Source organism: Pseudomonas sp. VMV1 (genome assembly GCF_056790235.1).
In genome coordinates this window covers 111,304-225,660 of the sequence record NZ_JBXGSE010000001.1, presented here as the reverse complement: position 1 = coordinate 225,660, position 114,357 = coordinate 111,304, and the positions used below count along the sequence as shown (strand labels likewise).

General features: G+C 67.0%; 91 protein-coding genes, 1 tRNA gene and 2 pseudogenes (1 of these 94 only partly in view). 55 read left to right on the top strand and 39 right to left on the bottom strand.

Going from position 1 to position 114,357, the window contains the following annotated elements; translation table 11 throughout:
* The 3 genes from ACUCV0_RS01010 to ACUCV0_RS01000 form a co-directional block, all read left to right on the top strand.
* Positions 1–796, top strand: partial view of an ABC transporter ATP-binding protein gene (locus tag ACUCV0_RS01010; RefSeq protein ID WP_059313996.1) — the 3' portion only. 236 nt of this gene lie to the left of the window's left edge; the window shows 796 of its 1,032 coding nt (coding positions 237–1,032); its start codon lies off the left edge, out of view; the stop codon is at positions 794–796.
* Positions 783–1,793, top strand: coding sequence for a peptide ABC transporter ATP-binding protein (locus tag ACUCV0_RS01005; protein WP_271654182.1), 1,011 nt, complete (start codon positions 783–785; stop codon positions 1,791–1,793). The genes ACUCV0_RS01010 and ACUCV0_RS01005 overlap by 14 nt, the downstream gene beginning before the upstream one ends.
* Positions 1,794–1,983: 190 nt before the next feature.
* On the top strand, positions 1,984–2,403 hold the full coding sequence (locus ACUCV0_RS01000) for a GNAT family acetyltransferase (RefSeq protein WP_059313994.1): 420 nt from the start codon (positions 1,984–1,986) through the stop codon (positions 2,401–2,403).
* Between the two features lie 302 nt (positions 2,404–2,705).
* Here the strand turns inward: ACUCV0_RS01000 and ACUCV0_RS00995 are convergent, their stop codons facing one another.
* Positions 2,706–3,866 carry a hypothetical protein gene (locus tag ACUCV0_RS00995; RefSeq protein ID WP_482211801.1) on the bottom strand — a complete coding sequence of 387 codons (1,161 nt, stop codon included), beginning with the start codon at positions 3,864–3,866 and terminating at the stop codon, positions 2,706–2,708.
* A gap of 144 nt (positions 3,867–4,010) precedes the next feature.
* On the opposite strand from ACUCV0_RS00995, the gene ACUCV0_RS00990 reads away from it, so the two are divergent.
* From ACUCV0_RS00990 to ACUCV0_RS00970, 5 genes are all read left to right on the top strand, one after another.
* Positions 4,011–4,316 carry a nucleotide pyrophosphohydrolase gene (locus ACUCV0_RS00990; RefSeq protein WP_482211800.1) on the top strand — a complete coding sequence of 102 codons (306 nt, stop codon included), beginning with the start codon at positions 4,011–4,013 and terminating at the stop codon, positions 4,314–4,316.
* Complete coding sequence (locus tag ACUCV0_RS00985; RefSeq protein WP_059313991.1) at positions 4,313–5,068, top strand: methyltransferase domain-containing protein; 756 nt, start codon at positions 4,313–4,315, stop codon at positions 5,066–5,068. The genes ACUCV0_RS00990 and ACUCV0_RS00985 overlap by 4 nt, the downstream gene beginning before the upstream one ends.
* Positions 5,069–5,115: 47 nt before the next feature.
* Positions 5,116–5,721 carry a DUF4136 domain-containing protein gene (locus ACUCV0_RS00980; RefSeq protein WP_482211799.1) on the top strand — a complete coding sequence of 202 codons (606 nt, stop codon included), beginning with the start codon at positions 5,116–5,118 and terminating at the stop codon, positions 5,719–5,721.
* Positions 5,722–5,782: 61 nt separating this feature from the next.
* A complete protein-coding gene (locus ACUCV0_RS00975) occupies positions 5,783–6,367 on the top strand; it encodes a DUF4136 domain-containing protein (RefSeq protein ID WP_059313989.1) in 585 nt (194 codons plus the stop codon).
* A 161-nt stretch (positions 6,368–6,528) separates the two neighbouring features.
* Positions 6,529–9,072: a bifunctional diguanylate cyclase/phosphodiesterase gene (locus ACUCV0_RS00970; protein ID WP_482211798.1), complete on the top strand. Its 2,544-nt coding sequence runs from the start codon at positions 6,529–6,531 to the stop codon at positions 9,070–9,072.
* Between the two features lie 4 nt (positions 9,073–9,076).
* Here the strand turns inward: ACUCV0_RS00970 and ACUCV0_RS00965 are convergent, their stop codons facing one another.
* The 3 genes from ACUCV0_RS00965 to nirB all read right to left on the bottom strand — a co-directional run bounded on the left by ACUCV0_RS00965 (position 9,077) and on the right by nirB (position 12,818).
* Positions 9,077–9,286, bottom strand: coding sequence for a hypothetical protein (locus ACUCV0_RS00965; protein WP_059313987.1), 210 nt, complete (start codon positions 9,284–9,286; stop codon positions 9,077–9,079).
* Between the two features lie 623 nt (positions 9,287–9,909).
* Positions 9,910–10,266, bottom strand: a complete 357-nt coding sequence (nirD, locus tag ACUCV0_RS00960; protein ID WP_059313986.1) for a nitrite reductase small subunit NirD — start codon at positions 10,264–10,266, stop codon at positions 9,910–9,912.
* A 2-nt stretch (positions 10,267–10,268) separates the two neighbouring features.
* Positions 10,269–12,818 (bottom strand): nitrite reductase large subunit NirB, encoded by a 2,550-nt coding sequence (nirB, locus tag ACUCV0_RS00955; RefSeq protein WP_482211797.1) that lies wholly within the window; start codon positions 12,816–12,818, stop codon positions 10,269–10,271.
* Positions 12,819–13,400: 582 nt separating this feature from the next.
* Here nirB and ACUCV0_RS00950 point away from each other — a divergent pair.
* Positions 13,401–17,432: a bifunctional nitrate reductase/sulfite reductase flavoprotein subunit alpha gene (locus tag ACUCV0_RS00950; RefSeq protein WP_482211796.1), complete on the top strand. Its 4,032-nt coding sequence runs from the start codon at positions 13,401–13,403 to the stop codon at positions 17,430–17,432.
* A gap of 9 nt (positions 17,433–17,441) precedes the next feature.
* Here the strand turns inward: ACUCV0_RS00950 and ACUCV0_RS00945 are convergent, their stop codons facing one another.
* Positions 17,442–18,050: a TetR/AcrR family transcriptional regulator gene (locus ACUCV0_RS00945; protein WP_482211795.1), complete on the bottom strand. Its 609-nt coding sequence runs from the start codon at positions 18,048–18,050 to the stop codon at positions 17,442–17,444.
* Positions 18,051–18,238: 188 nt separating this feature from the next.
* On the opposite strand from ACUCV0_RS00945, the gene ACUCV0_RS00940 reads away from it, so the two are divergent.
* Complete coding sequence (locus ACUCV0_RS00940; RefSeq protein WP_482211794.1) at positions 18,239–19,249, top strand: hypothetical protein; 1,011 nt, start codon at positions 18,239–18,241, stop codon at positions 19,247–19,249.
* A gap of 10 nt (positions 19,250–19,259) precedes the next feature.
* Here ACUCV0_RS00940 and ACUCV0_RS00935 read toward each other — a convergent pair.
* The 3 genes from ACUCV0_RS00935 to ACUCV0_RS00925 all read right to left on the bottom strand — a co-directional run bounded on the left by ACUCV0_RS00935 (position 19,260) and on the right by ACUCV0_RS00925 (position 22,255).
* Positions 19,260–19,355, bottom strand: a tRNA-Sec gene (locus ACUCV0_RS00935).
* Between the two features lie 9 nt (positions 19,356–19,364).
* Positions 19,365–21,278, bottom strand: coding sequence for a selenocysteine-specific translation elongation factor (gene selB / locus ACUCV0_RS00930; protein WP_482211793.1), 1,914 nt, complete (start codon positions 21,276–21,278; stop codon positions 19,365–19,367).
* 89 nt (positions 21,279–21,367) lie between these two features.
* Entirely contained in the window at positions 21,368–22,255 is an 888-nt protein-coding gene (locus ACUCV0_RS00925) for a LysR family transcriptional regulator (RefSeq protein WP_271654170.1), read from the bottom strand.
* Between the two features lie 111 nt (positions 22,256–22,366).
* Between ACUCV0_RS00925 and ACUCV0_RS00920 the strand changes: the two genes are divergently transcribed.
* On the top strand, positions 22,367–23,353 hold the full coding sequence (locus ACUCV0_RS00920) for an aldo/keto reductase (protein WP_323149892.1): 987 nt from the start codon (positions 22,367–22,369) through the stop codon (positions 23,351–23,353).
* Positions 23,354–23,398: 45 nt separating this feature from the next.
* Here ACUCV0_RS00920 and ACUCV0_RS00915 read toward each other — a convergent pair whose 3' ends face one another.
* Positions 23,399–23,716: a DUF2288 family protein gene (locus ACUCV0_RS00915; protein WP_059313979.1), complete on the bottom strand. Its 318-nt coding sequence runs from the start codon at positions 23,714–23,716 to the stop codon at positions 23,399–23,401.
* Between the two features lie 214 nt (positions 23,717–23,930).
* On the opposite strand from ACUCV0_RS00915, the gene ACUCV0_RS00910 reads away from it, so the two are divergent.
* From ACUCV0_RS00910 to ACUCV0_RS00890, 5 genes are all read left to right on the top strand, one after another.
* Positions 23,931–25,052, top strand: coding sequence for a branched-chain amino acid ABC transporter substrate-binding protein (locus ACUCV0_RS00910; protein ID WP_059313978.1), 1,122 nt, complete (start codon positions 23,931–23,933; stop codon positions 25,050–25,052).
* 114 nt (positions 25,053–25,166) lie between these two features.
* Positions 25,167–26,090 carry a high-affinity branched-chain amino acid ABC transporter permease LivH gene (gene livH / locus ACUCV0_RS00905; protein WP_017642422.1) on the top strand — a complete coding sequence of 308 codons (924 nt, stop codon included), beginning with the start codon at positions 25,167–25,169 and terminating at the stop codon, positions 26,088–26,090.
* On the top strand, positions 26,087–27,343 hold the full coding sequence (locus tag ACUCV0_RS00900; protein ID WP_482211792.1) for a high-affinity branched-chain amino acid ABC transporter permease LivM: 1,257 nt from the start codon (positions 26,087–26,089) through the stop codon (positions 27,341–27,343). Before livH ends, ACUCV0_RS00900 begins: the two co-directional genes overlap by 4 nt.
* Positions 27,340–28,107 (top strand): high-affinity branched-chain amino acid ABC transporter ATP-binding protein LivG, encoded by a 768-nt coding sequence (gene livG, locus ACUCV0_RS00895; protein ID WP_482211791.1) that lies wholly within the window; start codon positions 27,340–27,342, stop codon positions 28,105–28,107. Before ACUCV0_RS00900 ends, livG begins: the two co-directional genes overlap by 4 nt.
* An 11-nt stretch (positions 28,108–28,118) precedes the next feature.
* Positions 28,119–28,820 (top strand): ABC transporter ATP-binding protein, encoded by a 702-nt coding sequence (locus tag ACUCV0_RS00890; RefSeq protein ID WP_482211790.1) that lies wholly within the window; start codon positions 28,119–28,121, stop codon positions 28,818–28,820.
* 595 nt (positions 28,821–29,415) lie between these two features.
* On the opposite strand, the gene ACUCV0_RS00885 is transcribed toward ACUCV0_RS00890, so the two are convergent.
* Positions 29,416–30,327: a LysR family transcriptional regulator gene (locus ACUCV0_RS00885; RefSeq protein WP_482211789.1), complete on the bottom strand. Its 912-nt coding sequence runs from the start codon at positions 30,325–30,327 to the stop codon at positions 29,416–29,418.
* Positions 30,328–30,423: 96 nt separating this feature from the next.
* Here ACUCV0_RS00885 and ACUCV0_RS00880 point away from each other — a divergent pair, with 96 nt between their 5' ends.
* From ACUCV0_RS00880 to ACUCV0_RS00870, 3 genes are all read left to right on the top strand, one after another.
* Positions 30,424–31,023, top strand: a complete 600-nt coding sequence (locus ACUCV0_RS00880; protein ID WP_482211788.1) for a short chain dehydrogenase — start codon at positions 30,424–30,426, stop codon at positions 31,021–31,023.
* 60 nt (positions 31,024–31,083) lie between these two features.
* Positions 31,084–31,764 carry a COG3650 family protein gene (locus tag ACUCV0_RS00875; RefSeq protein ID WP_323149889.1) on the top strand — a complete coding sequence of 227 codons (681 nt, stop codon included), beginning with the start codon at positions 31,084–31,086 and terminating at the stop codon, positions 31,762–31,764.
* A gap of 175 nt (positions 31,765–31,939) precedes the next feature.
* The gene (locus tag ACUCV0_RS00870) at positions 31,940–34,504 is read left to right on the top strand and encodes a bifunctional diguanylate cyclase/phosphodiesterase (RefSeq protein ID WP_482211787.1); all 2,565 of its coding nucleotides are present in this window, start codon (positions 31,940–31,942) and stop codon (positions 34,502–34,504) included.
* Between the two features lie 28 nt (positions 34,505–34,532).
* On the opposite strand, the gene ACUCV0_RS00865 is transcribed toward ACUCV0_RS00870, so the two are convergent.
* Positions 34,533–35,495 carry a GlxA family transcriptional regulator gene (locus tag ACUCV0_RS00865; protein ID WP_271654163.1) on the bottom strand — a complete coding sequence of 321 codons (963 nt, stop codon included), beginning with the start codon at positions 35,493–35,495 and terminating at the stop codon, positions 34,533–34,535.
* A gap of 284 nt (positions 35,496–35,779) precedes the next feature.
* The gene (gene acs / locus ACUCV0_RS00860; protein WP_059313969.1) at positions 35,780–37,738 is read right to left on the bottom strand and encodes an acetate--CoA ligase; all 1,959 of its coding nucleotides are present in this window, start codon (positions 37,736–37,738) and stop codon (positions 35,780–35,782) included.
* 163 nt (positions 37,739–37,901) lie between these two features.
* Here acs and ACUCV0_RS00855 point away from each other — a divergent pair, with 163 nt between their 5' ends.
* A complete protein-coding gene (locus ACUCV0_RS00855) occupies positions 37,902–38,252 on the top strand; it encodes a 4a-hydroxytetrahydrobiopterin dehydratase (protein ID WP_482211786.1) in 351 nt (116 codons plus the stop codon).
* A 29-nt stretch (positions 38,253–38,281) separates the two neighbouring features.
* Here ACUCV0_RS00855 and ACUCV0_RS00850 read toward each other — a convergent pair whose 3' ends face one another.
* The gene (locus tag ACUCV0_RS00850; RefSeq protein WP_271654161.1) at positions 38,282–38,695 is read right to left on the bottom strand and encodes a VOC family protein; all 414 of its coding nucleotides are present in this window, start codon (positions 38,693–38,695) and stop codon (positions 38,282–38,284) included.
* 125 nt (positions 38,696–38,820) lie between these two features.
* Between ACUCV0_RS00850 and ACUCV0_RS00845 the strand changes: the two genes are divergently transcribed.
* Both ACUCV0_RS00845 and ACUCV0_RS00840 read left to right on the top strand, forming a co-directional pair.
* On the top strand, positions 38,821–39,045 hold the full coding sequence (locus ACUCV0_RS00845; RefSeq protein WP_059316831.1) for a hypothetical protein: 225 nt from the start codon (positions 38,821–38,823) through the stop codon (positions 39,043–39,045).
* Between the two features lie 2 nt (positions 39,046–39,047).
* Entirely contained in the window at positions 39,048–39,500 is a 453-nt protein-coding gene (locus ACUCV0_RS00840) for a GNAT family N-acetyltransferase (protein WP_271654160.1), read from the top strand.
* Here ACUCV0_RS00840 and ACUCV0_RS00835 read toward each other — a convergent pair.
* Positions 39,497–39,709, bottom strand: a complete 213-nt coding sequence (locus tag ACUCV0_RS00835; RefSeq protein ID WP_042136137.1) for a DUF3820 family protein — start codon at positions 39,707–39,709, stop codon at positions 39,497–39,499. The genes ACUCV0_RS00840 and ACUCV0_RS00835 overlap by 4 nt on opposite strands.
* 122 nt (positions 39,710–39,831) lie before the next feature.
* Here ACUCV0_RS00835 and ACUCV0_RS00830 point away from each other — a divergent pair, with 122 nt between their 5' ends.
* From ACUCV0_RS00830 to ACUCV0_RS00820, 3 genes and pseudogenes are all read left to right on the top strand, one after another.
* On the top strand, positions 39,832–40,641 hold the full coding sequence (locus tag ACUCV0_RS00830) for an SDR family NAD(P)-dependent oxidoreductase (protein WP_059313965.1): 810 nt from the start codon (positions 39,832–39,834) through the stop codon (positions 40,639–40,641).
* Between the two features lie 535 nt (positions 40,642–41,176).
* Positions 41,177–41,944: pseudogene (locus tag ACUCV0_RS00825) on the top strand (MCP four helix bundle domain-containing protein); the annotation flags it as partial.
* Positions 41,939–42,805: a methyl-accepting chemotaxis protein gene (locus ACUCV0_RS00820; protein ID WP_423815236.1), complete on the top strand. Its 867-nt coding sequence runs from the start codon at positions 41,939–41,941 to the stop codon at positions 42,803–42,805. The pseudogene ACUCV0_RS00825 and the gene ACUCV0_RS00820, both read left to right, overlap by 6 nt.
* 41 nt (positions 42,806–42,846) lie before the next feature.
* Here ACUCV0_RS00820 and ACUCV0_RS00815 read toward each other — a convergent pair whose 3' ends face one another.
* A complete protein-coding gene (locus ACUCV0_RS00815) occupies positions 42,847–43,038 on the bottom strand; it encodes a hypothetical protein (RefSeq protein WP_434775999.1) in 192 nt (63 codons plus the stop codon).
* A gap of 193 nt (positions 43,039–43,231) precedes the next feature.
* Between ACUCV0_RS00815 and ACUCV0_RS00810 the strand changes: the two genes are divergently transcribed.
* Positions 43,232–43,924: an aspartate/glutamate racemase family protein gene (locus tag ACUCV0_RS00810; RefSeq protein WP_482211785.1), complete on the top strand. Its 693-nt coding sequence runs from the start codon at positions 43,232–43,234 to the stop codon at positions 43,922–43,924.
* On the opposite strand, the gene ACUCV0_RS00805 is transcribed toward ACUCV0_RS00810, so the two are convergent.
* Both ACUCV0_RS00805 and ACUCV0_RS00800 read right to left on the bottom strand, forming a co-directional pair.
* Positions 43,921–45,237: a leucine-rich repeat-containing protein kinase family protein gene (locus tag ACUCV0_RS00805; protein ID WP_482211784.1), complete on the bottom strand. Its 1,317-nt coding sequence runs from the start codon at positions 45,235–45,237 to the stop codon at positions 43,921–43,923. The genes ACUCV0_RS00810 and ACUCV0_RS00805 overlap by 4 nt on opposite strands.
* A gap of 74 nt (positions 45,238–45,311) precedes the next feature.
* Positions 45,312–45,989 (bottom strand): haloacid dehalogenase type II, encoded by a 678-nt coding sequence (locus ACUCV0_RS00800; RefSeq protein WP_482211783.1) that lies wholly within the window; start codon positions 45,987–45,989, stop codon positions 45,312–45,314.
* A gap of 234 nt (positions 45,990–46,223) precedes the next feature.
* Between ACUCV0_RS00800 and ACUCV0_RS00795 the strand changes: the two genes are divergently transcribed.
* From ACUCV0_RS00795 to ACUCV0_RS00780, 4 genes are all read left to right on the top strand, one after another.
* A complete protein-coding gene (locus tag ACUCV0_RS00795; RefSeq protein WP_482211782.1) occupies positions 46,224–47,981 on the top strand; it encodes a putative bifunctional diguanylate cyclase/phosphodiesterase in 1,758 nt (585 codons plus the stop codon).
* 83 nt (positions 47,982–48,064) lie between these two features.
* Positions 48,065–49,318 (top strand): sensor domain-containing phosphodiesterase, encoded by a 1,254-nt coding sequence (locus ACUCV0_RS00790; RefSeq protein WP_313648933.1) that lies wholly within the window; start codon positions 48,065–48,067, stop codon positions 49,316–49,318.
* Between the two features lie 119 nt (positions 49,319–49,437).
* On the top strand, positions 49,438–50,685 hold the full coding sequence (locus tag ACUCV0_RS00785) for a diguanylate cyclase (protein ID WP_482211781.1): 1,248 nt from the start codon (positions 49,438–49,440) through the stop codon (positions 50,683–50,685).
* 116 nt (positions 50,686–50,801) lie between these two features.
* Complete coding sequence (locus ACUCV0_RS00780) at positions 50,802–51,881, top strand: SMP-30/gluconolactonase/LRE family protein (protein WP_271654152.1); 1,080 nt, start codon at positions 50,802–50,804, stop codon at positions 51,879–51,881.
* Between the two features lie 3 nt (positions 51,882–51,884).
* On the opposite strand, the gene ACUCV0_RS00775 is transcribed toward ACUCV0_RS00780, so the two are convergent.
* Both ACUCV0_RS00775 and ACUCV0_RS00770 read right to left on the bottom strand, forming a co-directional pair.
* Positions 51,885–52,238 (bottom strand): hypothetical protein, encoded by a 354-nt coding sequence (locus ACUCV0_RS00775; RefSeq protein WP_059313956.1) that lies wholly within the window; start codon positions 52,236–52,238, stop codon positions 51,885–51,887.
* A 140-nt stretch (positions 52,239–52,378) separates the two neighbouring features.
* On the bottom strand, positions 52,379–53,488 hold the full coding sequence (locus ACUCV0_RS00770; RefSeq protein ID WP_482212243.1) for a DUF1615 domain-containing protein: 1,110 nt from the start codon (positions 53,486–53,488) through the stop codon (positions 52,379–52,381).
* 215 nt (positions 53,489–53,703) lie between these two features.
* Here ACUCV0_RS00770 and ACUCV0_RS00765 point away from each other — a divergent pair, with 215 nt between their 5' ends.
* Entirely contained in the window at positions 53,704–54,915 is a 1,212-nt protein-coding gene (locus ACUCV0_RS00765) for a YeeE/YedE thiosulfate transporter family protein (RefSeq protein WP_313648940.1), read from the top strand.
* A 9-nt stretch (positions 54,916–54,924) separates the two neighbouring features.
* Here ACUCV0_RS00765 and ACUCV0_RS00760 read toward each other — a convergent pair whose 3' ends face one another.
* Both ACUCV0_RS00760 and ACUCV0_RS00755 read right to left on the bottom strand, forming a co-directional pair.
* Positions 54,925–56,196 carry a hypothetical protein gene (locus ACUCV0_RS00760; protein ID WP_434775989.1) on the bottom strand — a complete coding sequence of 424 codons (1,272 nt, stop codon included), beginning with the start codon at positions 56,194–56,196 and terminating at the stop codon, positions 54,925–54,927.
* A gap of 37 nt (positions 56,197–56,233) precedes the next feature.
* Entirely contained in the window at positions 56,234–57,811 is a 1,578-nt protein-coding gene (locus tag ACUCV0_RS00755; RefSeq protein ID WP_482211780.1) for a hypothetical protein, read from the bottom strand.
* A 558-nt stretch (positions 57,812–58,369) separates the two neighbouring features.
* On the opposite strand from ACUCV0_RS00755, the gene ACUCV0_RS00750 reads away from it, so the two are divergent.
* The 5 genes from ACUCV0_RS00750 to ACUCV0_RS00730 all read left to right on the top strand — a co-directional run bounded on the left by ACUCV0_RS00750 (position 58,370) and on the right by ACUCV0_RS00730 (position 63,564).
* Entirely contained in the window at positions 58,370–60,514 is a 2,145-nt protein-coding gene (locus ACUCV0_RS00750) for a polysaccharide biosynthesis tyrosine autokinase (RefSeq protein ID WP_482211779.1), read from the top strand.
* A gap of 117 nt (positions 60,515–60,631) precedes the next feature.
* Complete coding sequence (locus ACUCV0_RS00745; RefSeq protein WP_482211778.1) at positions 60,632–61,858, top strand: SpoIIE family protein phosphatase; 1,227 nt, start codon at positions 60,632–60,634, stop codon at positions 61,856–61,858.
* Positions 61,859–61,862: 4 nt separating this feature from the next.
* Positions 61,863–62,426 (top strand): SiaB family protein kinase, encoded by a 564-nt coding sequence (locus ACUCV0_RS00740; protein ID WP_482211777.1) that lies wholly within the window; start codon positions 61,863–61,865, stop codon positions 62,424–62,426.
* A 17-nt stretch (positions 62,427–62,443) separates the two neighbouring features.
* Positions 62,444–62,833, top strand: a complete 390-nt coding sequence (locus ACUCV0_RS00735) for a DUF1987 domain-containing protein (RefSeq protein WP_059313949.1) — start codon at positions 62,444–62,446, stop codon at positions 62,831–62,833.
* The gene (locus tag ACUCV0_RS00730; protein WP_271654147.1) at positions 62,830–63,564 is read left to right on the top strand and encodes a GGDEF domain-containing protein; all 735 of its coding nucleotides are present in this window, start codon (positions 62,830–62,832) and stop codon (positions 63,562–63,564) included. The genes ACUCV0_RS00735 and ACUCV0_RS00730 overlap by 4 nt, the downstream gene beginning before the upstream one ends.
* Positions 63,565–63,664: 100 nt before the next feature.
* Here ACUCV0_RS00730 and ACUCV0_RS00725 read toward each other — a convergent pair whose 3' ends face one another.
* Positions 63,665–65,299 carry a glucan biosynthesis protein D gene (locus ACUCV0_RS00725; protein WP_059313947.1) on the bottom strand — a complete coding sequence of 545 codons (1,635 nt, stop codon included), beginning with the start codon at positions 65,297–65,299 and terminating at the stop codon, positions 63,665–63,667.
* 241 nt (positions 65,300–65,540) lie between these two features.
* Between ACUCV0_RS00725 and ACUCV0_RS00720 the strand changes: the two genes are divergently transcribed.
* A complete protein-coding gene (locus ACUCV0_RS00720; RefSeq protein ID WP_482211776.1) occupies positions 65,541–65,924 on the top strand; it encodes a glyoxalase superfamily protein in 384 nt (127 codons plus the stop codon).
* 262 nt (positions 65,925–66,186) lie between these two features.
* Here ACUCV0_RS00720 and ACUCV0_RS00715 read toward each other — a convergent pair whose 3' ends face one another.
* A complete protein-coding gene (locus tag ACUCV0_RS00715) occupies positions 66,187–68,460 on the bottom strand; it encodes an ATP-dependent DNA helicase (RefSeq protein WP_482211775.1) in 2,274 nt (757 codons plus the stop codon).
* Complete coding sequence (locus tag ACUCV0_RS00710; protein WP_482211774.1) at positions 68,457–70,118, bottom strand: VRR-NUC domain-containing protein; 1,662 nt, start codon at positions 70,116–70,118, stop codon at positions 68,457–68,459. The genes ACUCV0_RS00715 and ACUCV0_RS00710 overlap by 4 nt, the downstream gene beginning before the upstream one ends.
* 185 nt (positions 70,119–70,303) lie before the next feature.
* Between ACUCV0_RS00710 and ACUCV0_RS00705 the strand changes: the two genes are divergently transcribed.
* Both ACUCV0_RS00705 and bglX read left to right on the top strand, forming a co-directional pair.
* Positions 70,304–71,581 (top strand): glucarate dehydratase family protein, encoded by a 1,278-nt coding sequence (locus tag ACUCV0_RS00705; RefSeq protein ID WP_482211773.1) that lies wholly within the window; start codon positions 70,304–70,306, stop codon positions 71,579–71,581.
* A 147-nt stretch (positions 71,582–71,728) separates the two neighbouring features.
* Positions 71,729–74,008 carry a beta-glucosidase BglX gene (gene bglX / locus ACUCV0_RS00700; protein ID WP_482211772.1) on the top strand — a complete coding sequence of 760 codons (2,280 nt, stop codon included), beginning with the start codon at positions 71,729–71,731 and terminating at the stop codon, positions 74,006–74,008.
* A gap of 185 nt (positions 74,009–74,193) precedes the next feature.
* On the opposite strand, the gene ACUCV0_RS00695 is transcribed toward bglX, so the two are convergent.
* On the bottom strand, positions 74,194–75,528 hold the full coding sequence (locus tag ACUCV0_RS00695; protein WP_482211771.1) for an MFS transporter: 1,335 nt from the start codon (positions 75,526–75,528) through the stop codon (positions 74,194–74,196).
* Positions 75,529–75,793: 265 nt separating this feature from the next.
* On the opposite strand from ACUCV0_RS00695, the gene ACUCV0_RS00690 reads away from it, so the two are divergent.
* Positions 75,794–76,732 (top strand): LysR family transcriptional regulator, encoded by a 939-nt coding sequence (locus tag ACUCV0_RS00690; RefSeq protein ID WP_059313941.1) that lies wholly within the window; start codon positions 75,794–75,796, stop codon positions 76,730–76,732.
* 19 nt (positions 76,733–76,751) lie between these two features.
* Here ACUCV0_RS00690 and dld read toward each other — a convergent pair whose 3' ends face one another.
* From dld to ACUCV0_RS00675, 3 genes are all read right to left on the bottom strand, one after another.
* Entirely contained in the window at positions 76,752–78,560 is a 1,809-nt protein-coding gene (dld, locus tag ACUCV0_RS00685) for a D-lactate dehydrogenase (protein WP_482211770.1), read from the bottom strand.
* Positions 78,561–78,602: 42 nt separating this feature from the next.
* Entirely contained in the window at positions 78,603–79,943 is a 1,341-nt protein-coding gene (locus ACUCV0_RS00680; protein WP_482211769.1) for an MFS transporter, read from the bottom strand.
* A gap of 161 nt (positions 79,944–80,104) precedes the next feature.
* Positions 80,105–81,241, bottom strand: a complete 1,137-nt coding sequence (locus tag ACUCV0_RS00675; RefSeq protein ID WP_482211768.1) for an iron-containing alcohol dehydrogenase — start codon at positions 81,239–81,241, stop codon at positions 80,105–80,107.
* Positions 81,242–81,431: 190 nt separating this feature from the next.
* Between ACUCV0_RS00675 and ACUCV0_RS00670 the strand changes: the two genes are divergently transcribed.
* The 3 genes and pseudogenes from ACUCV0_RS00670 (at position 81,432) to ACUCV0_RS00660 (ending at position 84,369) form a co-directional block, all read left to right on the top strand.
* A complete protein-coding gene (locus tag ACUCV0_RS00670; RefSeq protein ID WP_482211767.1) occupies positions 81,432–82,184 on the top strand; it encodes a carbon-nitrogen hydrolase family protein in 753 nt (250 codons plus the stop codon).
* A gap of 184 nt (positions 82,185–82,368) precedes the next feature.
* Positions 82,369–83,508, top strand: a pseudogene (locus ACUCV0_RS00665) (cache domain-containing protein); the annotation flags it as partial.
* A 153-nt stretch (positions 83,509–83,661) separates the two neighbouring features.
* Positions 83,662–84,369 (top strand): methyl-accepting chemotaxis protein, encoded by a 708-nt coding sequence (locus tag ACUCV0_RS00660; protein ID WP_420480506.1) that lies wholly within the window; start codon positions 83,662–83,664, stop codon positions 84,367–84,369.
* 70 nt (positions 84,370–84,439) lie between these two features.
* Here ACUCV0_RS00660 and ACUCV0_RS00655 read toward each other — a convergent pair whose 3' ends face one another.
* The 3 genes from ACUCV0_RS00655 to ACUCV0_RS00645 form a co-directional block, all read right to left on the bottom strand.
* On the bottom strand, positions 84,440–86,413 hold the full coding sequence (locus ACUCV0_RS00655; protein WP_482211766.1) for a BCCT family transporter: 1,974 nt from the start codon (positions 86,411–86,413) through the stop codon (positions 84,440–84,442).
* A gap of 120 nt (positions 86,414–86,533) precedes the next feature.
* Positions 86,534–87,391: an AraC family ligand binding domain-containing protein gene (locus tag ACUCV0_RS00650; RefSeq protein ID WP_482211765.1), complete on the bottom strand. Its 858-nt coding sequence runs from the start codon at positions 87,389–87,391 to the stop codon at positions 86,534–86,536.
* A gap of 17 nt (positions 87,392–87,408) precedes the next feature.
* Complete coding sequence (locus ACUCV0_RS00645; protein WP_059313934.1) at positions 87,409–88,008, bottom strand: LysE family translocator; 600 nt, start codon at positions 88,006–88,008, stop codon at positions 87,409–87,411.
* Between the two features lie 150 nt (positions 88,009–88,158).
* On the opposite strand from ACUCV0_RS00645, the gene ACUCV0_RS00640 reads away from it, so the two are divergent.
* The 5 genes from ACUCV0_RS00640 to ACUCV0_RS00620 all read left to right on the top strand — a co-directional run bounded on the left by ACUCV0_RS00640 (position 88,159) and on the right by ACUCV0_RS00620 (position 94,175).
* Positions 88,159–89,193, top strand: a complete 1,035-nt coding sequence (locus ACUCV0_RS00640; RefSeq protein WP_482211764.1) for a LacI family DNA-binding transcriptional regulator — start codon at positions 88,159–88,161, stop codon at positions 89,191–89,193.
* A 63-nt stretch (positions 89,194–89,256) separates the two neighbouring features.
* Positions 89,257–90,408, top strand: a complete 1,152-nt coding sequence (locus tag ACUCV0_RS00635; RefSeq protein ID WP_482211763.1) for an L-talarate/galactarate dehydratase — start codon at positions 89,257–89,259, stop codon at positions 90,406–90,408.
* Positions 90,409–90,480: 72 nt separating this feature from the next.
* The gene (locus ACUCV0_RS00630; RefSeq protein ID WP_482211762.1) at positions 90,481–91,926 is read left to right on the top strand and encodes a sensor histidine kinase; all 1,446 of its coding nucleotides are present in this window, start codon (positions 90,481–90,483) and stop codon (positions 91,924–91,926) included.
* Positions 91,911–93,242 carry a sigma-54-dependent transcriptional regulator gene (locus tag ACUCV0_RS00625; protein ID WP_482211761.1) on the top strand — a complete coding sequence of 444 codons (1,332 nt, stop codon included), beginning with the start codon at positions 91,911–91,913 and terminating at the stop codon, positions 93,240–93,242. The genes ACUCV0_RS00630 and ACUCV0_RS00625 overlap by 16 nt, the downstream gene beginning before the upstream one ends.
* A 153-nt stretch (positions 93,243–93,395) precedes the next feature.
* Positions 93,396–94,175, top strand: coding sequence for a hypothetical protein (locus ACUCV0_RS00620; protein WP_482211760.1), 780 nt, complete (start codon positions 93,396–93,398; stop codon positions 94,173–94,175).
* On the opposite strand, the gene ACUCV0_RS00615 is transcribed toward ACUCV0_RS00620, so the two are convergent.
* Positions 94,176–95,396, bottom strand: coding sequence for a pyridoxal phosphate-dependent aminotransferase (locus ACUCV0_RS00615; protein WP_271654128.1), 1,221 nt, complete (start codon positions 95,394–95,396; stop codon positions 94,176–94,178).
* Positions 95,397–95,556: 160 nt separating this feature from the next.
* Here ACUCV0_RS00615 and zapE point away from each other — a divergent pair, with 160 nt between their 5' ends.
* From zapE to ACUCV0_RS00600, 3 genes are all read left to right on the top strand, one after another.
* Positions 95,557–96,657 carry a cell division protein ZapE gene (zapE, locus tag ACUCV0_RS00610; RefSeq protein ID WP_482211759.1) on the top strand — a complete coding sequence of 367 codons (1,101 nt, stop codon included), beginning with the start codon at positions 95,557–95,559 and terminating at the stop codon, positions 96,655–96,657.
* Between the two features lie 99 nt (positions 96,658–96,756).
* Positions 96,757–97,620, top strand: coding sequence for an MBL fold metallo-hydrolase (locus ACUCV0_RS00605; protein ID WP_482211758.1), 864 nt, complete (start codon positions 96,757–96,759; stop codon positions 97,618–97,620).
* Positions 97,621–97,812: 192 nt separating this feature from the next.
* Positions 97,813–98,262 (top strand): DMT family transporter, encoded by a 450-nt coding sequence (locus tag ACUCV0_RS00600; RefSeq protein WP_237140601.1) that lies wholly within the window; start codon positions 97,813–97,815, stop codon positions 98,260–98,262.
* A gap of 2 nt (positions 98,263–98,264) precedes the next feature.
* Here ACUCV0_RS00600 and ACUCV0_RS00595 read toward each other — a convergent pair whose 3' ends face one another.
* From ACUCV0_RS00595 to ACUCV0_RS00565, 7 genes are all read right to left on the bottom strand, one after another.
* A complete protein-coding gene (locus tag ACUCV0_RS00595; RefSeq protein ID WP_482211757.1) occupies positions 98,265–100,769 on the bottom strand; it encodes a PepSY domain-containing protein in 2,505 nt (834 codons plus the stop codon).
* Complete coding sequence (locus ACUCV0_RS00590; RefSeq protein ID WP_482211756.1) at positions 100,754–101,437, bottom strand: Fe2+-dependent dioxygenase; 684 nt, start codon at positions 101,435–101,437, stop codon at positions 100,754–100,756. Before ACUCV0_RS00590 ends, ACUCV0_RS00595 begins: the two co-directional genes overlap by 16 nt.
* 64 nt (positions 101,438–101,501) lie before the next feature.
* Positions 101,502–103,718: a TonB-dependent receptor gene (locus ACUCV0_RS00585; protein ID WP_482211755.1), complete on the bottom strand. Its 2,217-nt coding sequence runs from the start codon at positions 103,716–103,718 to the stop codon at positions 101,502–101,504.
* 180 nt (positions 103,719–103,898) lie between these two features.
* Positions 103,899–105,062 (bottom strand): type III PLP-dependent enzyme, encoded by a 1,164-nt coding sequence (locus tag ACUCV0_RS00580; RefSeq protein ID WP_059313920.1) that lies wholly within the window; start codon positions 105,060–105,062, stop codon positions 103,899–103,901.
* Positions 105,063–105,678: 616 nt separating this feature from the next.
* On the bottom strand, positions 105,679–107,151 hold the full coding sequence (amn, locus tag ACUCV0_RS00575; protein WP_059313919.1) for an AMP nucleosidase: 1,473 nt from the start codon (positions 107,149–107,151) through the stop codon (positions 105,679–105,681).
* Between the two features lie 72 nt (positions 107,152–107,223).
* Entirely contained in the window at positions 107,224–108,969 is a 1,746-nt protein-coding gene (locus ACUCV0_RS00570) for an ABC transporter ATP-binding protein (protein WP_285387512.1), read from the bottom strand.
* On the bottom strand, positions 108,966–110,699 hold the full coding sequence (locus tag ACUCV0_RS00565) for an ABC transporter ATP-binding protein (protein ID WP_059313917.1): 1,734 nt from the start codon (positions 110,697–110,699) through the stop codon (positions 108,966–108,968). Before ACUCV0_RS00565 ends, ACUCV0_RS00570 begins: the two co-directional genes overlap by 4 nt.
* A gap of 180 nt (positions 110,700–110,879) precedes the next feature.
* Here ACUCV0_RS00565 and ACUCV0_RS00560 point away from each other — a divergent pair, with 180 nt between their 5' ends.
* From ACUCV0_RS00560 to ACUCV0_RS00545, 4 genes are all read left to right on the top strand, one after another.
* On the top strand, positions 110,880–111,677 hold the full coding sequence (locus tag ACUCV0_RS00560) for a bifunctional hydroxymethylpyrimidine kinase/phosphomethylpyrimidine kinase (RefSeq protein WP_313648335.1): 798 nt from the start codon (positions 110,880–110,882) through the stop codon (positions 111,675–111,677).
* Positions 111,674–112,303, top strand: a complete 630-nt coding sequence (gene thiE / locus ACUCV0_RS00555; RefSeq protein ID WP_482211754.1) for a thiamine phosphate synthase — start codon at positions 111,674–111,676, stop codon at positions 112,301–112,303. The genes ACUCV0_RS00560 and thiE overlap by 4 nt, the downstream gene beginning before the upstream one ends.
* Before the next feature lie 20 nt (positions 112,304–112,323).
* Positions 112,324–113,610, top strand: a complete 1,287-nt coding sequence (gene hemL, locus ACUCV0_RS00550) for a glutamate-1-semialdehyde 2,1-aminomutase (protein ID WP_482211753.1) — start codon at positions 112,324–112,326, stop codon at positions 113,608–113,610.
* 197 nt (positions 113,611–113,807) lie between these two features.
* Positions 113,808–114,353 carry a tetratricopeptide repeat protein gene (locus ACUCV0_RS00545; RefSeq protein WP_059313913.1) on the top strand — a complete coding sequence of 182 codons (546 nt, stop codon included), beginning with the start codon at positions 113,808–113,810 and terminating at the stop codon, positions 114,351–114,353.
* The last annotated feature ends 4 nt before the right edge of the window (positions 114,354–114,357 follow it).

Sequence of the window (114,357 nt, the reverse complement as noted above, 5' to 3'; positions counted from 1 at the left end):
TCGCCGTCGGCGTCACCTGATCGGCAAGGAGCTGTCGATGGTGTTCCAGGACCCGATGACGGCGCTCAATCCCAGCTACACCGTGGGTTTCCAGCTGGAAGAGGTGATCCGTCAGCACCTGGGTCTCAAGGGTCGCGCCGCCCGCCAGCGCGCCCTGGAGCTGCTGGAAAAGGTCGAGATCCCGGCCGCGGCCAGTCGCCTCGGCGCCTATCCGCACCAGCTGTCAGGGGGCATGAGCCAGCGCGTCGCCATCGCCATGGCCATCGCCGCCGAGCCGCGCCTGCTGATCGCCGACGAACCCACCACCGCCCTGGACGTGACCATCCAGGCGCAGATCATGGAACTGCTGGTCAACCTGCAGCGTGACGAGGGCATGGGGCTGATCCTCATCACCCACGACCTCGCCGTGGTGGCCGAGACCGCCCAGCGCGTGGTGGTGATGTATGCCGGCCAGGCGGTGGAGAAAGGCGTGGTGCCGACGCTGTTCGACGCGCCCGCCCACCCCTACACCGAAGCCCTGCTCGCGGCCATTCCCGAGCATAGCCAGACGGACCGCCTGCACACCCTGCCCGGCATCGTGCCCGGTCGCTACGACCGGCCGGCCGGCTGCCTGCTCAGCCCGCGCTGCCCCTATGTGCAGCCGCGCTGCCAGGAGCGTCCGGCGCTGGAGCCCTACGACCGCGGAGCGGTGCGCTGCTTCTTCCCGCGCAATGTCGGCCCGGGCGAGGCGCCCGAAGTGCTGCCCGAACATCAACGTCCCAGTCAGCTGCCGGAGGATCGCCATGGCGCCGTCTGAAGCCACCGTCCTCGAAACCCCTGTCACCCAGGGGAACGTGCTCGAAGCCCGTGACCTGACCCAGCACTATCAGCTGTCCCGCGGCCTGTTCAAGGACAACGCCACGGTCAAGGCGCTCAACGGCGTCTCCTTCGACCTCCAGGCCGGACGCACCCTGGCCGTGGTGGGGGAGTCCGGCTGCGGCAAGTCCACCCTGGCCCGCGCCCTGACGCTGATCGAGCAGCCCACTACCGGCAGCCTGGTCATTGGTGGCCAGGACGTCGCCAAGGCCGATGCCGCCCGCCGCAAGGAGCTGCGCCGCGAGGTGCAGATGGTGTTCCAGAACCCCTATGCCTCGCTCAATCCGCGGCGCAAGATCGGCGATCAGCTGGCCGAACCGCTGCAGATCAACACCAGCCTCTCGCGCGCTGAAAGACGCGAGAAGGTCCAGGCGATGATGCAGCAGGTGGGGTTGCGGCCGGAGCACTACCAGCGCTATCCGCACATGTTCTCCGGCGGCCAGCGCCAGCGCATCGCCGTGGCTCGCGCCATGATGCTGCAGCCCAAGGTGCTGGTGGCGGACGAGCCGACCTCGGCGCTGGACGTCTCCATCCAGGCGCAGGTGCTCAATCTGTTCATGGATCTGCAGCAGCAGTACCGGACCGCCTATGTGTTCATCTCCCACAACCTCTCGGTGGTGCGCCATATCGCCGACGAGGTGATGGTGATGTACCTGGGCTGCATCGTCGAAAAGACCAGTCGCGACCTGCTGTTCGAGCGGCCCCTGCATCCCTATACCCAGATGCTGCTGTCGGCCACCCCGAGCCTGCACCCGGATCCGAGCAAGCCGCGCATCCGCATCCAGGGCGAACTGCCCAACCCGCTGGATCCGCCACCCGGTTGCGTCTTCCACCGTCGCTGCCCCTATGCGACGGAGAAGTGCAAGACCGAGGTGCCGGCGCTGCGCAACGTGGAAGCCCGCCAGGTGGCCTGCCACTATGCGGAGAACTTTCTCTAGCGGCTTCTGACGTCTCAATCCCGGCCACGGCAGTCCGCTGATGCGCCCGCTCCTACTGACGCCGTTCCGTAGGAGCAACGCTCTTATCGCGGCCCATGGCCGCAATAGCGCCGTCAAAGCCAGCACCCTCCTCGAAGCCCACACCCCCGCCTGTTATCTTTGAGCTCCGCCCCCCCCTGCCGGACTCCCCATGCACATCCGTCCGTTCCAGCCCGCCGACACCGAGGCCGTCGCCAGCCTCTGGCAGGTCTGCGGCCTGACCCGCCCCTGGAACGATCCCTACCGCGACATCCAGCGCAAGCTGGCCGAGCAGCCGGAATTGTTCCTCGTAGGCGAAGTGGACGGCATCCTCATGGCCAGCGCCATGCTCGGCACCGACGGCCATCGCGGCTGGCTCTATTACCTCGCCGTGGCACCGGAGCATCAGCGCCGCGGCCATGCGCGCCGCCTGGTAGAGACCGGCGAACGGCTGCTGATCGAAAGAGGCTGCCCCAAGCTGCAGCTGATGGTACGGCGGGACAACGCGGCGATCATCGGCTTCTATACCGCGCTGGGCTATGCCGAGGCCGAGGTCGTCACCCTGGGCAAGCGGCTGATCGCCGACGAGTAGAGGTGGATGAAGGGCGGCTTTCCGCCGCAAATACCTCATTGCCAGTGGAAAACGCTTTGCGGTTTTCCACGCTAGGGGCTGACGGCGACCGCAGGGTGGGTAACGGCGCAGCCTTACCCACGCGGGACCTTCCTTCCCGGTGGAAACCGCCATGCAGTTCTCCGCGCTACGACCGCTTTTATAGGCTGGACCGAGACAGCTCTATGGTCGAAGCCCAACGGGAGCCTCGTTGGGCTTCGCTGCGCTCAGCGCCAACCTACTGCTGCTTGGTCGACCACCGCGTAGGTTGGATTGAGACGCCTTCATCGTCGAAGCCCAACATTACCCGGCGCCAACCTAGGCCTCAGTGCGGCAGCAATCCCACCCGCGGCCCCGGATGTTTTCCGGACTTCGGCGTAGGGCACCAGGGTACCGCCGGGTTCGTCGCAGCTGCGGGCGGCGCGGTAGAAGGTCGGGCCCAGGTAGAGGCCCTTGGGCGTCAGGTACCAGGGGGCGAATTGCCAGACGTCGGCGCTGCGGTAGTCGCAGCCGTCGCCATTGGCCGGCGCCTGCATCAATTCCGGATACAGCCGGGTGAACAGCCGGACCAGCCAGGGTGCCAGGGTCTTTTCCCGATAGTCCGCCAGCGCCTGGGAATAGCGATCGTCCGCCGCCGGCCGGATCGGCGCACCGCGGCCCAGCCAGAGGACATCCTCCAGCGCCAGCTCGCGGCCGCTCTTGAGATCCAGGGTCAGGGGCGCACTGCCGAAATCCGGGTGAGCCGCACCGCTGCAGCTGTATTCGCTGAACAGGTTGACGCTGAGCACCCGCTCGGTGAGCAATTGAGGGGTCACGGTCAGGCTATGGTCGCCGTCACTACCGATGCAGCTCAGGTGAGCATCCACCTCCTGCCAGAGGCGTTCACGCAAGACGCCGTTGGCCGCCTCGCTGGCGCCTTCCACGGTGAACAGCCGCATGCCCGAGACCGGCTCGCGCCACCAGCGCAGGCCGCGGCCCATGAAGGTCTGGCGCTCGCCCTGCACCAGGCTCAGTCCCTGCAGCCGGCGATATTCGTAGGGGTCTTCCTGGCGCAGCTTCTGGCGATAGCTACCCGTGTCCACGGCCTCGGCCAGATGCAGCGGCGCCAGCGCGATGGGCAGGGTCTTGCCCTCACCATTCCAGGTACCGGTCCAGCGTCCGTCGCTACCTCGGGCCAGTGCCCAGCGGGCCTTGGGTCCGTCCTGCCAGGGCGCCCCCTCCTCCAGCTCAAGCTGGTCGCCCCGCTGCGCCGGACCGCTCAGGCGCAGATCGCGACGATAGCGTTCGTAAAAATAGCGACCATAGGCTTCGTCGTTGGCCGCGGGATCGACGTCCACCACCACCCTGGCTTGCCCCAGGGTGCCCTCCAGCAGCAGCCGTTCGGCATGGGCAGTGCCGGTGATCATGGTCAGGGCCAGCAACAGTCCGGACAGGCGAAATTTCATCAGGTCTCCAGCAGCCAACGTCAGGGGGAGGCCTCAGGGTAGAGCAGTCGGCCTGGGCTGTCGCCGGCCGCCGTCAGCCAGGACACTGCCGTCCGCCGGGCCAGCCATGGGAGAATGGTGGTTTATCGACGCCTCCGGACGCCCATGGACCTCCCTGCCCTGCTCACCCGCCTGCACGCCATCCGCGATGCCAACGCCTGGCGGCGTTATCACAACTCCAAGAACCTGGCGATGGCCGCCAGTGTCGAGATGGCCGAGCTGGTGGAGATCTTCCAGTGGAAGAGCGATGCCGAGGCCCGCGCGCTGAGCGCCACCGAGCGCGAACACGCCGGCCAGGAAATCGCCGACGTGCTGCTCTATCTGCTGCAACTGGGCAGCGAACTGGAGCTGGACGTGGAACAGGCGGTGCTGGCCAAGCTGGCCGACAACGAGAGGCGCTTCCTGCCGTGAGCGATACCTTCTTCGACGACCGCGCCACCCGCTTCGCCGCCAACATCTATGGCGGCACCAAGGGCGCCATCCGCCTGGCCGTGCTGCAGGCGGATCTCGCCGAGGTGCTGCCGCAACGCCCGCTGCGGGTGCTGGACATCGGTGCCGGCCTCGGCCACATGAGTCTTTGGCTGGCCCAGCAGGGTCATGCGGTGACCCTGGCCGAGCCGTCGGCGCCCATGCTCGCCGGCGCCCAGGAGGCCTTCGCGGCCGCCGGCTTGCGGGCCGATTGGCTGGCGCTGCCCTGGCAGGAGTTGCCCGCCTTCGCCGAACCCTTCGACCTGGTGCTCTGCCACGCGGTGCTGGAATGGCTGGAGACGCCCACGGCGATCCTACCGACGCTGCAGCGCTGCCTGGCCACGGACGGCTGGCTGTCCCTGGCCTTCTACAACCGTGACGCCCTGATCTATCGCAATCTGCTCAAGGGCCATTTTCGCAAGCTCAAGCGGGGCGACTATGCGGGCGAGGGTCGCCGTGGTCTCACGCCGCAACAGCCCCTCGATCCGCGCGAGGTCGAGGCCTGGCTGGCGCCGGACTGGCAGATCCAGGCGCGCAGCGGCGTACGGGTCTTTCACGACTATATGCCGCCGGAATTCCAGACCCGTGCCGACGGCGAGGAGCTGGTGGCCATGGAACTGGCCCACCGACGGCACCCGGCTTTCGCGGGCCTGGGGCGCTATCTGCATTGGCTCTGCCAAGCTAAGGCAGGATAACGCCGGGCGCGGTATGCTCTGGCCAGCATTCCTTCGAGGAACCGGTCATGCGTCGCCTCCTGCTCTGCCTCGCGCTGCTCACCCTGGCCGCTTGCCAGAGTCCCAACCCCTATGTCGCCAGCAGCCTGCCAGAGGCCTCGGCGCCGGTATTGCCGCAGCAGGATCCAGCAGCCTATCCAGTGGCGCCCATCGATTGGAGTCGTTATCGCACCTGGCGCTGGGCACCTGGTGCCGCCGTGGTCAGCGGTGGCCTGGATGGCCAGACCGTGCAGCAGGCAGTGGCCGATGGCCTCGACCAGCGCGGCCTGCGGCCGGCACTCGGGGGTGCCCGTGCCGATCTGCAGGTCCGTGCCCGCCTCACCCAGCAGCAGCGCAGCGAGCAGTACACCGACTACTACGACACCAACTATGGCTACGGCGGCTATGGGCCCTACGGTTACGGGCCTGGCTATGGCGCCACGGTCGGCCAGGCGCGGACCCGTACCCGCACCTTTTTGGTGGACGTGCTAGAGGTTGAATTGCTTGATCCCACCAGTGGCCGGGTGCTCTGGCATTCGGCCGCCGAACAGGCCACCGGGGGCAACGGCAGCGAACGCGCGCGGACCCTGAGAGACACCACCCGCCGCCTGTTGGCCAACTATCCGCCGAGCTGAGGGGATAAGTCGCCCTTAAGCCAGTCCAAGCAGACTAGTGCGCTCACCCAGAGGTTCGCCCATGAAACGCTGTCTCCTGCTGCTGTCGGTCCTGCTGCTGGCGGCCTGTGCCGAGCGGGGACCCCGCAACCTGGACTATGACGCCAGCCGCGATTTCGCCGCCTATCGCAGCTGGAGCTGGGCCGATCCAGCCATCGAGTACCGACCCAACGATCCCCGGGTGCGCAGCGACCTCACCGAGCAGCGCCTGCGCGACTCGGTCAGCGGCGGCCTCGACCAGCGTGGGCTGCGCCCCGCCGCGACAGGCACGCGGCCAGACCTCAGGATCAAGCTCTATGTGATCCTCGACCAGCGTCAGCAGAGCTACAGCTATGCCGACCCCTACTGGGGTCCGGGCTGGGGTGGCCCTTGGGGCTCCGCCTGGGGCCCGGGCCCCTGGGGACCGAGCTATGTGCGCACCCAGACCGTCACCTATCCGGTGATGACGGTGCAGCTCGACATGCTCGACGGTCGCGACGGCAAACTGGTCTGGCGCGCCAGCGAAGAGCGGCTGCTGGACGACCAGAACGCCACGCCCGCCCAACGCAGTGCCGGCTTTGGCCGTCTGATCAACGAACTGCTGATCGGCTATCCGCCGCGTCCTTGAGCGGTCGACCGTCCGGGCAGCTCAGCGCTGCCCCTGGTCCGATGATGAGCAGACGTCTGTTAGCCAGTCGCCGATAATGGCACCTGGCCAGATATTCCTCGCGCCGTCTTTGGCCACCGCGCAGGAAATCTGACCGTCGTCCAGCGCCGCCCAGGTCCCTCATGTCGTCAACCCCCATCGCCACCCGTCGCAGCCACGCCCTGTTGCTGCGCCTGTTTCCGGTCATCTGCGCCCTGCCGATCCTGCTCGGCATCGGCTGCTACCTGCTGATCAAGACCGCCTCCAGGCAGGACGCCGATGTCCAGCAGCGGGCGCGGACCTATATCACCCGCACCCTGGAGCAGGTGGAAAACGAGATCGGCCATAACATCATCAACTATGCCAAGTGGGGCGAGGCCTACAAGCACCTGCACCTGAAGGTCGATCGCTTCTGGGCCAACGAGGAGCGTAACGTTGGCGACATTCCCTATGAGCTCTATGGCTACAACGGCGTCTTCGTGCTGGATCCCCAGGACCGTACCGTCTATGCCGTGATCGACGGCCAGCCAACGGAGCGCACGACCGCGCAATGGCTGGAAGGGGATCTCACTGCCCTGCTGGCGGCGACTCGCAAGCGACCTGGAGAAACCGAAAGCCTGGTGCGGATCCTGAGTGTCGGCGGCGTCCCTGCGCTGGTCGCCGCCGCCACCATCACGCCGGGCGCGAGCTATGGCGTCACGCCGGGCGCCGGCGTGCCCTCGGTGATGCTGTTCGTCAATGTGCTCGACCCCGCGACCCTGGCTCATCTCAGCGACACCTACGGGCTGCCGACGCTGCAGGCCTCCCGGCTGCCTCTGCCCGATCATGAATCCCTGCGCCCGCTGGATTCACCGCTGTTGCTCAACTGGCAACCCCCACGGCCCGGCGCCCAGTTGCTGCGCCGGACGCTACCGGTGTTCCTGGCCGGGGTGCTGTTGCTCGGCCTGGTGCTGGCGCTGCTGATCCGCCATGCGCTGAATTCGGCCCGGCAGCTCGACCAGCAGTTCGATGCCCTGGTCGCCAGCCAGACGGAACTGAGTCGCAGCGAACGCCGCTTTCGCGAGCTCGCCGAGGCAGCCTCCGACTGGCTCTGGGAAAGCGATGCCGAAGGCCGCATCGCCTATCTGTCCGAACGCTTCGCCCGCATCACCGGGCATGCGCCTGGCAGCTGGCTCGGTCGGCCGCTCGCGGAGCTGTTCAACACCGAGACGACCAGTCTGGCTGACTGGCTCCTGGACAACGCTCGACACCTCGACGAGCGTCAGGTGCTGCGCTGTCATTATCGTGACCGTCTCGGCCATTCCCGGGTCTGCGAAATCACCGCCCGCCCCTTGCCCAAGGGTGCGGGTTTTCGTGGAACCGCCAGTGACATCACCGCCGCGGTCAACGCCCAGGCCGAAATCGAGCATCTGTCGCAACACGACAGCCTGACCGGGCTGGCCAACCGGTTGCAGTTGCAGCACTACCTGGCCGCTCAACTGGCGCAACCTAGCACGCCGCTCACCCTGCTCAGTCTGGACCTGGATCGCTTCAAACCGATCAACGACAGCCTCGGCCACGCCGCCGGTGACCGGGTGCTGCAGGAAATCGCCCGTCGTCTGCAAGCCAGCCTGAGGCCCGGCGGCCTGGTGGCGCGGCTGGGCGGCGATGAATTCATCGTGGTGCTGCTCGGTCACCTGGATGCCACGACGGTCGACCAGATCTGTGCCCGGCTGGTAACCGCCATCGCCCGGCCGATCCTGCTGGAAGAGCAGACCGTCAGCGTCGGGACCAGCATCGGCATCGCCCAAGCGCCGGGCCAGGCCGATCAGGTCGAGGAATTGCTGCGGCTGGCCGATATCGCGCTCTACCAGGCCAAGGCCGCGGGCCGCAACGGCTGGTGCTTTCATGCGCCGGCCATGGACGCCGAGCTTAGCCAGCGTCGTGACCTGGAACAGGAACTGCGCCAGGCGCTGGCGCGTGACCAGTTGCGCCTGAGCTACCTGCCCCGCCGGAGCGCCGCCGATGGCGCCCTGTGCGGCGTTGAGGTCCAGGTGCAGTGGGCCCACCCGGTACGCGGACTGTTGCCCCCGGACGCCTTTTTGCCCCTGGCCGAAGAGCTCGGCCTTGGCGCTCCCCTGGGGCTCTGGCTGCTGGAGGGCGCCTGTCGCAGCGCGGCTACCTGGCCCCTGCCGCTGAAGCTGGTGGTCAGTCTGTCGCCACGCCAATTCGCCGCTGCTGGGGAGCTGCTGGAAGCGGTTGCCCAGACCGTGCAGGCGACTGGCCTGGCAGCGGAACGGCTGGAGCTGCAGCTTCCGGACACGCTGCTACATGCCGACTGTGATCAGCAACTGGACCACCTTCAAGCGCTCAAGGCGCTGGGAGTGCGTCTGAGCCTGGCCGACTTCGGCAGGGGTCTCACCGCCTTCGAGGCACTGCGCCAGCCGTGGCTGGACGGCATCAGCCTCGATAGCCGCGTGATCACCCACCTGGAACGTCAGCACGCCGACGTGGCTATCGCACAAGCCCTGATCGGCCTCGGACGAACCTTGGGCCTCAAGGTGGCGGCGACGGACGTCGAGACGCCAGGCCAGTTGCATTGGCTGCAGGCGCAGCACTGCGATGAAGTCCAGGGCGCGCTGGTCGGCCACGCCCTGTCTGCCAGCGAGCTGACGGCGCTGCTGGACACGGAGCTACGGGCTGGTTGACCGTCTAGAGGCGCTCCAGCCACCCCAGATCACCGCCACGGGCCGGCACCGGATAGCAGCCATAGGGCGCATAGCCGTGGGTGCAGACCGGATCGGCGCGCAAGGCGGGTTCGCCCACCGGTTGCGCGCGCCAGCCTTCCAGCAGGGCCACGGCGGCCAGGGCCAGCAGCAGGGTGATGAACAGTGCGGAGCGAAGGGTTCTTGTCAGGCGCATGGTGATCTCCCGCGGGGCGATTGCCAGGCTCGGGCGGATAGCGTCCCCGCTCCTTGAGTATCGTCCCGTCCGAGGGTTTTCGCCTGCCTGGACCGGCACCTATCGCGCAACACTGCACTGCCGGGGGTGCAACAGTCAGTCGCAGTAGGCGCGGTGATCACCCGGACAGGGCTGCGCCGTTGTCCAGGCTACGCAAATAGCGCCGTGCCGCGCCGTACCGCCCCCTATCTCTCCGGGAGAGGGTTGGGGTGAGTGTAACTTGGTATCGCGTCAGCTATTCCCGGACAAGGCTGCGCCGTTGTCCAGGCTACGCAAATAGCTCCGCCCCACTCCGTACCGCCCCCTATCTCTCCGGGAGAGGGTTGGGGTGAGTGTCACTTGGTATTGCGTCAGCTATTCCCGGACAAGGCTGCGCCGTTGTCCAGGCTACGCCAATAGCTCCGCGCCACGCCGTACCGCTCCCTCTCCCTCCGGGAGAGGGTTGGGGTGAGGGATCACCTAGCATCGCGGTAGCCATTCCCGGACAAGGCTGCGCCGTTGTCCAGGCTACGCGAATAGCTCCGCGCCACGCCGTACCGCCCCCTCTCCCTTCGGGAGAGGGTTGGGGTGAGGGCCAAGCCGCCTCAGGCGATTTCCACCCGCTCCCCATTCAACCGTACCGCCCAGGTGGGCAGCGCCTGCTCGGGATACTCCAGGCAGCCGCCATCCGCCAGGCGGAAATGCTGCTTGTACAGTGGCGAGGCGATCACCAGATCCTGGCCCAGCTGGCCGACGATGCCACGACCGATGACGTTGGCACCGGACTTGGGATCGCGGTTGCCCACGGCAAAGACCTTCTGCTCGGTATCGGGCAGGTAGAACAGCGCCACCTGCTCGCCCTCGTGCAGGGCCACCACGCCGGACTGGGGCACCAGGTCGGCCAGGCTGCACAGGGGTTGCCAGGTGGGTTGCAGGGCGCGGGCGGTATTGGTCTGGGTCATGGTCAAGCCTCCTCGGTAACGGCGATGAGCTGAAGTTCGTGGTGACGCGCCGGTCGGCGCTGGCCACGTTCCTTGACGAAGTGAATGTCCGGGTCGTTGCCGCGCTGGTTGACGAAGGTACGGAAGCGTTTGAGCTTGTCGGGATCGTTCAGGGCGTTGGCCCATTCGCATTCGTAGCGATCCACCACCAGCTGCATCTGGGCTTCCAGCTCGGCGCCCAGGCCCAGGCTGTCTTCGATGATCACCTGCTTGAGATAGTCGAGGCCGCCCTCCAGCGACTCGCGCCACACCGAGGTGCGCTGCAGGCGGTCGGCGGTGCGGATGTAGAACATCAGCAGGCGGTCGATGTAGCGGATCAGGGTCTCGTCATCCAGGTCGGTGGCGAACAGCTCGGCATGCCGCGGACGCATGCCGCCGTTGCCGCAGACATAGAGATTCCAGCCGTTCTCGGTGGCGATCACGCCGATGTCCTTGCTCTGGGCCTCGGCGCATTCGCGGGTGCAGCCGCTCACCGCGAACTTGAGCTTGTGCGGCGCGCGCAGACCCTTGTAGCGGTGCTCGATGTCCAGCGCCATCTTGACGCTGTCCTGCACCCCGTAGCGGCACCAGGTACTGCCCACGCAGCTCTTCACCGTGCGGGTCGACTTGCCGTAGGCATGGCCGGTCTCGAAGCCGGCGGCGATCAGTTCGCCCCAGATATCCGGCAGCTCGTGCAACTGGGCGCCGAAGAGATCGATGCGCTGGCCGCCGGTGATCTTGGTGTAGAGGTCGTATTTCTTCGCCACCTGGCCGATGGCGATCAGGCCTTCCGGGCTGATCTCGCCACCCGGGATGCGTGGCACCACCGAATAGGTGCCGTTCTTCTGCATGTTGGCCATGAAGGTGTCGTTGGTATCCTGCAGGGGCACCAGGTGCGGATCGGTAATGGGGGCGTTCCAGCAGGAAGCCAGGACGTTGGCTACCGCCGGCTTGCAGATGTCGCAACCATGGTGGCCGCGACCGTGGCGCGCCAGCAGCTCGTCGAAGCTCTGGATGCCTTCCACCCGCACCAGGTGATAGAGCTCCTGGCGGGTATGGGCGAAGTGTTCGCAGAGACTCTTGTCGACCTCGACGCCCCGGGCGACCAGCTCGTGCTCGAACACCTGCTTGACCAGGGCCGCGCAGCCGCCGCAACCGGTGGCGGCCTTGGTGCAGCTCTTGATGCCGGCGAGATCGGTGCAGCCGGCGTCGATGGCGGCGCAGACCGCGCCCTTGGTGACGTTGTGGCAGGAGCAGAGGGTGGCGGTGGCCGGCAGGGCATCGGCGCCCAGGGTCGGGGCGCCCTCGCCCACCGGCATGATCAGGCTGGCCGGATCCTGGGGCAGCGGGATGCCGTTCTGAGCGTATTGCAGCAGGGTGTCGTAGTAGCTGTTGTCGCCCACCAGCACGGCGCCGAGGACGTGCTTGCCATCGGCGGAGACCACCAGGCGCCGGTAGCTGGCGCTGGCTTCGTCGATGTAGCGATAGCTGCGGGCGCCTGGGGTGGCGCCGTGGGCATCGCCGATGGAGCCCACGTCCACGCCCAGCAGCTTGAGCTTGGTGGACATGTCGGCGCCGGTGAAGGGCGTGCCCTGGCCGTGGCAGAGGGTGGCGGATACCAGGCGCGCCATCTGGTAGCCCGGCGCGACCAGGCCGAAGACGCTGCCATTCCAGGCGGCGCACTCGCCGATGGCGTGGATGAAGGGGTCGCTGGTCTGGCAGCCGTTGTCCACCGCCACCCCGCCGCGGGGGCCGAGCTCCAGGCCGCAGCTGCGGGCCAGGGCGTCCTGGGGACGGATGCCGGCGGAAAACAGGATCAGGTCGGTCTCGAGGAAATCCTCGCCGGCGAAGTTCATGCGGTAGCGGTACTCGCTGCCGGCGGTGATGTTCTGGGTAGCCTTGGACAGATGCACGCCCACGCCCAAGTCCTCGATACGCTGCTTGAGCGCGGCGCCACCGAGATCGTCCAGCTGCACCGGCATCAGCCGTGGGGCGAATTCCACCACATGGGCTTCCAGGCCCAGGGACTTCAGGGCATTGGCCGCCTCTAGCCCTAGCAGGCCGCCGCCCACCACCACGCCGCGGCGCGCCCTGGCGGCGGCCAAGCGGATGGTGTCCAGGTCGTCCAGGGTGCGATAAACCAGGCGCGAGTCACCCTCGGCGCCCTCGATGGGTGGCACGAAGGGATAGGAACCGGTGGCCAGCACCAGGCGGTCGTAGCCAAAGGCACCTGCGGCTGTCAGCACCTCGCGCCGTTCACGGTCGATGGCGGTCACCGCGCAGCCCAGGTGCAGCACCAGACCAGGCACGGCATAGAGGCCGGCCTCGCTCATGGCCAGGGATTCGGCGTCACGACCGGCGAAGTACTCGGAGAGGTGTACCCGATCATAGGCGCGCTGACGTTCTTCGCCGAAGACGTGGATCTCGTAGTGGTCCAAGGCGCCGGCCGCCAGCAGCTGCTCGACGAGGTGATGGCCGACCATGCCGTTGCCGACGACGATCAGGCGTTCTTTGCGGGTCACGATGCTGTTCATGGAGGCTATCCCCCGGCCGAGGCCAATCAGGTTGAGTCGCGGCAAATAAAAAGGCGCCTGAAACCTTGCGGTCTCAGGCGCCTTTGCCTGTTCTGGTAGGGAGGAGCGCCAGGCGCTGCTCCGTGCCCGTCGCCTGCAATGGCTGTCGATCGCCGTTGATCGACCGGGCGACCCGAATGGACGGGTCTGCCAAGGCTTTTGCATCGGCTGTGCCAGTTTCGCCTGATGGCCTATATATCCGCAGCTGGCGCGGCCTGTAGCCGGCAAAGGGGACTGCCGCCCACGTTCCGGATGCGTGCCAGCCGGAACCACAACGGTGCAGGGCAAGGCCTGCCTGCCCCGTCACGGCGCACCTCGACCAAGAGGGAAGCGACCTCGATCAGCGCCACTGGCACCCCGCCAGACCAGCAGTGATGCGCTCCCTGAGCGCGCCGGACCGAGCTGGCGCGAGCCTTGCTAAATCCCCGGCATGGAGCGGTCAACGCCGATCGCTTCCTTTCACGACAAAGGCGCCGTGTTCGCCTCCCTCCGGGGAGCGCGACCGGCGCCTTTTTGCTTTCTGGTTCTTGAAGGATCCTTGCCATGGCCACTACCCACATCAAGAGCGTCTGCCCCTACTGCGGCGTCGGCTGCGGGATCGTCATGCAGGTGGAAGACGGCCGGGTCATCAAGGTCAGCGGTGACCGCGACCACCCCGCCAATCGCGGCCGCCTCTGCACCAAGGGCAGCACCAGCCACCAGGCGCTGGTGGACAGCGGGCGCATGGGGCAGGCCTATGTCCGCCACGACCGCTCCCACCAACCGGTGCAGACCGAGCTGGACCAGGCCATCGCCGCCACCGCCGAACGCCTGCGCGCCATCCTCGACCGCGACGGCCCCGACGCCATCGCCTTCTATGTGTCCGGGCAGATGTCGCTGGAGGCCCAGTACCTGGTGAGCAAGCTGGCCCGGGGCTTCATCGGCACCAACCAGCTCGAATCCAACTCCCGGCTGTGCATGGCCAGTGCTGGCACCGGCTACAAGCTGTCCCTTGGCGCCGACGGTCCGCCCGGCTCCTACGACGACCTCGACCGCGCCGACCTTTTCCTCGTCAGCGGCGCCAACATGGCCGACTGTCATCCCATCCTCTTCCTGCGCCTGCTGGATCGGGTCAAGCGCGGCGCCAAGCTGATCGTGATAGATCCGCGGCGCACCGCCACCGCCGAGAAGGCCGATCTCTTCCTGCAACTGCGCCCCGGCAGCGACCTGCTGCTGCTCAACGGTCTGCTGCACCTGCTGCACGCCGAGGGCCATCTGGACGAAGCCTTTATCGCCGCCCATACCGAAGGTTGGGCGGCGATGCCCGATTTTCTCGCCGACTACACGCCGGCGCTTGTCGCTGCGGGCACGGGCCTGGCCGAGGCGGACATCCGTACCGCCGCACGCTGGATCGGTGAGGCCGGCGAATGGACCAGTCTCTGGACCATGGGCCTGAATCAGAGCACCCACGGCACCTGGAGCACCAACGCCCTGTGCAACCTGCATCTGGCCACCGGCAAGATCTGCCGCCCCGGCAGCGGCCCCTTCTCCCTCACCGGCCAGCCCAACGCCATGGGCGGGCGCGAGATGGGCTACATGGGCCCCGGCCTGCCTGGCCAGCGCAGCCTGCTGTCGACTACCGACCGCACCTTCGTCGAGCGGGCCTGGGGCATCCCCGAGGGCACCCTGCACACCCGCCTCGGCCAGGGTACCATCGCCCTGTTCGAGGACCTGGCCGCCGGTAAGGTGAAGGCCTGCTGGATCATCTGCACCAACCCGGTGGCCAGCGTGGCCAATCGCGAGACGGTCGTCCGCGGTCTGCAGGCCGCCGAGCTGGTGATCACCCAGGACGCCTTTCTCGACACCGAGACCAACCCGTACGCCGACATCCTGCTGCCCGGCGCGCTCTGGGCCGAGGCCGACGGGGTGATGATCAACTCCGAGCGTAACCTGACCCTGGCGCCCCAGGCTGTCACCCCGCCCGGCGAGGCCCGCGCCGACTGGCGGATCATCGCCGACGTGGCCTGCGCCCTGGGTTATGGCGAGCACTTCAGCTACGCCTCGGCCGCCGAGGTGTTCGACGAGATCCGGCAATTCCACAACCCCCAGACCGGCTACGACATTCGCGGAGCCAGTCATGCGCGGCTGCGCGAGACGCCGCTGCAATGGCCCTGCCCCAGCGCAGAGAGCGATCCGCGCCAGCCGATCCGCTATCGCAACGATGGCCGCAGCCAGACCCTGCGCCTGGACGCCACCGGCGAACCAACCGCCCTCAACTTCGCCACCCCGAGTGGCAAGGCGCAATTCTTCGCCCGCCCGCACCTGGAGCCAGCGGAACTGCCCGATGCCGACTACCCCTTCGTGCTCAACACCGGCCGCCTGCAGCACCAGTGGCATACGCTCACCAAGACCGGCAAGATCGCCGCCCTGAACCGCCTCAACCCCGCCCCGTTCATCGAGGTACATCCCCAGGATGCCGAAGCCCTGGGCCTGGCGGACGGCGACCGCCTGGAGATCACTTCCCGTCGTGGCCGTGCCGTGTTGCCGGTGACCCTTAGCGACCGGGTCCAGCCCGGCAACTGCTTCGCGCCCTTTCACTGGGCCGACGTCCAGGGCAGCGACCTGGCCATCAATGCCGTCACCAGCGACGCCGTCGATCCGCTCTCGCTGCAACCGGAACTCAAGGTCTGCGCCGTGCGCCTGACTCGCGTCGCCACCATTCCCCACCGCCAACTGCCGGCCGACGAGCCTGTCATGGAGAGCACCCACCAGCCCGCCCTGGCGCGGCTGGCCGAGCTCACCGGGGTCGCGACCGCGGTACGGCCCCAGCTCAGCGCGGTCGAGCGCACCTACCTGGCCGGCTTCATGGACGGCCTGCGCGACGGTGTTGCCCAGGGCGTACCCTGCCTGCCGGCCCAGGCGCCGCTGGCCGCCGACACCCGCCTCTGGCTCGACGGCCTGCTCGCCGGCTTGTTCAGCCGCCTACCGGAAAGCCAGGCCGCCGGCCTGGCCATGGCCCCCACCGCGCCGGCCGATCTGGTAGTGCTCTGGGCGTCCCAGACCGGCAACGCCGAAGCCCTGGCCGAGCGCTGCGTCGCCCGCCTGTGCCAGGCCGGTCTCAGCGTGGAACTGCACGACATGGCCGCCTATGCCGTGGAACGCCTGACCGGTGCCCGCCGCCTGCTGCTGGTCAGCAGCACCTTTGGCGACGGCGAGGCGCCGGACAACGGCCAGGCCTTCTGGCAGGGCCTCAGTCGCCTCGACGCCTCCCTGGCCGAACTGGACTACGCCGTGCTGGCCCTGGGCGATTCCACCTACGAGCAATTCTGCGGCCACGGCCAGCGCCTCGACACCCGCCTGGCCGAACTCGGCGCTCGCCGCCTGTGCCCGCGCCTGGACTGCGACGCCGAGGGTCTCGACGGCGCCGATGCCTGGCTGGCCGCCCTGCAAGGGCAACTGGCCCCCCAGGCCACCAGCGTGCCCCTGGTGACTCCGGCCACCACCAATCGCCCGAGCACAGTGCCGGCGCGGTTGGTCATCAACCAGAGACTCAACAGCGCCGGATCCAACAAGGAGGTGCGGCTGTTCGGCCTCGCGTCCGAGCAACCGCTGGCCTACGAGGCCGGCGATGCCTTGAGCGTGAGGGCGCGCAACTGTCCGGAGCTGGTCGAAGAGATCCTCACCCTCGCCGGTCTGGACGGCGAACAGCCAGTCGCCGTGCCAAAGGTCGGGGAGTTGTCACTGCGCCAGGCTCTGGGCGAGCACTACGAGATTGCCCGCCCCAACCCCGAGACCCTGGCGCTAGTGGCCGAGCGCAGCGGCAATGCCGATTGCCGCACTTTGCTGGCCGCCCGCGACGAACTCAAGACCTGGCTCTGGGGCCGGCAACTGGCCGATGTGCTGGCGAGCTTTCCCGCCCGCCACGATGCCCGCGAGTTGCTCGGCAGTCTCAAGCGCCTGCAACCGCGGCTCTACTCCATCGCCTCCAGCCCCCTGGCCCATGCCGGCCAGGTACACCTCACCGTCTCGGCGGTGCGCTACGGCCGGCGCAAGGGTGTGGCGTCCACCTTTCTCGCCGACCGCCTAGGCGAGGCCGCCACCGAGGTCCATATCCAGCCCTCGCGTCATTTCCGCCTGCCGGACCAGGGCGACATCCCGCTGATCATGATCGGCCCCGGCACCGGCATCGCCCCCTTCCGCGGCTTTCTCCACGAGCGCCGCGCCCGGGGCGACCAGGGGCGCAACTGGCTGTTCTTCGGCGAACAGCACGCCGCCCACGACTTCTACTACCGCGACGAGCTGGAAGCCTTCCAGCGCGATGGCCTGCTGAGCGAACTCAGCCTGGCCTTCTCCCGCGACCAGGCCGAGAAGGTCTATGTGCAGGATCGGCTGCGCGAACGCGGCGCCGAAGTCTGGCGCTGGCTGCAGGACGGCGCCCGCGTCTATGTCTGCGGCGACGCCAGCCGCATGGCCCGGGACGTCGACCAGGCCCTGCGCCAGGTGGTGGCCACCCATGGCCACCTCAGCGACGAGGCCGCCAGCGAGTACCTGCGCGGGATGAGCGAACAGAAGCGCTATCTGAAGGACGTCTACTAGCGCCGCCGGCTACAGCACCGCGCGCACCAGGCGGGTGAAGGCCTCGATGGCCTCGTGCTCGCCCAGTGCCCCGCGCACCACGGCCGCGGCCAGGGCCTCGCCAGCGCCGACCAGACCGATGCAGGACACCTGCAACTCTGTGGCGGGTCTTTTGCTGTGCGGCGTGAGCACCGCCGCCACCATCTGGGTGCCGTGCTCCAGCAACTCCTGGTACACCGCCGTCTTTTCCTCACTCCCCGCCAGCGCCGCCGCCAGCACGCCGACCTCGCCCTGCATGTCGGTCACGCAACGGATGTAACCCTCGGCCAGCGCCGCGGTGGCCTCTTCGGCGCTCTGCTGACAGGCGGCCAGGGTCTGGCGGAAGGCGTCCATCTGCGCCAGATCCAACCAGCGATAGAGCTCGATGAGCAGCCCCGAGCGGGTACCGAAGTGCTCGTAAACCACCGGCTTGGACACTCCGGCCCGCACGGCCAGATGGCCGAGCGTCAAGCGATCCGCCCCCTCTTCCCGTGCGATGAACCGCGCCGTCTCCAGCAACTGCTCCCGCCGCGCGGCCTTCGAGAGGCGTCGTCCCGAGCTCTCCGAGCCTGACTTTTCCACCTTGGATCGTTCTGCCATTCGTCAAATCACCTTGAAACCTACTAAAGGTAGGTTAATCCTGAATACAACCTACTATTGGTAGGTTATCGGCAAAAGATGTCTTCAGCCAGACCTGCCGTGTTGGTCGCGGAACAGGTCACTGAATCCTCGACATCAGGGCTATCGCCGACGATGGATCCCATCATTTCGCTATCGAGGACCGGATCATGACACTGCAACCCGTACTTTTCGCTGGTGGCTCAGGCACGGTAGGCCGCCAGGCCGTCCAATGGTTTCGCAAGCGCCACCCCGACCGGCCTCTGCTGGTGGGCGGTCGCACACTTGGCACTGCCCAGGCCGTGGCCCGGATCGCGGGCAATGCCCAGGCAGTCATCCTCGATCTCGACCGGCCAGGACTTGGTCTGGACGAGACACTCTCCCCCGGGGCCATGATCATGCTCGCGCCGGACCAGGCGCTGCACGGCCTGCGCCTCGCCCAGACCTTAGGCATCCCCTACTTGAATGCCAACACCGGCGTCACCGAACTAGGGCTGGAGGTCGCGCAGTTCATGCACCGCCCTGCTGCCAACGCTCTGGTGCTGTCCAGCCACTGGGCCTCCGGAGCCGCTCTGGCGCTCGCGCTCGACCAGGCAAGCGGCCTGGCGCGGGTCGACGCTATCAAGATCGACGTCCTGCTCGACGAAAAGGATCCAGCCGGTCCGCTGGCCTGGGAAGACATGGAGCGTGTCCACAGCGCCGCCCCTGCCGCGCTGGTGTTCCACAAGGGTCGACGTCACTGGCTGACCGGCGCAGCGATCCCGGGAGAGATCACCGCGCTGGACGGTCGCCGGCTGCCTGCTACCGCCTTCGGCTCCATCGACCTGCTGAGCCTCTATTCTGCCACCGGGGCCGGAGATATCCGCTTCGACCTGGCCACGGGCGAGTCCTCCAGTCGCCGCCGAGGGGCGGAAACGGCGGCCGAGATCGTGGTGACCGTCACCGGCGAAGCGGCGGGCCGGTGGACCACCCGGCATGCCGTGCTGGAATTCCGCCACGGCCAGTCGTCGCTCACGGCTCTGGGCCTGGTGCTGTCGCTGGAGCGAGTGTTGGGACTGGAGACTGGCACCCCGCTACCTGCGGGCCTCTACATGCCTGAGTTGCTCTGGGAGGCCAAGTGGTTTCTGCAGGAGTTGCAACGGGAGGGCGGGGTGATCCATCAGCAGGCGGATGGTCACTGACGGCGGGAAATGGCGGAAGGCAGTGGGAGTCGAACCCACCCGGGAACGGCTGCCGTCCCCAACCGGGTTTGAAGCCCGGCCACGCCACCGGGCGTGATTGCCTTCCTCTGCTGCGCTAACCCTCGGCCGCGCGGGCCCAGGCGCTGTCCGGGCGAACCCGGCGCTCGTCGCCGAAGCGACGGGTGAAACCGATGCGATCCAGGCATTCGAGGATCTGGATGCTGCGCTTGCGGCCGATGCCGAGGGCATCGCGGAAGGCCGCGGCGCGAATGATCCCTGCTTCGCGCTCCAGGCGCAATGCCTCACCGGCCGCGGCTTCCAGGCTCGCCTGGGGATAGAAGAGATCCTTGACCACCTGGGTCAGTTCCCCCAGCCGAGCCAGTTTGCGCAGCAGCAGCCGTACCTCGGCCTCGGGCTGACCCAGGTTCTTGGCCAGGTCCCGCGTCCAGGGCGGATCGAAACGCTGGGCCTCCAGCAGCGGCCAGAGCCGGGCCTTGAGCCCCTCTTCCACCTCGGTGAGGCGTACCCGATGATCGGGCAGGTGCAGCCAGGGGCCGCTGCTCTGCAGTCGCCCTTCGGCCAGGGCCGTCTCCAGTAGGGCCAGATAGACGGGCCGTTCCAGCGCCGGTGCAGCGATGCGGCGCAGGCGATCCCGATCGGGGCCCAGCTCGTCGGGTTGTTCCTGGTGAAAGGTGGCGAGCGCCTCGCTCAGGCGCTCCAGCGCTGCCTGCCACAGAGAAGCCTGGAACAGCCGCGGGCCGACGCGCGTTTCCACCCTCAGGGTGTCGGTTGGCAATTGCCAGTCGCCTTCGGGCCGATTGAACTGGCGCGCCAGCAATCGCGGATCGAGACCGCCGTCGGCCTGGGCCAGGAGCTCGGGCAAGGCCTCCTCCAGACCGCCCTGGCGCAGTGCCTGGAGTTGTGCCAGGCGCTGCGGCGTGCGGCGATGCCGCGCCGGGGCGAAGGGGTCGAGTAGCCGGGCGCCGCCCAGGGTGCGTTGGGCGGACTGGTCGCGCAGCACCAGGCGATCGCCATGCACGCCGTGCAGCGGGGCATTGAGCACCAGCTGTGCCAGGGCCGTGGCGCCGGGTGCCAGGCTGTCGCCTTCCAGCAGGGCCACCCGGCCGGTGAGATCCTGGGCACCCAGGTGCACGTGCACCGGCGTCCAGTGCGCCAGGTTGCGCGCCTCGCCGGGCAGCAGCCGTAGCTCCACATCGATACGGGTGGTGGGCGCATGCAGCGCCTCGGCCACCAGCCAGTCACCGCGGGCGAGGCTGTCGGTGCTCAGCCGCTCACCGGCGAGATTGAGGGAAACCCGTTGACCGGCCCGGGCGGTCTCGGCCGCGCGATTCTGGGCATGCAGACCGCGCACCCGCAGGCGTTGCCCGCGTGGGGTGAGCAGGAGTTCGTCGCCTACCGCGACCTGACCGGCAAAGGCAGTGCCGGTAACCACCACCCCGGCACCGGCGACGCTGAACACCCGATCCACCGCCAGGCGGAAGCTGCCCCGGGCATTGCGCTCACGCACCTCGCCCAGGGCATTCAGCAAGGCGGCGCGCAATGCGGAAATGCCTGCGCCACTGGGACTGGCCACCGGATACAATGGCGCGCCGGCGAAGGGCCCGGCAGCCAACAGCACACCGACTTCCTGGCGCACCTCCGCCAGACGCTCGGCGTCCACCCGGTCGGCCTTGGTCAGGGCCACCAGCAGCCGGGGAATGCCGAGCAATTCGAGGATCGCCAGGTGCTCGCGGGTCTGGGGCATGACGCCGTCATCGGCGGCCACCACCAGCAAGGCCAGGTCCAGGCCGCTGGCACCGGCCAGCATGTTGTGCACGAAGCGCTCGTGGCCGGGTACGTCGATGAAGCCGGTGAGCCCGCCGTCACCCAGGTCGGCGTAGACATAGCCCAGGTCGATGGTGATGCCCCGGGCCTGCTCTTCGCGCCGCCGATCACCGGCGATCCCGGTGAGGGCCTGGATCAGCGCGGTCTTGCCATGGTCGATGTGGCCGGCGGTACCGATGATCATGAGGGCTGCATCAGGCGGGAAAACAGGGACGTCATGGAGACTCCGGACGGCGGTCGGACCCCCAGGGTAGCGGCGGCTGGCGGTATCGCCTAGCCGTGACGCTCGCGCAAGAAGGCCACGAAAGCCCGCAGCGGGGCCGGCAGCTGGCGGCGATCCGCGTAGTAGAGCCGCGGACCAGGAAAGACGCTGGACCAGTCTGCCAGCACCTCGACCAGGCGGCCGTCGGCCAGGGGTTCGGCCAGGTAGTCGGCGAAGGAATAGATCAGGCCGACACCGTCGAGGGCGGCCTGCAATTCCAGATCGAGTGTCGAGGCCAGCAGGCGACTGCCCGGCGCGACATTGATGACCTCGCTGCCACGCTCGAAGCTCCACTGCGCCACCAGGCCGCTGGCGAAGCGATGCCCGATGCAGGAATGCCTGACCAGGTCAGTGGGATGCACAGGTACGCCATGCTGTTCCAAGTAGGCGGGCGTGGCCGCCACGGCAAATCTCTGGGTGGCCGGGCCCAGCCGCACGCTGATCATGTCGCCTTCCAGATGCTCGTCGTAGCGCACGCCGGCATCGAAGCCTGCGGCGAGCACGTCGATCAATCGATCCTCGGCCACCACCTCCAGGCGAATGCCGGGATGCCTGGCCAGGAAGGGCCCGATCAGCGGGGGCAACAGCACCCGGGCGACGATGGTGGGCACGTTGAGTCTCAGACTACCGACCGGGCTCTCGCCCTCGGCATTGATGGCGTCCAGCGCGCCGCGTACCTCGCGCAGCGCCGGGGTCAGGCGCTCCAGCAGGCGCTGGCCGGCATCGGTGGGGGTCACGCTGCGAGTGGTGCGATGCAGCAACCGGACATCCAGCTCCCGCTCCAGCCGGCGCACGGCATCGCTCAGGGAAGACGCCGCCACACCGCGCACATAGGCGGCGCCGCGAAAGCTGCGCGCCTCGGCCACGGCGGCGAAGGCTGCCAGGTCATCCAGATTCATTGGCACCTCCATTGTACGGCTGAGCGAACAGGTCGTTGTGTCCAGCCCGGATTATCGCACAGCACCTTGGAGGCTAGAGTGCAGCCTCATCCACCTGACGAGGAATCCCTCATGCAACAGCGTCGCTTGGGCCAGCAGGGCCCCCTGGTATCCACGCTCGGTCTGGGCTGCATGGGCATGTCCGACCTTTATGGCGCCGCCGACCGTGACGAGGCCATCGCCACCGTCCAGGCCGCCCTCGAACGCGGCGTCACCCTGTTCGATACCGGTGACTTCTATGGCATGGGCCACAACGAGCTGCTCCTGGGCGACGCCCTGCGCGGTCGGCGGGATGAGGCGCTGATCAGCGTCAAGTTCGGCGCCCTGCGCGGCCCGGCCGGCGAATGGCTGGGCTACGACACCCGCCCCGCGGCGATCAAGAATTTCGTCGCCTATAGCCTCAAGCGGCTGGGTGTGGACCATATCGACATCTATCGCCCGGCGCGGCTGGATCGCCAGGTGCCCATCGAGGACACCATGGGCGCCCTCGCCGAGCTGGTGCAGGCCGGCTACATCCGCCACATCGGCCTTTCCGAAGTGGGGGCGGACACCCTGCGGCGGGCGGCGGCGGTACATCCGGTCTGCGACCTGCAGATCGAGTATTCGCTGGTCTCGCGCGGTATCGAGGCGGAGATCCTGCCGACCTGCCGCGAACTCGGCATCGGCATCACCGCCTATGGTGTGCTCTCCCGGGGCCTGCTCAGCGGCCACTGGCGCCAGCCCTCCGGCGGCGGCGACTTCCGCGCGCTCAGCCCGCGCTTCCAGCCGGGCAACGTGGAGCGCAACCTGGCGCTGGTGGAAGGCCTGAAGCAGTTCGCCGAACGCCGGGGCACCACCCCTGCCCGGCTGGCGGTGGCCTGGGTCGCCGCCCAGGGTGAGGATATCCTGCCCCTGGTCGGCGCCCGGCGGCGCGATCAGCTGGACGAATCCCTGGGCGCACTGGACATCACGCTCAGCGCCGCGGACCGCGTCGAACTGGAACGACTGCTGCCACCGGAGGCGGTCGCCGGCGATCGCTATGGCGAACACCAGCTGCGCGATCTCGACAGCGAAGCTTGATTCTCACCGTCGACCAACGGCCCGCCTTGCGCGGGCCTTTGCGTTTCAGTCCGCGGAACGCTCGGCCGGACGCTCCTGCATCAGTACCCAGGGCGCGACCACCACCGCCCACAGGGCCACCGCCGGGGCTTCCAGCCGCCGCCGTGCCCGGTCTTCGTCGACCTTGGCCAGCTGACCCTGCTGCAGCCATTGCCCCACGCGACCGGCATCGTCCTGGGTCACGGCGATGGCCGCCTCGATCAGGTCCAGCTCGGGTGCCACTTCCAGCAGCACGCCCCGCGCAAAATGCGGTTGCAATTCTTCCCAGCCGATGGCGGCGGTCTGCCCGAGCAGGGTGGCGTAGAGCGTTGCGTGATCGGTCATGGTGCGGGCCTCGCGAAAAGGGCGGATTCTACCGGCGCCCTTCCCACTTGCCGAGCGCCCGGACGCGCGGTCGACAAGCCCGACAAGTTGTCGTCGCCAGCTTTCCAAGACGAACAGACGGTGATTAAACTGCGCAGCGCGTCATAAAGAACAAAATCGGCACATTTTCGCTTCCAACTGCCTCATTAATAAAAGCATTCCGAGTGGAGCACTCATGAAAAAGGCATCTCTGCGTTTCTCCCGTCTGATCGCGGCCCTGGCACTCGCCGGCATGGCCAGCCACACCCTGGCGGCCGATACCCTGAAGATCGGTCTGGCCGGTCCCAAGACCGGTCCGGTCGCCCAGTACGGTGACATGGAGTTCATTGGTGCCCAGATGGCCATCGAGCAGATCAACAAGGCCGGCGGCGTCAAGGGCAAGCAGCTCGAAGGCGTGATCTACGACGACGCCTGCGATCCCAAGCAAGCCGTGGCCGTGGCCAACAAGATCGTCAACGATGGCATCAAGTTCGTGGTCGGCCACCTGTGCTCCAGCTCGACCCAGCCCGCCTCCGACATCTATGAGGACGAAGGCATCCTGATGGTGACCCCGGCGGCCACCAGCCCCGACCTCACCAACCGCGGCTACAAGCTGATCTTCCGTACCATCGGCCTGGACAACATGCAGGGCCCGACCGCCGGCAAGTTCATCGTCGAGCACGTCAAGCCCAAGGTCGTCGCCGTCATCCATGACAAGCAGCAGTACGGCGAAGGCATCGCCACCGCGGTCAAGCAGACTCTGGATAAGGCCGGCGTCAAGGTCGCCGTGTTCGAAGGCATCAACTCCGGCGACAAGGACTTCTCCTCGCTGATCGCCAAGCTCAAGCAGGCCAACGTCGACTTCGTCTACTACGGCGGCTACCACCCCGAGCTGGGCCTGATCCTGCGTCAGGCGGCCGAGAAGGGCCTGACCGCCAAGTTCATGGGTCCGGAAGGCGTGGGCAACAGCTCCATCTCCGCCATCGCCGGCAAGGCCTCCGAAGGCCTGCTGGTCACCCTGCCGCGCTCCTTCGACCAGGATCCCAAGAACCAGGCCCTGGTCCAGGCGTTCAAGGACAAGAAGCAGGATCCGAGCGGTCCCTTCGTGTTCCCCTCCTATGCCGCCGTGCAGGTCATCGCCCAGGGCATCGAGAAGGCTGGCGACGAGAAGCCCGAGGACGTGGCCAAGGCCCTGCGCAGCAACACCTTCGACACCCCCACCGGTGAGTTGGCGTTCGACGACAAAGGCGACCTGAAGAACTTCGAGTTCGTGGTCTACGAATGGCATGCCGACGGCACCAAGACCGAAGCCAAGTAAGCCCTGCCTGTAACACCGAAGCCCACCGCCAACGGCGGTGGGCTTCGTTTATCCGCCTCCATCCGAGGCCTGGGACCCGCACCAGAAGTGCTCATAGGTCCCCTGGAGACACCCATGCCCGAGTTCTACCACTACCTGCAACAGCTGGTGAACGGCCTCACGGTCGGCAGCACCTATGCCCTGATCGCCATCGGCTACACCATGGTCTACGGCATCATCGGCATGATCAACTTCGCCCATGGCGAGGTGTACATGATCGGCTCCTATGTGGCGTTCATCGCCATCGCGGGCCTCGCCATGCTGGGCATCCACAGCCTGCCTATCGTCATGCTCGCCGCCTTCGCCGCCAGCATCGTCATCGCCAGTGCCTACGGCTACAGCATCGAACGCATCGCCTATCGCCCCCTGCGTGGCGGTAACCGGCTGATCCCGCTGATCTCGGCGATCGGCATGTCGATCTTCCTGCAGAACTGGGTGCTGCTGGCCCAGGACTCCAAGGACAAGTCGATCCCCAACCTGCTGCCGGGCAACTTCATCATCGGCACCGACGCCATGAACGGCGTGGTGATCTCCTATGTGCAGGTGCTGATCTTCATCGTCACCCTGCTCACCATGTTCGGCCTGACCTGGTTCATCTCCCGCTCCCGCCTGGGCCGCGCCTGCCGCGCCTGTGCCGAGGACATCAAGATGGCCAACCTGCTGGGCATCAACACCAACGGCATCATCGCCCTGACCTTCGTCATCGGCGCCACCCTGGCTGCCGTGGCCGCGGTGCTGCTGGGCATCCAGTACGGCGTGATCAACCCGAGCCTGGGCTTCCTGGCCGGCATCAAGGCCTTCACCGCGGCGGTGCTCGGCGGTATCGGCAGCATCCCCGGCGCCATGCTCGGCGGCCTGGTACTGGGCGTGGCCGAGGCCTTCGGCGCCGACGTCTTCGGCGACCAGTACAAGGACGTGGTGGCCTTCAGCCTGCTGGTGCTGGTGCTGCTGTTCCGCCCCACCGGCATCCTGGGTCGCCCGGAGGTGGAAAAGGTATGAGTGCCCGTCTGCGAACCGCCTTCTTCAGCGCCCTGCTGGTGCTGGCCGTCGCCTACCCCATCCTCGGCCTCAAGCTGGAGACGGTAGGCGTCAACCTCGAAGTGCACGGCGCCACGCCGCGTACCCTCTGGATCGTGGCCCTGGCCGCGGTGCTGATGTTCGTCTGGCAACTGGTGCGTGATCCGCTCACCGCTGGCTGGCGTAACCGCGGCGGCCTGCAGCTGCCGGCTACCGGCCTGGGCACCAGGCTCACCGAACCCAAGACCCAGCGCTGGGTGATCCTGGGCCTGGTGCTGGTCGCCCTGGTATGGCCCTTCTACGGCTCGCGTGGCGCGGTGGACATCGCCACCCTGATCCTCATCTACGTGATGCTCGGCCTCGGCCTGAACATCGTGGTGGGTCTGGCCGGTCTGCTGGACCTGGGCTACGTCGGCTTCTATGCCGTCGGCGCCTATACCTACGCCATGCTCTCGCACTACTTCGGGCTGGGCTTCTGGGTCTGCCTGCCACTGGCGGGGCTGATGGCGGCGCTGTTCGGTTTCGTGCTCGGTTTCCCGGTGCTGCGCCTGCGCGGCGACTACCTGGCCATCGTCACCCTGGGCTTCGGCGAGATCATCCGCATCCTGCTGCGCAACCTCACCCAGTGGACCGGCGGTCCCAATGGCATCAGCGGCATCGACAAGCCGACCCTGTTCGGCCTGACCTTCGAGCGCCGGGCACCCGAGGGCATGACGCCCTTCCACGAGTATTTCGGCATCCCCTACAACTCCGAATACAAGGTGATCTTCCTCTACCTGATCGCCCTGCTGCTGGTGCTGCTGACCCTGTTCGTGATCAACCGCCTCCTGCGCATGCCCATCGGCCGCGCCTGGGAGGCCCTGCGCGAAGACGAGATCGCCTGCCGCGCCCTGGGGCTGAACCCCACGCTGATCAAGCTCTCGGCCTTTACCCTGGGCGCCTGCTTCGCCGGTTTCGCCGGCAGCTTCTTCGCTGCCCGGCAGGGCCTGGTGTCGCCGGAATCCTTCACCTTCATCGAGTCGGCCATCATCCTGGCCATCGTGGTGCTGGGCGGCATGGGTTCCCAGCTTGGTGTGATCCTCGCGGCCATCGTGATGATCCTGCTGCCGGAGCTGATGCGCGAATTCAGCGAATACCGCATGTTGATGTTCGGCCTACTGATGGTCGTGATGATGATCTGGCGTCCGCAAGGCCTGCTCCCGATGCAACGCCCGCACCTGGAGTTGCGCAAATGAGCCAAGCCCTTCTCGATGTCTCCAGCCTGTCCATGAGGTTCGGCGGCCTGCTGGCCGTCAACGGCGTCAACATCCGCGTGGAGCAGGGCCAGGTGGTCTCGCTGATCGGTCCCAACGGTGCCGGCAAGACCACGGTGTTCAACTGCCTGACCGGCTTCTACCGGCCCAGCGGCGGTGAGATTCTCCTGCGCGGCGAGGCCATCCAGGGCCTGCCCGGGCACAAGATCGCCCGCAAGGGCGTGGTGCGCACCTTCCAGAACGTCCGCTTGTTCAAGGAAATGACCGCGGTGGAGAACCTGCTGGTCGCCCAGCACCGCCATCTCAACACCGGCTTCCTGGCCGGACTGTTCAAGACCCCGGCCTTTCGCAAGAGCGAAGCCGAGGCCATGGACTATGCGCGCTTCTGGCTGGAGCAGGTCAACCTCACCGAGTTCGCCAACCGCAACGCCGGCAACCTCGCCTATGGCCAGCAGCGGCGCCTGGAAATCGCTCGCTGCATGATGACCCGCCCGCAGATCCTCATGCTCGACGAGCCGGCCGCCGGTCTCAACCCGCGCGAGACCGAGGACCTCAAGGCGCTCATCGCCCTGCTGCGCGCCGAGCACGGCGTGACCGTGCTGCTGATCGAGCACGACATGCATCTGGTGATGAGCATTTCCGACCACATCGTGGTGATCAACCAGGGCACGCCCCTGGCCGACGGGACGCCGGAGCAGATCCGCAACAATCCCGACGTGATCAAGGCCTACCTGGGCGAATCCTGATGGAGACCTCCATGCTGCAGTTCGACAACGTCTCCACCTTCTACGGCAAGATCCAGGCCCTGCATGGCGTCAGCGTGAAGGTGAACCGGGGCGAGATCGTCACCCTGATCGGCGCCAACGGCGCCGGCAAGTCCACCCTGCTAATGACCCTCTGCGGCACGCCGCGCGCCCATGGCGGCAGCATCCGCTACGAAGGCGAGGAACTGGTCGGCCAGGAAACCGCGCAGATCATGCGCAAGGGCATCGCCGTGGTGCCGGAAGGCCGCCGGGTGTTCGCCCGCCTGACCGTGGAAGAGAACCTGGCCATGGGCGGCTTCTTCACCGAGAAAGACGGCTACGACCGTCAGCTGGACAAGGTCCTCGGCCTCTTCCCCCGCCTCAAGGAACGCTATGCCCAGCGCGCCGGCACCATGTCCGGCGGCGAGCAGCAGATGCTCGCCATCGGCCGGGCGATGATGAGCGAGCCGCGCCTGCTGCTGCTCGACGAACCCTCCCTGGGTCTGGCGCCCATCATCATCCAGCAGATCTTCGAGATCATCGAACAGCTGCGTCAGGATGGGGTGACGGTGTTCCTGGTCGAGCAGAACGCCAACCAGGCGCTCAAGCTGGCCGACCGCGGCTACGTGCTGGAGAACGGCCGCATCGTCATGCAGGACAGCGGCGCCGAACTGCTGGCCAACCCGGACGTGCGCAAGGCCTACCTGGGCGGTTGAGTCTTTGGTTCCAATCGTCACCATGGCCGCGATAGCACGTAGGTTGGGTTGAGACGGCTCCACCGTCGAAGCCCAACGGTGCCTGATCGAGGCAATGGCTTGTTGGGCTTCGCTACGCTCAACCCAACCTACGGCGGATCGACCGTAGGTTGGGTTGAGACAGCTCCACCGTCAAAGCCCAACAGCACCGTAGCGTGGAAAACGGCGTAGCCTTTTCCACCGGGGCTTCCTGGCGAAGGGTGTCCTCACCCTAGCCCTCTCCCGGAGGGAGAGGGGGCTATCCCTGCAGCGCGTAGGTTGGGTTGAGACGGCTCCATCGTCAAAGCCCAACAGCACCGTAGCGTGGAAAACGGCGCAGCCTTTTCCACTGGGGCTTCCTGGCGAAGGGTGCCCTCACCCCAGCCCTCTCCCGGAAGGAAAGGGGGCTATCCCTGCAGCGCGTAGGTTGGGTTGAGACGGCTCCACCGTCGAAGCTCAACAGCACCGTAGCGTGGAAAACGGCGCAGCCTTTTCCACTGGGGCTTCCTGGCAAAGGGTGCCCTCTCCCGGAGGGAGAGGGGGCTATCCCTGCAGGCCTTCAGCTCCATCAGCCCCACTACCCCAAGGCCTCCAACCGCTGCCGACTGCGCTCGAACCAGTCGCTCAAGGCTTCCGCTACAACCCGCGTCCGCTTGGGCAGCCCACCCTGGTAGGGATGTACCAGAAACAGCGGCAGGCTGGGCGTGCGCCACTCCTTGAGCAGCCAGACCAAGGCGCCACTGGCCAACTCTTCGTGCACCATGAACGACGGCAACCGGGCGATGCCGTGCCCCGCCAGCGCCGCCTGCTTGAGCAGGCTGTAGTGGTTGCAGGCCAGCCCAGGTTTCACCTGCACCCGTTCGAGCCCGTGGTCGCGGTGATAGAGCCAGCGCTCACCTTCGGCATAGTGGCTGTTCACCAGGCAGGCGTGCCCGGCGAGATCGGCCGGCGCTGCCGGTATCTCGTGCCGCTGCAAATACCCGGGCGCGGCGCAGGTCAGCTCCTGCATGGCGAACAGCGGCCGCGCCACCAGGCGCTCGTCCGGTTCCACTCGGGCGCGGATGGCCAGGTCGAAGCCGTCCGCCACCAGCTCGCGATAGCCGTTGTCCAGCACCACCTCCAGCTGAATACCAGGATGCGCCGTGCGACAGGCCAGCAGCACCTCGAAGAAGGTGTAGCCCAGCGAGACCGGCACCGTGAGCCGCACCTGGCCGGTCGCCTCCTCGCGCAGCCGCGCCACGCTCTGCAACGCCCGCTCGCCCTGGCGGCGCAGGGCCTGGGCTTCCGGCAACAGTTCACAACCCGCGGCGGTCAGGGTCAGCCGGCGGGTGGTTCGGTGCAGCAGGTCGGTTTCCAGCCGACTCTCCAACGCCCGGATACGCTTGGACAGCTGTCCCTTGCTGCAGCCCAGCCGCTGCGCCGCCGTGGTGAAGCTGCCCACTTCGCAGAGCACGGCAAATGCCACCAGATCCGCCAGCTGTTCCTGCATCGTTTCCTCCTGGAAACACTGGATTGCCTGTAGGCCGATTTATCATGCCAATGGATCATCCTAGGCTGAACTCCTCTTCTACAAGGAGTCCAAGCCATGAAAGTCATCCTCGTCGGTGCCAACGGCACCCTGGGCAGTGCCATCGCCGCACGCCTCGGCAGTCGTCATGAACTGATCCGTGTCGGTCGCCAATCCGGCGATCTGCAGGTCGACATCACCCAGCCGGAGTCCATCCGTACCCTGTTCGCCCAGGTCGGCCGCTTCGATGCCCTGATCAGCGCGGTGGGTTCGGTGACCTTCGCGCCCTTCACCGAGATGACCCCGGAGGCCTTTCAGAAGGGCCTGCAGGACAAGCTCATGGGCCAGGTCAACCTGGTGCTGCTGGGCCAGGCGCAGGCCGCCGATGGCGCCTCCTTCACCCTCACCACCGGCATCCTCAGCGAGCAGCCCATCGCCCAGGGCAGCTCGGCGGCCATGGTCAATGCCGCCCTGGAGGGCTTCGTACGCGGCGCGGCCATTGAGCTGCCGCGGGGTCAGCGTCTCAACGCGGTGAGTCCGACGGTGCTGGAAGAATCGCTGGGGCACTACGGCGATTTCTTCCGCGGCTTCAAGCCAGTACCCGGCGCCGACGTGGCCCTGGCCTACGAACGCAGCGTGGAAGGCAGGGAAACCGGCAAGACTTATCGCGTCTGGTAAGTCCTTGAGCTCCCGGCGTTGTCTGAGTAACGTGTGCCCACCTCAGTCGGGAGTCCCGCGATGCCAGCGCCGCGTTCCATCTTTCCCCTCGCCCTGCTCGGCCTCCTCGGCGGCTGCAGTCTGTTCCAGAGCGACGACACCCCGCGTGCACCGGGCGGCGAGCGCCTGCAGGGCGATCTGCGCTGGAGCGGCGAGCAGCTGCTGTTCCGCCCCTGCCAGGAACAGCGCTTCTTCGACGTTACCGATGCCAACAACACCGCCATCCTGCGCGACGCCCACGAACTGGCCGCCGACAGTGGCGCCGCGTCGCTGTTCGCCGATCTGCGCGGCAAGCTGAAGTCCGGCGGCCGCGACGGTGCCCAGGGCATCTTCGCCGTCACCGATGTCTATCGCGTGCAGTACAGCGGACCTGGCTGCAGCGATCCCAACTTCAAGCGTACCGCCATGAGCGCCAGCGGCCACGGGCCGGACTGGAACGTCCAGGTGAGCAACCAGGGCATGCTGATCAGCACCGCTGGCCAGCAGCGCCGCGCCCTTCCCTACCTGCAGGAAGAACTGCCCGGCGGGATGCGCGCCCTGTCCACCGAAGCCAACGGGGAGAAGGTCGAGCTGTGGATCAACCCCCGGCGCTGCGTGGACGGCCGTACCGGCACCGTCCAGTCGCTGCAGGCCGAACTGCGCATCAATGGCCAGACCTGGCAGGGCTGCGCCTCCTATGGCGGCGCCGGAAATCCCACCTAGGACGGGGTTCGCACGTCGCTTAGCGCGATCTCCTTGGCATCTCCCGCTTTACGTTTAGCGTCGCGCCTCTTCACGGGCTAGTCTAGCGGCGGCAAGGTTCTACCCGCTTCGCTCGGTCGCCTTCGGGCACCGTCCGGCGAAGGCACAGGAACGCTCAATCAGCCAGGGTTCAGGCATGTCATCATCTCCAGTGTCCCGCAGCGCACCGCCGCGCCGGCGCGGCCACACCATCATCCTGCGGTTGTTTCCGGCACTGTGCGTACTGCTGCTGGCGCTCATCGGCCTGGGCTGCTACCTGCTGGTCGACAACGCCGTGCGCCAGGATGCCACTGTCGCCCAGCAGACCGAGCGGGCCATTGGCCGTACCTTCACACGCCTCGACGAAGAGGTCGCCCGCAACCTCATCGACTACAGCAAATGGGACGAGGCCTATCTCCGCCTCCACCAGGCGCTGGACAGTGACTGGGCCTTCGCGCAGGGCAACCTCGGCGAGTCGCTGTTCCGGGTCTATGGCTACGAAGGGGTGCTGGTGTTCGACGGCCAGAACCAGCCCCGCTATCGCCTGCTCGATGGCCAGCTCGCCGACCCCGCGACGCCCTGGCTGGCCGGCGACGTCGCCGGTCTACTGGCGGCCGCACGCAGCGCGGATGCCCGCGCCGGCAGCGTCTCCGGCGTCCTGAACGTAGGCGGTACGCCAGCGCTGGTGGCCGCTGCCGCCATCACGCCAAGCGACCATGCCGGCGTCCGCCCCCAGGATCCCCCAGCCTCGGTGCTGGTGTTCGTCAATGTCCTGAGTCCGGCCAAGCTGGCCATGCTGAGCGAAGTCAACGGCCTGCCGCCCCTGGGCATCACCACCGACCCGACCGGCAGCCGCGCCAGCTGGCAACTGCCGGGCTCCCGCTATCAGCTGACCTGGCGCCCGCCGCGTCCGGGATTGTGGCTCATGCAGCAGACCCTGCCGCTATTCGGTGGTGGCGTCCTGATCCTGCTGTTGGGGCTGATCTGGCTGTTTCGTCAGGCGCTGATCTCGATGCGCCAGCTGGATGCCCAGTACGACGACCTCCTGGCCAGCCGCAGCGAATTGGCCATCGGCGAACGCCGCTTCCGCGATATCGCCGAGGCGACCTCGGACTGGCTATGGGAGGTCGACGCCAACCTGCGTCTGGTCTACGTTTCGGAGCGCTTCGCCGAGGTCACCGGCGAGGCCGCCGAACGTTGGCTGGGGCGCCCGCTCAACGAGCTGCTGACACCCCATGCCGATACCCTGGCGCACTGGCTCGCCAGCCATGAGCACGATCGCAAGCCGCGACCGCCCCTGGTCTGCCACTACCTGGACGGCAGTGGTCGCGAGCGTACCTGCCGGGTGGCGGCCCGGGCCATTCCCGAGGGTGGCTATCGCGGCACCGTCACGGATCTCACCGACGAGATCGAAGCCCTGGCCCAGGTGCAGCACCTGTCCTGGCACGACCCCCTGACCGGCCTGCCCAATCGCCACCGCCTGCACCAGTTTCTCGCCACCCGCCTGGACGGTCCGGACCCGCGTCCCCTGGCCCTGATCAGCCTGGATCTGGATCGCTTCAAGACGGTCAACGACGCCCTCGGTCATGCGGCCGGTGACCAGGTCCTGCAGGAAGTGGCACAGCGCCTGCGACAGAACGTGACCGCCACCGATCTGGTGGCGCGGCTGGGCGGCGACGAGTTCTGCGTGGTGCTCAGCGGCGAACGCGACCCACGGGCCATCGCCGACCTCTGCCGGCGTCTGGTGGAGCAGTTGCGCCAGCCCTTCCGCCTCGGCGAGCAGCGGGTGTTCATCGGCAGCAGCCTGGGCGTGGCCCTGGCGCCACGGGATACCGGCATCCCGGCGGAACTGCTGCGGCTGGCGGACATCGCGCTCTACCAGGCCAAGGCGGCCGGTCGCGGCACCTGGCGCTTCCACGAGCCGGCCATGAACGAACAGGTGCTGCTGCGCCGGCAGTTGGAACAGGATCTGCGCCAGGCCTTACGCGACAACCGCCTCAGTCTCTACTACCAACCACGGCGCTGCTTGGCCGATGGCAGTCTGCGCGGCTTCGAGGCCCTGGTACGGTGGGACCATCCCACCCAGGGCCTGCTGGAGCCCCTGGACTTCGTGGCCCTGGCGGAAGACGCCGGGCTTGGGCAACGCCTGGGGCGCTGGGTGCTGGAGACGGCCTGCCACGATGCCCAGGGCTGGCCGGAACAGCTCTCGGTATCGGTGAATCTGTCGCCGCAGCAATTCCATGCCAACGAGGATCCGGTGCAGACCGTAGCCGAGGTGCTCTATCAGAGCGGCCTGGCGGCGCCCCGTCTGGAACTGGAAATCACCGAACGTACCCTGCTGGATCCGGCGGCGGACGTGGCCAACACCCTGGGCGCGCTCAAGGGCCTGGGCGTGCGCCTGTGCCTGGACGACTTCGGCTCCGGCCTGTGCTCCCTGGCCTATCTGCGCCGCTATCCACTGGACGGTATCCGCCTCGATCGCAGTCTGATCCCGCGGCCCGACCATGCGCCGGAAGACAGTGCCCTGGTTCGGGCGATGATCGACCTCGGTCGGTCACTGGGGCTGACGGTAACGCTCAAGGGCGTGGAAGACGCCGACCACCTGCGCCAGGTGCAGCACCTGCCGGCGGACGAGATCCAGGGCTTCCACTGCGGCGCGCCCTTGCCAGCCAACCGCCTGGGCACCTGGCTGAGCGAAGTGGCGGCGCAGCCGCTGAGCTGAAGTGCCGGGCGCGGGCCAGGCCCTTCGCCTAGCGCTCGGCCACCATGCTGCCCTCGCCTGCCGCGCCGCGGCGCTGGTTGCGGTCATCGCGGGGGGTGACGCCGAAGAAGTTGCGATAGGCGCTGGAAAAGTGCGGTCCCGACGAGAAGCCGCAGGACAGGCCGATCTGGATGATGGACTTGCTGGTCTGGGTGAGCATCTTGCGCGCCCGGTTCAGCCGCAATTCCAGGTAGTACTGGCTGGGCACCCGCGCCAGGTACTGCTTGAAGATCCGCTCCAGCTGCCGGCGGGACACACAGACGTGCTGGGCGATCTCGTCGGTGGTGAGCGGCTCTTCGATGTTGGCTTCCATCAGCATCACCGCCTGGGTCAGCTTGGGATGACTCGACCCCAGCCGATTCTTCAGCGGAATGCGCTGCCGCTCGCTGCCCTCGCGCAGGCGTTCGACGATCAGCTCTTCGGCGATGGTGCCGGCCTGTTCGGCGTCGCGATCGCGACCGATCATGGCCAGCAGGAGATCGAGGATGGCCAGGCCACCGCAGGCGGTCAGGCGGTCGCGATCCCATTCGTAGAGATGATGGGTGGCGATGACCTTGGGAAACTGCTCGCTGAATTCCTCCAGCCAGCGCCAGTGCACGGCGGCGCGATGACCGTCGAGCAGGCCGAGCTGGGCCAGGATATGCACGCCCGCGGAAAAGCCCCCCATGACTACACCGGCCCGGGCGGTCTGGCGCAGCGCCGCGACCAGGGGCGGCGGCAGCGCGGGCGAAGGTTCGTCGGCCAGCACGAAGAGCCGATCCAGGCGTTCCAGCTGCCCCTCCCAGTGGCCACCCGGCAGCCGCGGCTGCAAGTCGCTGCCAGCCTGCAGGAAGCGCACCTCGTAGGGCGTATCGCTCGAATGGCGAGCAGCGAGTTCCAACGCTTCCTCGACCAGGCCCACGGTCAGCGGACGAACGTCGGGCCACAGCAGAAAGGCGATGCGGATGGTCATCTAACGTCTGGCTTCCTGTCGAGAGCGGCGGGTGCGGACCGATCCGGGGACCGCGCGCCATGAAACCCTTGTGGGGTGCACGCATGGTACGCCGGAGTGGTGCCCCTGTCCTGGCCTTTGCCACCGGTAGCGGACCGATGTGCGCTCCGGTCCGCCGGCTGGCGCGATTCTAGCCCCGGCTGACCGGCCAGGGCTTTTACCTTGGCGACAAGTCCTTATAGGGACGCCCAAAAGAAACCGCCCGCGACCGGTGACGATCGCGGGCGGTTGGCGAGGCGGATGGATCAGGCCACGGCCTGGCTCATCTGCTGATGGGTACCGACCAGGTGTTGCACCACGCCCGGGTCGGCCAGGGTGGAGATGTCACCGAGGGAGTCATACTCACCCACGGCGATCTTGCGCAGGATGCGCCTCATGATCTTGCCGGAACGGGTCTTGGGCAGACCGGGCGCCCACTGGATGACGTCGGGCGTTGCGATGGGCCCGATCTCCTTGCGTACCCACTGCTTGAGCTCCTGGCGCAGCGCCTCGCTGCCCTCCTCGCCCTGGTTGAGGGTGACGTAGACATAGATGCCCTGGCCCTTGAGGTCATGGGGCATGCCCACTACCGCCGCTTCGGCGACCTTGGCATGGGCGACCAGGGCACTCTCGATCTCGGCGGTGCCCATGCGATGGCCGGAGACGTTGAGCACGTCATCGACGCGACCGGTGATCCAGTAGTAGCCATCTTCGTCGCGGCGGGCGCCGTCACCGGTGAAGTACATGCCCTTGAAGGTCTTGAAATAGGTGTCGACGAAGCGGTCATGGTCGCCATAGATGGAGCGCGACTGGCCCGGCCAGGAGTCGAGGATCACCAGGTTGCCTTCCACGGCGCCGTCGAGCAGGTTGCCCTCGTTGTCCACCAATGCCGGCTGGATGCCGAAGAACGGGCGGGTCGCCGAACCGGGTTTCTGGCCAATGGCGCCCGGCAGCGGACTGATGAGGATGCCGCCGGTCTCGGTCTGCCACCAGGTGTCGACGATGGGGCAGCGCTCCTGGCCCACGGTCTTGTAGTACCAGTGCCAGGCCTCAGGGTTGATGGGCTCGCCCACCGACCCGAGCAGGCGCAGGCTGCTGCCGTCGACGCCCTGCATGGCCGCATCGCCCTGGGCCATCATGGCGCGGATGGCGGTGGGCGCGGTGTAGAGGATGTTGACCTGGTGCTTGTCCACCACCTGGCCCATACGGGTGACGTCAGGGTAGTTGGGCACGCCCTCGAACAGCAGGGTGGTGGCGCCATTGGCCAGGGGGCCGTAGACGATGTAGCTGTGGCCGGTGATCCAGCCGACGTCGGCGGTGCACCAGTAGACCTCGCCGGGGCGATAGTCGAAGACCCGCTCGTGGGTCAGGGCGGCATAGGTCAGGTAGCCACCGGTGGTGTGCAGGATGCCCTTGGGCTTGCCGGTGGAGCCGGAGGTATAGAGGATGAACAGCGGCGCCTCGGCGGACATCTCCTTGGGCTCGCAGTGTTCCGGGGCCACCGAGGTGATGTCTTCATACCAGACGTCACGGTGGCGGTGCCAGGCGATGTCGGCGCCGGTGCGCTTGCAGACGATCACCTTGCGCACCGAATAGGTGGCCGGGTTGGTCAGGGCCTCGTCGACGTTGGCCTTGAGCGGGATCTTGCGACCGCCGCGCACGCCTTCGTCGGCGGTGATGACCAGCTTGGACTGGCAGTCGCTGATGCGGCCGGCCAGGGATTCAGGGGAGAAACCGCCAAACACCACCGAGTGCACCGCGCCAATGCGGGCGCAGGCCAGCATGGCGACCACGGCCTCGGGAATCATCGGCATGTAGATGGTCACCACGTCGCCGCGATGGATGTCCTGGCCGCGCAGGGCGTTGGCCAGCTGGCAGACCTCGCGATGCAGTTCGCGGTAGGTGATGTGACGGCTGTCGGCCGGATCGTCGCCTTCCCAGATGATGGCGGTCTGGTCGCCACGGGTTTCCAGGTGGCGGTCCAGGCAGTTGTAGGAGGCGTTCAGGGTGCCGTCGGCGAACCACTGGATGTCGACCCGATGATCGTCGAAGGAGGTCTGCTTGACCCGGCTGAAGGGCTTGATCCAGTCCAGGCGCTGGGCCTGCTCGCGCCAGAAGCCATCGGGGTTGAGGATGGACTGCTGGTACAGGCGACGATAGGTGACTTCATCGGTCAGGGTCCGGGAAGCGACTTCCGCGCGGACCGGGTAGAAAGCGGCACTCATGGGACGATCTCCTCGGCGGGAAACTGTTGTTCTTGTTACCTTCCGTTGTACGGCGCGCACCGGTTTCGGGCCATTCGACCATGGTCGGACGGGACGCCATAGGCTGACCGGCGGGTCTGGTACCCTTCCGCTTTCGTGACTTTCTTCCCTCAAGGAGCGCCCCATGGCCAATCTCGCCCAGTCCCATTGCGTCCCCTGCCGCTCCAGTGAGCCGGCCTTGAACGAGGCCGCCAGCGCCGAACTGCTCAAGGCCGTCCCGGGGTGGACGCTGGTGGAACGCGAGGGGGTTCCGCGGCTGGAGCGCCGCTACGCCTTCGGCAACTTTCTCGAAGCCCTGGACTTCACCAATCGGGTCGGCCGGGAGGCCCAGGACGAGGATCATCACCCGGCCCTGCTCACCGAATGGGGCGCGGTGACGGTGAGCTGGTGGACGCACAACATCGGCGGCCTGCACCGCAACGACTTCATCATGGCGGCCCGCACCGACGCGGTCGCCCTGTCGGCCAGCGTCTAGCCGCTGGATCGACGACTCAAGGCACGGCCCTAGTCGCAGGCGGCGGTCAGCCCCTCGGCATGGACGAAGCACAGCTTGTTGCCTTCCGGGTCGCGGCAATAGGCGGCGTAGAAGTCCGGGCCATACCCTGGCCGTACCCCGGGCGCGCCCTCGTCGCTGCCGCCCAGCTGCAGCGCCCGGTGCCAGGCCGCTTCCACTGCCGCTGGTGACGGTGCGGCAAAACTCACCTGCACGCCGTTGCCCCAGGAGGCCGGCAGGCCATTGAACGGCAACTGCACATAGAATTGCGGCCACTCTCGACCTGGCCGCTGCCAGCCACACCCGGGCGGGCCACCGTCGTCTTCGGCCGGCATCCGTACCAGACCGAGTTCGTGCAACACGCCGTCGTAAAAATCGATCAGGCGCTCCAGATCACGCGCGCCTACCTGTACATGACTGAACATGCGGCTCTGCTCCTGCGACAAGGGTCATCAGGTCACGTTAGACCAGTACGCCGCGGCTGCCTATCGGCTCGACAAGCCCGGTCCGGGCGGTTAGCGTGGCGGCCTTTGCCTTTGACGACATGCCCATGAACCTGCGCAACCTTCCCCGCCTGACCAAGATCGGCCTGGTCTTCTTTATCCTCGGCCTGCTGGGCGTGGCCTTCGCCCTCTATGGCCTCTATCAGGGCCCACGGCCCGCCGAGCCAGGCGCCATGCGCAGCCTGCTGTTTGCCGCCGGCCTGCAACTGACCGGCTACGTGCTGCTCAACCGCAATCGCTTCCGCATGCTGTCCGGCCGGCGCAAGGACTGACCATGGCCATCCAGTGGACCTGCCGTGCTGCCCCGACACTGACCACCGCCGAGCTCTATGCCGCCCTGGTGCTGCGCGCCCGGGTCTTCGTGGTGGAGCAGCAATGCGTCTATCCCGATCCCGACGGCCTGGATCTGACGGAAGACGTCTGGCACCTGTTCGGTTGGCAGGATGGCGAACTGCTCGCCTATCTCCGGCTGCTCGGCGCGGTGCGTGACGAGGCGGTGATCGGCAGGGTGATCGTGGCGCCGGAAGGCCGGGGCAGCGGTCTGGGTCATCAGTTGCTGGAAGAGGCCCTGCGGGTCTGCGCCGGGCGCTGGCCCGGGCGTCCGCTGTTCCTCTCCGCCCAGGCCCACCTGCAGGCCTACTATGGCCGCTACGGCTTCACGCCCTGCTCAGGGGTGTATGACGAGGATGGGATTCCTCATATCGATATGCGCCGTGTGGCGGACTAGCGTCGCCGCAGCGGATCGAGCAGCGGCTTGAGGCCGTTGTGGTCGATCTCCTGCATCAGCGCCAACAGCCGCCCCAGTTCGCCGGGCGGAAAGCCGCTGCGGGCGAACCAGTTGAGGTAGTGACCCGGCAGATCGGCCAGCAGACGGCCGGCGTACTTGCCATAGGGCATGGTCCAGGTCACCAGGGCTTCCAGATCCGCGGGCTGCATCGCTTGTCTCCTCTACACGGCGTGGCGATTATGCCATGCCGGTTCGGGTTACCCGTCGGTTGCGGGGAGCGCCACGCCTCCGCGACGATCCCAGCTACAACAGGTCTGCAGAGGATTTCAGCATGAGCAATGTTACCCGGCCACTGGCCGCCGTTACCGGTGCCTCCAGCGGCATCGGCTTCGAATTGGCCAAGCAGCTGGCCCGCCATGGCCATGATCTGCTGCTGGTTTCCCGTGGCGATGGCCTCGATGCCGCCGAGCGGGAGCTGCGCGCCCTGGGAGTCAAGGTCTGGAGCCATGCGGCCGACCTGCGCACCGCCGTGGGCGTGGAAGAGACCTATAGATTCCTGCGCCGCCAAGGGCGGCCGCTGGACGTCGTGGTGCTCAACGCCGGGGTTGGCCTCGGCGGCGCCTTCGTCGGCCAGACACGCCTGGAAGACGAGATGGCGCTGATCCAGCTCAATGTGATGTCCACCGTGCACCTGGCCAAGCTGGTCTTGCCGGACATGGTCGCCGCCGGTCGCGGCCGGGTGCTCTTTACCTCGTCCATCTCGGCCACGGCGCCGATTCCTTTCGAGGCGGTCTACGGTGCCTCCAAGGCGTTCATCAATTCCTTCGCCTTCGCCGTGCGCAACGAACTCAAGGACAGCGGCGTGACCCTCACGGTGCTCATGCCCGGCCAGACCGATACCAACTTCTTCCACCGTGCCGGCGAGGACGACACCAGCGTCGGCGCCGGTCCCAAGAACGATCCGGTACAGGTCGCGGCCCAGGGCTATGCCGCCCTGATGCAAGGCCTGGATCATGTCTACGGCGGTGGGCCCGAGGTCCAACATGAGGGCGAGGTGCTCAATCGCGTCGAGAGCGAAGCCCAGAAGGCCGAACGCCACCGCGCCTGGTCGGAACCCGGGTCGGCACAGAAGGACGACTGAGAACCGGTTTTCAACTGGCATCGGGCCCAAGCGGCCCGATGCCAGGACAAGGGCCTTCGAAACCTGCATCACCACCCCGCGCTCACGTCGCCTACCTCCGGTTATTTCATCATTGCTATTTCTTTGGGCGCCGGTAGTTAACTTAGCCCTTTAACTTCCTGGCGTTTTGATTGAAGCAAAACATCCATACCGGACTATTTAAATTATTTCGGACCATTAAGTCCGAAATGCAGGACCACGTTATCCAGTTATTTTCCTTATTAGTACCATCTTGAGGTGCAATAGCTACCCTCCGCTCGGACGCCAACCAAAGATCCCATGTCGTATAGGAATGCCTTATTACATCCCAAAATGCCTCTCAGGCTGATAGAGCGGAAAAATAGCGCCATAAGATTGACTAAACAAAAAGAGAAGATGCAAAGCTATCGCGCTACCGATCAAGCGCAGATTCAGCTTATTCATCGGCCACCTGATTCAAGTTCCATTGTTTTTTGAAACATTGCCGCCAGTCATTTCCAGCAATTAGGAGCGGTTAATGTCATTAAGGAATCTGAAAATAGGTAGCAGAGCGCTGCTGTGCTTTACCAGTTTCGCGGTCTTGCTGATTGGCCTCGGGCTATTCAGCCTGAACCAGATCGGCAAGCTTCGGGAGAGCGAGCAACAGATCGAGCATGGCAGCCTGGGCGGCACCAGAATCGCAGCCGAACTCGAGTCCGCCATCCTGCAGATTCGCCTGGAAACCCTGAGATTCGTCACGACCACCGACAGCAACGTGAGTCAGACCAGTCAGGCCCAGCTCAAGCAGGAGCTGGAGCGCTTCGGCAAGGCGCTGGAAAGCTATCAAAGCGTGGTCGGCAGCGACAAGGAAGCCGGCATCTATCAGGAATTGCGCCAACTCATCGCCCCCTGGCGTACGGCCCTGGACGAGGTGCTGCGGCGCTCGGCCAGCGAAGGCACCGACGCTGCCCGAAGCTATCTGAACCAGACCTTCCGTCCGCTCAACGAGCCGGTGCTGGCCAAGGTTCAGGGCCTCATCAAGGTCAATCGCGAGCAGGCCACCGAGATCGGCAAGGAAGCGACCAGCCTCTATGAGCAGAGCCTCACCTATGTGACCGCTACCATGGTCCTGGCACTGGTCATGACCCTGCTGATCGCCTGGCGCTTCACCCAGAGCCTGGTGGTGCCGGTTCGCCGCAGCATGGCAGTGGCCGAAAGCATCGCCAATGGCGACCTCATGCAATCCTGGCATGACCAGGGCCGCGACGAGATCCACCAACTGAGCCTGAGCTTCGAGCGGATGCGCAGCAATCTGGTGCAGACCCTGCAGCAGATCAGCGATTCCGCCATCCAGCTGGCGTCGGCCGCCACCGAGATGCACGCAGTGACCGAAGACGCCAATCGGGGCCTGAATCAGCAGAATCAGGAAATCGAACAGGCCGCCACCGCCGTCAACCAGATGACCGCGGCGGTGGAAGAAGTCGCCCGCAACGCCGAGAGCACCTCGACCGAGGCGCGTGATTCCGATACCGCCTCGCGCCAGGGTCGCGCCAGCGTCGAGCAGACCGTGCATGCCATCGAGGCGCTCAATGGCAACGTCACCGACAGCAGCCAGCAAATCCAGCAACTGGCAAACGATGTCGGCAACATCACCACCGTATTGGAGGTGATCCGCGGGGTGGCCGAACAGACCAACCTGCTGGCCCTCAACGCCGCCATCGAAGCCGCGCGTGCCGGTGATGCGGGTCGGGGCTTCGCCGTGGTGGCCGACGAGGTACGGGCGCTGGCGCAACGGACTCAACAATCGACCCAGGAGATCGAAGCCGTCATCAGCCAGGTGCAGCGCGGCAGCAGCGAGGCGGTCAGCACCATGAATGCCACCGCCGGTCTCGCCCAGCGCACCCTGAACCTGGCGCGGGATTCGGAACAGTCGCTGGCGGTCATCACCAGCGCGGTGACCGGTATCACCGAACGCACCACCCTGATCGCCACCGCTGCCGAAGAACAGGCCCATGTGGCCCGGGAAGTGGACCGGGCGCTGGTGACCATCCGCGACCTCTCGGTACAGAGCGCCGCCGGTGCCAGCCAGACCGCCACGGCCAGCAGCGAACTCTCGCAACTGGCGGTGCAGATGAATCAGCTGGTGGGTCGTTTCAAGGTGGCCTAAGCGAGGCGTCCGTCGGCCTCCAGGCTGGCGGACGGCTTGCCCTAGTCGATCGGCTTGGCTCCAGGCATGCCGCATTTGGCGAACTTGCCCTGGGCGTCCTTGCATCGCGCGGCCTTGGCCTTGGTCGTGTCGCACTTGACGAACTTGCCCTGGGCACCCCGACAGGGCGCCGCCTGGACACTGGCAGACGCGAAGAGCGTCAGGGCTACCGCGGTGAACAGTGCCTTGAGCATGACGATCACCTCCAGGGCCGACAGTGGCCTTTGGCAAGCATAGCGAAGGGTGGCGCCGTCGCCAGTCGCCGACTCGCTTGCCGCCTGGCGGTCGCACGCCCCACTGTACCGCTCCATCCAAGCGCCACTGCCTCTCTTCATCTGTCCCGCTCGCCAGGCAAGATGGCCTCTTTGGCCACCGCGAGAAAAATCCATGCGTACCCTGGGTCTGCTAGGCGGCATGAGCTGGGAGAGTTCGGCTCACTACTATCGCATCCTCAACGAAGAGGTCCGGCGACGGCTGGGCGGTAGCCATTCGGCCGCCTGTCTCTTGCTATCGGTGGATTTCGCCGAGATCGCCGCCCTGCAGCATGCGGGTGACTGGACGACGCTGGGTCAGCGCCTGCAAGACCATGCACGGCAACTGGCCGCCGGCGGGGCCGAGGCCCTGGTGCTCTGCACCAACACCATGCACTGCCTGGCGGCGGAACTCGAGGCGGCCACCCCGCTGCCGCTGTTGCACATCGCCGACCCCACGGGTGCGGCGATCCGTGCCCAGGGCCTCGAGACCATCGGCCTGCTGGGTACCGCCTTCACCATGGAACAGGCCTTCTATCGCGAGCGCCTGACGGAGCGTTTTGGCCTGGAGGTACGGGTACCCGAGCTGGCAGGGCGCCAGACCGTGCACCGCATCATCTACGAGGAGCTGGTGCGGGGTGAGGTACGCGCGGAATCACGGGAAGCCTACCGCGCGGTCATCGGCGAGCTGGTCGCCCAGGGCGCCGAGGGCATCGTGCTCGGCTGCACGGAGATCATGCTGCTGGTGGACCAGAGCGACAGTGCGGTGCCGCTGTTCGACACCACCCGGCTGCACGCCCTGGCTGCCGTGGACTGGGCGCTAGGCTAGGTGTCGGCCCGACCCTGCAGGAGACGCGCCACGTCCGCCAGCAGCGGGCGCGCATCCAGCGTGCTCTGCTGGCACTCCTCGGCCAGGGCCGCCAGGGCCGGATCGACCGGTTCACTGCACCGCGCCAGCCATTCGTCCAGCAGGATGCCAAAGGCGCGACTCTCGAAGCGCTGCAGCCGGGCGGCCTGCGCGGTGTCGTCGGGCAGCAGGGAGGCACCGCCGAAGTCACCCAGCAGGCAGCGCGCGCCGCCATCCCAGAGGATGTTGTGGGCATAGAAGTCACCATGGACCAAGCCGTGGCCATGCAGGTGCGCCAGGGCGCTGGCCATGCCGCCCGCCATCTCGCGTACGGCGGCGGCGGTAAAGCGGGTGTCTTCCGGATAGACGTCACGGCTGCAGGTGGTGAAGCTGGGCGGACCGGCCAGATTGCCGAAGGCCGGTTCCACCAGTTCCAGCACCAAGCCGCTGCGCTGCTCGGGATGATCGGCCAGATCGCCCAGGGCGCCGATCAGCCAGGGATGGGTACCGGCACTGAGACTGGCGGCGCTTTCGCTCTCCGGGGTGCCGTCACTGGTCATGCTGCCCTTGAACAGCTTGACCGCCACCTCGCGCGGGCCCTCGGGCGACTGCCAGCACGCCTGGTGAATGATGCCTGAGGCGCCCTCCCCCAGCCGCTCGCCAAGCTGCAGATCGCGCCAGGCGATGCGTTGCTGCTGGGCCGCCTGGGCCCGCACCGCCTGTTCGCGGGCGGCGCCGAGGGGGTTGTCGCCATAGGCCAGCCAGGTCAGCCGCGGCAGGTCGAGAATGGCCGGCGGCAGCGCCGCGAAGCGATTCGCCGACAGGCGCAGGAGCTCCAACTGGTGCAGCTCGGCCATGCTCGCCGGCAATGCCTCCAGCTGGTTGCCCGCCAACATCAGTTTTTGCAGCGCCGGCCGCTCGCCCAAGGCGGTCGGCAGGGTAGCGATACGGTTGTCGGTCAGGATCAACCAGCGCAACCGCGGCGGCAGTGCGGCCGCGCTCACCTGCTCCAGCTCACAGGCCTTGAAGCCGATCATCTCCAGGTTGGGCAGCGTGCCCAGCACCTCGGGCAATTCGGTGAAGGGATTTCCCGAGCAGAAGAGAATGCGCAACCGGTGCAGCCGACCCAGGTCGGCCGGCAGGCGGGTCAGCCGGTTGCCGGACAGGTCAAGGATTTCCAGGCTGTCGGCCAGGGCATAGATCTCTTCGGGAAACTCGGTCAGGTCGGCGCGCAGGGTCAGCCGCGTGGCCCCCGCCAGTTCGCCGGCACGCAGCCGGGCTAGGGTATCCGTCATGGCAAAGCGACTCTCACTGTCTTGAAAAACCGGCACCTGGCCGGTGATGGCGCGGACGTTAGCACGCCAGGCCGCTAGCCGCGGCCCTCATGCGCCAGAATGCGCGCCACTGCCTCTCTCAGGTCGCTTCCGGTCACCACGGGTGGTGCCAGGGGATTGGCCACCTGGTCGGGGCGCCGCTGCACGAGGGCGCCCTTGAAGCCGGCGGCCTGGGCCCCGGCGATGTCCCAGGCGTGGACGGCGACCAGCCACAGACGCTCGGCCGGCTGCCCCAGGCTGGCGGCGGCCTGGCGATAGGTGGCAGTGGCCGGCTTGCTGGCGCCGGCGTCCTCGGCGGAAAGAATGGTGGAGAAGGCGTCGCTCAGGCCGACGTGCTCAAGCTGTGCCTGGGTGGCGGCGCGGGCGTTGTTGGAGAAGGCGATACAGTGCACGCCCTGCTCCCGGGCGAAGTCGAGTCCAGGTCTGACGTCGGGATGGGCGGGTAAGGCTTTCAGCGCCGCGGCCACCCGCTGCTTGTCGGACGCGGTCAGCGAACGCCCGAGCCGCTCGCCGACCATGTCCAGCGCCGCCTGGCCCTGGGCCTCGAAGGGCGCATGGCGGCCACAGAGTTCGGCCGTCATGGCATTCTGCAGGGTCTGGGCGAACCACAGTTCACGGCTATGGGGATCGCCGAACAGCTCGCTGAACAGGCCATCCAGCGCGGACAGGTCGAGCACGGTCTCGTTGATGTCGAACAGGCAGGTGAGGGTCATGAGGGATACTCGGCGGCGAATGTCTCTTCGACCAGGGCTCGCGATTGAGGTGCAGCCGCGCTAAGGTTTTACACTGGCAGGAAAGATTAAAAGCCTAAAGTCTTACGATTTCTCGCCGATACCTCAGTCGACCTGCCTCTCGCTTGCCGTCCCCGCCCGGCTCGAGTGGCAACAGTTTTCCCAAGATGCGCTTGCTGCCCGTACAAGGCTCATCGACCCGCCCGAGATAGCCCGATGGCCGATTTCCTGCAGTATGAAGATGATCGCCTCAACGCCCTGCACGCCCTGGAGTTGCTCGACTCGGCGCCAGCGGAGGAATTCGATCGCCTTTGCGAGCTGGTCGCCAGCAGCTTCAACGTACCGACCGCGCTGATCAGCCTGGTGGATCGCGACCGTCAGTGGTTCAAGGCACGGGTCGGCTTCGACCTGCCGCAGATGCCGAGAGAGGACGCCTTCTGCGCCCATACCATCCAGGCGGCGGACGGCCGGATGGAGATCAACGATGCTCGTTGCGATGCGCGCTTCAGCCATAACCCGCTGGTGGTGCTCGCCCCCCATGTGCGCTTCTATGCGGGTTCGACCCTGGTCACCGAGGGCGGCTATGCCATCGGTAGCCTGTGCATTCTCGACAGCCAGCCACGGGAACTGAACGCGACGGAACGCAAGCGGCTGGACGACTTCGCCGCCCAGGTGATGAGGCTGATCGCCTTGCGCCAGCACCTGCGCCGACGCGACCCGGTCAGCGGCTTGCCCAACCGCCAGCAGTTCCAGGCGGATGTCGCCCAACTGGCCGAACTCCGTCCCGGCGAGTTGCGTCTGCTGGTGCTGGTGGACCCCCTGGAAACCCAGTGGAAGGACCAACTGGTCCTGGCCCAGGGCATGTGGCCCTTCGAGACCTTCCTGCGCTGCCTGGCCCTCCGGCTGTGCGACGCCCTGAGCGAGCGGGCCAAGGTCTATCACGTGGATACCAGGCGATTCGCCTTCCTGCTGCCCGCGGACTGCGACTATCCACCCCTGCTGGACGCCCTGATCACCCAGCTGAGGACGCCGGTCCAAGCCGACCGGATTCCCATCGACCCACCGGTGAAGGCCGGCGTGGTGCCCTTCGTGCTGACGCCAGGCGAGGTGCGCGACCTGCTGCGCAAGGGCCTGGTGGCCGTCGACCAGGCGGCCCTGAGCCCGCGCCACTGGGGACTCTACGAGCGACCGCAGGATCAGGCCTTCCAGCGGATCTTCCAGCTGGTGCGGCAACTTCCCGAAGCCCTCGAACGCGGCGACTTCAGCCTGGCCTTCCAGCCACGCCTGGCCTTGCCCGACCGCACCCTGTGCAGTGCAGAGGCCTTGCTGCGCTGGACTCACCCGCAACTCGGCCCCATCGCGCCCGGCGACTTCATCCCGGCGATCGAGAAGACCGCGCTGATCCACAGCGTCACGCGCTGGGTGATCCGCACCGCCATCGCCCAGCTGGCGCGCTGGGACAGTGACTACCAGGGGCGGCTGTCGCTCAACCTGTCGCCCCGGGATTTCGACGAGGGCGACCTGGTGGCGCTGCTGCGCGAGACCTGCCAGCGCCAAGGTGTGGACCCGCGGCGGCTGGAAGTCGAGATCACCGAAGGTGAATGGCTCAGGCGTAATCCGGAAGCCATCGCCCAATTGCACGACCTGCGTGCCCTGGGACTGAACATCGCCATCGACGACTTCGGCAGCGGGTACAGCAATTTCGCCTACCTCTACGAATTACCGGTCACCAGCGTCAAGCTCGACCGCTCGTTGATCCATGACCTGCCCAGCGACCCGCGCAAGCAGGAGGTGGTCAGGGCATTGCTGGCGCTGATCGGCAAGCTGGGCTATCGCAGCGTCGCCGAAGGCATAGAGACGGAAGACGTGCTGACCTTTCTGCAAGACGCCGGCTGTGACGAGGTCCAGGGCTATCTGCTGGCCCGGCCCATGGCCCTGCCCGCCTTCGAGGCCTGGTACGCCGAGCAGGGTTAAGTCGAAAGGACGAGGCCATTTGACTGACAAATTCATTCCAGGCTCTACACTGGTTCAGGTCGTAGTTTCCCGGGAGTGAGGATATGAGGGAATCAGGTACCGAGTTGTTGGACGTGGTTGGCCTGGATACCGGCAATCTGAGCAGCCAGGGCTGCATCGACAAGGTGCTGCACGCGCTGCGCACTCATCTGAACATGGACGTGGCCTTTCTGGCTGAATTTCGCCAGCAGGATCGCGTCTTCCGCAATGTCGATGCCGAGCCCGACGCGCCGATCAAGGCCGGTGATGCGCTGCCGCTCAGCCAGGGCTATTGCCAGCAGGTGGTCACCGGTCATCTGCCTGAACTGATCCCCGATACCCGCGCCATCGGCGCCACCCGCTTGATCCCGGAAACCCGCGCCGTGCCCATCGGCGCGCACCTGAGCGTGCCTGTCCGTCTCAGCGATGGCGAACTCTATGGCACCTTCTGTTGCTTCAAGTACCAGCCTGATCCAACCTTGAGTCCGCGCGATCTGGAACTGGTACGAACCTTCGCCGAACTGGTGGCGGATCGTCTCAGCCTGGATGCTTCCAGCCGCCGCGGCCAGGTTGAGATGCGCCAACGTATCCAGGGCGCGGTGGCCGCCCATCAACCCAGCATCGTCTACCAGCCGATCTATTACCTGGCCGATCTACGCATTGCCGGCTGGGAATCCCTGTCGCGCTTCCACTGCCCACCGCAACGCAGCCCCGACCTGTGGTTTTCCGAGGCCAGCGCCATCGGCCTGGGCGACGAACTCGAAGAAAGCGCCATGCGCTATGCGTTGCAAGGTTTGCAGAGCCTGCCGGACGATACCTACCTGACCATGAACTGTTCACCGCAGACCATCCTGGCCGGCCGCCTGCCCGCGCTGCTGGCTGGCAATCCGCCGGGACGGCTGGTACTGGAGATCACCGAGCATGCCGAGGTGAACGACTACGACGCCCTCCACGCCCAGCTGCGGCCGCTACGGGCGCAGGGCGTGCGCCTGGCGATCGACGATGCCGGCGCCGGTTATTCGAGCCTGAGGCACATCCTCAAGCTGCGCCCGGACATGATCAAACTGGACATGAGCCTGGTCCGTGACATCGACAGCGACGCCGAACGCCGGGCGCTGGCCTCGGCGATCATCGCCTTCGCCCGCGAGACGCGTAAGGAAGTGATCGCCGAGGGCGTGGAAACCCTCGCCGAACTGGCGACCCTCAAGGCCTTGCAGGTGGACAAGGTGCAGGGCAACCTGCTGAGTCGCCCGCTACCGCGCGACGACGCCCTGCGCCTGCCCCGGCAGCGCCAACTCGAAGGCCAGCAGGACAGCTGAATCGAAGGATCGGCGACCATTCAAGTCGCCGACCCTTTGGCCGATACGCCTAGGCGAATCATCGCTTCACCTGACGCCAGACCCGCTCTCGGCCGACCTTTGCCCTGCAGGAGTTACCGGTGCGTTCCATCCTGGTCATCGAAGACAGCCCCATGGTCCTCAAGATCCTGGCGCACCTCTTTCGGCAGCAGCGCGAATTCGAGCCGGTGTTCTGCGCCACCCTGGCCGAAGCCGAGCTGATGCTGGAGACCTCGGCCAACCTCTTCTTCGCCGCCCTGGTGGATCTCAACCTGCCCGACGCCGCCAATGGCGAAAGCGTCGACCTGGTGCTGCGCTATCGGCTGCCCTGCATCGTCCTGAGCGGCTCCTACGACGAACGTCGGCGCGACGACCTCTTGACCAAGGGCGTGGTCGACTATGTGCTCAAGGAGAGCCAGTACTCCTACGAATTCGCCTTCCGCCTGCTGCGCCGGCTGGATAGCAATACCGCGGTGAAGATCCTGATCGCCGAGGATTCCGACGCCACCCGCAACTACATCCGCCACGTGCTGACGCCCCACCGCTACCAGTTGCTGGATGCCTGCGATGGCAACGAGGCCCTGCGCCTGTTGCAGGAACAGCCGGACATCGACCTGCTGGTGGTGGACCACAGCATGCCCGGCATCAGCGGTTTCGAACTGGTGCAGCTGCTGCGCCAGAAGCTGCGGCGTCACGATCTCAGCATCATCGGGCTGTCAGCGGACGAGAAGGGGTCGCTCAGCGCCAAGTTCATCAAGCAGGGCGCCGATGACTTCCTGCGCAAACCCTTCTGCCCCGAGGAGCTCAACTGCCGGGTGGTCTCGACCCTGGAGCGTCGGGATCTCATGCGCGCCCTGACCCATGCCGCCCAGTACGATTCCCTCACCGGCCTGCGCAATCGCCGCGCCTTCCAGGATCAGGCCCGGGACTGGTTTCGCCAGGCCGAGCGCGAGGGGCGGTCGCTCAGCGTCGCCATGCTCGACCTGGATCACTTCAAGCGCATCAACGACGAATACGGTCATGCCAGTGGCGACAGCGCCCTGGTGGTGTTCGCCCAGGCCCTGGCGCGCACCCTGCCCCAGGACCTGACCGGTCGCCTGGGTGGCGAGGAATTCGCCCTGGTCAGCCGGATGCCGCCGGAGCAGTTGCTGCAGGCACTGGATCTGTTGCGGCGTTACTGCCACGCCCAGACCTATGCCCCCGGCGCGCCACCGCTGTCGTTCAGTGCGGGCGTCTTCAGTGGCCTCGCCAACGACCTCGAAGGTTTCCTGCACGAAGCCGATCGCCTTCTCTATCAGGCCAAGCGCGAGGGCCGTGGCCGTACCTGCCTGGTGCTGGACGCCGACTAGGTCAGCACCCGGGTTGGCGCGATCCACCACAAGACATATGATGTCGTACGATCAGCCTGGCTCGCCGGGCTGATGCGTATCGTCTCGTCCAACAATAACAAGCAAGGACCTGCCTCATGCACGACTCCCATCCGGGTCTCGCTCGGCCATTGTCACGTCGCCGGCTGCTCCAGGGCGGCCTGGTCTGCGGTGCCGCCCTCACGCTGCCCAGCCTCGCCCGTGCCGCCGAACCCCTGAGCCAACGCTATCCCGATCCGCTCATCGAGATCCTTGATGACCGCTTCCTGGAACTGCGCCTCTTCAATGCCAGCGTCGAGCGTCTGGCCACCGGTCTGCGCTGGGCCGAGGGGCCGGTCTGGATCGGCGACGGCAACTACCTGCTGATGAGCGACATCCCCAACAACCGCATCATCCGCTGGGATGAGGTCAGCGGCCGGCTGGACACCTATCGCGCCCAGTCGAATTTCTCCAATGGCCTGACCCGCGACCGCCAGGGCCGGCTGATCGCCTGCGAAGGCTCCACCACCCACGGCCAGGGCCGGCGGGTCACCCGCACCGAGCACGATGGCCGCATCACGGTGCTGGCCGATGGCTTCGAGGGCAAGCCGTTCAACTCCCCCAATGACGTGGTGGTCAAGCGGGATGGCTCCATCTGGTTCAGCGATCCGCCGTTCCAGGCGAACAGCGATTACGAGGGCCATCGCGTGAAGACCGAGCAACCCGACGGGGTCTATCGCATCGACGGCGAGAGTCTGGCGGTCACCCGGGTGATCGGCGACCTCAACGGCCCCAATGGCCTGGCCTTCTCGCCGGACGAAAAGCTGCTCTATGTGGTCGAGGGCCGCGCCAAGCCCAATCGCCTGGTATGGGCCTATACCGTCAAGGACGACGGCAGCCTGGGCGAGCGCCGCAAGCACATCGAGGCGCTGGAGTTCGGCGCCCTGGATGGCATCAAGTGCGACGTGGCGGGCAATCTCTGGTGCGGCTGGGGTAGCAGCGGCGCCCCGGCGGCCAAGCCCGAGGTGCTCGATGGCGTGCGGGTGTTCGATCCCAGCGGCAAGGCACTGGGGCATATCCATCTGCCGGAACGCTGCCCCAACCTCTGCTTTGGTGGCCCGGAAGGCAACCGGCTGTTCATGGCCGGCTCCCACTCGCTCTATAGCCTCTACGTCAACATCCGCGGCGCCGGACTCTAGCCGCTAGCGGGACTCGGGCGGTGATTGCTCGACCAGGGTGGTCAGGGAGTCGAGCACGTTGTCCAGGGCATAGGCCGCCTCGAAGCGCGCCAGGTTCTGCGTGAGGTCGGCCAGGCTGGTGGTGATCCCCAGCCAGTTGCCCAGGCCGATCTGGCGCGCCGCTTCCGGTAGCGAGCAGCCGCCATCGCGGCGTTCCAGCCAGGCCAGCACCAGCTCGGGCGGGGTATTGGCTTCGAGGCCCAGGGTGCGCAGCAGGCGCAGGGCCTTGGCCTGTTCGCGGGGCGGCAGCCGATGGCGGGCCGAGGGGGTGGGCTGGTCGACGATAAGCGTCAACCGGGAGCCGGGGATATCGGTCATCTGGACCTCTAGGGGACTACACCAGAACCGTACGGCGTAAGGCCGCTTCATCTCCCCATGGTAGGGCAATAGTCTGGCCAATTGCCATACCTTGCCCTGGCCCTCATCGCCCTGACAGCGCCGTTCGGCCCCTGCCCCACTCAGCGCGCGGCGCGGCTCCGGCAGCGCTGCCAGCGCTCTTCCACCCGCTGGGCGAACCAGGCGGTGGTCAGGGTGCGGGTAATCTTGGGGCTCTCCAGGGTGATGCCCGGCAGGACGGCACGCGGTAGGCTGCGACCGGCCTTGCGCTCGGCCAGGGCATAGACCTTGGCATAGAGATCGGTCTTGGCGAAGTCTTCCGAGTTGCCCGCTTCCAGATCGTGGCGGATGGCGATGTCGCTCATGCCCAGTGCCGGGGCCAGGCGATTCACCGCGCGCTCGGTCTCGCCCTGGGTCCGCGAACCGGGCACCACCAGATCACCATCCAGCGCCAGCTTCACCCCTGAAGCTCGGCTCACCGCACTCTGGAAGGCGGCGTTGCGACTGGCATACCAGCCGGCGTTGAAATCGGCGAAGCGATACAGCGGGGTGGGATAGTCCGCCGGATAGCCCAGCAGGTGCGCGGTGCCGAAATAGAGGCCACCACGTCGGCTGAACACCTCGTGGCGAATGGAGCCCTCGCGGTCATAGGGATAGTCGCGGGCATGGGCCTCGGCGAAGTCGATGCTGACCTGCATGGGGCCGCCGGTGCGCACCGGATTGAAGCGTCCGAACAGCTGGCTACCCAGCGGTACCATGGCGATGAAGTCCTCGAAGATCAGACTCAGTTCGCGCTCGGTACGGGCACCGTCCAGGCGCTGAGCATAGGTCTTGCCACTGGGCGACTGGAGATTGAGCGCCGTGCGCACCAGCAACTGGGGTACATAGGCCCGCGCTGCGCGCCGATCGATCTCCTCGCGGGCGATCCGTCCCAGCCCCGGCACCGGAGGATCGACCTGGTAGGTGGACTCCTGCTCCGCCACGGCCAGCACGGCGCAGAGGTTGTCCGTCGAGGGATCGAGCTCCTGGGCGCTGAAGGCGGTCTGGATGTCGCTCGCCCAGCCCTGCCGATCAGACACGTTGGCGGGCAGCAGGCGCAGGAGCTCGGCCCGCACCTCGGCTGGCGAGCGGGTGGGCCCCTGGGAAGTGGGCGTCAGGCTGCAACCGGCCAGTACCAGTGCACCAGCGAGGGCGGTCCAGCCGCGCAGCCGCGACCAGGTGGGCAGAACGATGGCAGGCAAGACGAGGGCGGATGACACGGCAGCTCCAAGAGATTTCTTTGGCCGCTTTGACCACGCTCCACGTCAAAAGGCTGAGCCAGAAGACTTATAACCACTGGTTATATAGATGTAACGCTTTCATTCAAGCAGCCGCGTCTGTCCGCTGGGATTCCCTGACAAGTCCTACTAAAATTGTCGGACTATAGTTCGAACCTACTGGAACCATGATGCAGCAGACCTCCACGCTTTCCTCCCCGCGCCTGCCCTGGGCCGCTCTCTGGGCCGCGCTCCTGCTCGCCCTGGGCATGGTCTTCGTCGGACAGGCCGCAGGTAGCCGCCAGGCACTCTTGCTACTCTTGGGCGGCGCGCTGGGCCTGACCCTTTATCACGCTGCCTTTGGCTTTACCTCGGCCTGGCGGGTTTTCATCCGTGACCGCCGCGGCGCCGGCCTGCGTGCCCAGATGGTGATGCTGGCCCTGGCCGTATTGCTGTTCTTTCCCGCCCTGGGCGCTGGCAGCCTTTTCGGCGAGGCGGTCCGTGGCAACGTCTCGCCGCTGTCCACCTCGGTGGTGGTTGGCGCCTTCCTGTTCGGCATCGGCATGCAACTGGGCGGTGGCTGCGCCTCCGGCACCCTGTTCACCGCCGGCGGCGGCAATGCGCGGATGCTGGTGACGCTGCTGTTCTTCGTCATCGGTTCGCTCGTCGCCACCCAGCACCTGGGCTGGTGGTTCGCCCTGCCCAGCCTGCCGCCGACCTCCCTGGTGACCAGCCTGGGTGTGCTGCCCGGTATCCTGGTCAGCCTGGCGCTGTTCGCGCTGATCGCCTGGACCACGGTGGTGCTGGAGCGCCGTCGCCATGGCAGCCTGGAAGTCACGGTCCCCGGCGAACATCTGGGCGCGGCGCGCCTGTTGCGCGGCAGCTGGCCGCTGGTCTGGGGTGCCATCGCCCTGGCCGTGCTCAACTTCATCACCCTGGCCCTGGCTGGTCGCCCCTGGGGCGTCACCTCGGCTTTCGCGCTCTGGGGCGCCAAGGGCGCCGGGCTGCTCGGCCTGGACGTGTCCGGCTGGGCCTTCTGGCAGCAACCGGCGAATGCCCGGGCGCTGGCCGAGCCGTTCTGGTTCGACATCACCAGCGTGATGAACCTCGGCATCATGCTGGGTGCCCTGGCCGCCGCCGGCCTGGCCGGTCGCTTCGCCCCCAGCCTGCGCATTCCCGCGCAGTCTCTGATCGCGGCGGTGCTCGGCGGCCTGCTGCTGGGCTACGGCGCACGCCTGGCCTACGGCTGCAACATCGGCGCTTACTTCAGCGGCATCGCCTCGGGCAGCCTGCACGGCTGGCTGTGGCTGGTGGCGGCCTTCGCCGGCAATAGCCTGGGCGTGCGCCTGCGTCCCTTCTTCTTTCCCGGCGAGCGTCGCGTCGAGCGACTGACCGGCTGCTAGAACGGATCGCTAGACCGGCAAGGGCTGGTGACCGGACGGCAGGGCCGCCGGTCGCTCCTGCAGGGTCACCCTCCCGACCTGGGGCGCGCCGTGATAGGTCTTGAGCGCCTGCATGACAAAGAGCAAGGCGGCGGTGCCCTGGTATTCGAACAGGCCCTGCAGCGGCCAGATGGTCATGAAGGCGAGGAACACCGCCAGGGTGAATTCCAGGTCCCGGCTCAGCTTGCGCGCGACCAGGTAATGGACCGCCAGGCCAATGGGAATGACCAGGACGGACAGGAAGCCGAAGCGGAACACGGTGCCGAAGATGCCGACGTCGGAGAGGAAGAAGTAGTCGCCGAAGATCGGCTTGAAGCCGTCGTTCCACATCAGGCTCAGGCTGCCGCTGGGCAAGCCGTTGTACAGCTGCAGGTGGTTGATGATCTGGGAAATGGTGTTTTCCCGAACGTTGTCGGTTGGCCCTTCCTGCACCGAGCGCGCATAGAAATCCAGGTTGAAGCCGAGGGTTTCCAGGAGGTGCGGATAGAGGATCAGCGGCGCCACGATGATGGCGCCGAACAGCGCCGGTCCCACCAGGCGCGCACGCAGGGCGAGGATGGTGAACACCAGGCAGACCACGATCAGCTGGCGGGTCTGCAGCACCACCACGATGGTCGCCAGAAAGAACAGCGCCAGCATGCCGTGACGCAGCTTGGGGCGCAGCTGGCCGTCGATGAAGGAGCGCCCGCGACCGGCGAAGTAGATGCAGATGAAATAGCCGAAGAAGATGGCCCCCGCGCCCGTGGACGCGCGCCCGGGGCGGCTGAGGTCCTTCACCTCGTCGCGCAGGTCGGGCAGCATCTTGAAGTAGGACAGCCAGCACAGCAGTGCCGAGAGCAGCCCGACCAGGATGATCAGGTTTTCGAACTGGGGGGCATTCAGGCGCTTGGCCAGATAGAGCACCAGAAAGGCGCTGAAGCAGTAAAGCACCCGTCGCTCCTCGATGAGGCCATAGACCAGCGGCTGGCCCCAGAACAGCTGGGCGAACAGCGCCGGCAGGCCAACGAACACCGCCGTGGAAAACAGGCAGAAGCCCATCAGCAGCTGATAGTCACGCTGCGGTCGCTGCCAGGTGCTCAGGGTAAAGAGCACGAAGAAACCCAGGCAGATCGCCAGGTACAACTCGCCCACGTAGCGGATGCCCACCGGATTGGTCGGGCTCTGTTCGAAGACGCCGAACTGCAGGACCATCAGGCCACCCAGGGCCAGAAAACTCAGTCGATTGATCAGCGTACCCGGCATTCCCGGTTTCCTCGCGGCGTGTTCATGGATAAGGCGTTCATTGCAGGCGCCAGTCACCTTCGACCTTGGCGTAGGTCAGCTGGCGGCCGTCCGCCAGACTCAGGCGGGCGCGGGTGTATTCAGGCAGGTCGACGCGGAAATCCCGGCCTTCCAGATAGAGCCCGCCACAGGCCCCCGACTCGCGGTGGTAGTCCAGTGGCTGGCGCTGCAATTCGTGGATGCTGCGGTGGAACAGCAGGTTGGCGTAGCCGCGCACCGTCATGTCGGTGGAGATGAGGGTGCAGTCCAGCGCGACCTGGCCCTTCACCAGCCCCACCAGGGCCTGGTTCTGCTGGTCGATGACGTGCCAGCCGGCGTAGCCGGCGATATCCTGGCGATAGGTCTGGCCGTTCTGCAGCGCGGCTGCCACCAGCAAGACAGCAAGCAGGGCGCGCCCGGGGGTTTTCAGGGCGATGAAGGCCAGGCCGAGCACCAGCGCGGCGGGAAAGATGAACTTGAGACGGTCGAAGGAAAACTGGGTGGCGTGCTGCAGCAGCAGCAGGTTTTCCAGCAGCGGCAGACTGGCGGCGGCCAGCAGCAGGGCCGTGCTGCGCGGCCAGTTCAGCGTCCGCCGTTTCCACAACAGCACGCCCAGGGCGATGGCCACTGCCGCCAGGAACAGCCCGAACGACAGCCCATAACCGGCGAAGAAGTCGGTCAAATGGGCATTGTTCGGGCTGCGGGCGAGAAAGCGCCGGGCAAAGGCCTTGAGCGTCGGCAGGAGGCCCGCCGCCAGGCTGTAGTGCAGCAGCACCAGCAGGCCGGCCAGCGCCGTGGCGAAGGCCAGCCGCCAGGCCATCCGCTGTCCTTCCGGCCATTGCCGACGTTGCAGCCAGAACAGCGCGACCAGGCCGCCGCCGAAGACGTAGCCGGTCCATTCGGTCAGGGCGCCGAAACAGACCAGCCCGGCCAGTACCCAGCCAAGACGGGCACGCTGGCCCACTGGTGCCTGGAGGTAGTGGAAGAAGGTCAGCAGGCTGGCCAGCAGCAGCACCTGGTAGAAGCTCTGCACCCAGTAGAGCAGACCCTGGGAGAGCAGTGCCTCGCGACTGAACACGGCGATCAGGCAGCCCAGCACCGCGGTGCCGGCGGCCAGGGCGCGACTGGCGCCCTGGCTGCGCAAGACCAGGTACAGCAAGCGGAACAGCAGCAGCGCCGTCAGGGCGCCAAGGGCGGCGTTGAACAGCGCCAGGTTGTGCATTGAAGGCGGCAGGCCGGCGACCTTGAGCCCCAGATAGGGGGCGAGAAAACCGTAGCTGCTGAAGCTGGTGTAGACGTAATCGCCACTGTGGGTCGGGATGGTGGCGCCCCAGGACACCTGCTGGTCATGGCTGCCGCCCAGGGTGATGGTGGGCAGCCACCAGTGGCGGGTCACGCCGGATTCATCCAGGGCGTTGAGACTGAGCAGCACGTGGTAGCTGGCTTCGAGATTCTGCGCCCCGGTACCGTCGCGGAAATCCGGCAGGCGCCAGAGCAGCGCAGCCAGCAGCAACAGGCCAACCGCCAGACCACCCAGCCAGAACGGCCATCGTCCGACCCGGACCCCGGAATGGGTAACGCCAGATGCCACACTCATTGTCCTGTCTCCTGACAGCCATGCAGTCGAGAACGCCGTCCAGGGCAGTGAAGAACCAGGCGCTACCCTCCGCAGGCCTGGTACAACCGGTACAGGACCGCGCGTGGGCATGAGGCCACACAGGCGGGTAACCGGGCTTCAACCGCTGACTACATTCAAGAAGCCGTCAGGAACACGGCATCACCCGGGGGCGACGCCGCTTAACACAAAGACTGGCTCGACGGCCCCACTGGAGGGACGAGGAACAGGGCCTGCCACGGTGCGTCGTCGGCAGGCATGACAGGTCGCAAAGAAGACTGCCTTAGCACCTTGACGCTGCCAAGCCGGCATCCGGCGCGTTCTGCACGGGGTGTCACATTTTTGGCTTTTGCTTTCGCTTAGAGTCGACGCAGCACTCCAGCCGACAAGGCGCGGATCCTTGATCCAGCGCCTGGCGTTCCCAGCTGTGCCCAGCCTGGTGTGAAAATCTCGACCCCGGTTCGCCGACCGCCGTCTCCCCCGGACAGGCATCGGCCGCGACGGCTGTCCTCACCGTACCTGCCCAAGGCCCGCTCCTGCATGGACAAGTCGCATCAGGCTCTACCCCCTGCTCCTCACGCCGCGGACATCGGTTTCGCGCGCTACTGCGCCGCGCTCTGGCGCCATCGCCGCGGCCTGCTCGCCTGCGTTGTCCTCTGCACCCTGCTGGGTGTGGCCTACGCCCAGTTCGCCGCTCCGCGCTATCAGGCGGTGGCGACCCTGCAGATCGAATACCAGCGTGGCATCGTGCGCCTGGACGACGCGGACAACGGCCGCCCCATGCCACCGCCGGAAGCCATCACCGAGATGCAGTTGCTCACCTCGCGGCGCGTGGTTGGAGAGGTGGTGGATGCCCTGGGCCTCGACCTCAGCGTCACCCCGCGGCGGGTGCCGCTGCTCGGCGACTGGCTGGCGCGCCGCCACGAACGGGCCAGCGCGGCGATAGCCACCGCGCCGTTCGGCCTCCATCGGTTCGGTTGGGGCGGAGAGCAGCTCACGATCGCCAGTCTCACGGTACCCGCTGCCCTCTATGGCCAGCCGCTTACCCTCACCGCCGAGGCACCCGATCGCTTCGTGCTGGCCGATGCCAAGGGGAACCGCCTGCTGGAGGGCCGCCTGGGCCAGCCGGCCAGTGCGGGCGAGTTGCGGCTGGACATCGCCCAGCTGCACGCCTATCCAGGCACCGAATTCATCCTGGTCAAGCAGCGCCGCGGCGTGGCCATCCAGGCGCTGCAGGAGCGACTCAGGGTCAGCGAGCGCGGCAAGCGCTCGGGCATCCTCTCGATCCAGTTGCAGGATACCGATGCCCTGCGGGCCCAGCGCATCCTGCAGGGCATCACCGAGGCCTATGTGCGCCAGGACGTGACCCGCAATGCCGACGAGTCCACCCAGCAGCTGGCCTTCCTGCGCCAGGAGCTGCCACGGGTGAACCAGCGCCTGAGTGCCGGTCGCCAGGCCCTGGACAGCTACCAGCGGCAACGGGGCTCCATCGCCATCGGTGCGGAGGGACGCAGCCTGCTGAGCCAGGCGGTGGAGCTCGACGGCCAGCTATCGGCCCTGGAAATGGAGCGCCTGGGCCTGGCCCTGCGCTTCACCCCCACCCACCCCCTGTACCAGACCCTGCTGGCGCGGCGCCAGGTGTTGAATCGCCAGCGTCAGGTCCTGCAGCGGCGCCTGGGCCAATTGCCGCAGACCCAGCAGGAGGTGCTGCGCCTGCAACGCGAGGTGGAGGCGGCAGACAAGGTCTATGCGCTGATCAGCAGGCGCATCCAGGAGCTTTCGGTGGTGCGAGCCGGCACGGTGAGCGATGTGCGCATCATCGACCACGCCTATACCCAGATTGCGCCGGTCTACCCGAAGAAACCCCTGCTGATCCTCAGCGCCCTGCTCTTCGGCTGCCTGGCCGGCGGCGCCTGGGTCTATCTGCGCGCCAGCCTGGAGCGTGGCATCGAGGACGCTGGAAGCCTGGAAGAACTCGGCCTGCCGGTGCTGGCGCAACTGCCCCTGGCGCCAGGTCGCCAGGCCGGAGGACCGCTGCAGACGCCGCTCGACGCCGGCTATCAGGAGGCACTGCGGATCCTGCGCACCAGCCTGGCCTTCGCCCGTACCGAGGCGCGCAATGACCTGCTGCTGGTCACCAGCGCCAGCCCGGGCGCCGGCAAGTCCTCGGTGGCCGTGCAGCTGGCGCGGGTCTTGGCGGAAGGCGGAATGCGGGTGCTGCTGGTGGACGCCGACCTGCGTCGCGGGCGCCTGCACCGTCGCCTGCAACTGACGCGCCGCCCGGGCCTTGCCGAGGTGCTGGCCGGCCTGGCGACCCCCGAGCAGGCGATCCAGCCCACGGTAATCGCCGGCCTGGATTGCCTAGTGGGCGGCATCCGGCCGCCCAATCCAGCCGAACTGCTGATGAGCTCACGCTGTACCGAGCTACTGCGTGGGCTGCAGCAGGACTACGAACTGGTGATCCTCGATACCCCACCGGTGCTGGCGGTGACCGATGCGGTACTGCTCGCCGCCCAGGCCGGCACCTGCCTGCTGGTGTCGCGCCATGGCTGCAACACCGCCAAGGAAATCGAGGCGACCCAGCGCCAGTTCGCCCACAGCGGCCTGGTCCTGCAAGGCGCGGTGCTCAATGCCGTCCCGCCCCAACCGTTCGCCCGCGGCTCCCTGGGGCTGCTGGTGAGTTGAAGCGCCAGCGCCCAAGGCCAGGTGCAGCGCCATGCTGGCGCCTGGCCATCCCCTGTCATCAAAGCTCAATACGGAGCCCCTAGGCTGCATCGACCTCCCGAGAACGGATTCTTATCGATGTCGTCCGCTCCCCTGCCTTCCTCCCGCGCGGCCTTCCGCCCCTGTCAGCGCAGCGCCCTGGATCTCTGTACGCAATGGCCGGCGGTCGAGGCCGAGCACACCAATGCCAGGGTCATGGACCTGTTCAACGAGCGGCGCGAGATCACCAGCCTCGCGGTGATCGAGAACGACCGGCCGATCGGGCTCATCAACCGCGACATCTTCCTCTCGCAGATGAGCAAGCCATATCACCGGGAAGTCTACGATCGCAAGAGCTGCATCGCCTTCATGGACAAGGAACCCCTGGTGGTGGACGCCGGCCTGTCCATCGAGGAGCTGACCCGCCGCACCGTCGAGGTGGGCGAGAAGGCGCTGGCCGATGGCTTCATCGTCACCCGTGAAGGCCGCTTCGTCGGCCTCGGCCTGGGCGTGCAGCTGATGCGCATCGTCGCAGATCTGCAGGCCGAGAAGAATCGCCAGATCATGCACAGCATCGAATACGCCAGCGTCATCCAGCGGGCCATGCTGCGCAGTTCTCGCGAGACCCTGGCGGTGATGGCCCAAGACGCCACCCTGGTCTGGCAGCCGCGCGACGTGGTCGGCGGCGACTTCTATCACTTCGCCCAATACGAAGACGGCTGGTTCGGCGCCATCGCCGACTGCACCGGCCATGGGGTGCCCGGCGCCTTCATGACCATGATCGCCTCGTCCTCCCTGACCCAGGCCCTGCAACAACTGGGGCCGCGTGATCCTTCCGCCCTGCTGGCGGCGATCAACGTGAGTGTCAAGGCGATGCTGGGGCAATCCGGGGGCATCTCCGAATCCAACGACGGCCTTGACCTGGCCTGCTTCTGGGTGGATCGCCACGGCCACGGCCTGACCTATGCGGGCGCCCGCCTGCCGCTCCATCTCCTGGCGCCCGACGCCGCGGAGGTCCTGACCCTGGTCCCCCTGCGCCTGGGCTTGGGGTATGCCGACAGCCCGCTGGAGCAGTGCTGGCCAGCCACCACCCTGCCGCTGCCACCGGGAAGCCTGCTGTTCGCCACCACCGATGGCCTGCTCGACCAGATCGGCGGCCCGCGACGCACCTCCTTCGGCAAGAAACGCGCCCTGAATCGGCTGACCGACGCGCGCACGGCACCGACCGCGGTGTTCTGCCAGCAACTCGCCGACGATCTCGCCGCCTGGCAAGGCGACGAGCAGCGCCGCGACGACCTCACCTTCTTCTGCATCCGCGTGGACTGACGTCATGCTGACCTCCCTAGCCGAGAACGGGGCCTTCCTGGAGATCGCCCAGCAGCAACAGGTGATCTTCTATCACCACGGTTACTTCTCCCATGGCATCGTCGCCGCCATGGCCGAGGTGGTGAAACTGCAACTGGAATTCGAGGGCATCAGCGGCGCCACCCGGCGCAAGCTGTTTTCCTCCTTCATCGAACTGTCACAGAACGTCCTGCACTATTCCGCCGATGCCCTGCCCCCGGACACGCTCGCGGATGCCAAGCTGGGCCAGGGTTCGGTCTGTATCACCCGCCAGGATGGCAACTACCAGATGCTCTGCGCCAATCCCATCGTCAGCGACAAGGTCCAGGCCCTGCGCGTGCGCCTCGAACCCCTGTGCAGCATGTCGATCGAGCAGATCAAGCAGGCCTACCGCGAGTCCCTGCGCGCCGAGACCCCCACCGACAGCAAGGGCGCCGGCCTGGGCTTCCTGACCATGGCGCGCGATGCCAGCGCGCCACTGGAGTTCGCCTTTCATCCGTCCACGCGGAATCCGGGCACCGCCCTGTTCTGCCTGAAAGCCATCATCTGACCAGGGCCTACTCTCGTATGGACAATCTGTTCATCGCCCCCACGCCCACGTCGCCCGAGGTGGATTTCCGCTTCGCCGAAGACGTGCTTTGGCTCAAGGGTGAATCCTTTCCGGAAAACGCCGCTGCCTTCTATCTGCCGGTGATCGAGCAGCTACGCGCCTATCTCGACCAGCGGCAGGAGGCCACGCTGCTGGTGCATGTCGCCCTCGCCTACTTCAACAGTTCCAGCACCAAGATGCTGTTCACCCTGTTCGACGCCCTGGACCAGGCGGCCCAGGCCGGCAACCGGGTGGAGCTGCATTGGTACTACGATGCCGAAGACGAGACCATCCAGGAGTTCGGCGAAGAGTTGCGGCTGGACTTCCAGGCCCTGGCGTTCGTCGAGCATCCCGAGCTGCCGGCATGACCGCCAGCGTCCGGCGCTATAGCCCGGCCGATCCAGGCCCCGACCTGTTCGAGCAGGAGGCCGGGGTCCTGCAGGCGGCACGCGCACTCTATACGGCCGATGACGCCGACGCCGAACGCTACCGAGCCGCGCTGGGCGACCTGACCCTGCACTTCGAGCGGCTGATGCGCGAGACACGCCGGCTGATCGCGCGCAGCGACCGCGCCGAGCGCGAGATGAATGCCCTCAACCAGCAGTTGCAGACCCTCACCCAACAGCTGGAGTACCGCGCCACCCACGATGCCCTGACCGGGGTGCTCAATCGCGGCGCGGTCATCGACCAGGCCGGCCAGGCCCTGCGCCAGGGTGGCGGCGCCATGATCGTGCTGGACATCGATCACTTCAAACGCATCAACGACGAATTCGGCCATCCGGTCGGAGACCGGGTCATCCAAGCCATCGCGCGCTGTCTGCAGGAGATCGTCCAGGCGCCGGCCATCGTCGGCCGGGTAGGTGGCGAGGAATTCACCGTCTTGCTGCCAACCACGGCGCGGGACGAAGCCCTGGCCATGACCGAGCGCCTGCGCCTGCGCATCGCCCAGGACACGACAGGGCCGGCGCCGGTGACCGCCAGCTTCGGCCTCAGCCTGAATGCGCCGGGCACCGAGTTCGAGATCGCCTACAGCCTGGCCGATGCGGCGCTCTATCAGGCCAAGCGCGGCGGGCGCAACCAGGTGATGCTGGCCGACTAGCGGTGCCCAGCGCAGGCGATCACTACCTGCCTGGCCTTTCACGGGACGAAAAAAAGCCGCTGCGCCTGGCGAGGCACAGCGGCTTTTTCAGGTCAGTCGCTTAGGACTGCTTCCAGTCCGGATAGCGGCGCTGATCGGCCGCCGGCGGAAAGTACTGGAACAGCCAGGTTTCGCTCAGGGCGCGGTCCTGGGTCCGGATGAAGGCGCGGATCTGCACCGGATCGGCCTTGTCGCTGGTGGGGTACCAGTCGAAGATCACCCGGTAGCCGCCAATCTCGTCGATCTTGAGCACATGGAAATCCTGCACCTTGCCGTCGGTGACGGTCACCACCGGCTCGATGCCGGTGCCCTCGGGCAGGAAGGACAGGCCGCCGCCATTGAAGTCGATGGCGAAGCGCCGTGCCCAGACCTTGGGCCAATGCTCACCGGGCGCCCAGCCTTCGGGGAAGCCGCCGATCCCGGAACGGGTCGCGTAGACCCGCGCCAGCGGGGTGCTCACCGGTGGCAGCGCGCTCCAGTGCAGCTTGTAGCCATAGTGCAGCGACTTGCCGGCGGTGATGGTCTCGGCCGGGGCCCAGAAGGCCACGATGTTGTCCAGGGTCTCGCCGGTGGTGGGGATCTCCAGCAACTGGATGGCGCCCTCGCCCCAGGCGGAGGTGGGCTCGACCCACAGGCTCGGCCGGCGGTCATAGCGGACCATGACGTCCTGGTAGCTTTCGAACTCGTGATCGGTCTGCACCAGGCCGAAGCCCTTGGGACTGTCGTCCTTGAAGGCGTTGAATTGCAGCTTGGGCGGGTTGTTCAGCGGGCGGCAGATCCACTCGCCATTGCCCTTCCACATGGCCAGGCGGTCGGAGTCGTGGATCTGCGGATGATAGGTGTTGCAGCTCTGGCGCTCGTGGGTGCCACAGCTGAACATGCTGGTCATGGGCGCGATGCCCAGTTGCTTGATGTCGCGACGGGCGTTGACGTTGGCGTCCACGTCCATCACCACCCGGTCGTTCAGGCAGTCGATGTCGAAGCGATAGGCACCGGTGGCGCTGGGCGAATCCAGCAGCGCATAGACCACGAAGCGCGTGCTGTTCTTGTTCGGGGTGACGAACCAGAACTTGGTGAAATCGGGGAATTCCTCGGGCCGATCGGCGTAGGTATCGATGGCCAGGCCACGGGCCGAAAGGCCGTACTGGCGGGTCTTGTCCACGGCGCGGAAGTAGCTGGCGCCCAGGAAGGAGACGATGTCGTACTGGGCCAGGTGCGGCGCCTTGAACAGCTTGAAGCCAGCAAAGCCCAGGTCGCCCTTGAGCTGGCTCTTGTCGACACCGCTGTCGTTGTAGTTGAACAACTCGGGGCGGAAGTGGACTTCCTTGGCCTCGTTGGTCTTGGGGTCCACCGAATACATGTGCACGGGTGTCTTGAAGCCCATGCCGACATGGAAGAACTGCACGTCCAGCTGGCCCTTGAGGTCGTGCCAGAGCGAATGCTGGGCATCGTAGCCAATGGCGTTGAACTGCTGGGGCGTCATGTTCGCCAGGGTATCGGGCAGCTTCTGGGCGGTAGGCTGGTAGGCCTTTCCGGCCAGCTCCTTGGCATGCTGCTTGAGCCAGTCGAAATCGAAGGCCTGGCCGTCGCCATTGGCCGGATTGGCAAAGGCCTGGAGGGCGAACAGCCCGGTGGAAGGAATGCCGGTGTAGGCCGCCAGGGCCAGGGACGCTTTGAGCAGGTGTCGACGCTGCATGGATCAACCTTGGTCACTAAGGATGAAAAGATTCGGCCCAGCCGAACCGCCAGAGAGAAAAAGAATGCACGATACCCGGATAGGTTCGCCATCGCACCGGTGAACTGCAGCCTAGCGCACGCTCTGGCCTGCCAGAGGGGTTACCAAAGCTTTCCGGATCACAGTTCGGGTTGCCGGGCAGCCTCAAAGGTGCGCCCTGGCGCTCACCCCACCGCGCTTTCTGCGCCTGTCGAGTACCGCCATGCCCATCGATACCGTCGCCTTCGGGCAACCCAGCCCCATCCTGCGCATCTTCGATGACGAAAAGGCGCGTGAATTCTATTGCAGCTTCCTGGGCTTCCGCCTGGTCTGGGAGCATCGCTTCGAGCCGGGATTGCCGCTCTACGCCGAAGTCGAGCGCGCCGGTCTGCGCCTGCACCTTTCCGGCCATCATGGCGACGCCTGTCCCGGCTCGACGGTCTTCGTACGGCAGACCGGCATCCGCGCCCTGCAGACCGAGCTGCTGGCCAAGGACTACGGCTTCGCCCGGCCGGGCATCGAGGAACTGCCCTGGGGCCTGGTGATGGAGATCGCCGATCCCTTTGGCAACAGGTTGAGGTTTTGCGAGGACAAGGCGGCGGGTTAGCCCCTGGCGCGGGCCCGCTTCGTTGGGCTTCGACGGTGGAGCTGTCTCAACCCAACCTACGGAAGACCCTGGATGGACTTGGCTATCAGGGCAGGCACACTTCGTGGAAAACGCTACGCGGTTTCCACCCTACGCCGGCGTCACGCCCCCCTGCCGCTCCGCTCCCTCTCCCTCGGGGAGAGGGTTGGGGTGAGGGAAAGGCACCACCCACGGTCACCGTCACCTTCGTAGGTTGGGTTGAGCGCAGCGAAGCCCAACAGCCTCAGGCCGGCAGGGGCTCCAACAGGGGCACCGCCCCCTCCTCCACCTGCCACCAACTCGGCAGCAGCGCCCTGACCTCGGGCTGGGTGAATCGGTCGTCGATGAGGTAGAGGCAGCCGCGGTCCTGCACGGTACGGATCACCCGGCCGGCGGCCTGGATGACCTTTTGCAGGCCCGGATAGAGATAGGCGTAGCGATAGCCATCGCCGAAACGCCGCTGCAGGCGCTGGCGCAGCTGTTCGTTGACCGGATTGAGCTGGGGCAGGCCCAGGGTGGCGACGAAAGCGCCGATCAGGCGGTCGCCGGGCAGGTCGATGCCCTCGCCGAAACTGCCGCCCAGAACGGCGAAACCGATACCACGGCCATCGGCCTGGAATCGGTCGAGAAAGGCCTGGCGCGCGGCTTCGTCCATGCCGCGCGATTGGCGCCACTGGGGGACGTCAGGTGCCAATTCGGCCAGGGCTTCGGCCACCTGGTCGAGGTAGTCGAAGCTGCTGAAGAAGGCCAGGTAGTTGCCCGGTCGCTGGCGATAGCGACCGGCGATCAGGGCGGCGATGGGTGCGCGGGAGGCGGCGCGATCGGCGTAGCGGGTGGAGAGGCGTACCAGGCGCACCTCTAGTTGTTCGGCGGCGAAGGGCGAAGCGACATCGACCCAGGCACTGCCAACCGGGATCCCGAGCAGGTCGCGGTGAAAATGCTGGGGAATCAGGGTGGCGGAGAACAGGGTACAGCTGTGCGCCGCCGCCAGCCGCGGACCGACGAAGGGCGCCGGCACCAGGTTGCGCAGATTGAGTTGCGACTGCGCCTTGCCGCGGCCCTTGAGCAGGGTGACGTCGAACAGCGAGTGATCACCAAAGGTCTCGCCCAGGCGCATGAACTGCAGCAGGTCGAAGAACAGCGTCTGCAACTCCGGCGCCGGGGGCTGGCCGGATTCGCCGAAATGCTCGGTGAGCAGACCCACCACCCGTTGCAGGGCGGTGAGGAAGGCGGCGGGCAATTCCGGCTGCACCTGATAGTCGACCTGCTGCTCCTTGTGCAGGCGATTCCACTCGCGATTGAGCGCCTGCAGCCCCTTGGCGATGACCGGCGGCGCTACGCTCTTGCCGGCGGCCAAACGGCGCTGGTCGAGGCTGGCGCTGTACATTCCGCGAGCGCGGTCGAGCAGGTTGTGGGCCTCGTCCACCAACACCCCGACCCGCCACTCCTGGGTCTGGGCCAGGGCATGGAGCATGGCGCTGCCGTCGAAATAGTAGTTGTAGTCGCCCACCACCACGTCGCTCCAGCGCGCCAGTTCCTGGGCCAGGTAGTAGGGGCAGACCTCATGGGCCAGGGCGGTCTCCCGCACCCGCGCGCGGGTCAGTTGCATGGGTTCGGCCAGGGCGGCGGCGCGGGCGGCCGGCAACCGGTCGTAGAAGCCTCGTGCCAGCGGACAGGACTCGCCATGGCAGGCCAGCTCCGGGTGCTCGCAAGCCTTGTCCCGCGCCACCAGTTCCAGCACCCGCACCGGTGCGGCCAGGGACTCCAGGCCATGCAGGGCCAGGGCGCGGCCGGGGGTCTTGGCGGCGAGAAAGAACAACCGATCCAGGTTCTGCCGCGGCATGGCCTTGAGCAGCGGGAACAGGGTGCCCACCGTCTTGCCGATGCCGGTGGGCGCCTGGGCCAGCAGGCAGCAGCCGACGCTGGCGGCCTTGTAGACGGCTTCCGCCAGCGGCCGCTGGCCGTGGCGGAAGTCGGCATGGGGAAAGGCCAGGGTCGCCAGCGCCTCATCCCGCGCGGCGCGATGGGCCAGCTCCTGGCGCGCCCAGGCGAGAAAGCGCGAGCACTGCAAGGCGAAGTGCTCAGCCAGATCGGCCGCCGTCCAGGCTTCGGTGAAGACGGTCTCGGCGCCACTGCCGATGTCGAAATAGACCAGCGCCAGGGTCAGCCCGGATAACTCACGACTCTGGCAAAGCAGATGGCCATAGACCTTGGCCTGGGCCCAATGCAGGTGACGATGGTTGCCGGGCTGGCGGTCCAGGCTGCCCCTGTGGGTCTTGATCTCTTCCAGGCGATTGGCAGCGGCGTCGAAGCCATCGGCGCGACCGCGCACCTGCAGGTCCTCGAAGTCGCCCTGCAGGCTGACCTCGCGCTCATAGCCGGGACCGCGCCGCGCCGCCACCCGCTGGTGGCCTTCGATACCTTCCAGGGCGGTGGGCGACGGGGTGAACCTGAGATCCAGGTCGCCGGCCTTGGCGGTGAATTCGCAGAGGGCGCGAACGGCGATGCGATAGCTCATGCGGAGGTCGCGGCCACCTGCCACTGCACGTGGCAGACGCTGACCGGGATGTCGTGGGCGGCGAAGAAGTCCAGCCAGCGGCGCTGGTTGTCCTGCAGACGGTCGCCCGGGCCCTTGACCTCGATCATCCGGTAGCGGCCTTCCGCCGGCCAGAACTGGATCAGGTCGGGCAAGCCGGTGCGGTTGTTTTCCGGATCCTCCAGCAGTCGCTCGAAGCACAGCCGCAGGTGACGCGCCGGCAGGCAGGCCAGGGCCTGGTCGAGCAAGTCGCTGCCGAGGATGCCCCAGGCGACGAAGGGCGAGGCCAAGCCGCGCTTGGCGGCGAAACGCTCGCGGATCACCGCCGCGTAGGAGCCATCGTCCAGCCGCGCCAGGCAGGCGGCGAAGGCCTCGGCGCGGCGTTCGCGGAAGCCCGGCAGACGCAGGTCGGCCGGCTCGCGCTGATAGGGGTGGAAGAAGGCGCCGGGGATGGCCAGGAAGATGGCGTCCCAGCACAGCAGGCCGAAGAGGCTGGTAAGCAGGGTGTTTTCCACATAATGCACCGGTGCCTCGTCACGGCCCAGGTGCTCGCGCACCAGCCACTCGACCCGGCGCAGGCCGTCGTTGACCAATTCGAAATCGAGGCGCTCCACCGGGCTGGCGGGGCGGCGTTTGTTGGGCGGGCCACCCTGCTTGCGCACCAGCCGCGGCAGGATACGCGCCACCTGCTGGCGCTCGGCGTCATGGGCCGGTGCGGCGGCGATGGCTTCCGCCAGCGCCTGGGCGGCGGGCCAGTCCTCCAGCCGTTCGAGCATACGCAGGGCGCGAATACGCGACTCGGGATGCGCCGAGGCGGCATAGAGCGCCTGCGCCTGGGCCAGTTCGCCGAGGCGCTCGTGGTGCTGGGCCAGTTCGTGGAGCAGCTTGCCGCGGCGCAATTCCAGCCAGGTGTTGGCAAAGCGCTCGGCGGGCAGCAGTGGCAGCAGCTCGGCGGCCGGCAGACCATCGCGCAGGGCCTGGCGACAGCGCTGGATGTGCAGATAGGCATCCACCTCGTGCCGCTGCCCGAAGGCGCGGGATTCGGCACTGAAGGCCACCGTCTCGTACTGGAAGATGCCCAGGTCGGCCAGCACGAAATCGGTCCAGTCCTGGTGCAGATTGCCAAAGAACAGCAGGCGCAGGCGGTCGCAGAGGTCCATCAGCGTCAGGCGCCAGACGCCCTCTTCCACCAGCTCCGGCACCGTGCCGGCCCAGCCGCTGAAGGCCAGGGGCGTGGCCTGTTCGGCCTCCAGCCGCGCCAGCCAGTCTTCCTTGCGGCCAGCCCTGGGCAGGCGGGCGCCGAAACAGCCGAGCAGTTCTTCCTTGCGCAGCAGGGCGAAGAGTTCGATCAGGTGCAATTCGGGATCGGAAAGCAGCCAGCCAAGGTCCACCAGCGGCAAGGCGGCGGCACGCGGGCAGCCGATCTCGCTGTACACCAGCTTGCTGGCACGGAACACCTCGCCCTTGCGCATCACCAGGCGCACCAGCAATGCCCGCGAGGGCTGGGGCAAGTCGGCGAAGGCCGCGATGAAACCCTGCTCGTGGTCGTCGAGCAGATCGGGATAGCGCAGGGCAACCCAGTCCAGTACCCGCTGGAAGTTGTGCAGATAGTAGAGGGGATCTTCGAGCGGAGCGTTCATGACGACACGGGCAATAGGCGAGCGGCTGGCTATTTATCCAGCCCCGACCGGAGCGGGCAACCCTGAAGCGATGCGCGGTCGTTCGCCCGGGCGGTCGTGCGATTTCCGGGTTGAAGAACCCGACCAGTAGTCATACGATGACTGACAAAGACCGCCGTCATAATTACAAGTCCAGGAGTCTGAGCGTGAAGATCAAACGCATCAAAGTCACCCCCATCGCCTTTCGCGATGCGCCGCTGCTCAATGCCAGCGGCATCCACGAACCCTATGCGCTGAGATCCATCATCGAGGTGGAAGGCGACAACGGCCACATCGGCCTCGGCGAAAGCTACGGCGACGCCCCGGTGCTGGCAGTGCTCAAGGCCATGGAAAGCAGCCTGGTCGGCCTTTCCGCCTGGGACCTCAATGGCCTGCGCGCGCGGGTGGTGGAGACCGTCGCCAGTCTAGCCGGCGGCGTGGTGGCCGGTGCGGAGCTGGCGCCCGGCTCCCATCCGAGCAAGCAGGTGGCCAATGCCTATTCCGCCTTCGAGGTGGCCTTCCTCGATCTGCAGGCACGCTCCCTGGGCATTCCGCTGGTGGAGCTGCTCGGTGGCGCGGTGCGCCGCGAAGTCCCCTTCAGCGCCTACCTGTTCCTCAAGTACGCCGAGCACATCGACGCCCCCTACCCGCCCGATCGCTGGGGCGAGGCCATCAGCCCCGAGCAGGTGGTGGCCCAGGCCGCGCGGATGATCGAGGAGAACGGCTTCCAGAGCATCAAGCTCAAGGCCGGCACCCTGCTTGGCCCGGATCACGAAGCGGCCTGCATCAAGGCGCTGCGCCAGGCCTTTCCCGAGGCACCGCTGCGCATCGACCCCAACGGCAACTGGTCGCTGGAAACGTCGCTGCGCATCGCCGAGGTCCTGGCGGGCGACCTCCAGTACTACGAGGACCCGACCCCCGGCCTCGACGGCATGGCCGAACTGCATCGGCGCACCGGCATTCCCCTGGCCACCAACATGGTGGTCACCGACTTCGACGAATTCCGCCGCAGCGTGGCCCAGAACAGTGTGCAGATCGTCTTGGCCGACCATCACTACTGGGGTGGCCTCCGAGACACCCAGATCCTCGCGCGGATGTGCGACACCTTCGGCCTGGGCGTCTCCATGCACTCCAACTCGCACCTGGGCATCAGCCTCATGGCCATGACCCATGTGGCCGCCGCCGTGCCCAATCTCGCCTATGCCTGCGACACCCACTACCCGTGGCAGGAAGAGGACGAGGAAGTCATCCAGGGCGGCAAGCTGCCGATCCGCAACGGCTGCGTGGCGATCACCGACGCCCCCGGCCTGGGTGTGGAGCTGGATCAGGAGCAACTGGCCAAGCTGCATGAGCAGTTCCTCGCCATCGACATCCGCAGCCGCGACGACGTGCGCCAGATGCGCAAGTACCAGCCGGACTGGGAGACGCGCAAGCCGCGCTTCTGACGCCTCCAGCAGCCCACCCGAGCCCGGACGACCGGCCCCGCGCCGGCCGTCGACGGCTCCGCCTCCCGCTCCTTCGCTGTGTACAATCGGCGGCGCACGACAGTGCCCAAGAACAACGAAAAAATACGCACAGGGAATCGGGGGAAGATGTTGAACGCACCACGCCTCACCGCACTCATGCTCGGCCTGGGACTGGCCATCGGTGCCACTCTCGCCTCGGCGCAAGACGCCGATCCGGCGCGCGCCTACGTCGACGCCCTGCTGGCGAAGATGACCCTGGAGGAAAAGATCGGCCAGCTCAATCTGGTGAGCGTCGGACCGGACTATCCCAAGGAAGCCATCATGGCGGACATCCGCGCCGGCAAGGTGGGCGCCATGTTCAACACCGTGACCCGCCCCGACATCCGCCAGATGCAGGACCAGGTCGTGCACAGCCGGCTGAAGATCCCGCTGTTCTATGCCTATGACGTCATCCACGGCATGCGCACCATCTTCCCCATCAATCTGGGCCTGGCCAGCACCTGGAATCTCGACGCCATCGCCACCAGCGCGCACATTTCCGCCATCGAGGCGGCCGCCGACGGCCTCGACCTGACCTTCTCCCCCACCGTCGACGTCACCCGCGAACCGCGCTGGGGCCGTGCCTCGGAAACCTTCGGCGAAGACACCTGGCTGACCTCGCGCATCGGCGCCACCCTGGTGCACGCCTACCAGGGCAACGACCTGCGCGCGCCCGACAGCCTGATGGCCAGCATCAAGCACTTCGGCGGCTATGGCGCAGTGGAAGCCGGGCGTGACTACAGCAACGTCGACATGAGTCCGCAGCGGCTCATGCAGGACTACCTGCCGCCCTATCGCGCCGCCGCCGAGGCCGGAGCCGGCGCGGTGATGGTGGCCCTGAACAGCATCAACGGCGTTCCAGCCACGGCCAATCGCTGGCTGCTGCAGGACCTCTTGCGCAAGGACTGGAACTACAAGGGCCTGGTGATCAGCGACCACGGCGCCATCAACGAGCTGGTCTTGCACGGCGTGGCCAAGGACACCCGCGACGCCGCCGAGCAGGCGCTCAAGGCCGGTGTCGAGCTGAACATGCACGACGACGTCTATGGCAAGCAGCTGCCCGCACTGCTGGCGGCCGGCAAGGTGACCCAGGCCGAGATCGACCAGGCCGTGCGCGACATGCTGCTGACCAAGTATCGCCTGGGCCTGTTCGACGATCCCTATCGTCGTCTGCAGGGCCAGGACCCGGTCGACACCAACGCCGAATCGCGCCTGCACCGCGCCGAGGCGCGCCAGGTGGCCCGCGAGAGCCTGGTGCTGCTGAAGAACGAGAAGGCCGTCCTGCCGCTGCGCAAGGGCGCCACCCTGGCCGTGGTCGGTCCGCTGGCCGACAGCCCGCGCGACGTCATGGGCAACTGGTCCGCCGCTGGCGTGGCCGCCCAGGCGGTCTCCATCCGCCGTGGGCTGGAAAACGCCGTGGCCGGCCAGGGCAAGGTGCTCTATGCCAAGGGCGCCAACCTGCTGGACGACCGCGATGTGCTGGCCTACCTCAACTCCTATGAACCCGCGGTCGCGGTGGACCCGCGCAGCGCCAGCGAATTGATCGCCGAAGCCGTGGCCACCGCGCGCCAGGCCGACGTGGTGGTGGCCGTGGTCGGCGAGTCGCAGGGCATGGCCCACGAGGCCTCCAGCCGCGCCCGCATCAGCGTGCCCGACACCCAGCGCGAGCTGATCAAGGCGCTCAAGGCCACCGGCAAGCCGCTGGTGCTGGTGCTGATGAATGGCCGCCCGCTAGCCCTGGAATGGGAACAGGAGCAGGCCAATGCGCTGCTGGAAGCCTGGTTCCCCGGCACCGAGGGCGGCAACGCCGTGGCCGATGTGCTGTTCGGCGACCACAACCCGTCCGGCAAGCTGACCATGACCTTTCCCCGCGAAGTGGGCCAGGTGCCGCTGTACTACAACCACCTGAGCAGCGGCCGGCCCTTCGACGCGGCCAAGCCGAACAAGTACACCTCGCGCTACTTCGACATCGTCAACGGCCCGCTCTACCCCTTCGGCTATGGCCTGAGCTACACCACCTTCGACGTCTCGGCGCCGCAGCTGTCCAGCGCCACCCTGAAAAAGGGCGACACCCTGACTGCCAAGGTCACGGTCAAGAACACCGGCACCCGCGCCGGCGCCACCGTCGTGCAGCTCTACCTGCACGACGTGACCGCCTCCCTGGCGCGACCGGTCAAGGAGCTCAAAGGCTTCCAGAAGGTGATGCTGCAACCAGGCGAAAGCCGCGAGCTGGACTTCCCCCTCACCGAGGCGGACCTGCGCTTCTACAACAACGACCTCAAGCTGGTCTCGGAACCGGGCGAATTCAAGGTGATGGTCGGCCTGGATTCGGAGCGGGTGCGCGAGGGAAGTTTCACGTTGTTGTAAGCACCGCTTTGCCCCCTCTCCCCTTGGGAGAGTGCTGGGGTGAGGGAAACGATACACGCCCTGGTTACGGCCTGTTGGGCTGAGACGGCCCCATCGCCGAAGCCCAACAGGGGCTTGCTGGGGTTGCGAGGTCCTGGGCTTCGCTTACGCTCAGCCCAACCTGCCTGGTTCTGGATAGGCGCCAGCTAATCGTCGAGCACCTCGCCACTGCGGTCGCGTGCCTGGGAGACGGCATAGATGGACACCAGGGCGCAGACCATCATGAAAACCACCACCGGTATATAGCTGCCGCCGAAATAGGCGATCAGTGCGGTGGCGATCAGCGGCATGGGGCCGCCCACCAGGGCTGCGCCGATCTGGTAGCCCAAGGACATGCCGGTGTAGCGGATGGTTGCTGGAAAGGCCTCGGCCAGCAGCGTTCCGATCATGGCCCCGTAGCTGGCCCAGATCACGCCGAAGCCCACCCCGATGCCCAGCGCCGCCAGCCACAGCGACCCCTGGCTGATCAGCCAGAAGTAGGGAAAGACCCACAGCAGGAAGGCCAGGCAGCCCAGCAGGAATACCTTGCGCCGCCCGATGCGGTCCGACAGGTGACCGAAGTAGAGCATGCAGGGAAAGGCCAGCAGTGCGCAGACCAGGATGATGTTGAGGATCTCCGCGCGGGCGAAGCCGTGGCTGATCAGGTAGGACAGCGAAAAGGTGGCGTAGAGGAAGAAGGTCGAGGTTTCGATGACCTTGGCCCCGATGGCGATGAGCACCACGCGCCAGTGGTCCTGCAGGGTTTCCTGCAAGGGGATGCGCGTGTGCGTGCGATTGGCCACCATCTTCTTGAACGAAGGCGTTTCGTCCACGGCGTTGCGAATCCACATCCCAAGCAGCACCAGCACGATGGAGCCCACGAAAGGCACCCGCCAGCCCCAGGCCTCGAAGCTGGATTCGGAGAGATTGACGCTCAGCACGGCGGTGACGATATTGCCCAGGGCCAACCCGAGCACTGCGCCGGTCTGGGGCACGGCGCCAAAGAAGCCGCGGCGCTGCCGTGGCGAATACTCCACCGCCAGCAGCACGCCACCGCCCCACTCCCCGCCCAGGGCCAGCCCCTGCAGCAACCGTAGCAGGGTCAGCAGGATCGGCGCCCAGATCCCGATCTGCGCATAGTTCGGCAACAACCCCATGAGCACCGTGGAAGCGCCCATCAGCGACAGGGTGATGGCCAGGGTCTTCTTGCGGCCGATACGGTCGCCGATATGGGAGAACAGGATGCCGCCGAGGGGGCGAACCAGAAAGGCCAGGGCGAAGGCGGCCAGGGCCAGCAACTGACTGACCAAAGGGTCGCCGCTGGGAAAGAACTGCTTGGCGAAGATGATGGACGCCATGGTGCCGTAGAGAAAGTAGTCGTACCACTCGATGGTACTGCCGACGGCGCTGCCCAGTAGGGCGCGCCGGCGCTCGTGGGCGGGAACCAGGAATTCCTGAGAAGGGGCAGCCGCGGCTGCGGGATCTAGCGTGGCATGGGTCATGGCGTCACCTGTTTATTATTGTTCGAAGACGGGCTGCAGCCACCGTCCGAAAAGGCGGTGGTTCATTCGATCAGGGCGGCAGTGTCGTGACGAAAGGAGTGACGGAAGGAACGGCGGCGAGACGGTCAGCGTCCAGGCAGCGAGGTAGATCACGACGGATCATAGGCCCTCCATTTATTATGTTTTGTTATAGGCAGGCCGAGTCTAGCGTGGAGCTAAAGCCCTCGGAATTGACAATAAGCAACAGCGGTATAACTTTCAGGCAATGAAGAATCTCGCCAGTCTCAACTCCATCATGTCCCGCCTGCACGCCAAGCAGCTGCGCCTGCTCATCGCCCTGGCGGAAAAGGGCTCGCTGCTCAATGCGGCGGACGGCCTGGGGCTCACGCAGCCGGGCGCCAGCAAGGCGCTCAAGGAGCTGGAATCCACGCTGGGGGTGGAGTTGTTCCTGCGCACCAACCGCGGCCTGCTGCCGACGCCGGCCGGCACCTGCGCGATTCGCTTCGCCCGGCTGATCCAGGCCGACCTGGACAACCTGCGCCATGAGCTGCACGCCATCGCCAGTGGCTCGGGCGGCAAGTTGGCCATCGGCACCATCATGGGCGCCGTCCCCCTGCTCACCCATGCCATTTCCCGGCTGCTGGAGCTGCAGCCGCGGCTGTCGATCGAGGTGGTGGAGGACACCAGCGAGAGTCTGCTCGGCCTGGTCGATCAGGGGCGGCTGGATGCCGCCATCTGCCGGCTATCGGTGAGCGACAAGCCCGCTGCCTACGACGCCCTGGTCATCAAGGACGAGTCCCTCGCGGTCATCGCCCATGCCTCCCATCCGGCGGCTCAGCGCGAGCGAGTCGAGCTGCAGGATCTGTCGGACAGTCGCTGGGTGGTCTACCGGGCCAACATGCCCATGCGCCGCACCTTGGAGCACGAGTTCTTCGAAGCCCAGCTGCCGTTTCCGCTGCACCTGATCGAGACCACCTCGGCGCTGACCACCCTGTCGCTGCTGAGCCGCAATCCTCGGCTGGTGGCCCTGGTCTCGGTCGAGGTGGCGGACTATGTCTGCCAGCATGGCCTGGTCAGTCGCCTGCCGCTGCAGCTGAGGTCCCACAGCGAGCCCTATGAGCTGGTCTCGCGGCGCAGCGCCCAGCAGAATCCGGCGTTCGAGCTGCTCGTGGAGTCGCTCTACGCGATCCAGCAGGAGACCTGAGCACGCTCGGAGACAGCGGTCAGGGCGTGTCGCTCGTCTCCGCAGGCTCCGCTCTGGCAACGGCAGCGGCCGCGGCGATGGCCTCACCAGCATGCTCGGCGCAACAGTCGTCCTGCCAACGATAGCGGCGCGTCAGGCGACCGATGCCGGGATTGAAGGCATTGGTCGGATCGAGCTGGCGATAGTGCCGCTCCAGTTCGGGCGCCGCCTCGTAGAGGTGGCCGACATTGTGCTCGGCCGGATAGCGGGCGCCGCGGGCATCCAGCAGGTCCAGCAGGCGCCGCTTGAGCGCCGCGCAGTCGCGCCCCTTCTTCACCAGGTACTCCTGGTGCAGCACGTGGCAGAAGAAGTGCCCGCAGTACATGGTCACCTCGATCTGTTCCGCCAGCTCTGGCGGCAGGGTCTCGAACCAGTCCTGGGTGTTGCGCGGCAGGGCGATGTCCAGGGCGAGGATGTCTTCCACGGTATCCCGGTGCACCGCCCGGTAGCGATTCATGGCGTTGCCGACCGCGAAGCGATTGAGGAAGGCGGCGTTGCCCTCCTCCACGCTGCACTCGATGAAATCCGCGTCCGCGCTGGGCAGCCAGGCCTGCAGATAGGCACGCGCCTCGTCGATGCCCTCTTCGCCCATCTTCAGCAGCAGATGATGCTCGAAGCGCTCGGCGAACGCATTGAGCCGCGCCGGCAGATGCTCGGGTAGCGGCGCGGCGAGGCGTTGCAGCAGGCGATCACCAACCTGGGCGCCCAGGCCCAGGCGTTCGCTCAGGGCATCGAAGCGGGTCTTCCAGGCAAAGGCCTGGGGCACCCGCTGCGCACCGCAACGCTGGATGAAGAGAAACAGATCCTTGCCGTAGGTGCGACTCAGCTCATAGGCCGTGCGGTGCATGTACTCGCCGGCGATTGGCAGAGAGGTGAAATTGACCAGGATGTGCCGGCGAATGGCTTCGAGATCGGCGGCTCGGTTGGAGCCGATGTAGAACACCCGGGTGTTGCGATCAGCGACAAAGGTATCCAGGCGCAGGGCGAACACGGCGAGCTTGCCCGCCGAGCCCGACGCCTCGTACAGCCGCCGCGGGTCGGCGTTGTAGCGGGCCGGCGTAGCGGATGTCACGTCGCGAACGTGGCGGGCGTACTCGCGATCGGAGGCCATGGCCCCGGGCGGGTCCTGTACGGCGCTGTCGTCGAAACGCCCCTCGTCGAGCCGGCTCAGGATCTCCTCGGGGGTGTCGCCCAATTTCAGGCCTAGATGATTGACCAGTTGCAGCTGCCCGGCTTCGTCGATGCGGGCGAACAGCGACAGCTGGGTGAAGGCCGGGCCGCGGCGGATCAGCGAGCCGCCGGAGTTGTTGCAGACGCCACCGGTGATGGAGGCGCCAATGCAAGTCGAGCCGATCACCGAATGCGGCTCGCGCCCCAGGGGTTTCAGGGTCGTTTCCAACTGGCTCAGGGTCACGCCCGGCTGGGACACCACCTGCTCGCCCTGGCGCAGCAGGGCCAGGCGGGTCAGGCGCAGGGTGTTGATCAGCACCACCGGGCGGTCGTAGCCCTCGGCCACGGGGGTGGAGCCCCCGGTCAGGCCCGTGTTGGCCGCCTGGCAGATGATGATGGTCCCGGCTTGGTGACAACGCTGTAGCACCCGCCACATCTGCAGCAGGCTACCGGGCTGCACCACGGCGAGTACCGCCCCGCCGCCATAGCGGATCCCCAGGCGGAAGCGGCGGGTCGCGGCGTCCCCCTGCAGGACGTGGCGACGCCCGACGATGGCTTGCAACTCACTGACCAGATCCATGACGCCCTCTTCGCTGGCAAAGGAAACGGGAGCGAGCAAAGGCCGCTCCCGCTCGGAAACGCGCGGGTAGCGCCGGCGCGATTACTCGGCCAGCATCCCGGCATTCGATGGCACGGGCCGCCGGGTCACCCACAGCATCAGCGCCGCACACACCAGCAGGCAACCCCCAAGCAGCATCAGGCCGACCTGCGCCGAGCCGAACAGGGTCGTCAGCAGGCCCAGCAGATAGGGCCCGGCGAAGCCGCCGAGATTGCCGAAGGAGTTGATGAGGGCAATGCCGGCTGCGGCGGCAGCGCCCTGCAGGAAGGCTCCGGGCAGTCCCCAGAACAGTGCGATGGCGCTCAGGCTGCCACCTACCGCGAAGGCGACGCCCAGGATCAGCAGCAGCTGCTGGGGGAAGGCCGCGCAGAGGATCAGGCCGATGCCAGCCAGCACCGACATCAGGGCGCCATAGGCACGCTGGTTACCCGTGCGCTGGGCCTGGCGGGTCACCCAGACCATGGTCACCGCGCCGAATACATAGGGGATGGCGGTGATGAGGCCGATATCAAGGACCGAGGCCACCCCGGCGTTCTTGATGATGGTCGGCACCCAGAAATTGATGCCGTAGTTGCCGAGCATCAATAGCACGTAGATGGCGGTTAGCAGCCAGATGATAGGCAGGGCAAAGAGCCGCTTGAAGGGCACGCTGACCTTCTCCGAGGCATCCACGGCGAGGCGCCGGGTCAGCTCAGCCTTTTCCTGCACGTTCAGCCACTTGGCATCTTGGATGCCGTTGTCCAGCAGGCAGAGCACCACCACCCCGATCACCACGGCCGGTATGGCCTCGATGACGAACATCCACTGCCAGCCGGCCAGCAGGCCGCTGCCGCCCATGTAGTGCATGATGGCGCCGCTGAGCGGACCTCCAAAGATGAAGGACACCGGATTGCCGAGGATGACGATGGCCATCATGCGGCTGTGCAGCGCCGAGGGAAACCAGTAGGTCAGGTAGAGGATGACCCCGGGAAAGAAGCCGGCCTCGCAGACGCCAAGCAGAAAACGCAGGCCATAGAAGGTCATCTCGTGGCTGATGCCCAGCAGCTGGGCGATGGGGCCGGTGAAGGCCATCAGCGACGAGACCAGGCCCCAGGTGATCATGATGCGCGCGATCCACAGCTTGGCGCCGACCCGATGCAGCATCAGGTTGCTGGGAACCTCGAAGATGAAGTAACCGATGAAGAAGATGCCGGCGCCCAGGCCATAGGCCGCATCGGACATGCCGAGATCGCTGAGCATGGCGAGCTTGGCGAAGCCGACGTTGACCCGGTCGAGATAGGCGATGATGTAGCCGAGCAGCAGCAGGGGTAGCACCCGCCAGGCGACCTTGCGATAGAGCGGATCGAACTGCACCGTGGGTACGGCGGTATCAGGATTGGCCATGAGGTTTCGCGTCCTTTAGTTGTTGTGATTGCCGCGAGGGTCTTGCATAGCGGTCGTCTGTCATCCGCATCCTGTTGCCGCCCCGAACGGATTCGAGGACAGGCGGCAGGCCTGCGGACGACACGGCAGCGGAAAGGCTTTCCGCTACGGATGTCCAGGCCTCAGAACGAGGCCTGGATCAGCTGGGCGTAATCATCCGCCGTGGCTTCCCGGGGATTGGTCTTGTGGCTGTGATCGGCCAGGGCGCCAGTGACGATGCGCGGGATGAGCGCCTTATCGACGCCCATCTGCGCCAGGCCCGTCGGCAGGCGCAGGGCCTCGGCCTTGTGCGCCAGCGCCTGTTCCACCGACAGCTGCACGGGCAGCTGCATGGCCTGGGCGAGCCGTTCGAGTTTTTCCTCGCGGACCACCGACTCCGCCCCCCGGTTGAAAGCGACCACCGCCGGCAGCAGCACCGCGTTGAGGGTGCCATGGTGCAGGCGCGGATCGATGCCCCCCAGCGAATGGCTCAGGCTGTGCACGCAGCCCAGCCCCTTCTGAAAGGCCAGGGCGCCCTGCAGCGAGGCGCTGAGCATCTGGGTGCGGGCTTCCAGGTTGCTCGGCTCATTGAAGGCCAGCTCCAGATGGCGCCACGCACGGCGCAGGCCATCCAGCGCGATGCCCTCGGCCGGCGGATTGAAGCCGGGAGCGAGAAAGGTCTCGATGCAATGGGCCACCGCGTCCATGCCCGTGGCTGCCGTCAGGTGCGGCGGCAGGCTGAGCGTCAGCAGCGGATCGCAGATCGCCACGCGGGGGATGACATGGGGTGAAAGGATGCCGACCTTGCGGCCATCATCGAGAATGATGATGGCGCCTCGCCCTACTTCGCTGCCGGTGCCCGCCGTGGTCGGAATCGCCACGATAGGCACCGTCGCCGCAGTGATCCGCGCCAGCCCGCCTTCGATGACCGCGAAGTTTTTCAACGGCCCCGGATGGCGCGCGGACACGGCGATGGCCTTGGCCAGATCGATGGGCGAACCGCCGCCAACGGCGATGATGCCGTCGCACTCCGCTTCCAGAAAACAGGCCACCCCCTCGCGAGTAGCGGCTTCGGTGGGGTTGGCTGGGGTAGCGTCGAAGACCCGGTAGGCGGTTAGGGAATTCATGTCCAGCAGCTGCTCGATGAGACCGGCCGCTACCACGCCACGATCGGTGACGATCAGCGGTCGCTGGAAGCCCAGGCGCGCGCTGACTTCGGCCAGCTCCGCGGCACAGCCGGCGCCGAAGCGGATCTCCGTTACATAGTTGATTATCGCCATGACCCGTCCTGTTATTCTTGAAATTGATAGACGGCCCGACTATAGCGAGACCCTCCCGCTCTAAATACTGAGAGATGGCGATAGCGGTATAACCTGAAGGCAACCCGGAGCTGGCCGGGCGACGAGTACCTCCCACCCCGCTATCCTCTGTCGGCCCTTCCCGGCCACTTCGGCGTCCCCTGGAGTCTCGATGCCCAGCCCTACCCTCGCCGCCGCCCAATCCGCCTCGGTCCCCGGTGATCTCGCCGCCAATCTGCGCAATCACCTCGACTTCATCGCGGCAGCCGCCGAGACCGGGGTGACGTTGCTGCTGTTTCCCGAGTTGTCCCTGACGGGCTACGAGCCGACCCTGGCGGCGGCGCTAGCACTGGAGCCCGCCGATGTCCGTCTGCTGCCGCTGCGCGAAGCTTGTCGCGCAGCTGGGCTCACGGCCGTGGTCGGAGCGCCGGTCCAGGGTCCGACGGGGCTGCAGATCGGCGCCTTGATCCTGGGGGCGGACGGCAGCTGCCGCGTCCATACCAAGCAATACCTGCATCCGGGCGAAGCGCCGCCCTTCGTGCCGGGCAGCGGTGGCGAACTGCTGGAGCTACCAGGGTTGAAGGGCGCCCTGGCCATCTGCGCCGACAGCAACCAACCCGCCCACGCCGCTGCCGCCCGCGCCCGAGGCGCCGACCTCTACCTGGTCTCGGCGGTGATCGGGGCGACCGGCTATCCCGCCGACAGCGCCCAGTTGGCGGACCATGCCCGGCGCCTGGGCATGGCCGTGCTCATGGCCAATCATGGCGCTCCCACCGGTGGCTATGCCTGCGTGGGCCGCAGCGCCTTCTGGCAGGCCGACGGGCACTGCCTGGTGGCGGCCCCCGGGGACGGTCCCTGCCTCGTGGTGGTCCGCCGGCAAGGAGACGACTGGCAAGGTGAAAGCCTGCCGCTGTCGATCTGGTAGAACCATCGACCAAAAACCGGCCACAGGGTCACTTCACGACCTGTCACAGCGCGCGGTATCCCATTCACCCTGCGACTAAAGGTCACACATCAGACGCCGATAAGGCTCCGACATCCGCCTTTCGCACGACCGCATCGGATGCCTTTCGCAGCGTGAACGACGCTGTAACCGCAGGAGCGACATCATGGCCTTGAATACCGTTCGGACCCGCTACACCATGATCTTTCTAGGCTTCATCGGCGCCACCCTCGCTGCCACCGTCATCGGCATCCGTCTCTGGGTGACCCCGGACCTGGTCGCCGCCGGTGAGTCCACCGTGCTTACCCGGGTCAACGAGGTCGGCACCCGCATCTATCGCGAACTCAACCAGATCCAGGCACAACAGCGCGCCATCACCCAGGCCGTGCCGCTGCTGGACAGCGCCGCCATCGACCGGGTACTGCCCGGCCTGGTGGACCAGTATGGCGATACCAAGGTGTTCGGCGGCGGCATCTGGCCGCTGCCCAACCAGCGCGAGCAGGGCCGCGACAAGTTCAGCACCTTCTATCACCGCGATGCCAGCGGCAAACTGATCGTCAATACCCACTGGAACTCGCCCGAGGCGCTCAACTACTGGGAGCAGTCCTGGTTCCAGGCCGGCCTCAAGGGTCCCGCGGGCCAGTGCGTCTGGGCCGCCGCCTACAAGGACGCCGCCAGCGCCGAGCCGCGCACCAACTGCGCCATGGCCATCCAGCGCGACGGCAAGGCCTTTGGCGTGTCGACCGTCGACCTGACCCTGGGCTTTTTCAACCCGCTGGTGGAGCAGCTGCGCAAGGATCTCGACGACACCGACATGATGATCGTCGAGGCCGATGGCAAGATCCTCAGCAACCTCAGCGAACTCGGGGATTCGCAGATCCTGAACAACGTCTCGGCCTATGCCGCGCGCTCGCCCTTCGTCGCGGCGATCCAGCAGAATCTCGGCAAGCTCAAGGGCGAGGCCGTGGTGCGTGACACCTATGTCGACGAGCACGGCACGCCCCACACCTTCTTCCTGCGTCCCCTGGCCGGCACGCCCTGGCTGCTGGCCACGGCGCTGCCCACCTCGCTTATCGCGGCGACCAACACCGGCATCCTCAAGACCCTGGCGGCGATCCAGCTGCCGCTGGTCCTGCTGCTGGTGGGCATCATGGTGCTGGCGCTCGGCAAGCTGATGGGGCGCCTGGGTCTGCTGCAACGCAACATCGAATCCCTGTCCGCCGGTGATGCCGACCTGACCCGACGCATTCCGGTGCACGGCCACGATGAAGTGGATGCGGTGGCGGGCGCGGTCAACGGCTTCATCGGTTATCTGCAGCGGCTGATCGGCGAGGTGGGCGACGCCACCGACCGCATCGACACCGGCCTCAAGCAGCTCCATGGCCAGGCCCAGCAGAACGGTGCCATCCTCGCCCGGCATGCCAGCGAAACCGACCAGGCGGTGACCGCCATCACCGAGATGAGCGCCACCTCCGACTCCGTGGCGCGTAGCGCCAGCGACACCGCCACCCTCACCCAGGCTGCCAATGGCCAGGCCGAGCGTTCCCGTGCGGTGGTCCAGCAGGCCTCGGCCAGCGTCCTGGCCCTGGTGGATCAGGTGGAAGACGCCACCCTCAAGGTGCAGGCCATGCAGGGCGATGCCCAGCGCATCAATGACGTGCTCGGCGTGATCGGCGAGATCGCCGGCCAGACCAACCTGCTGGCGCTCAACGCGGCCATCGAGGCGGCCCGTGCCGGCGAGCAGGGTCGTGGCTTCGCGGTGGTGGCCGATGAGGTCCGTGCCCTGGCCGGTCGTACCCAGCAGAGCACCGCCGAGATCAACGAGATGCTCGGCCGACTGCAGCAGGGGGTGAGCTCCGCGGTAGCGGCCATGGAAGTGACCAAGACCAGCTGCCAGAGTACCGCCGAGAAGACCCGCGAGGTCACCTCTGGCCTGGACGAGATGAACGGTTCGGTGGTGCGCATCAGCGACCTGTCGACCCAGATCGCCGCGGCGGCCGAAGAGCAGAGCGTGGTGGCCGGCGAGATCAACCAGAACATGGTCGCCGTGCGCCACATGGTCGACGACCTGGTCACCAGCGGTCAGCGCACCGCCGAGAGCACCGCGGCGGTGCAATCGTCCAACGAGCAGTTGATCGCCGTGGTCCGGCGTTTCCGGGTGAAATAAAAAAAGACCGCTGCCAGTTCGGCAGCGGTCCTTGGTATCAGCGGACCGGGCGCAAGGCCCGGTCCTCGTTTCAGCCCACCAGATGCAGGAAGTGCATGTGGCGTTCGTACTGGTCGAGGATGTCGCCGATGACGTCCTCGCGCGACCAGCCCATGACGTCATGGTCCTGGCCACCCTCGCGCAGATAGACCTGGGCGCGGAAGTACTTGCGCTCCTCCCCCGGCTCGCTGCCCATGACGAAACTAGGCATCGCGTAGGCATGGGGTCTTACCTGGTAGACGAACTCCGGCTGATCGGCCGGGCCAACGCTCAGGCGCACGCCGCCGTCATCACGATCCTCGACGCTGCAGATATAGCCCTGCTTGCGCCATTCCTCGGCCACGGCCAGGCATGCCGGCTTGGCGACCTCGGTGATAAAGCGCACTACGTGGCTACGACGTGGGAACATGGCCAGACCGCGCAGTCGGCGCTGCCAGCCACCGGGAGACCTCATGGTCGGCGGCGAGATACCCAGCGCCTGGTGGCGCAGACCGCGCTTGGTGGCGTCCAGCTTGAGGGCCTTGAGCAACCCATGCATGCTGAACAGCAGGGCGATGGTGAACGGCAGCGCACTGGCGATGGTGGCGGTCTGCAAGGCTTTCAGGCCGTCAGCCAAAAGCAGTGCAATGGCCACCAGGCCCATGCTGGCGCCCCAGAAAACCCGCTGCCAGACCGGTGTCTGGTCCTGCCCGCCCGAGGCCAGCATGTCCACCACCATGGCGCCCGAATCGGCCGAGGTGACGAAGAACACCACCACCATGACGATGGCCACCATGGAAATCACGCTGGCGAAGGGAAAGTGCTCGAGAAAGGCGAACAGCGCCAGAGAGCTGTCCTGGGACACCGCGGCGGCCAGATCGGTGATCCCCTCGGTGAGGATCATGTGGATCGCCGTGTTGCCGAACACGGTCATCCACAGCAGGGTGAAACCCGCCGGCACCAGCAGCACGCCAGAGACGAACTCGCGGATGGTCCGCCCGCGCGAGATGCGGGCGATGAACAGGCCGACGAAGGGCGACCAGGCCAGCCACCAGCCCCAGTAGAACAGCGTCCAACCGCCGATCCAGTCGGTGGGTCGATAGGCGTTGAGGTTGAGGGTGCGGCTGACGATCTCGCTGAGATAGCCGCCGGTGTTCTCTACGAAGGTTTGCAGGATCAGCACGGTCGGGCCGAGGATAATCACGGTGAGCATCAGCAGCACCGCCAGGCCCAGATTGAGCTCCGACAGACGCCGTACGCCCTTGTCCAGGCCCGAGACCACCGACAGGGTGGCCAGCGCCGTGGTGATCACGATCAGACCGATCTGCACCGGGGTGGACACCGGTACGCCGAACAGCACGTTCAGGCCGGTGTTGATCTGTGACACGCCAAAGCCCAGGGAGGTGGCGACCCCCAGCACCGTACCGATGATCGCGAAGATATCCACCGCGTGGCCGATAGGGCCGTAGATACGCTCGCCGATCAGCGGATAGAGCGCCGATCTCAGGGTCAGCGGCAAGCCGTGGCGGTAGCTGAAGTAGGCCAGGATCAAGGCGACGATGGCGTAGATCGACCAGGCGTGCAGCCCCCAATGGAAGAAGGTGATGCGCATGGCCTGGCGCGCGGCGTCCACCGTCTGGCCATCGGCATAGGGCGGGTTGAGAAAGTGCATCACCGGTTCGGCGACGCCAAAGAACATCAGGCCGATGCCCATGCCGGCGGAAAACAGCATGGCGAACCAGGTGGTGTTGGCGTAGTCCGGTTCGCTGTGGTCCGGACCGAGCTTGATGTCGCCATAGCGACTCATGCCGAGAAACACCACGGTGCCGAGGATGATGGCCACGGCGAGGATATAGAACCAGCTCAGGTTGGTGATGATCCAGCCCTGGATGGCAGCGAACAGCCATTGGGCATTGGCCTGGAACAGACTGGCGTAGAGCACCAGTATCAGTAGTAGCAGAGTCGAGGTCCAGAAGACCGGAGGACTGAAGGTGGGACGGGCGGCAGATTCTCCCTGGCCGGTCATAAAGGGGCTCCTGTTTATGAAGTGCGCACAGGTTGACTGCCTTCAGCGGTAATCGTTTCGCCGGCGACGCTTCTGGAACCGTACACGCCGCGGTACGGGATGGCCGCGATCGTTATGGCGCTAAGGGTACGCCGTACCATCCGCCGCAGACACGCCGGGGCGTTCGGCCAGTCCACGGAACCAGCGTCCCGGCGCGATCCCGAAGGCCTGACGGAAATGTTTGGTCATATGACTCTGGTCGCAGAAACCCGCCGCCACCGCCGCCTCGGCTAGCCCCTTCCCCAGGCGCACCTGCAGGCGCACCCGGTCCAGACGACGCAGGGTCAGGTAGCGGTGCGGACTGGTGCCGAAGTAGGCGCGAAAATCGCGGGTCAGACTCCAGCGATCACGTCCGGCACACCGCGCCAGGTCATCGAGGGTGACGGCCTGGTCGAGATGGTCCTCCAGGTATTCGCGGGCACGCAGCGCGGCAACGAAGTCGACCCGGCCACGACTGGGCCAGGCCTGGCAGACCTCCGCCAGGGTAGCGACCAGGCCATAAAGGGCATCGTCGCGCCCCAGGGCATCGGGGTGCTCGTCGAGGGCGGCGAATACCGCATCGGTAGCCCGCGCCAGGCGCGGATCCAGGGAAACGCCCTCGCGATGGAAGGGCAAGGGCCGCCCGCCGAGGATGTCCTGCACCAGGGCCGGCGGCACATAGAGCATCCGATAGCGAAAGCCGCAGGCGGCACCGGCGCGGCCGTCGTGGACCTCGTCCGGGTGAAAGACCATGGTCTCGCCCGGCAGGCTGCTGGCCTTGGCGCCGCGATAGGAAAAACTCTGCACCCCGGCCAGGGTGCGACCGATGGCGTAGGTCGCATGGCGATGGGGATTGAAGGCGTGGCCGCTGAAAAAGGCTTCGATGGATTCCAGCTCATCGAAGGCCGGAGCGTGGCGTACCCAGTCCGTGGCACCGGGTAGTTCGATCTGGGTACTCATGGCGACTCCTCCGGCGCTCAGCCTAGCAGACCGCGCCACGCATCATGGAACAGCAGCAGGGCGCAGCCGACCAGGCTCAGCCCCAGCAGCAGGTTCACCCCGCGCAAGCCGCGTCCTTGCACCAGGTAGCGCCCGAGCAGCGCCCCGAGCAAGGCATAGCTCGCCGGGGCGCCACCCGCCGACAGGGCCAGGGGCAGCGACCAGAGGACGATCTTGCCTCCCGTCACCTGAGCCGCCGGAAACATCACCGTGGCGATGGGCAGCACCGCCAGCCAGCCCTTGGGATTGAGTCCCTGGATCAGCAGGCCGCTAGCGAAGGTCAGCCGCGTTGCCCCGCCCTCTTCGTCCGCCGTTGGTGGTGCGGCCCGGGCGATGCGATAGCCGAGGTACAGGCAGTAGCCGCCGCCCAGCAGCGCCAACCAGGGCAGCAAGGCGCCCGAGACCAGGGCCGCACCGGCGTAACCCAGCGTCAGGAACAGGATCAGCATGGCGCAGCCCACCCCGGCATAGAAACCCAGGGCCCGCCGGGCCTGGCCCTGCAGGCCGGCGTTGAGGCCCAAGGCGTTGACCGGACCGGGGCTGTACATGACGCTCAGGGCGTAGAGGATGATTTCCAAGGGGCACCTGCCAGAGACCGAAAGGGATGCCCAGGCTAGCCAGTGCCCCAGGTCCCTGGCTTGTACGTTCGTGGCTGTCCGCTGCTTCACCTTGAGGGTCATCATACAACCCGGCAGAATCGAGGCTCCCATCCGTAGCGGAGGTCTCCCTTGTCCAGCGATCGCAGCGCCCCGCCCTGGCGTGGTCGCGCCGACAGCAAGCCACCGACCCTCAAGGACGTCGCACGCCTGGCCGGGGTCTCGCCGATCACTGTCTCCCGTACCCTCAACCAACCGGAAATCGTCCGTCCGGTGCTACGCGAAAAGGTCTTCCGCGCGGTGCGCGAGAGCGGCTACCAGCCGGCCATGCTGACTACCAGGGCGATGCCCCAGGACAGCCGGCTGATCGCCGTGCTGGTGCCCACCATCGTCAATTCCATCTTTGCCGACACCGTGCAGGCACTCATGCAGACCTTGACCGAGGCCGGCCACCAGACCCTGCTGGGCCTGACCGACTATTCCGCCGAACGCGAGGAGCAGTTGCTGGACACGCTGCTGCGCCGCCGTCCCGATGCCATGGTACTGACCGGCACCCTGCACACGGCAGCCAGCCGCCTGCGTCTTTCCCAGGCCGGCATCCCGCTGGTGGAATGCTGGGACCAAGGCGAGCGGCCGCTGGACATGCTGGTGGGTTTCTCCCATGCGGCGGTGGGCTGCGCCATCGCCGCACAACTGCTGGAGCGCGGCTATCGCCGCTTCGCCAGCCTGACCCTGGATGATCCCCGGGGACGCCTGCGCCGCGATGCCTTCCGTGCCGAACTGGCCCGCCAGGGCCTAGGTACGCCGCCCGAGGTCAGCCTGCCGCCACCGGCCACGCCGGTGCTGGGGCGCGAGGGCCTGGCTCGCCTGCTGGATGCCGGCGAACACCCGGAGGTGGTGGTCTGCAGTTCCGACACCCTGGCCCATGGCGTGCTAGCCGAGGCCCATGCCCGCAACCTGCGGGTCCCAGAGGACCTGGCCGTGATGGGCTTCGGCAACCTGGCCAGCGCCGCCCACCTGATCCCGGCGTTGAGTACCGTGGACGTGCGCGGCGCCACGATGGGTACCTGCGCCGCCGCGGCCCTGCTCGCCCGCCTGGCTGGCACAGAAGCACCGCTGCGGCTGGATACCGGCTTCGAACTGGTGCTGCGTCAGAGCACGCGCTGACGCTTGAATGATTGCGTAATCAGCTTAGCGTCCATGACTCCTGTCTCGCCAAGAGTCCCTGACATGTCCGATAACTCCTATAACGCCGACCAGGACCGCATCGCCTGGGTCCGCCTGTCTTCCGTATTCCTGCCGCTGGCCAATCCCATCAGTGACGCCAAGGTGCTCACCGGCCGGCAGAAGCCGATGACCGAGATCGCCATCCTCCTCGTCGAGATCGAGACCCGCGACGGCCAGCGCGGCCTGGGCTTCAGCTACGCCAAGCGCGCCGGCGGCCCCGGGCAGTTCGCCCATGCCCGGGAAATCGCCCCGGTGCTGCTAGACGAGAATCCCAGCGACATCCAGAAACTCTGGACCAAGCTCTGCTGGGCCGGTGCCTCGGTGGGTCGCAGCGGCCTCGCCACCCAGGCCATCGGTGCCTTCGATGTGGCCCTGTGGGATCTCAAGGCGCGTCGAGCCAACCTGTCCCTGGCGCGGCTGCTTGGCGCCCAGCGGGATTCGGTGCGCTGCTACAACACCTCCGGTGGCTTCCTGCACACGCCGCTGGAGCAGTTGCTGGAAAACACCGACCGCTCCCGCGAGCAGGGCATCGGCGGCATCAAGCTCAAGGTCGGCCAGCCGGACTGGGCGGTGGACCTGGAGCGCGTCGCCCGCGTCCGGCAGCACCTGGGCGACAGCTTTCCGTTGATGGTGGACGCCAACCAGCAGTGGGACAGACCCACCGCCCAACGGATGTGCCGCCGCCTCGAGGAATTCGACCTGATCTGGATCGAAGAGCCGCTGGACTGCTACGACGCCGAAGGCCACGCCGCCCTGGCCGCCACCTTCGACACGCCCATCGCCACCGGCGAGATGCTGACCAGCGTGGCCGAGCATCAGGAATTCATCCGCCTGCGCGGCGCCGACTTCCTGATGCCCGATGCCCCGCGGGTTGGCGGCATCACCCCCTTTCTCAAGGTGGCCGCCTTGGCCGAACAGGCTGGACTGATGCTGGCGCCGCACTTCGCCATGGAATTGCACGTGCATCTGGCCGCCACCTATCCCACCGAGCCCTGGGTGGAGCATTTCGAATGGCTGGAGCCGTTGTTCAACGAACGCCTGGAAACCTGTAATGGCCGGATGCTGGTACCGACCCGTCCGGGCCTGGGCCTGTCCCTCAGCGAAAGGGTGGCCGGCTGGACCGCGCAGGAAGCGGAATTCGGCCAGCGTGGCTGACACCCGCTCTGACACTCGAACTCCGCCGGGGTATGGCACTCTATCCAGGCCAAGACCTGGAAGAGAATGCCCATGTTCGGATCGCTGCGCAGCCGTCTGATCGCGCTGCTGCTGATGCTCGGCGGCATGGCCGTCGGGGTCGGCTGGCTGATGATCCTGCTGCTGCGCCAGTCGGAAAGCGCACAGCTCGGCCAGGCCACGGTGGAAGCCGAGCAGGCCTGCCAGGTCATCGCCAGCAGCTATCGCTTCTACAGCAACGGCTGGTCCGGCCCCACCGCCGGCCTCGCCGATCCGGCGCTACGCCAGGGCCTCAACGGCGTGGCCAGCGTCGCCCTGCTGCGCTATCGCGGCATGGGCGGCGGTCTCTGGCAGGAGCAGGCGGGGATGCTGGCCGACGCCAGTCCCTTCAGCCTGACCGATGCCGAGCGCCGGCATCTGGCCGATCTCGCCGCCGCCGCCCTGGCCGAGGCGCGCAGCCTGAGCGACAGCTATAGCGTCGACGGCGCCACCGTGCTGGTGGCCGCCTGCCCACTGTCCGGCCCCATCCCCGATCTCGCCGCCTGGACCCTGACCCGCCTGACCTTTGCCGAAGGCAGCGGCCAGCGCCAGTTGAAACTGGGCCTCGGCCTTTTGCTGCTGGCCATGCTCGCCGCGACCCTGCTACTCGGCCGGCTCACCTGGCAGTGGTCGCGGCATGTCACCCGGGTCGAGCGCGATCTCGGGGCGAGCGCCAGTCATGACCTGCCCACCCTCGACCTTACCGGTGAACGGGAGCTGGACCGGGTGCTCGCCGCGCTCAACCAGGCCGGCCAGCGCCTGGCCCAGGCCCGCGCCGAAGCCCAGCGCCTGACCACCCAGGTCCACGCCAGCGAGCGGCTGGCGGCGCTGGGTCGGGTGGCCGCCGGGGTCGCCCATGAAATCCGCAACCCCCTGGCCGCCATGCGGCTCAAGGCCGAGAACGCCCTGGCCGGCGATGCCGAGCGCCAGCGGCGCGCCCTGGACGCCATCCTGCCGCAGATCGCCCGCCTGGACAGCCTGCTGCGCCGCCTGCTCGATCTCACCCAGCCGCCGCAGTTGCAACCGACTGCCGTCGATCTCCCGGCCTTCTGCCGCGAGGTGCTGGCCAGTCACGAAGACCAGGCGGGCCAGCGTGGCATCCGCCTGGTCGCCCGGGTGGCCGTCGATCAAGGCTGTTTCGACCGCGACGCCCTGGGTCGTGCCCTGGACAACCTGCTACTCAACGCCCTGCAGGCCGCTCCGGCCGATAGCGAGATCCGCCTGGACGTCAGCCGGCGCGACGACTGGCTGCTGCTGGCGGTGGAAGACGAAGGCCAGGGGCCGCCTGCCGAACTGCGCGGGCAGCTCTTCGAACCCTTCGTCACCGGTCGCCCCGAAGGCACCGGCCTTGGGCTGGCCCTGGTCCGCGAAACCGCCCGCGCCCATGGCGGCGAGGCGCGCCTGGTCGAACCCTCCCCCTCCACCCGTTTCGAGATCCTATTGCCATGCCAACCCTGCTGATCATCGACGACGACGCCGGTCTGCGCGACGCCCTGGCGGAAACCGCCGCTGATCAGGGCTACCGGGTGCTGCAGGCGGATCAAGGCGAAGCGGGGCTGGCGCTGCTCGACCGGCAGACGGTGGACGCCGTGCTGCTCGACCTGCGCATGCCCGGGCTGGATGGCCTGGAGGTACTGGCGCGCATTCGCGCTCTCCCCGAGCCGCCGGCGGTCACGGTGCTCACCGCCTTCGCCAGCGCCGGCAACACCATCGAGGCCATGCGCCTGGGCGCCTTCGACCACCTCACCAAGCCCATCGGCCGCGAAGAACTGATCCGGGTACTGGCCGGGATGACCGCCCAGCGCGGCCCGGCCAGCGTGCCGCCGACCGCGGTCGAAGGCCATACGCTGGTGGGCGGCAGCGATGCCCTGCGCCAGGTGCAGAAGACCATCGGCCGCCTGGTGGACAGCGAGGCCACGGTGCTGGTCACCGGCGAGACCGGCACCGGCAAGGAACTGGTGGCGCGCGCCATCCACGAGCACGGCAAGCGACGCGGGGCGCCCTTCGTGGCGGTCAACTGCGCTGCCATCCCGCCGGACCTGCTGGAAAGCGAACTCTTCGGCCATGTGCGCGGCGCCTTCAGCGGGGCCACCGCCAATCGCCTCGGCGCCTTTCGCGAAGCCCAGGGCGGCACCCTCTTTCTCGACGAGATCGGCGACATGCCACTGCCGATGCAGGCCAAGATCCTCCGCGCCCTGCAGGAACGCGAGGTGACGCCGGTGGGTGGCGCACCGGTACGGCTGGACGTACGGCTGGTAGCGGCCACCCACCGCGACCTGGCCCAGCGTGTCGCCAGTGGCGACTTCCGCGAGGACCTCTTCTATCGCCTGCACGTGGTGCCCATCCACCTGCCGGCCCTGCGCGAGCGGCGGGCCGACATCTTGCCGCTGGCCGAGCACTTCCTCGCCGCCAGCGGTCGCGTGCTGGCGGACGATGCCGCCGCCCTGCTGCTGCGCCACTCCTGGCCCGGCAACGTGCGGGAATTGCGCAACGCCATCCAGCGCGCCGCGACCCTGGCCCAGGGCGAACGCATCGTCGCCGCCGACCTGGCCTTCCTGCAGGGCGAGACGCCGGATGAGTTAGCCATCGACGCCAGCTGGCCGGAGGAGACCCTGGCCGAAGCCACCGCGCGCCTGGAACGCCTGCTGATCGAGCGCGCCCTGCAGCGCAGCGGCGGCAATCGCGCCGAAGCGGCCCGCCGCCTGGGCATCCATCGCCAGCTGCTCTATACCAAGCTGAGTCGGCTGGGCCTGGGTGTCGGCGCAGACGACGCCTAGGCTGTCCGCTTTGCCGACAGGGCTGTCCGCAAGCCGGACGCAATGCCTGGCCCGGATAGCCGCTAAAAGCAACAAGCCATTGATTGATAACGAAAATAAAAGTTGGCACAGGCCCTGCAATGGTCTGATCGTCAACCACCGCAGGAGTCATCCATGCCTACCAAGACCCAAACCCTCGTGATCGGGACCTTCGCCCTGCTGTCCGTCAGCGGCCTCGTCCTGGCACAGACCGCGCCGGCCACCGGCACCGCGACCACCGCTGCCAGCGCCCAGATTCCCACCCAGCAGGGCCAGCTCAAGCAGTTCCTGCTCAACCCCCGCGGCGACATCGACGGCCTGATCCTGGCCGACGGCACCGAGGTCAACACCCCGCCGCACCTGTCCGAGCAACTGGCCGCCACCTTCAAGCCGGGTGACAGCATCAACGTCGCCGGCCTGCGCGCCGCCAGCCTGCCGCTGGTCCAGGCGGTGTCCCTGACCAATGTCCAGACCGGCAAGACGGTCACCGATGAAGGTCCCGACCGCGTAGGCGGTCGCCGTCCGCCGGCGCCCCCGGCACCTGGCGCGGAGCGCGATGGCGACAGCCTCCAGGGCCAGATCGTCCAGCTGCTGCACGGCCCCCGTGGCGACGTGAACGGCGCCCTGCTGCAGGACGGCACCGCCCTGCGCCTGCCGCCCCACGAAGCCCTGCGCCTGCAAGCGCTGCTCAAGCCCGGTCAGAGCATCGCTGCTCGCGGCGAGCTGGTGACCAACGCCCAGGGTCGTGCCTTCCGGGTCAGCGCCCTCGGCGCCGACGCCAACTCGCTGCAGACCCTGGATACCCCGCCGGCGCCCCGCGGCCCCGGTCGTCTGCCGCCGCCCCCGCCCCCTGGCGTCCAGCCGGTCGCCCCGGGTGCCCAACCGCCGGCTCCCCCCGCTCCGCCGGCTGGCTGATCAGGCCAGCAGCCGCTGGGTCGCCTCGGCGATCCGGCGGCAGGCTTCCTCCAGCACCTCGCGGGAGGTCGCATAGGAAACCCGGAAGTAAGGCGCCAGGCCAAAGGCCGAGCCTGGCACCACCGCCACCCCGCCCTCGTCCATGAGGTAGCGGGTAAAGGCCGTATCGCTGTCGATCACCTCCCCGTTCGGCGTCCGCCGACCCAATACCCCCGCGCAACTGGCGTAGACATAAAAGGCCCCTTCGGGCCGCCGTGCCGACAGCCCCGGCACCGCGTTCAAGGCATCCACCACCAGATCCCGCCGCTCGCGGAACAACTCGCAGCGCTCGTGCACGATGTCCTGCGGCCCATCCAGGGCAGCGATGGCCGCGGCCTGGCTGACCGAGCAGGGGCAGGAGGTCACTTGGCTCTGCACACTGGCCATGGCCTGGATCAGCGCCTTCGGTCCGCCGGCATAGCCCAGCCGCCAGCCGGTCATGGCGTAGGCCTTGGAGACGCCGTTGATGGTCAGGGTCCGCTCGCGCAGCCGTGGCTCCAGCGCCGCCGGGGTGACGAAGCGAAAACCGTCGTAGAGGATGTGTTCGTACATGTCGTCGACCATCAGCCAGACCTGCGGATGGCGCAGCAGCACCTCCAGCAGCGGACGATAGTGTTCCTCGCCATAGGCCGCCCCCGAGGGGTTGGACGGCGAGTTGAGCATCACCCAGCGGGTACGTGGAGTGATGGCCGCCTCCAGTGCCTCGGCAGTCAGACGGAAGCCGTCTTCCTCCCGGCAGGGCAGCACCACCGGCGTGCCGCCGAGGATGGCGACGATGTCGGCATAGGTCACCCAAAAGGGTGCCGGGATGATCACCTCGTCGCCCGGATCCAGGGTCGCCATCATGGCGTTGAAGATCACCTGCTTGGCACCGGCCGAGGCCGTCACCTCGTCCTGGGCGAACACCAGCGCGTTCTCCCGCGCGAACTTGCGGCGGATGGCTTCCTTGAGCGCCGGGCTGCCGTCGAGCACCGTGTACTTGGTCTGGCCGGCGCGAATGGCCTGGATCGCCGCTTCCTTGATGTGCTCCGGGGTATCGAAGTCCGGCTCGCCCGCACCCAGTACCAGCAGATCGGCGCCCTGGCGGCGCAAGGCGTTGGCGCGCTCGGTGATCTTGAGGATTTCGGAGACGCCCACGGACGACAGGCATTGGGCGATATGCAGGGTGGAATCGGCGGCCATGACAGGGCTCCAGGCAGAGATGAAAGCGGGTGCCGGCGGCGTCCGGCAGGGTCGTCTCGCACTATCGAACCGCTGCGGCCGGCCTTCAAACGCTATAAAGGACTCATGTCATTCCGCCGGGGCATGGTCTGCTGACTGCACGGGCGCTAGAGTGGCGGCCATGTCGAACGCCTTCTCTCCCCTCGCCGCCTACCGCCAAGCCCTGGCCCAGGGGGACCGCCTGCCCGATGCCGCCCAGGAGGCCGCTGCGCGCCAGCTGGAAGCCTGCCACGCGGCGCTGCTGGCCGGCCGTCCGGCACGCGGTCTCTATCTCTGGGGTCCGGTCGGGCGCGGCAAGACCTGGCTGCTGGACCTGTTCCACGCCAGCCTGCCGGTGCCCGCCCGCCGCCAGCATTTCCACCACTTCATGCGCTGGGTGCACCAGCGCCAGTTCCAGCTGGCCGGCACCCGCGATCCCCTGCAGGTGCTGGCCCGGGAACTGGCCGCCGAGGTGCGGGTGCTGTGCTTCGACGAACTCTTCGTCAGCGACATCGGCGACGCCATCCTGGTGGGCGGCCTGCTGCGCGCCCTGCTGGACCAGGGCCTGGTGCTGGTGGTCACCTCCAACCAGCCGCCGGAGCAGCTCTATGCCGACGGCTTCAATCGCGAGCGCCTGTTGCCGGCCATCGCCGCGCTCCAGGCGCAGCTGGACGTGCTGGAGATGGACGGCGGCCAGGACCACCGTCTGCATGAAGGCGAGGCCGAACCGCGCTATTGGGTAGAGGATCCCGCCGCGCTGGCCGCGACCTTCGCCCAGCTCACCGCCGGCCAAGCCGCGACCAATGAGCCCCTCGCCCTCGGCGAGCGCCTGTTGCCGGTTATCCAGCGTGCACCCGGGGCGATCTGGCTGGACTTCGCCACCCTCTGCCAGGGCGCCTGGGCGACCACCGACTACATCGATCTCTGCACCCGCTTCCCCGCCCTGCTGCTAGGCGGCGTGCCCTGCCTATCCGGCGATCCCCGCGCAGGCCGCATCGCCCGCGGCACCGAAGACGGCGCGCAACGCGTCCTGGCCGGCGACCGCGAGCTGCCGCGCCTGGCGCCCCAAGACGACGCCGTGCGCCGCTTCATCGCCCTGGTCGACGAAGCCTACGACCGCCGCCGCCCGCTCTACCTGAACGCCGCCGTACCCCTGGAGCAGCTGTATACCCGCGGCTTTCTGGAATTTCCTTTCCGCCGCACCCTGAGCCGGCTCAGGGAGATGCAGCAGGCGCGGTACTAGGCAGACCCGAACGATCACCCCTGCGGCGACGAGGCACGCCACGGGGCAGCAGGGCCCCGTGTTAAGGTGGGACGTCCTTTCTCTTCACGAGGCCCGGTCATGACTCCGCGCATCGAACCCTTCTTCGACGCCACCACGTCCACCTTCACCTATGTGATCTACGAGGCGCCCGGCAGTCGCTGCGCCATCGTCGACTCGGTGCTCGACTACGATCCGCATTCGGGCCGCACCGCCACCCTCTCGGCGGATCGCGTCGCTCGCTTCGTGCGCGACCAGGGGCTGACGGTGGAGTGGCTGCTGGAGACCCACGCCCACGCCGACCACCTCTCCGCCGCGCCCTACCTGCGCCGGCAACTGGGCGGCCGCATCGCCATCGGCGAAGGCATCCGCCGCGTCCAGGGCGCCTTCAAGGACGTCTTCAACCTGGAGCCGGAGTTTCGCCTCGACGGCTCCCAGTTCGATCACCTGTTCCAGCCCGACGAGGTCTTCCACATCGGTGCCCTGAGCGCCCGCGCCCTGCACGTGCCCGGTCACACCCCGGCCGACATGGCCTATCAGGTGGAAGAAGAGCACGTCTTCGTCGGCGACACCCTGTTCATGCCCGATGTCGGCTCGGCCCGTTGCGACTTTCCCGGTGGCAGTGCCCGTGACCTCTATCGCTCGATCCGCCGCCTGCTGACCCTGCCGGAAGCCACCCGCCTCTACCTGTGCCACGACTATCCGCCAGCGGGCCGCGAAGCGCGTCACGAGACCACCGTGGGCGAAGAGCGTGCCCTCAATGTCCACGTTCGCGATGGCGTGGACGAAGATACCTTCGTCGCCCTGCGCACCCGCCGCGACGCCACCCTGTCCATGCCGACCCTGATCCTGCCGGCGATCCAGGTGAACATCCGCGCCGGTACCCTACCGCCGGCCGAGGCCAACGGTCGACGCTACCTGAAGATTCCCATCGACGGCTTCTAGCCCTACGTCATCCAACGGGATAGCCACAGCCGCTGGGCCCAGGCTTTCCCGGGCCGGCCAGGCAGGTCGCCCTGTTCACCCGTGGTGCCATGGCAAGGGCTCCCAGGGAGCAGCAGCCCAACCGCGAGTCGCCGGTTCGACCGCTTCGTCATCCCCTGCGGCATACTGCGCGGCCCCTTTCTGCCTGGAGTCCTGTCGATGCCCGTCTGGTGGCTACTCGTCCTGCCCTTCATCGCCGGCGCCTGCCTGCCGTTGCAAGCCGGCATCAACGGTCAACTGGCCCGCCAGCTGTCCAGCGTTTTCGCCGCGGCGTCCATTTCCTTCCTGGTCGGCCTGCTCGCCCTGCTGGGCCTGACCCTCTGGCAGCGCGGCGTCCCTACCCTGGGCGCGTTGCGCGAGCTGCACTGGTGGCACTGGTGTGGCGGGCTGCTGGGCATGTTCTTTATCGCCATGGCCGCCTTCGCCGGTCCGCGCATCGGCGCCACCCTGTTCATGGCGCTGGTGATCGCCGGCCAACTGGCCATGTCGCTGAGCCTGGATCACTTCGGCTGGGCCGGCTTTCGCCAGGATCCGGTTACCCTCGGCAAGTTGGCCGGCGTGGTGCTGATCGGCGCCGGCGTCTGGTGCATCACCCGCGCCTAGCGTTAATAGAGGTCGCGACGGTAGCGGTTTTCATCCAGCAACCGTTGCACCTCGGCCTCACCGAGCAACGCCTGCAGGGTGGCCTGGACACCGCGCCCCAGGCCCTGCAGGCTGCCGCAGACCATGATCACGGCATCGGCCGCCAGCCAGTCGAACAAGAGGTCGCGCTGCGCCTCCAGCCGCCCCTGCACATAGCCATCGCCCTCACGCGAGAACACCCGGTCCAACCGGGCCAGCCCGCCTTGGGCCTGCCAGGCCTGCAATTCAGTACCGTAGAAATCATCGTGCGCCGCCGTGCGTTCGCCGAACAGCAGCCAGTTGCGTCTGTGCCCGGCGGCGATGCGTGCGGCCAGCAGGGACCGTACCCCGGCAAGACCGGTCCCGGCGGCGATCAGGATCAGCGGGCGCTCGTCCAGCGGTGGCCGGAAGCCGGGATGGATGCGTAGCCGCGCCTGCACCTGGTCACCGGGCCGTAGCGCCGTGGTCAACCAGCCGGAGGCGATACCCAGGCGACCATCCGCCTTGCGCTCCTGGCGCACCAGCAGTCGCAGGGCGCCTTCGCCGGGCAGCGAGGCGATGGAGTACTGGCGTACGGCGAGCGGCACCAGGGCGTCGACCAGGGCCTGGGCGTCCAGGCCCCGCAGCGCAGTCTGGTCTTCCGGCAGCAGACGGGTTTCCAGGGCCGTCGCCAGCTTGAGCGTCACACCGCCGATCTCGACCCTGCTGTCAGCGGCCAGGCCCAGGGGCTGCAGCCAGGCTGCCACGCGCTCGGCGCGCTGGCGTGGCGCGATCTCCAGGAGGTCACCTGGTGCCCAGTGGCTTCCAGGCAGTGGCCGCAGCTGCAGCTCGAAAGCAGGGCCGCCGGGGCTGCCGGCATTGAGCCGCTGCACCGACGCCAGCTGCCAGGACTGCAACGGACGCTCGGGCGATGGTTCGATACGCGCGGCGCCCAGGGCGTGCAACTGACCCTGCCAGACCGCAAGCGCCAGGGGGTCGCCATTGTCCACCTCCACCGGCGCGAACAGTGACTGGGCGCCCTGTCCATCCAGCCAGGCGTCCAGCCGTTGGGCGAAGGCGCAGTAGGCCGGATAGCGCCGGTCGCCCAGGGCCAGCACCCCATAGCTCAGGCTTGGCAGCGTTGCCGCCTGGGTCAGCATCCGCCGCTCGAAGCCGCGCGCGGCATCCGGGGCCTCGCCGTCGCCGTGGGTGGCGACGACGAACAGCGCCCGGGTGGCCTGCTGCAGCCGCTCCACCGAGAGACGCCCGAGCGCGACCACCTCGGCGCTCAGCCCCGCCGCCTGCAGCTGGCCGGCGGCCTGCCAGGCCAGCGCCTCGCCCTGGCCACTCTGGCTGGCATAGCCGATCAGCCAGTCGGCGTTCCCTGCCGCGGCCGGTGTGAGCCGGCTCTGCGCTTGGCGCGCCTGGCGACGTTTGCGCCGGCGATCCAGATAGAGCCAGAGTCCGGTCACCATGAACAGCGGCATGGCCAGGCTGGCGAGCAGCAGGGCGATCCGTCCCGCCAGGCCGAAGTACTCCCCCGAATGCAGGGCATAGACGCTGAGCAACAGCCGGGCACCCAGCGGCTGCTCGCGGTAACGGCGATGATCGAGCACCCGCCCCTGGCCGTCGAAGACGAGGCGATTGAGCGCGCGGATGTGCTCGGCATCGTCCGGCAGGTACCAGAGCGTCGGATGGCTGACCTTGCGCGCCGGATTGGGCAGCAGCAGGCCGTAGCCCTCGACACGTCCACCGGTCTCTGCGCGGAAGCTCTGCCAGAGCGCGTCCAGATCCACGTCCTGGCGCGCGACCACCCCCGCGGTCTGGGGCTCCGGGGCGGCGCCGAGCAGGCGCTCGCTGGCCTCGCGGTACCAGTCATAGGACCAATAGAGACCGGTCAGGGCCGCCAGCAGATAGAGCAGCAGGCACCAGGTGCCCGCCACGGCGTGCAGGTCCCAGTGGAAACTGCGCCCACGTCGCGCCCAGTCCAGGGTCAGCCAGGTGCGCCAGCGGCGTACCTGACGCGGCCAGCGCAGGTACAGCCCGGACAGACAGAGCACCAGCAGGATCAGGGTGGCCGCGCCGGTCAGGGCCTTGCCCACCGGCCCCAGGGCCAGGGAGCGGTGCAGGTCCAGGACCAGGCGAAAGAACGCCTGGCCGCGAGGCGAGCTCAGCACCTCGCCCGTGTAGCGATCGAACAGCTGCACCTCACCACGGCCTTGACCACTGGCCGGTGCCAGGCCGAGCAGGCCGTAGCCCTCCCCCGCCATGCTGGAGACGAAGCTCAACTCCCGGCCCGGAGGAACGAGGCGCTGCCGCACCTCCGGCAGCGTCAGCGGACGCCGGTCCGCAGTCGCGGCGCTTGGCGGCGGATTGAGCAGCTCCAGCAATTCCAGCTGAAAGCTGTAGAGCGCACCCGTCACCCCTAGCACCACCAGTACCAGGCCAGCCGCCAGCCCAAGCAGGCTGTGCAGCTGGAAGAGGCCCCTGCGGATCAGGGCTGGGCCCATTGTCGCAGAAGGTTGTGATAGACGCCGGTCAGCTGCAGGCAGGCCTCATGGCCCTGCCCCAGCTCGGCGGCGGCCCGCTGGATGCCCTGGTCGAGTTCGAACAGCTGGCTGCGCTGGCCGGCATCGCGCACCAGGCTCTGGATCCAGAAGAAGGAACACAGCCGCGCGCCTCGGCTAACCGGCAGCACCCGGTGCAGGCTGCTGGCCGGATAGAGGATCAGATCGCCGGCCGCCAGCTTGACGCTGTGGGCGCCATAGGTGTCCTCCACCACCAGTTCGCCACCGTCGTACGCGTCCGGCTCGCACAGGAACAGGGTGGCCGACAGGTCGGTGCGCAGATAGCCGCTGCCATCCGGTAAGGGGCGCAGGGCGTTGTCCACGTGCAGGCCGAAGGACTGGCCGCCCTGGTAGAGATTGAACAGTGGCGGAAAGACTCGCGCCGGCAACGCGGCGGCAACGAACAGCGGATGCCGCGCCAGCGCCTGCTGGATCAGCTCGCCCACCGCGCGCGCCGCCGGCGCGTCCGCCGGCAATTGCAGGTTGTCCTTGGCCATGGCCGACTGGAAGCCGGCGGTGTGCTTGCCATCGGCCCAGGCCGCGGCCTCCAGCCGCTGGCGGCAGTCCCTTACCTGGTCGGGCGTCAGTACGCCCGGAACGCTGATCATCATGGCAATCCCCTCTAACGCCGAAAGCCCTGCGCGCGCGCAGGGCCTCGGTGTCTTGCGTTCGACCTTAGAAGCTGTAGGTCGCGGTCAGGATGGCGGAACGGGCATCGCCATATTCGATGGCCGAGGACCGCGTGGTGGCGCCGAGCTGCGAGCGCACCCGCTCCACATAGTCCTTGTCGAAGACGTTGTTGACGTTGAGCTGCAGGTCGACGTTGCGGTTGACGCGGTAGCCGACCATGGCGTTGTGCAGCCAGTAGGCGTCGAGCTTGGCGCCGTCGTTGCTGGAGGTGACGTTGCGCTCGCTGACATAGCGCGCACCATAGCCCACCCGCCAGCCAGCCGGCAGCTCGTAGGTGGTCCAGAGATTGAGCGAGCGCGGCGGAGTGTTGGCCAGCGCCTGCCCCTCGCGATTGCGTCCATCCAGGGTATCGGCGGCCTTGAGCGTCTCGCTGTCGAGGAAGGTGAAGTTGGCGTAGACGTTCCACTGTGGGGTGAGACGCCCGGTGGCACCCAGCTCGATGCCCTGCACGCGCTGCTCGCCGGCCAGCGCGGTGCTGCCGTCCACCAGGGTTTCCCGAGCGTTGCTCTTCTCGACGCGGAACAGGGCGCCGTCCAGCTCCAGGCGCTTGTCGAGGAATTCCCACTTGGTGCCCAGTTCCCAGGTCTTGTTCTTTTCCGGCCCCAGATCCTGGTTGGCCGCGCTCAGCCCGCCGCCGGTAGAGGTCAGGCTTTCCGCCGAGGGGTTGAAGGAGGTGCCATAGGCGACATAGACCCGACCGTTCGGTGCCGGCTTGAACACCAGGCCAGCGCGCCCGCTCAACTTGGCGTCATCGGAACTCAGGTGAGTCTTGGCGCCGCGCACACCGTTGGCGACCGGGGTGGTGTCGCTGTCGCCGTCGAACCAGTCGTAACGCAGACCCAGGTTCAGATCCCAGTACTGACTCAGGGCGATGGTGTCGAAGGCATAGAGCGCCTTGTCGGTCAGGACATTGTTGGCAATGGCCGAGGTCTGCTTGTTGGTCGCCCCGTCATAGCGCTCCGGCGGTGCAGCCAGGGAGTAGCCGGCGGCCGGAAAGGTCAGGCCATGGCTGTAGGTATCGCGGTCGTAGTCCTCGCGGGAGAATTCGGCGCCCAGCACGAAGGAATGGCCCAGGCCGAAGGTGTCGAAATCGCCGCTCAGGTTGGTCTGGTTGATCCACATCTCCGAAGTCACGTCGCGGCCATAGCCCTGGGGACCGGCCGGGCGATAGCGTCCCGCTGCCACGCCGCCCAGGTTGACGTGGGATGCCGAGATCACCGTGTCGCGCTCGATGCGGCTGTAGCGGGTCAGGTTCTGCAGGCTCAGGTTGTCGTTGAAGCGGTGCTCCAGCTCCACGGTGAAGACATTGTTGTTGATGTCTTCCTTGTCGATGTTCCTGAAGCCGAAGTAGGCGTCGCGATCCACCCCGCCCAGACGCTTGCCGTTGAGCGCCGGCACCCCGTAGTCGGGCTGGTTGTTGTCGGTCTGGTGGAAGTAACTCAGGGTCAGGCGGGTGTCGTCCGACAGGCCCAAGGCCAGCGACGGCGCGATGCCCCAGCGCTCGCGGTCGATCTGGTCGCGGCCGGGCACGTCGTTCTCGTGGGCCATCAGGTTCAGGCGGAAGGCACTGTCGTTACCTACGCCTTGCAGCGGCTGGTTGGTGTCCAGGGTCAGGCGGCGATAGCTGTCGGTGCCCAGGCCTGCGCCGATGCGGGTGAACTGGCGCTCCTGGGGCTTCTTGCTGATCAGGTTGATGGAGCCACCCGTGGTGCCGGCGCCGCCGAACACCGAGTTGGGGCCCTTGATGACCTCGACCGATTCCAGGTTGAAGGTGTCGGTACGGTTGGTCTGGGTGCTGTCGCGCAGGCCATCGATCTGGATATTCGAGTTTGCGCTGAAGCCACGGATGTTGATGCTGTCGCCGGAGCCGCCACCGCCCTCACCGGCGTTGAAGGTGATACCGGAGACGTTGGACAGCACCGATCTCAGACTCAGCGCCTGCTGATCCTGGATCACCTGCGCCGGCACCACGGTGACGGTCTGCGGGGTATCCAGCAAGGGAGCAGTGTACTTGCGCGAGGCGGATTGCTCGGCCTTGAAGCCTTCCTGCTGCGCCTGACCTTCGATAGTCAGACTTTCCAACCGGGTCACCGGCTCTCTGGCCTCTTCGGCCTGGGCTCCCAAAGACATCGAGGCAACAGCGACACTGAACGTAGAAACCAGCAAACGACGCTGGGACAGCGAGGACATTTCCTTGGACATGATGGCGAGCCGCCTCCTTTCTTGAATGCGGCGCGATTCTATTTGCAAACGATTATCAAATCCATAGCGAATGTAAACTATTCTTAACAACTTACAAAAAGCCTGACGAATCCCTTATCGGCAGGCATGAAAAAGCCCGCGTCCTTTGCGGGACGCGGGCTTGATCGACGCGGTAAGGCGTTAGAGGTAGAAGGCCTTCAGCGGCGGGAAACCGTTGAATTCCACCGCGCTGTAGCTGGTGGTGTAGGCACCGGTGGACAGCCAGTACAGGCGGTCGCCACTGGCCAGGTTCAGCGGCAGGCCGTACTTGTAGTGCTCGTACATGATGTCGGCGCTGTCGCAGGTCGGGCCGGCGATCACCACCTCTTCCATCTCGCCCTTCTTCTCGGTCCAGATCGGGAACTTGATGGACTCGTCCATGGTTTCGATCAGGCCGGAGAACTTGCCGACGTCGGTATAGACCCAGCGCTCCACGGCGGTACGCGACTTGCGCGCCACCAGCACTACTTCGCTGACCAGGATACCGGCATTGGAAATCAGCGAACGGCCCGGCTCCAGGATGATTTCCGGCAGCTCGTCGCCGAAATCTTCCTTGAGGAAGCGGATGATTTCCTCGGCATAGGTCTCCAGGCTGTTGGTGCGATGGATGTAGTTGGCCGGGAAGCCACCCCCCATGTTGATCATCTTCAGGGTGATGCCGTCTTCTTCCTTGAGGCGCTCGAAGATCACCTTGACCTTGGCGATGGCGGCGTCCCAGACGTCGATGTCGCGCTGCTGGCTGCCGACATGGAAGGAGATGCCATAGGGCTCCAGGCCCAGCTGGCGGGCCAGGATCAGCAGGTCCAGGGCCATGTCGGGCTGGCAGCCGAACTTGCGCGACAGCGGCCAGTCGGCCGAGTTGGAGCCCTCGGTGAGGATCCGCACATAGATGCGCGAGCCCGGAGCAGCCTTGGCGATGTTGCGCAGGTCGGCCTCGGAGTCGGTGGCGAACATGCGCACGCCCTTCTCGTAGAAGTAGCGGATGTCCTTGGATTTCTTGATGGTGTTGCCGTAGCTGATGCGCTCCGGGCCGACACCGGTGGACAGCACCTTGTCCAGCTCGTAGATGGAGGCGATGTCGAAGTTGGAGCCTTTGTCACGCAGCAGCTCGGTGATCTCGATGGCCGGGTTGGCCTTGACCGCGTAGTAGATCTTGGCGAACGGGAAGTTGCCAACGAGATCGTCATAGGCCCGCGCGATGGTGGCGGTGTCGATGACGACGAAGGGGGTTTCATGCTGGTCGGCGAAGGCCTTCATCTTCTGGAAGGTTTCGCGAGAATAGTAATCTTCGACCTTGATGGACATGCGTCGGGCTCCCGATGGGCAGAACAAATTGAAGGAGGGGGTGTTCTGAACGCCTAATCCGTTTCCCCACTTTGGTTCGCCTACTTCCCAAGGCACATCGCCGAAAGCAAAAAGGTCAACGCGTACTGGCGTTGACCTCGCTGTCTCGCCGTCGGTACTTGAGCCGGATGGATCGTTTCCAGCATGGACGTTCGGGCGCGAACTTTAGGGCCAGACGTCCCAGAGATCAATGTTAAATCCGTGATCTTTACCGAACGGTGACGTGTGCGAACTCACCCCCACTCCTGCAACCGACCGGACCGGACAGCGAGATGTTCCGGAGGGGCGATGACAGGGGGTTTCCGAGTGGGGAATCAAGATGCCCGATAACGCCATCGTCGGGCCTTGACGATGGCGCTGTACTATCGCGGCCATGGCCGCGATCAGTCCCTAATCACCGTAGCGTGGAAAACGGCGCAGCCTTTTCCAGGGAGGCATTCGCTGCAAGGGCGCCCTCACCCCAGCCCTCTCCCAGCGGGAGAGGGAGCCATCCAAGCGACTGTGAAACCAATCGATCTAGGCTCATCGCCGTCCGTAGGTTGGGTTGAGCGCAGCGAAGCCCAACACGCCCCACGCCTTACCGGAACGGCGGCTCGTCGAAGCTGCGCAGCTTGCGCGAGTGCAGGGAGTCGAGCTGGGTGCGCAGCTGGTCCAGGGCGGCGATGCCGATGGCCAGGTGTTGGCTGACGGCGCGGGCATAAAAGGCGTTGGCCGAGCCCGGCAGCTTGATCTCGCTGTGCAGGGGCTTGTCGGACACGCACAGCAGGGTGCCGTAGGGCACCCGCAGGCGATAGCCCTGGGCGGCGATGGTGCCGCTTTCCATGTCCACCGCCACGGCGCGCGCCAGGTTGATCAGCGGGCGCTCCTGCGCCCAGCGCAGCTCCCAGTTGCGGTCGTCGTAGGTCAATACCGTACCGGTACGCAGGCGGCGCTTGAGCGCCTCGCCGCGTTCGCCGGTGACGCTGGCGGCGGCTTCCTGCAGCGCCACCTGCACCTCGGCCAGCGCCGGAATGGGGATATGCGGCGGCACCACGCGATCGAGGATGCCGTCGCGCCTCATGTAGGCGTGGGCCAGCACGTAGTCGCCGATGGTCTGCGACTGCCGCAGGCCGCCGCAGTGGCCGATCATCAGCCAGCAGTGTGGGCGCAGCACCGCCAGGTGGTCGGTGATGTTCTTGGCATTGGATGGGCCGACGCCGATGTTGACCAGGGTGACGCCATGGCCGTCGCTCGCGATCAGGTGGTAGGCCGGCATCTGGAAGCGGTGCCAGGCGATGGCGGCGATGACCGCCTGGGCCTCGCTGGGATCCATGTCGCGCTCGATGACGACGTTGCCGGGCAGGACCAGGCGCTCGAAGCGCGGATCGTTACGCAGTTGCTCCAGGCCATGCTGGATGAACTGGTCGACGTAGCGATGGTAGTTGGTGAGCAGGATCCAGGGCTGCACGTGACGCCAGTCGCTGCCGGTGTAGTGGACGATGCGGCGCAGCGAGAAATCGGTGCGGGCGGCGTCGAACAGCGCCAGCGGCAGCGGATCGATGCGCTCCCAGTCATAGTGGCCGTCGGCGATGTCATCGTGGGCCGCGGAGAGATCGGTGCTGGGGAAGACCCGTGCCAGCTCGGCGGCGGTCACGCCACTGCCGGCCAGTTCGTCGCCCTGCTCCACCACATAGGGATAGGGGATGTCCTGGCGACTGCGACCGATCTCGACCTGGAGGTCGTAGTCGCGCATCAGGGGTTCGAGCTGCTCCAGCAGATAGCCGCGGAAGGCCGCCGGATGGGTCACGGTGGCCACATAGGTGCCGGGCAGCTGGATCTTGGCGTAGGCGCGGGTGGTGGCCGGCGGCACGCCGGGCGCGCGGTAGCGGATGCGGATCTCGGGATAGCGGAACAGCTCGCGCTCGGCGGCGCTGGGCTCGACGCGATCCTTGAGATAGCGCTTGAGCGCGGCATCCAGGGCCTGGGTAGCCTCCAGGTGTAGCGCCGCGAGACGGTCGACCGCCTCGCTGGCCGTGGCAACAGAGGTGAAATCCTCGGGTACGGAGGTCATGCGGGTTTCCTTGTTGGGACACTGGCTATAGCTGACACCCTAACACCCCTGGGTGACAACGGCTGCGACCGGTCATAGCGGTTTTTCACCCTGGGCATGCTGCTCCCACAGGCGACGATAATGCCCTTCGGGCCGTTGCAGCAGCGCCTCGTGACTGCCCTCCTCCACCTTGCGGCCGTCGCGCAGCACCAGGATGCGATCGGCATGGCGGATGGTGGACAGCCGGTGCGCCACCACGATCAGGGTGACCTGGCCGCGCAATTCGTCCAGTGCCTGTTGCAGCCGCGCCTCGGTGGCGCTGTCGATGCTGGCGGTGGCCTCGTCCAGCAGCAGTACCTTGGGCTCGCGCAGGAGTGCCCGGGCCAGCGCCAGCAGCTGCCGCTCGCCGGTGGAAAGGGTGAAGCCACGCTCGCCCAGCAGGGTATCCAGGCCTTCCGGCAGGCGCGCCACCAGGTCGTCCATATGGGCCGCGGCCAGGGCCTCGCGCAGGCGCTCATCCGATACCTGGCTGCCCAGCAGCAGGTTGTCCCTGAGACTGGTGGAACGGATGAAGGGCTCCTGGGGCACGCTGGCCAGGGCGGCGCCCAGCACTTCCGGGGTCAGGCTGCCCAGCTCGCGCCCGTCCAGGCAGAGGCTGCCGCCGGTAACCGGCTGCAGTCCGGCGAAGAGGTCGAGCAGGGTCGACTTGCCGCTGCCGGTGGGGCCGACGATGCCCAGGAAGGTCCCGGGGGGGATGTCCAGGTCGATGCCGTGCAGGGTGTCGTGCCCCGCGCCGGCATGGCGAAAACGCACGGCGTCGAGATGGAAGTGCGCGGTCTCGATGGGCCGGTCGTCCTCGCCGCTCAACGCTGGTTTTTCCTCCAGCAGGTGCAGCAGGCGAGTGCCAGCCACCGAGGCCTGCTGGAACAGGTTGAATCTCTGGGTGATGTCCATCAGGGGCTCGGTCACACGGCCCAGGTAGGTGACGAAGGCATAGAGCACGCCGATTTCGGCACCACCCTGCAGGTGACCCAGGCCGTAGACCAGCAGCAGCACCGCCAGGACCGCCACGCTGACCAGGTCCAGCGCCGAGCGCAGCAGCAGGCCGGAAACGCGGATGGTGCGCATGCGGGCACCGTACTGGGCCTGGTTGAGCCGCTGGAAATCCTGGCGGAAGCGTTCGGTCTGGTTGAAGGCTTGCAAGAGACCCATGCCGCCGATGGCCTCGCCCAGCCGGGCGCTCTGCTCGGCGCGTAGCATCCGCACCTCCATGGCCGCCGCGCCGCTGTATCGCTGGTAGGCCCAGACGATCAGCACCGCGGCCGGAATCAGCAGCACGGCGATGGCCATCAGGCGAACGTCCAAGAGCGCCATGGCCACCAGGATGCCGATCAGCAGCACGATGTTGCCGACCATGTTGCCGAGAAAGGCCACATAGAGTTCGCGCAAGGCATCGGTGTCATTGGTGACTCGCGCCACCAGCTCGCCGGTGGCGGTGCGATCATGAAAGCTCTGCGGCAGGCTCAGCACATGGCGGAACAGTCGCCGACGCTGCAAGAGCACCACGTCCATGGCGATCTCGGCGAAGCGTAGCGATTGCAGGTAACGGCCATAGGCGGCCAGCCCCTGGGAAACCACATAGGCGGCGACCAGTCCCACCAGCGGCCAGAGGCGCAGGTCGTGGGGCACCAGGTAGTTGTCGAGGTAGTGCTTGGTCAGCCAGGGACCCAGCACGTCGAACAGCGTCGCCACGACCAGGATCGCCAGGGTGCCGGCCAGCTTGCGCGGATTGGCGAGTACCGGCTTGAGCAGCAGGGAAAGTACGCGGGTCCTGGTCATTGGCTGGCCTCCTCCGCCTGCTGCAGATTCCAGAGTCGGGCATAGAGTCCGCCGGCGGCGAGCAGCTCGCCATGGCGGCCCCGCTCCACCAGGCTGCCCTGGTCGAGGACGATGATCTCGTCGGCATGCTGCACGGCCGAGAGGCGGTGGCTGACGATCAGGGTGGTCCGGCCTTGCAGCCCCGCCAGGGTACGCAGCAGCCGGGCCTCGGTGGCGGTATCCACCGCCGAGAGGGTGTCGTCCAGCAGCAGGATGGGCGCTGGCGAGAGCAGCGCCCGGGCCAGGGCCACGCGCTGGCGCTGGCCACCCGAGAGGGTCAGGCCCCGCTCACCCACCGGCGTATCCAGCCCTTGCGGCAGCGCCGCCAGGTCGGTGCCGAAGGCGGCGGCGTCCAGGGCTTCGCGGATTTCCCCAGCCGTGGCATCCGGGCGGCTGAGGGCGACGTTCTCACCCAGGGTGCGGGCGAACAGGAAGGGATCCTGGGGTACATAGGCGAACTGGGCACGCAGGTCGGCCAGCCGATAGTCTTCCAGCGGCACCCCGCCCAGGCGGATACAGCCCTGCTCCAGCGGAAACTGGCGCAGCAGCAGGCGGAGCAAGGTGCTCTTGCCGCTGCCGGTGGCGCCGACGATACCCAGGGTATCGCCCGCGGGCAGGTCGATGACCACGTCCCGTAGCGCCGGCTGGCGCGCCTGGGGATAGGTGAAGGCCGGAATGTAGACCGACAGATCCGCCTGGTCCGGCGGCGTCTGGGTGCCCTCGTCGCGGATGCGCTCGGTGACCGCGAACACCTCTTCCAGGCGCCGCGCCCCGGCTTCGCCGCGCTGCAACAGATTGAGGCACCAGCCGATGGCGAACATCGGCCAGATCAACTGCACCAGATAGAGGCTGAAACTGGTCAGCTGGCCCAGGGTGATATGGCCGTCGAGATAGCGCCAGCTGCCCATGACCAGGGTCAGCAGGGTGGCGAGGCTCAGGGCGACGAAGATGATCGGCTCGTAGCGCGCCTCGGTGCGCTGTACCTGGTAGTCGGCCTTGGCGACGCTGCGGGCGCGGGCGTCGAAATCGTCCAGCTCGGCTTCGATCAGGGCATGCTGGCGCAGCATGCGCAGGCCGCTCAGGGCCTCCTGGGTACGGTCGTTGAGGGCGGAAAAGCCCGCCAGCGCCAGGCCGAAGCGCTGCTGCACCCGCTGCGCCACGCGATAGAAGCCCCAGGCCATGAAGGGAAAGGGCAGGAGCGCCAGGGCGGCCAGGGGCGCATCGATGCCGATGAACATGGCCAGCAGTACCAGCAGCAGGGTCATCATGCCATCGAAGCTGGCCAGCACCCCTTCGCCAGCGGCCGTCTCTACGGCGTCGATGTCCTGGGTGGCGCGGGCCAGCAGATCGCCCGTGCGGCTGGACTGGAAGAAACCGGGGTCCAGGCGCGCCAGCTTGGCAAAGAAGGTGTCGCGCAGTTCCACCCCGACCTGGTAGGAAGTGCCGAACAGCCGCACCCGCCACTGGTACCTCAGTACATAGAGGCCGCAGCCGACCGCCACGATCAGGGCGACGCGCCAGAGCAGCCCGCTCTGGTCGAGCTCGCCCGCGCGCAGGGCGTCGATGGCCTTGCCGATCCACCAGGGCAGGGTCAGGTTGAGCAGGCCAACGCCCAGCAGACAGAAGATGGCGGTCCCGTAGGCACGCCGTTGGCGCAGGAAGAAATCACGCAACAACCGCCACAACGCCATAAAACCGCCTGTCCCGAGCAAAGGTGCAGTATATCGGCTACCCAAGGGGCAGCGGAGTTCCTTCGTCCTGATCCGGGTCCCATGTCAACGGGTGGCGCGGGGCGCGAGGTCGTTGTAGGGTGCCACTCCCTGCGGCACCCGGCCGCTGCGCCCCCCTTTCCCTTTGCTAGGCTGACGTCCATGACCCTCGAACCCCAACGTCCCGTCGTCCTTTGCCTGTCCGGCCACGATCCGAGTGGTGGCGCCGGGCTGCAGGCCGACATCGAAGCCCTGATCGCCCAGGGCTGCCACGCCGCTCCGGCGGTCACCGCGCTGACCGTGCAGGACACCGTCGACGTGCTGGACTTCCGGGTGCTGGATCGCGAGTGGGTACTGGCCCAGGCCCGGGCGATCATCACCGACCTGCCGGTGGCGGCGGTCAAGCTGGGCATGCTCGGTTCGGTGGAAATGGTCGAGACAGTGCTGGAGATCATGGAATCCCTGCCTGGCGTGCCCCTGGTCTGCGATCCAGTGCTGCGCGCCGGTGGTGGCGGCGCCCTGGGCAAGGACGAAGTCGGCTACGCCATCCGCGAGCGCCTGCTGCCCCGTGCCACTATCGCCACCCCCAACCTGCCGGAGGCGCGCATCCTCGCCGAGTTGCCCGGGGGCACCCCGGAGCAATGCGCCGAGCGCCTGCTGCCTTTATGCGCCCATCTGCTGATCACCGGCGGTCATGGCGAAGAGCATGAGGTGCACAACCGTCTCTATGACCGCGCCGGTAACTGCGAGACCCACGTCTGCCAGCGCCTGCCCGGTAGCTACCATGGCTCCGGCTGCACCCTGGCCAGCACCCTGGCCGGGCGCCTGGCCCTGGGCGAAGCCCTGCCCAGCGCCGTGCGCAGCGCCCTGGACTACACCTGGCGTACCCTGAGGGACGCCGAGCGCCCTGGCCGCGGCCAGTACGTGCCGCGTCGCCTGCCACTGGACTTCTGCTCATGAGCACCCTGCGCGGCCTCTACGCCATCACCGACAACGCCCTCCTCGCCGAGGGTCGCCTGCTGCCCTATGTCGAGGCCGCCTTGCAGGGCGGTGCCCGCCTGGTGCAGTACCGCGACAAGTCGCAAGACGTCCGCCGTCGCCAGGACGAAGCCGCAGCCCTCGCCGAACTCTGCCGGCAGCATGACGCCCAGCTGATCATCAATGACGACCTGCCCTTGGCCCGCCAGCTGGGCGTTGGCCTGCACCTGGGCCAGGAAGACGGCTCCCTCGCCGCGGCCCGCGCCGACCTGGGCGCGGACGCCATACTCGGCGGCACCTGCCACGCCAGCCTGGAACTGGCCGAAGTCGCGGCCGCAGCGGGGGCCAGTTACCTGGCCTTCGGGCGCTTCTTCGCCTCCAGCACCAAGCCGAATGCCCCACCGGCCCCTCTCGACGTGCTCGACCAGGCACGCAGCCGTTTCAGCCTGCCGCTCTGCGCCATCGGCGGCGTCACCCTGGACAACGCCCCGCGCCTGCTCACCCACGGCGTCGACCTGCTCGCCGTCGTCCATACCCTGTTTTCCGCCGCCAGCGCGGGCGAAGTGGAGCGCCGTGCGCGCGCCTTCGCCCGGTTGTTCGTGGCCTGATCCACTTTGAGGAGACCTTCATGTCCCGTTCCGCACAACTCTTCGACCAAGCCCAGCGCCACATTCCCGGCGGCGTCAACTCGCCCGTCCGCGCCTTCAAGAGCGTCGGCGGCACGCCGCTGTTCTTCAAGCATGCCCAGGGCGCCTACATCGTCGACGAGGATGACAAGCGCTATGTCGACTACGTCGGCTCCTGGGGTCCGATGATCCTTGGTCATAGCCATCCGGACGTGCTCGACGCCGTGCGTCGGCAACTGGAACACGGCCTCTCCTACGGCGCCCCGACCGCCCTGGAAACCACCATGGCCGATCTCATCTGCGAGATCGTCCCCTCCATGGAAATGGTGCGCATGGTCAGCTCCGGCACCGAGGCCACCATGAGCGCCATCCGCCTGGCGCGCGGCTACACCGGGCGCGACACCATCATCAAGTTCGAAGGTTGCTACCACGGCCACTCCGACAGCCTCTTGGTCAAGGCCGGCTCCGGCGCCCTGACCCTGGGCGTACCCAGTTCCCCCGGCGTCCCGGCGGCCTTCGCCCAGCACACCCTGACCCTGGCCTACAACGACCTGGCGGAAGTCGAAGAAACGCTGTCCCGGGTCGGCGACCAGATCGCCTGCATCATCGTCGAGCCGGTGGCCGGCAACATGAACTGCGTGCCGCCGGCGCCGGGCTTCCTGGAAGGGCTGCGCAGCCTCTGCGATCGCTACGGCGTGGTGCTGATCTTCGATGAGGTCATGACCGGTTTCCGCGTCGCCCTGGGCGGCGCCCAGGGGCATTACGGCATCCGTCCGGACCTCACCACCTTTGGCAAGATCGTCGGCGGCGGCATGCCGGTGGGCTGCTTTGGCGGCAAGCGCGAGATCATGGAAAAGATCGCCCCACTCGGCCCGGTCTACCAGGCCGGCACCCTGTCGGGCAATCCGCTGGCCATGGCCGCGGGGCTCACCACCCTGCAACTGATCCGCCGGCCCGGCTTCCACGCGGAGCTGACCGACTACACCACGCGCATGCTGCAGGGCTTGCAGGATCGCGCCGATGCCGCCGGTGTGCCCTTCGTCACCACCCAGGCAGGCGGCATGTTCGGTCTCTATTTCAGCGGTGCCGAAGACATCGTCACCTTCAGCGACGTCATGGCCAGCGACAGCGAGAGGTTCAAGCGCTTCTTCCACCTGATGCTGGACGGCGGCGTCTACCTGGCGCCCAGTGCCTTCGAAGCCGGCTTCACTTCCATCGCCCATGGCGACGAGGAGCTGCGCATCACCCTGGACGCCGCCGAGCGCGCCTTCGCCACCTTCAACGACTAGGTACCATCCGTCTCGGTTGAGGAACCTCTCTGCCGCGCCGGCCTCACACCTAGTTGAGAGGCCGGCGTCACAGATAAAAAAGTTCCGCCATTACGCGTAAAGGTTTTGAAAGCGTGCGTCGGCTTGACCCATAATGAGACGTCGGCGCGTTTCGCCGACCGGGTTCTTTGAACCTGCCTCGCTCGTGGAGGCGCTTCATGCACCGCGCTGGCCGTACCCTGTGCGCAGCCCTAATCCTGATGCCCCTGGTCGCCCTGGCCGGTGGTAATTCGCTGCTCGTCCCCAGCACCAGCCGTTGCAACCTGAATCTGGCCAACGAAGCCCTGGCACAGGCGATCGCCCGCTGCCAGCAGATCGCCCATGACGGCGACGCCCAGGCGCAGTACGAACTCGGCGACTTCTATTACGAAGGCAAGCAGACGCCCAAGGATCTCAACCAGGCGCGGCTGTGGTTCGAGCAGGCGTCGCTCAAGGGCAACGCCGATGCGCAGAATCGACTCGGCAACATGTTCTTTCGCGGCGAGGGCGTTCCGCCCAACAATATCCAGGCCTATATCGTCCTGAAGATGGCCGCCATCAATGGCAACGACGAAGCCATGGATACCGCCGACCTGGTCAGCGCCCAGATGCGTCGTGACGAGCTGGAGATGGCCACCCAGGTACTGGGGCAGATCTTCCGCGACTATCTGCAGGACATGCAGACCGCGGGCAATCTCAATCCCTTCCAGCCGCCGCAGAACTAGCGGT

Excerpts from the sequence above, each read along its gene's own strand:
- ACUCV0_RS00760 (WP_434775989.1), bottom strand. The coding sequence starts at position 56,196 with ATGCCGGGTACGCTGATCAATCGACTGAGTTTTCTGGCCCTGGGTGGC.
- ACUCV0_RS00620 (WP_482211760.1), top strand. The coding sequence starts at position 93,396 with ATGCCTACCAAGACCCAAACCCTCGTGATCGGGACCTTCGCCCTGCTG.
- ACUCV0_RS00890 (WP_482211790.1), top strand. The coding sequence starts at position 28,119 with ATGCTGCAGTTCGACAACGTCTCCACCTTCTACGGCAAGATCCAGGCC.
- acs (WP_059313969.1), bottom strand. The coding sequence starts at position 37,738 with ATGAGTGCCGCTTTCTACCCGGTCCGCGCGGAAGTCGCTTCCCGGACC.
- ACUCV0_RS00830 (WP_059313965.1), top strand. The coding sequence starts at position 39,832 with ATGAGCAATGTTACCCGGCCACTGGCCGCCGTTACCGGTGCCTCCAGC.
- ACUCV0_RS00560 (WP_313648335.1), top strand. The coding sequence starts at position 110,880 with ATGACCCTCGAACCCCAACGTCCCGTCGTCCTTTGCCTGTCCGGCCAC.
- ACUCV0_RS00590 (WP_482211756.1), bottom strand. The coding sequence starts at position 101,437 with ATGATGATCAGCGTTCCGGGCGTACTGACGCCCGACCAGGTAAGGGAC.
- ACUCV0_RS00585 (WP_482211755.1), bottom strand. The coding sequence starts at position 103,718 with ATGTCCAAGGAAATGTCCTCGCTGTCCCAGCGTCGTTTGCTGGTTTCT.
- amn (WP_059313919.1), bottom strand. The coding sequence starts at position 107,151 with ATGACCTCCGTACCCGAGGATTTCACCTCTGTTGCCACGGCCAGCGAG.
- ACUCV0_RS00630 (WP_482211762.1), top strand. The coding sequence starts at position 90,481 with ATGTTCGGATCGCTGCGCAGCCGTCTGATCGCGCTGCTGCTGATGCTC.
- ACUCV0_RS00885 (WP_482211789.1), bottom strand. The coding sequence starts at position 30,327 with ATGCAGGAACAGCTGGCGGATCTGGTGGCATTTGCCGTGCTCTGCGAA.
- ACUCV0_RS00720 (WP_482211776.1), top strand. The coding sequence starts at position 65,541 with ATGCCCATCGATACCGTCGCCTTCGGGCAACCCAGCCCCATCCTGCGC.
- ACUCV0_RS00915 (WP_059313979.1), bottom strand. The coding sequence starts at position 23,716 with ATGACCGATCACGCAACGCTCTACGCCACCCTGCTCGGGCAGACCGCC.
- hemL (WP_482211753.1), top strand. The coding sequence starts at position 112,324 with ATGTCCCGTTCCGCACAACTCTTCGACCAAGCCCAGCGCCACATTCCC.
- ACUCV0_RS00865 (WP_271654163.1), bottom strand. The coding sequence starts at position 35,495 with ATGACCATCCGCATCGCCTTTCTGCTGTGGCCCGACGTTCGTCCGCTG.
- ACUCV0_RS00655 (WP_482211766.1), bottom strand. The coding sequence starts at position 86,413 with ATGACCGGCCAGGGAGAATCTGCCGCCCGTCCCACCTTCAGTCCTCCG.
- ACUCV0_RS00660 (WP_420480506.1), top strand. The coding sequence starts at position 83,662 with ATGAGCGCCACCTCCGACTCCGTGGCGCGTAGCGCCAGCGACACCGCC.
- ACUCV0_RS00570 (WP_285387512.1), bottom strand. The coding sequence starts at position 108,969 with ATGACCAGGACCCGCGTACTTTCCCTGCTGCTCAAGCCGGTACTCGCC.
- livG (WP_482211791.1), top strand. The coding sequence starts at position 27,340 with ATGAGCCAAGCCCTTCTCGATGTCTCCAGCCTGTCCATGAGGTTCGGC.
- livH (WP_017642422.1), top strand. The coding sequence starts at position 25,167 with ATGCCCGAGTTCTACCACTACCTGCAACAGCTGGTGAACGGCCTCACG.
- ACUCV0_RS00910 (WP_059313978.1), top strand. The coding sequence starts at position 23,931 with ATGAAAAAGGCATCTCTGCGTTTCTCCCGTCTGATCGCGGCCCTGGCA.
- ACUCV0_RS00815 (WP_434775999.1), bottom strand. The coding sequence starts at position 43,038 with ATGCTCAAGGCACTGTTCACCGCGGTAGCCCTGACGCTCTTCGCGTCT.
- nirD (WP_059313986.1), bottom strand. The coding sequence starts at position 10,266 with ATGACCCAGACCAATACCGCCCGCGCCCTGCAACCCACCTGGCAACCC.
- ACUCV0_RS00730 (WP_271654147.1), top strand. The coding sequence starts at position 62,830 with ATGACCGCCAGCGTCCGGCGCTATAGCCCGGCCGATCCAGGCCCCGAC.
- ACUCV0_RS00790 (WP_313648933.1), top strand. The coding sequence starts at position 48,065 with ATGAGGGAATCAGGTACCGAGTTGTTGGACGTGGTTGGCCTGGATACC.
- ACUCV0_RS00965 (WP_059313987.1), bottom strand. The coding sequence starts at position 9,286 with ATGCGCCTGACAAGAACCCTTCGCTCCGCACTGTTCATCACCCTGCTG.
- nirB (WP_482211797.1), bottom strand. The coding sequence starts at position 12,818 with ATGAACAGCATCGTGACCCGCAAAGAACGCCTGATCGTCGTCGGCAAC.
- ACUCV0_RS00745 (WP_482211778.1), top strand. The coding sequence starts at position 60,632 with ATGTCGTCCGCTCCCCTGCCTTCCTCCCGCGCGGCCTTCCGCCCCTGT.
- ACUCV0_RS00855 (WP_482211786.1), top strand. The coding sequence starts at position 37,902 with ATGGCCAATCTCGCCCAGTCCCATTGCGTCCCCTGCCGCTCCAGTGAG.
- ACUCV0_RS00925 (WP_271654170.1), bottom strand. The coding sequence starts at position 22,255 with ATGAATCTGGATGACCTGGCAGCCTTCGCCGCCGTGGCCGAGGCGCGC.
- ACUCV0_RS00870 (WP_482211787.1), top strand. The coding sequence starts at position 31,940 with ATGTCATCATCTCCAGTGTCCCGCAGCGCACCGCCGCGCCGGCGCGGC.
- ACUCV0_RS00990 (WP_482211800.1), top strand. The coding sequence starts at position 4,011 with ATGGACCTCCCTGCCCTGCTCACCCGCCTGCACGCCATCCGCGATGCC.
- ACUCV0_RS00840 (WP_271654160.1), top strand. The coding sequence starts at position 39,048 with ATGGCCATCCAGTGGACCTGCCGTGCTGCCCCGACACTGACCACCGCC.
- ACUCV0_RS00820 (WP_423815236.1), top strand. The coding sequence starts at position 41,939 with ATGCGCAGCAATCTGGTGCAGACCCTGCAGCAGATCAGCGATTCCGCC.
- ACUCV0_RS00940 (WP_482211794.1), top strand. The coding sequence starts at position 18,239 with ATGACACTGCAACCCGTACTTTTCGCTGGTGGCTCAGGCACGGTAGGC.
- ACUCV0_RS00580 (WP_059313920.1), bottom strand. The coding sequence starts at position 105,062 with ATGTCCATCAAGGTCGAAGATTACTATTCTCGCGAAACCTTCCAGAAG.
- ACUCV0_RS00845 (WP_059316831.1), top strand. The coding sequence starts at position 38,821 with ATGAACCTGCGCAACCTTCCCCGCCTGACCAAGATCGGCCTGGTCTTC.
- ACUCV0_RS00650 (WP_482211765.1), bottom strand. The coding sequence starts at position 87,391 with ATGAGTACCCAGATCGAACTACCCGGTGCCACGGACTGGGTACGCCAC.
- ACUCV0_RS00750 (WP_482211779.1), top strand. The coding sequence starts at position 58,370 with ATGGACAAGTCGCATCAGGCTCTACCCCCTGCTCCTCACGCCGCGGAC.
- ACUCV0_RS00805 (WP_482211784.1), bottom strand. The coding sequence starts at position 45,237 with ATGACGGATACCCTAGCCCGGCTGCGTGCCGGCGAACTGGCGGGGGCC.
- ACUCV0_RS00775 (WP_059313956.1), bottom strand. The coding sequence starts at position 52,238 with ATGACCGATATCCCCGGCTCCCGGTTGACGCTTATCGTCGACCAGCCC.
- ACUCV0_RS00635 (WP_482211763.1), top strand. The coding sequence starts at position 89,257 with ATGTCCGATAACTCCTATAACGCCGACCAGGACCGCATCGCCTGGGTC.
- ACUCV0_RS00670 (WP_482211767.1), top strand. The coding sequence starts at position 81,432 with ATGCCCAGCCCTACCCTCGCCGCCGCCCAATCCGCCTCGGTCCCCGGT.
- ACUCV0_RS00795 (WP_482211782.1), top strand. The coding sequence starts at position 46,224 with ATGGCCGATTTCCTGCAGTATGAAGATGATCGCCTCAACGCCCTGCAC.
- ACUCV0_RS00735 (WP_059313949.1), top strand. The coding sequence starts at position 62,444 with ATGGACAATCTGTTCATCGCCCCCACGCCCACGTCGCCCGAGGTGGAT.
- ACUCV0_RS00900 (WP_482211792.1), top strand. The coding sequence starts at position 26,087 with ATGAGTGCCCGTCTGCGAACCGCCTTCTTCAGCGCCCTGCTGGTGCTG.
- zapE (WP_482211759.1), top strand. The coding sequence starts at position 95,557 with ATGTCGAACGCCTTCTCTCCCCTCGCCGCCTACCGCCAAGCCCTGGCC.
- ACUCV0_RS00755 (WP_482211780.1), bottom strand. The coding sequence starts at position 57,811 with ATGAGTGTGGCATCTGGCGTTACCCATTCCGGGGTCCGGGTCGGACGA.
- ACUCV0_RS00995 (WP_482211801.1), bottom strand. The coding sequence starts at position 3,866 with ATGAAATTTCGCCTGTCCGGACTGTTGCTGGCCCTGACCATGATCACC.
- ACUCV0_RS00725 (WP_059313947.1), bottom strand. The coding sequence starts at position 65,299 with ATGCAGCGTCGACACCTGCTCAAAGCGTCCCTGGCCCTGGCGGCCTAC.
- ACUCV0_RS00880 (WP_482211788.1), top strand. The coding sequence starts at position 30,424 with ATGAAAGTCATCCTCGTCGGTGCCAACGGCACCCTGGGCAGTGCCATC.
- ACUCV0_RS00975 (WP_059313989.1), top strand. The coding sequence starts at position 5,783 with ATGAAACGCTGTCTCCTGCTGCTGTCGGTCCTGCTGCTGGCGGCCTGT.
- ACUCV0_RS00690 (WP_059313941.1), top strand. The coding sequence starts at position 75,794 with ATGAAGAATCTCGCCAGTCTCAACTCCATCATGTCCCGCCTGCACGCC.
- ACUCV0_RS00980 (WP_482211799.1), top strand. The coding sequence starts at position 5,116 with ATGCGTCGCCTCCTGCTCTGCCTCGCGCTGCTCACCCTGGCCGCTTGC.
- ACUCV0_RS00605 (WP_482211758.1), top strand. The coding sequence starts at position 96,757 with ATGACTCCGCGCATCGAACCCTTCTTCGACGCCACCACGTCCACCTTC.
- ACUCV0_RS00835 (WP_042136137.1), bottom strand. The coding sequence starts at position 39,709 with ATGCAGCCCGCGGATCTGGAAGCCCTGGTGACCTGGACCATGCCCTAT.
- ACUCV0_RS00695 (WP_482211771.1), bottom strand. The coding sequence starts at position 75,528 with ATGACCCATGCCACGCTAGATCCCGCAGCCGCGGCTGCCCCTTCTCAG.
- thiE (WP_482211754.1), top strand. The coding sequence starts at position 111,674 with ATGAGCACCCTGCGCGGCCTCTACGCCATCACCGACAACGCCCTCCTC.
- ACUCV0_RS00740 (WP_482211777.1), top strand. The coding sequence starts at position 61,863 with ATGCTGACCTCCCTAGCCGAGAACGGGGCCTTCCTGGAGATCGCCCAG.
- ACUCV0_RS00765 (WP_313648940.1), top strand. The coding sequence starts at position 53,704 with ATGCAGCAGACCTCCACGCTTTCCTCCCCGCGCCTGCCCTGGGCCGCT.
- selB (WP_482211793.1), bottom strand. The coding sequence starts at position 21,278 with ATGATCATCGGTACCGCCGGCCACATCGACCATGGCAAGACCGCGCTG.
- ACUCV0_RS00710 (WP_482211774.1), bottom strand. The coding sequence starts at position 70,118 with ATGAACGCTCCGCTCGAAGATCCCCTCTACTATCTGCACAACTTCCAG.
- ACUCV0_RS00545 (WP_059313913.1), top strand. The coding sequence starts at position 113,808 with ATGCACCGCGCTGGCCGTACCCTGTGCGCAGCCCTAATCCTGATGCCC.
- ACUCV0_RS00565 (WP_059313917.1), bottom strand. The coding sequence starts at position 110,699 with ATGGCGTTGTGGCGGTTGTTGCGTGATTTCTTCCTGCGCCAACGGCGT.
- ACUCV0_RS00920 (WP_323149892.1), top strand. The coding sequence starts at position 22,367 with ATGCAACAGCGTCGCTTGGGCCAGCAGGGCCCCCTGGTATCCACGCTC.
- ACUCV0_RS00945 (WP_482211795.1), bottom strand. The coding sequence starts at position 18,050 with ATGGCAGAACGATCCAAGGTGGAAAAGTCAGGCTCGGAGAGCTCGGGA.
- ACUCV0_RS00875 (WP_323149889.1), top strand. The coding sequence starts at position 31,084 with ATGCCAGCGCCGCGTTCCATCTTTCCCCTCGCCCTGCTCGGCCTCCTC.
- ACUCV0_RS00950 (WP_482211796.1), top strand. The coding sequence starts at position 13,401 with ATGGCCACTACCCACATCAAGAGCGTCTGCCCCTACTGCGGCGTCGGC.
- ACUCV0_RS00675 (WP_482211768.1), bottom strand. The coding sequence starts at position 81,241 with ATGGCGATAATCAACTATGTAACGGAGATCCGCTTCGGCGCCGGCTGT.
- ACUCV0_RS01005 (WP_271654182.1), top strand. The coding sequence starts at position 783 with ATGGCGCCGTCTGAAGCCACCGTCCTCGAAACCCCTGTCACCCAGGGG.
- ACUCV0_RS00800 (WP_482211783.1), bottom strand. The coding sequence starts at position 45,989 with ATGACCCTCACCTGCCTGTTCGACATCAACGAGACCGTGCTCGACCTG.
- ACUCV0_RS00810 (WP_482211785.1), top strand. The coding sequence starts at position 43,232 with ATGCGTACCCTGGGTCTGCTAGGCGGCATGAGCTGGGAGAGTTCGGCT.
- ACUCV0_RS00780 (WP_271654152.1), top strand. The coding sequence starts at position 50,802 with ATGCACGACTCCCATCCGGGTCTCGCTCGGCCATTGTCACGTCGCCGG.
- ACUCV0_RS00715 (WP_482211775.1), bottom strand. The coding sequence starts at position 68,460 with ATGAGCTATCGCATCGCCGTTCGCGCCCTCTGCGAATTCACCGCCAAG.
- ACUCV0_RS00850 (WP_271654161.1), bottom strand. The coding sequence starts at position 38,695 with ATGTTCAGTCATGTACAGGTAGGCGCGCGTGATCTGGAGCGCCTGATC.
- ACUCV0_RS00615 (WP_271654128.1), bottom strand. The coding sequence starts at position 95,396 with ATGGCCGCCGATTCCACCCTGCATATCGCCCAATGCCTGTCGTCCGTG.
- ACUCV0_RS00595 (WP_482211757.1), bottom strand. The coding sequence starts at position 100,769 with ATGGGCCCAGCCCTGATCCGCAGGGGCCTCTTCCAGCTGCACAGCCTG.
- ACUCV0_RS00970 (WP_482211798.1), top strand. The coding sequence starts at position 6,529 with ATGTCGTCAACCCCCATCGCCACCCGTCGCAGCCACGCCCTGTTGCTG.
- ACUCV0_RS00625 (WP_482211761.1), top strand. The coding sequence starts at position 91,911 with ATGCCAACCCTGCTGATCATCGACGACGACGCCGGTCTGCGCGACGCC.
- ACUCV0_RS01000 (WP_059313994.1), top strand. The coding sequence starts at position 1,984 with ATGCACATCCGTCCGTTCCAGCCCGCCGACACCGAGGCCGTCGCCAGC.
- bglX (WP_482211772.1), top strand. The coding sequence starts at position 71,729 with ATGTTGAACGCACCACGCCTCACCGCACTCATGCTCGGCCTGGGACTG.
- ACUCV0_RS00680 (WP_482211769.1), bottom strand. The coding sequence starts at position 79,943 with ATGGCCAATCCTGATACCGCCGTACCCACGGTGCAGTTCGATCCGCTC.